This window comes from Paenibacillus tuaregi, assembly GCF_900086655.1.
GTDB lineage: Bacteria > Bacillota > Bacilli > Paenibacillales > Paenibacillaceae > Fontibacillus > Fontibacillus tuaregi.
Genome location: NZ_LT575476.1, coordinates 1,889,517 through 1,999,545, shown reverse-complemented (window position 1 = coordinate 1,999,545; position 110,029 = coordinate 1,889,517). Strand labels below are relative to the sequence as shown.

Sequence of the window (110,029 nt, the reverse complement as noted above, 5' to 3'; positions counted from 1 at the left end):
CAAATCTCATCGGCCACGCTCAGGAGAGGTAATCGCATCCTCCACCTTGATACAGCGGTCCATGATCACCGTCAGACCGTGATCCGAAGCCATCTGATATGCTTCCTCATTGTAGACGCCAAGCTGCAGCCACAGCACCTTCGCTCCGATCTCCACCGCTTCCTTAGCCACCTCCGGCGTGTATTCACTACGGCGAAATACATTAACAATGTCCACCGGCTCAGGAATATCCTTCAAGGAGGCATAGGTCTTCTCCCCAAGAATGTCCTCGGTTACCGTTGGATTCACCGGAATAATCCGGTAGCCTCGAAGCTGCAGCGCCTGGCCGATCATATAAGAGGTACGATCGGTTTTATCCGACAATCCAACAATCGCAATATTGCCAGCTGATTCCAGAATCTGCTTGATTTCTTGACGGCTTGGGTTCTCAAATGCCATATTAAACAACCACCTTTCAATATACAGAATATATAGATTTAGATAAAATGAACTTATGAAGGTTACCCTTATGGGGCGCTGCGATGCCGAGTGTTCTTTAAGGCCACTGTTGTCTCCGAAATGCTTGAACTAGATCTCCAAGTAGGGGCATTTCGGAGACAAAGGCGGACGCTGCCGCTTCTTAAGAATCACTCTGGATCGAAGCTGAGAGCGGTTATTTTTAAAGTTCATTTTATCTAGATATAACTACTATTTAACCCATTCAACGGACGCGCCAAGCGCGGACATATGGTCGAAGAACTGCGGATACGACTTAGCCACATGATGGGCATCCTTAATCGTAACCGGCTGTTTGGCACGGAGGCCAACAAGGGTAAGAGCCATGATCACCCGGTGGTCGTAGTGGGCGTTGATTTCCACTCCGCCCTCTACCCCTTCAGGACGCCCGTGCACAATAATTTCCGCCTGCCGCTCCTCTACATTGGCTCCGGCCTTCTTGAGTTCAGCCAGATAATCCGTGATCCGGTCACATTCCTTATAACGCAAATTCTCAACATTGTAAAATCTTGAAGTTCCTTCCGCAAAAACAGCTGCGGCCACCATCGCAAGTACAGCATCTGTAGCAGCATCCCCGTCAAATTCCACAGCGGTCAGCTTGCTGTTCCCCTGGATGTGCACCACCCCATTCTCATGGGTAAGCGGAACATTCATCATTCTCAGCACGTCCACAACAGCCCGTTCCCCCTGCTTGCTGTGCTCCTCAAGGCCATTGACCGTTACATCGGAATTGGTTACAGCCGCAGCAGCCAGAATAGCCGCGGAGCCTGGATAGTCGCCTTGTACTTTATAGGTCTTGGCCTGATAACGTTGACGACCTGGAACTCTGAAATTTACGTAATCATCCAATACTTCAATCTTAATGCCGGCCTGTTCAAGAACTTCCAGCGTTTGTCCCACAACCACCTTGGACTTAAGATCCCCGAGCACCTCAATCTCGCTATCCTCTTCAAGCAGCGGAGTGAGGAACAGCAGTGCACTCAAATACTGGGAACTGACTTCACCGGACACTTTTATTTTACCGCCTTTAGCCGCGCCTCCACGGATACGGATCGGCAGACGGCCGTTATTGTGCTCAACCTCTACTCCCATCTGGGTAAGAGCCTCGATCAGATCATCATGTGGACGCTTGCCCAGTGAATCAGGATAGGTATTTACAAAAGTCACATCCGGACAAAGTGCCGTAACCGCCATCAGAAAACGCAGCACCGCTCCCGCATTACCCACATTTAGCTGCTGCACGTCCTTTGGTTTAGCGCCGAAGCCTGTAATCACAATTTTCTCATCGTCTTCTTCAATTACCGCCCCAAGATCCGCTATACAGCGGCGCATGGCATCGCTGTCCTCACTATGAGCCGGATAGTAGATCGTGCTCGTTCCTTCCGCAAGAGCGGCAACCAGCAAATAACGCGTAGTATAGTTCTTGGAAGACAAGGCCTGAATCTCTCCACTCAAATTTGGGGTAGGTCTCACAATTATGTCCATATGTACTCTCCTTTGTGAATATTGCAAAGTATAAATATATCATTCGTACCTGCCTAAATTCCTTCGTAATAAAAAGCTTAGACGCGGTAACGTATTAAAATATCCGAGGCCACTTCGGCCGCACTTTTGCCTGCCGTATCGATCGTGCAGTGTGCAAAATCATAAGCCATCTTGCGTTCTTCGAGCAGCTGAGTGATCCGCTCTGCAGCACCTCCGGCAAGCAGCGGACGGTTAGGATCTTCCCCCACCCGGCTGATAATACTTGCGGCATCGGCCTTCAGGGCAACAACCCAGCCATTGTCCAGCATGATCTGGCAGTTGGCATCCCGCAGCACACAGCCGCCGCCCGTTGCGACGATAACGTGCTCTCTCTGAAGAACTTCGCGGAGCACCGAACTCTCTAATTCCCGGAAATATGCCTCGCCTTGGGATGCAAAGATGTCCGGAATGGATTGACCGGCCTTAAGCTCGATCTCATGGTCCATGTCCACAAGCTGATAACCCGTTTCAGCCGCAAGATGTGCACCTACCGTAGATTTCCCCGTACCCATCATGCCAATCAGTATAATATTGTCTTTATGCCCCTGCACCCTGTCACCTACTTCTCTCTATCTCCATGCTGTGAGTAAAAGAACTTTGTCATATCATAACACATAATCCGGCAAGCAAAAAGACACCCGGTACGGCTCTGCCGCATCCCGGGTGTCTTTGAATTATTGCCAAGAACTTTGAAGCCTTAGAACCACTGATGGTGGAACACGCCTTCTTTGTCCACACGTTTGAAGGTATGAGCGCCGAAGTAGTCGCGCTGCGCCTGCAGCAGATTCGCTGGCAGTCTTTCTGTACGGTAGCTGTCATAGTAGGAAAGCGCACTGGAGAAGCCAGGCACCGGAACCCCGTTAGCAACGGCTGTGGAGACTACCTTGCGCCATGCATCCTGATAATTCTCAACAATTCCTTTGAAGTAAGAATCCAGCAGCAGGTTCTTCAGAGCCGGATCACGGTCATAAGCGTCTTTGATGTTCTGCAGGAACTGGGAGCGGATGATACAGCCACCGCGGAAGATCATAGCGATGTTGCCGTATTTCAGATCCCAGCCGTATTCGTCAGATGCTGCGCGCATTTGGGCGAAGCCTTGAGCATAAGATACGATCTTACTTGCGAACAAGGCTTTGCGGACGTTCTCGATGAACTCCTGCTTGTCCCCATTGAACGATTTCTCTGGACCGCTCAGGATTTTGCTGGCAGCAACCCGCTCTTCCTTCATGGCAGACAGGAAGCGGGAGAAGACGGATTCGGTAATCATGGACAACGGCACGCCTAGATCCAAAGCGCTCTGGCTTGTCCATTTTCCAGTCCCTTTCTGGCCTGCGGCATCCAGAATCACGTCAACCATAGGCTTACCGGTCTCTTCATCATACTGGGAGAAGATGTCCGCGGTAATTTCGATCAGGTAGCTGTCCAGCTCCCCTTTATTCCATTCCGAGAAAATTTCATGTAGTTCTTTTGCGTCCAGGTTCAGAGTATCCTTCAGTAGGTGATACGCCTCCCCGATCAGCTGCATGTCCCCATACTCGATGCCGTTGTGAACCATTTTCACATAGTGTCCGGCACCATCTGGACCGATATATGTACAGCAAGGATCGCCGTTCACTTTGGCGGAAATAGCCGTAAGAATCGGTTTCACCAGCTCATATGCGCTTTCTTGACCGCCAGGCATGATCGCTGGGCCGTTCAGAGCGCCTTCTTCACCGCCTGATACCCCTGTTCCAATAAAGCGAAGGCCCTTGGCTTCAAGCTCCTTGCTGCGGCGCTGGGTATCCGGGAAGAATGCGTTGCCCCCGTCAATAATGATGTCGCCTTCATCCAGGTGAGGCACAAGCTGTTCAATTGTCGCATCAGTAGCTGCACCGGCTTGTACCATGATCAGAATTTTGCGCGGCTTTTCGAGGGATTCTACGAATTCTTCGATTGAGAAGGTTCCGAAGAGATTTTTGCCCTTGGCTTCATTCTCCAAAAGCTCGTGTGTCTTCTGAGGGGAACGGTTAAATACAGATACCGTAAAGCCTCTGCTTTCGATATTCAGTGCCAAATTCTTGCCCATCACCGCTAGTCCGATGACGCCTATCTGTTGTTTTGACATCAGGTTCTCCATCCTTTGCAGACTATATTTTATGACAATAATATCATTTTAACGTTTTTGTGGAAAGAAGTGAACCCCACTCCATGTTAAGGAACTTCTTCAAGCCCGAACAAAGCACCCCAAAACCGAAAGTTTGAGGTGCTTTGTTCATTGCAGGCATTTGTCCGGGCAGCTCACCATTCCAGCTCCATGAGACTGCGGCGCAGCTTCTTCAGCTTCTCCTTGCTGGCCTCTGCCGCCTGCTCATCACCGGACTTCAACGCCTCATACAAACGCTCAAGCTCAGCGTCCACCTCGGTCTGCAGACTTTCTATCTGCCGCTCGGCCGACTGGGAATTGAACATATATGACATTTTCTCGAAACTCGGAATGGAGCCTTTCTGATACAGCACGCGCTGCTCCACACCAGATACCTCTACAAGACGGATGACTTCCCCGAACAGAATGTTCTCGATCAGGATCTGCCGGTCCTTGAAGCGCTTAACCACCGCGTGTCCTCTCAGGTCACCGATCAGCTTCTCGAGCCATTCTGCCAGCTTGGCATCTTTAATTATATAATCCCCCACTAATTTATAACTCATCTGCACACGCTGGAACCGAAGCTTGGTCAGCTTGCGTCCCGTACGGACCGATACGATAAAGATGGAATCACTTTCACTCCAGTACAGAGAATATCCATCCTGTATCAAGTCACGGATCAACTGCTGGATATGCCCCCGTTCAAATCTTAATTCAAGATTACAATACTCCACTTCGTAACTCTTGTTCATGGTACTCCCTCCTTCAAGTTTTGCTAAGCAAAACTGCTCCGAAAGATTAGACTCTGCAGGGCATGAAACTCAACAAATTACTATCGTCCTGGTTACAGTTTACATTATCTTATACTTCATCCTATGTAACGGTAACTTGGATTATTTGATTATTTTTACCCGCAAAGCTCCGGTCATGACGCACGGCCGCCCGGATTTTGATATAATCAAGCTGCTGCACATGGATCCACCCGTATTGTGAGCATATTTCTAATCGTAACCAGGAGGCAAGACTCATGACGTTTACAGGCTTCACCAATCAAGACTTCGACGTCTTCAAGGTTCCGAGACTGGAACCAAGAATGGAGGCGCTTATCCATACGCTGCGTCCTAAGCTGGAAGAGCTCGGAGGTACGTTAAGTCCGTACTTGTCCGCGCTGTGCGGTGAGGAGATATTCCCTCATGTGGCGAAGCACGCGCGCCGTACGATTAATCCGCCGAATGACAGCTGGGTCGCCTGGGGAAGCAGCAGACGCGGTTACAAAGCTCTTCCGCACTTCCAGGTGGGGATGTTCGCCTCACACCTGTTTATCATTTTCGCCGTGATTTACGAAAGTCCCAATAAACTCATTCTCGCCAAATATTTGGATAAACACGCGTCTGCCGTGAAAAAAAACATCCCGGGCGAATTCTACTGGTCCATGGATCATATGGATCCGGGCGGCAGGCTTCATCAAGATCTGAGCACCGAGGACTTCAAAAAGATGGCCGAAAAGCTGGCTTCGGTCAAAAAATCCGAGATCCTCTGCGGCCTGCGGATTGAGCGGGATGATCCGATTCTTAAGGATGGGGACAAGCTTACCGCTAAAGTGGAGGAGACCTTCGAGAAGCTGCTTCCATTGTACAAAGCATCGTTCTAGAAATTCATATGGACACTACATTAAAATAGGCGGTCTGCTTCTTGGATAGGTGAGTAGCCGGAACTTACCCGGTCTATATGACAGAATCCACCCGCAGCAAAAAGGGACACAAGCTGTTGACTTGTGTCCCTTTTTATATGCCCTAAGCCTTGTCTCATGGTTTAACGGCCGTCCGCGCATGACGGCGGGACAACGCCAGATGAAGGAAGAACATAATCCCCATCACAATGGCGCTGGTCATAAACGGCGAACCGGGGCCAAATAAATCCCATAGCTTGCCTGACACCATAGGCCCAAACACCATGCCTGATCCCTGAATGGTCAGGAACAGCCCCCAGATAGCCCCTTTCTCACCAGAAGGAAGCATATGCGAAATCATCGTATCCCAGGTGGGAAGAATAAACGCGTAGCTGATTCCGATGAGAATCACCAGCAGCCACAGAATTTGAATAGAACGGTTCATGGAGAACAGTCCCACCGATACCGCGGCGAGCAGGAAGCCAATATGAAGGAACCACTTGGTGCCATACCGGTCCGCCAGCTTTCCAATTGGAATCAGACCAATTACGGTAATCCCTCCTCCGACGACCATAAGCGCGCTGTAGCTTGCCGGAGACAGGTGAAGCACCGTGCGTACATACAGCGTGATCACCGGGGTTAAGAGCCCGACGGCAAAAGATTGCAGGAACAGCGCCGGATACAGCATCCAGCTCACATTCAGGTTCTTCCTAATCTCAGCAAAGGTCTTCTTAAGATTGCTGCCAATATTACGGATGCCCCCGGTCGTAAGACTCCGCTCCCCCTCGGGATGCAGGACGTGCGGGTCCACCTTCTGGATTTTATTTTTGCCCGGAAGGAACAAGGATACCACCAATACCAGCGCCATGCAGCCAAGCAGAATCCAGAACACCTTCCTGTAGGACCCGCCATCCACAAAAAAGTTAATCACAATCGGTCCGGCACCCGCACCTCCCAGACTGGACATCTGGATAATTCCCATCGCGGTCGCAAAATTGTTGTTCTGCCCGCTGACCGCCGACACCCCCATCATGATACAGGGCCAGAGCGGAGCCGTCCCCATTCCGAGCACAGCACAGGCAAGCACAATCAGCGCTGTGTTGGACGTGAAAGCAATCACCGCCACAGCAGCAAAGGTCAAGGATAACCCGATGGCCATCGTCATCCGGAATCCAATCCTCTCAATCAGCCAGCCTGAAGGACTGCGAAACAGATTGTCCCCAATATACTGCATGGAGATCGATAATCCGATTGCAAAGGTGGTCAGATGAAGAACATCCCCCATATACACGGGTAGTATGGTAACGAGCAGGGCGCCTTTTACAAATTCAACCAAAAACATAATGACCCATAAACAGACAAAAACCGGAGTAATCAATCTCTTGGACACTGCGTTTGCCTTTAATAATTCCATGCTTTCCTCCTTCTCCTACCATCCGTAGCCTGTCCTATATTTATATTTTGTCCCATTCAGGCCCGAATTTACACCAATGAGGTTTAAACGATGCTTGCATTCCCGTCGCTATTTGCTATACTCATCCTTGTTTATATATTACACAAGAAAGGCTGTGACGGCTCAAAATGGATCACCACCGTACGCCGCTTTTTACGGCTCTTAAGAAACATGCGGCTAACAACCCTGTTCAATTCCACATCCCCGGTCATAAGAAAGGGGCAGGAACTGACGAGGAATTCAGAGAATTTATTGGCGATAACGCATTTTCTATAGATCTTATCAATATTGCGCCACTCGACGACCTGCATCAGCCCAGCGGCGTAATTGAAGAAGCCCAGAAATTAGCCGCCGATGCTTTCGGTGCGGACTTCACCTACTTCTCCGTGCAAGGAACCAGCGGTGCGATTATGACAATGATTATGTCCGTATGCACTCCTGGAGACAAAATCATTGTGCCGCGCAACATTCACAAATCGATCATGTCCGCGATTATTTTTGCCGGAGCCAAGCCTGTGTTCGTATCTCCGGCTCAAGACGAGAATCTCGGGATCAGCCACGGGGTGACGACCTCATCCGTTCGAAGAGCGCTCAAGCGGCACCCTGACGCCAAAGCGGTTCTGGTCATCAATCCGACCTATTTCGGAATCAGTGCTCATCTCGAGGAGATTGTGGAGCTTGCCCACAGCTATCATGTTCCTGTTCTCGTAGACGAGGCACATGGGGTGCATATCCACTTCCACGAAGACCTGCCGATCTCCGCTATGAAAGCTGGCGCGGATATGGCTGCGACCAGCGTTCACAAGCTGGGAGGCTCCATGACCCAGAGCTCGGTGCTGAATCTGAATGTGAAGAACGGATACGTAAACCCACAGCGGGTACAGACCATTATCAGTATGCTGACCACCACCTCAACCTCTTATATCCTGCTGGCCTCCCTGGACACCGCCCGAAGAAACCTGGCGCTGAACGGCCACCAAATGATTGAAGAGACCCTTCAGCTCGCCGATTATGTCCGGACCGAAGTCAATAAGATCGAAGGGCTGTACTGCTTCGGCAAAGAAATTCTCGGCGGTGAGGCCACATATGCTTTCGACCCGACCAAGATTACGGTTCATGTGAGACATCTGGGAATCACAGGCTACGAGACGGAGAACTGGCTTAGAGAGCACTACAACATCGAAGTAGAGCTCAGCGATATGTATAACATTCTGTGCTTCATTACCCCGGGCGACACCCGGGATACCGCGGATATACTGCTCCGTGCCCTTCGGGAGCTGTCTGCCAAGCACTATTCCGTGAACACTGCTAATGAGCTGGTTGTCAAAACACCGGAGATCCCGCAGCTCTCCCTCATTCCGCGCGATGCGTTCTATGCGGATACCGAGGTCATTCCTTTCAAGGAATCGGCAGGCCGCATCATTGCGGAATTCATCTATGTGTATCCTCCGGGTATTCCGATCCTGCTTCCTGGTGAGGTAATCTCCCAGGAGAACATCGACTACATTGTAGATCACGTGGATGTCGGACTTCCGGTTAAGGGACCGGAGGACCGGTATATTCATCAAGTTAAGGTAATTGTAGAAGCAGATCCCATATTTTAGGTTACATGATGAGGCCGGGCGATTCAAGCTCAGCCTCTTTTTTATGCAGAACACCAGCTCCCCTTGCTCCCTTCCAAATCAAAAAAGCTCCCACTTGGGAGCTCTAACTTACGCATGCATGATTTGTTTTAGGATTCTTCCTGTGCGGAGACAAGTTCGTTGTATGCTTCTTCAACTTGACGCCATTCTTCTTCGTCTTCAATATTGTAGAGCACCATCTTCTCGTCTTCTTCCTCAAGGCGGAGAATGATCCCATCAGCTTCCGGATTGTTGCGTTCAAGCAGAAGTGCATAAACCTTCTCATTCACGTCAAAAGTCTCAACCAGAACCATTTCCACATCCTGGCCGTTCTCATCTGTCAAGGTGAGCACAAACTCCTCGTGTTCATGATCATGGTCGTGATCGTGTCCGCAGCCGCAAGCGTCATCATGGTCATGTTTGTGATCGCTCATTGATATACCTCACTTCGGGTTAATTTGTTAAATACTGTCGTATCCCCTCGTATCGTATCATTTTAGAACAGACAGGTCAATTTAGGGTATGCAGCTGCCCTCCAGTTTATCAATCAAATCGCATTGATCACTTTCTCGGAGACAAGCTCGTATTCCTTGCTTTTGGCCTGCTTCATATAAAATTTAATTGTATATTTGCCGGCACTCTTGAAATCATAGGTGTAATCGTTCGTTCTAAACCAGAAATTATCCTTTTGGTCCTTGCCAAGCTCCTGGGACTGGATCGCTTTCTCCGAGCCGTCCGGGCCAACAATAGACACTTTCACCGAGCTTATATCCACTTTCAGGCTGTCCACCTGACAAAACACATTAAATTTCAGTTTCCCTACACTCACCTTACCAAAAGGTGTGTCCCCTTTAAAAACAAAAAGGTCCACATTAGGCTGTGTAAAGTTAACCCGCTTGGTCGCATCGTCAAAATCAATGATCCCATTTAATTCTCTAACGGGAACATAGGCCTTGCCATCGATCATGTATCCCCCGTCTGACACATCACTACCGTTAATAATCAGACGGATCTTCTGGATGGCCGCATCCGCATAGATTAAAGTTCCTCCCAAGAGGGAAAAAGCCAGGACCATTGAAGCCACTCTTTTCCATCTCATATACTAACTGTCCCTCCTCCATATCTTGTTGCCTGTATAGTTATACTTAGGAAAATCGTCCAAGTTGCGGTCCTATTTTGAAGAAGAACTTCTTTTGGCGGCTTGGTTTAATCCCTGCTCCCATGTTAAAGTATGGGAAGAGATCAGTATAAAGGAGATGCCTATGGGACTAAGGATACAGATGCTTGGTACAGGCGGTGCTTTTGCCAAAAAGTATTACAACAATAACGCCCTGCTCTACACAGGTTCACATACCCTGCTTATCGATTGTGGTGTTACGGCACCAGCCTCCTTGTATCAGCTTGGCAAGACCTGGGCGGACATCGATGCCGTCCTGATTACGCATATTCATGCGGATCATGTTGGCGGGCTTGAGGAGTACGCTTTTCAGATGAAGTATATCTACCAGAGAAAGCCTGTTCTTTATATCGCAGAATCCCTTGTCGGGCCGATTTGGGAGTATACGCTAAAAGGTGGACTATCCCAGGACGGCATTGAGCGGCTGGAGGACGCCTTTGAGGTCAGACCTCTTCGGGAAGGGACCACCACGACGATTGACGAGGCACTGCAGGTTGAAATTATGAAGACCCCGCACATTGAAGGAAAAAACAGCTATTCACTTTATCTGAATGGCGAGATTTTCTATAGCGCGGATATGCGCTTTCAGCCGGAGCTTCTTGAGGATCTGGTTACCCGCCGGTCATGCAGGAAAATTCTCCATGAGGTGCAGCTGATCGGCACCGGTTATGTGCATACCACCCTGGAAGAGCTGTTGTCTCTCCCGCCTGAAATCCAATCACGGATCAGCCTCATGCACTACGATGATGTTATAGAAGAGTTTATTGGGAGGACGGGCAGCATGGAGTTCCTGCGTCAGCACGAGGTCTATGATTTATAAAAATAAGGCCTTGCCTTAAGCCGCCAATAATCTGCGGTGAGCTTACGGGGTGATAACAATACATGAGCCAAGTTAAACCGCTCACTCCCGAGGCGGTATGTACGAACACAACAAAGAGGCTGCCCATAAAGGACAGCCTCTTTGAGTTGTTGCTATTCTCCTATTGGAAGGTTGGCAGGGCATCGAGGTTGTTCGTAGGATCGCCATCGGCATCTCCACGCAGGTAAGTCCCGCCGTCTTTGCCCTTAAACGCGTTTACTCCGGCAATCGCTCCCGCCTGCACTTCCCTCAGTGCCTCTTCATAATTCAGCACCCGTCCGCTCGAGGTTTTGAACGAGGTCAGGTCCCCATCTCCGTTTCTTTGTACGGCTACAAACACTTCTCTTGCTGATTCAGGCATGATAAACCGATCTCCCTTCTGCAATCACTGTCTTTGTAGTCTTGCAGATGATAGGATTACCGGAATCCCGCCGAAATATTACAGCTTCTTCTCCATCCGCACATGAAGAATTCCCGCATCATAAAACGGTTCCGTAGAGATGTTGCGGTAGCCAAGCTTGGCATAGAAGGGCTCTGCCTGACACTGGGCATCGAGCACAGCCTTATCAAAGCCAAGATCCCTGGCCATCTGCTCCAATGCCAGCATCAGAACCCGCCCAATTCCCTTTGAACGGAAGTCCTTGCGTACAGCAATCCGCTGAAGCTTGGCCGCATTATCTTTATAATATGTAATCCGTCCTGTCGCTGCGTAGCGGCCCCCCTCTTCAATCAGTACATGATGGGACTCAGGGCCAATCACATCGTACTCGTCGATTTCCAGGTCCTCAGGAACCTGCTGCTCCTGAACGAATACTTCCTTCCGGATATCAAGTCCATGGTTCAACTGCTCTTCGGTATGTACCGGTATGATGATGGCAGCCAATTCAGTCACCTCTTCTTAGTATGAAAGTGCAATTTAGTCGTAATTGGACTATTATAACAAAAATTCAGTTACAGCAAAATAACCAGGAAGCTCTGAAAGAAGGCTCCCTGGTTCAATTCGGGCAGAATCATTTCCACGGCTTGCTGCATGGCAGAGGCTATTGAACAAACCTCAATCCGATGAATAAACCTCCTCCAACACTGAGGGATTATATACATCCTCGGATACTGGAGTATCCGGGACAGGGAACAGCGAGGCTCCCGGCTTGCCAATATCAAATAACGGCTCCAAGCCACAGCCTGCCAACAGCGTAGTAATCATTAAAGCACCAAGGCTTGCTTTGCAAATGAACCTAGCCATCTTCCACATAGAGCAGCCCTCCAGGGTAGTAATAATTCCCTAGCCTAACCAATCAGCCAAAGTTATATTCACCCCCATTGACAGGTGCTTTCTAGCCTGCTAAGATATTATTTACTTACATTATTTTTTTGATCTGCTAGCTCAGCTGGGAGAGCACTATCTTGACAGGGTAGGGGTCAGTGGTTCGAGCCCACTGCAGATCATAACCGGGAAGCCTTGATATACAAGGCTTCTTTTCTTTTTTTACTTTTATTCAGGAAGCCTTTCTAAATTACCTTGGGGACAATTTGGGGACACATCCCCCCACCGTGCATAATCTTTGACAATGTCTATCTCAGCTTTCTCCTTTAATACTGTAATACTTGCTCCCTTAACAACTTTAAGACGACAGCCAGAGCGGCTGCCGTTTTTTTATTGTGGCTGTAATTTAATTGGAAAATTCTTCAGCTAGCAGGATTGAGACAACCTCATATAAGCTGCATGGAACTATTTACCTTTCCCTTCCGTAATGTAAACAAAGGAGATAATCATATGCTGTTTCTGCTCGGCGTAGTTTTTCTCGCTTTAGGCGTTCTTGCTATCTTGAAGCCGTCTGTTATTTGGTACTTAGATGAACGTTGGAAGGTAAAGGGGAAATTTGAACCCAGTGACCTACATCAGGTTCACACAGTTTAGCGGGGCGGTGATAACAACCATCGGAATTCTATTTATGATCATTGGCTTCTTCTACCTTCTATAGATTGGCACAATTGCAGCGGGACCCCTTTCTGAGCAGAAGTATCATAAATAAGTTTAAGGAGGAGTCTTAATACAAAAGCTCATTAGCGCTGGCCTGGCCAGCAAAATGCTCATTATATTAAATTTGATCATGCTTGTGCTGCACATCTTAATTTTTGCCGGATTAGTCCCTCAAAGCATGGTATGGGGAGGGCAGATTAAAGGCCAGGCGTCCCTTTATATTTTTGAAATCGTCGCGCTTGTCACCACACTTCTTTTCATTGGCATTGTATCTTTGAAGGCCGGGTATATCAGTCCTGGAAAATGGAGAAAAGCAGCAGGCATCGGCTGTTGGCTTATGTTCGCTTACCTGGTTCTGAACATAGCAGGCAATCTGGCTTCATTTAACAGCTTGGAGAAATATATATTTACCCCCGTTGCATTCGTGATGGCGCTGCTGGCTTTAAGGGTTGCACTTGAGAAATCATCCGGATCTTAAGAACAAGACTGCCCCTGAGGTTCTTACTTTATCTTCTAAACTTTACGTATAATTCTCTCGCACCGCTCGCAACTTATATAAAGAAGGTTCATTTGCTAGATTCACATGCAGCAGATTAGGTAAAAAGTCGCGATTTCAAATTTGCTATCAGGATAATAGTCTCTTCAGCCGAAAGTAATAGTAGAAGCACTTATTCTATTAATAACTGGGGGCGTAATGATATGAATAACGAGACTTGTGTAGACTTGATTGAATTAAAAATGGCCGTGACCCTTGAACATGAAGTTGTAATTAAGCTGACGAACGGCGACTTGATGTCGGGAACACCGAAATGGACCAAGAAATCGAACGAGGTTCAGCTTAGAACAGTTGATGGAGCCGTTAAAGTAGACCTGGAGGAGATCCAGCATGTCACCCGGATCATCCCTTTTAAAGCCTAATCCCCGGGCCTTATTACTTATTAGAGAATTACTCATGACCCGCAGCACACATTATAATAATTTTACATAAAGCGGGTTATTCCGCAGATGGTGGCTTCTAACGCAACTGACTTTGGGGGACAAACTGCTTGAAATTAGACATTGCAGACACAAGGGAATCCCACTGGAACGACTCTTCTTCCTTCACTTAGGATAAGGATATAGGAGTTGCTCCAGCTGGGATTTTTTCCAGGTATATAGGAAATATTAGACACAGTTGGGTGGTCAAGAGCGAATCTGAGCCAAGCAAAGCATATCTACTCACGTCCCGGATTGGCAGAATTATTGTCCTCTCGTCAGCCTCGCCGCTCTGTTTCAGTCTTCAACGTTGATTCTTTATCCATCACAACTACCGATGATACTTTCACCAGGACCTTTAACAATTCAGCGTAACCCAAAAAAAGTGATGCCTTTGTAGGCACCACTTTTTTTCTATTTCTCGGTTTTTGCTTTTTCCATAAAAGAACGCAGCGCCTGCCGATAAGCGTCGTCGGCGATCTTCTCCCCATCCTGGGAAGCTCCAGGCTTCGGCGCCGGGGATTCCTGCAGCCGTCTTATCGCTGCACGAAAGTCCTCGTCAGCCGAAGGTGAATTAGGCTCAGCCAGCTTTCTTTCCTGCTTCTTCGCAGAGAGAGTCTCCTCTGGAATATCCGCATAAGACTGCTCTATTCGCTCGCCAACAGCTTGATCTTGTACAGCCGGAGCAGCTTCTTCGAGATGAACAGATGAAACCTTAGGTGCAGGCTCAGGTGCCTGTACCGTCTCCGTCCCTGTCTTCGTCTCCATCCCAGTCTCCGGCACTGAGACTGATGCTGGAACACCCGTGTTCGCTACCGCTTCTTCTGGTGCGCCAGATTGCTTGGGTGCAGCCGATCCGCTGCGAATATTGATCGAAACAAGAACTGCAATAATAATAATAGCTATAACCGCACATGTAACAATGATCGTCATGACTTTCCCCTCCTTATGCTACTTCACAAATTGGGCAGTCAATCCGGCAACCCGTTCTCCAAGTGCAAGGCCCAGCTGTCTTCCCTTGTCACTCAGCACCTCAGTACTATCAATCGGACAGGATACGCCCACTCCGTAATAGGATCCGTAAGTAGCATTATCCGGGATATTGCCGGGCAGTCCGGCAATGATCATCCCGTGGTGCAGCATTGGGGTCAGGAGATTAAGCAGCGTGGCCTCAAGTCCCCCATGCTCGGTAGCGGTTGTACAGAATACCGCGCCTATTTTATTAATCAACCGTCCTTCGGCCCACAGGTATCCCAGCTTATCAATCCAACGCTTGAGTCCTGCGCTGATGGTGCCGAAGTGCCCGGGACATCCCCAGATAATGGCATCCATCCCAGCCAGCTCGTAAACGTCGGCTTCATCCACCGAATGAAGATGAACGTTAGCCCCACTTACACGGGCAGCCCCATCCGCAATCGCCTGGGCAAGCGCCTTCGTATGGCCGCCTTCTGAGTCATACACAACGTAAATATTCATGAATTAAACTCCCCTTTCACTGGCAAGGGTTTCTTTAGGTGCTGGAAGCATAAGCATTTCTCCGTTCTTCAGCTTTTTCTTCGCAAGACGGTCTTTATCTTTTCTTACATCACGAAGGAAGAAGCTGAGCACCAGACCCGCCACGGAAATGATGGTCGCCCAGTAGAATGCGTCATTAATTCCCTGTACAGTGGACTCCATTTTGACTTGACCTGCTAACATGGTCACGGCCTGAGTCTTAGCCTGGGCTAACGGAATATGCAGCTCTGTCGCAATCCTATTAACCAGCTCACCAAAGGACTGCATAAACGTAGGATTCGTTGTATCCATACGGTCTGTCATCGCAGCACCGTGGAACGTCGAACGGGTCGTAAAGATCGTTGTGATAACACTCGTACCAATCGAACCGCTGACCTGTCTAAGCGTGTTGGACATGGCCGTACCATGCTTATTCAAATCCCTTGGCAGCTGGTTCATCCCTGCCGTCATAATCGGCATCATCAGGAAGGACATGCCGAAGTAACGGATCATATACAGGATCAGAATGTAGCTGTAAGAGGTATCCAGTGTAAGCTTCGTGAATTGGTACGTGGTCACAGTTGTAATGACCATACCAAGAATGGCTAGCGGACGAGGTCCCACCTTATCAAATAATATACCCGAAATCGGGGACATGATTAGCATAACGAGTGCCCCCGGCAGCATCAGAAGACCTGAATCCAGCGGCGTAATGCCGCGCAGGTTCTGTAAGTAAATGGGAATCAGCAGCATCCCCGCATACATACTGGCAGTAACAAAAATATTAATAACATTGGACAGGGAGAAAATGCCGAACCGGAACACGCCCATGTTCAGCAGCGGCTTATCGGTCCGTATTTCCCAAATGACAAAGAAGGCTACAAGCACTGCCCCGATGATAATGCAGGTCAGTACCTCCGTATCGCCCCATCCCTTGGTGCCGGCTTCGCTAAGCCCGTACAGAAGCAAGCCTACACCGGCCAAGGAGGACAACGTGCCCATGTAGTCAAGTTTAATGATCTTCGGCTGCTCGATATTACGCATTTTGAAGAAAGCAATAATGAGCACGATAATACCAAACGGAATCATCGATGAGAACAGAAGGTGCCAGTCATAGTTCTGAACGACCCACCCGGAAAGAGTCGGCCCAATCGCCGGGGCGAACATCATCGCAAGCCCAAAGATCCCCATCCCTTTCCCCCGCATTTCCGGAGGAAAAATAAACAGGATAACACTCATGACCAGAGGAGACAGTACCCCGCCTCCGACCGCTTGAATAAGCCGTCCGATTAACAGCATAGAGAAGCTTCCGGCAATCCCGCAGATTAAGGCTCCAAGCGTGAAGCAGAACATTGCCGCCAGAAACAGCAGTCTGACTCCGAACCGTTCAATCAGGAAGGCGGAAAGCGGGATAAGCACACCATTAACGAGCATGTAGCCTGTAAGCAGCCACTGGGCTGTATTGGTGGTGATTCCATATTCGTTCGTAATATGTGGCAGCGCCACATTAAGCAGGGTTTGATTCAATATTGCCAAGAACAAACCGATCATAAGCACAACGAGCAGCGGCAAATGCTGTCTGAAGCCGCCGCTGGCCGGTTTGTCTAGTTGTTGGTTGGTCGCCATCGTCTATCTCCTTTCTGCAGATCAAATGCCTCTGCGAATGGTTCCCTATTTCTTAGTAATGACGATTTCAGCGTTCATCCCAGGCAGTACATTTTTGGAATAGTTACTGATCGACACTTTGATTTGCACTTTTTGAGTGACTTTGGTGTAGCTGCCGCTAGTATTGCTGGTTGGCATAAGCGAGAATACGGAGTTGGTGGCATAACCGATCTGTTCCACACTCCCTTGGATTTTGGTACCTGGATCGCCGTCTACAACGACATCCACTTTGGAACCTACGTCGATGTCTTTAATTTGGTCTTCATCCACATTCGCAACAACATAGAGATTCTTCATATCCACAATTTGGCCAAGTGGAGTACCTGCTTGAACAAGCTGACCGTTGCGAGCCTGATTCTTAATCAAGGTTCCTCCCATTGGAGCCGTGACATTGACATTGGTAGTACCGCTGGCAACTTGACCAAGCGTTGCTTTTTCACTAACGACAGAACCCTCTTTCTGATTCCATCCGGATATCACACCGGTGGCCGGAGCAGATACAGGAACGATATCGGCAGCTACACGGGCATCCTCGGTTTTGATGTAGGTAACACTTTGATAATAGAAATAAGCACCACCCATAATTAACGCGGCAAGCACCACGATCCCTATAATATTGGTTAAAATAAGACGACCTTTCATAATTCTCTCGAACTCCCTCCAAAAATTTGTGTTATAATTACTTTACAATAAAGTAATTTGGAAATAAAGATACTTTAGCATAGAATGAGTGAATGCACAATCCTTATTTTCAAAAAAATCATGAAACATTGCATAAGCTGTTACGTATAGAAGGTAGGCAGTTTGACAGGGGGCAATCAAGAATATGGAATCCGGCAAGATGGTTATTAAAGAAGTGGAGACAATGGAACATTTCATGGAGACCTTATACCGCTATAGGAACAAGCTGTACGACCAGCAATATAAGAAAAGAGATGACCGGCTCAATAATACCAAGGCGCGCATGCTGATGATTATTTACCGTGAAGAGCGGTCTATGGTGGTTAATATTTCAAGACAGCTTAACCTTTCCTCGGGGGCTACTACTATTATGCTGAACCAGCTCGAATCCGAGGGTTATGTTATCCGGGTAAGAAGCAACGACGACCGCAGGATTGTGTGGTTATCCCTTAGCGAGGAAGGAAAATGCCTGGCTAAGAAAATTATTGATTTTCGCAATTACTATGCGGCCGATCTGCTCGGGGTCCTATCGTCTGAGGAACGGACCGAATTTATGGGCATTCTTAAGAAGATCGAACAGCGGATTGAAGAAAGACTGACCGAAGGACCTAAATAAAAATCCAACCAAAGCCCCTGATAAAGGGGCTTTTTTTGTGATTTTAGGAGGAACTTCCCACTTGGGCGGGGAAATGTACTTAAGTAGAGAAATACAGAGGAGATATGGTGAATATGAAACCTGAACATCTGCTTAAGATCATCTTTGAATATACAACCAGAATTACCAATGAGCGCAACTTGGATACGGTGCTCACTCTCATGGCCGATATGGGCCGGGACATGATTGATGCGGACCGCTGTACAGTCTGGCTGATTGACCGCGTTCATGAAGAGTTATGGACCCGGGTGGCCCATGAAGTCGGTGAATTGAGAATCCCCCTGAATGCCGGATTAGTCGGCCATTCTATCTCCACAGGCGAGTCGGTTTTCATTAACGATGCCTACACAAATGAACAGTATAAGGAGGTACTCTCAACAGGGGCGCTGCGTACCGATCTGTTAACCGGTTACACAACCAAAGCGTTGATCGTTATACCGTTTCGCAGCAATGACGGGAAGATCATGGGCTGCTTCCAGGCGGTCAACAAAAACTCTAATGACGGAGCTTTCACCAAGCAGGATTTAGAATATCTGACCCTCGCAGCTTCTTATTCAGGTAAATGTCTTGAGTCTGCGCTGTTGAGCCACGAAATTGAGGAAACGCAGAAAGAAATTATATTTACGATGGGCGAAATTGGAGAAAGCCGTTCCAAAGAAACCGGAAATCACGTTAAGCGTGTGGCCGAGTATTCCAGCGTCATTGCCCGCGGGCTTGGCCTATCTTTTCATGATTCTGAAATACTGCGTATGGCTTCTCCTATGCATGATATCGGCAAGGTTGCCATTCCCGATGATATTCTCAACAATCCTGGCAAGCTGACTGAAGAAGAGTATGAGATTATGAAGACGCACGCTGAGATTGGCTACAACCTGCTCCGGAAGTCTTCCCGCCCTATTCTGCAGGCGGCGGCTATTGTGGCCTACCAGCACCATGAGAAGTGGGATGGTACCGGTTATCCTAGAGGTCTTCAGGGGGAACAGATCCACATTTATGGGCGAATTACTGCAATAGCAGACGTGTTCGATGCGCTGGGCAGCCACCGGATTTACAAGGAGGCTTGGCCACTTGAGGATATTCTTAAGTATATCGAGTCTGAACGCGGCAAACATTTCGATCCCCGCGTGGTTGATGTGTTCATGGACCAACTTCCGGCCATCCTCCAGATTCGGTCAAGCTATTCCGATGTGAACCTGCGTTAAAAGACGATTCAATTCTAGATGATCGGGTTATCCTTACATATACCGGTTGTATCCGGAAGATTCTATAAGGGAATCTATAGGAAGGAGATGACACGGGTCATGAACCAGACGAATGAGAACCGAAAGCCAGGTTTTGACGAAGTGCCTGACGTCGATCCAAACCGGCCAGCCCCCACAGACGGTCTTGAGGATGTGGTTGGTGCCATTATGGATAATCTGGAGGGAAATTCAGACAAGTCCCCAAGCAGAAAGAAAACCAACGACAACAACGACGATACACAGCTCGTGTAGATTTATGAAGGCGCACACATAAAACAAGAGGTCGTCTCATAAGAAAGTAATCTTGAAGCAGAGTGAACGGCTTTTGCAAAAAAGCAAGCTAAAAGCGCCAGTCCAAGGATCCCCCCTGGACTGGCGCTTTACTATTTTCGCCTACTCCATGCTCTTCAGAAGATTATCGGCAAGCGAGAGCCTCCATAGTTAGCTGTCCTTGCGACGGTATAGTGGCTTATTCTCCAGGGCCCTGATCGGAGGGGTCCAACCTCCCGCCTCAGCCATCGTATCCAGCGCATCCTCAGCAGCCTGCATCTTGGCATCAAGCTGGTCAATCAGATGGAGCGCAATCGCTTCAGGCAGCTGCGGCTGCACAGGGCTTCCCCACTCCCCGAGATTATGATGGGATAGAATTAAATGCTGCAGCATCACCAGCTTCTCAGAGCCCGTGTCCATTCCTTTCAAGAGCGCAGCTTCAATGATCCAGTTCACGGCGAGGGAAATATGTCCGATCAGCTTGCCCGTAAAGCTGTACTCCGAGACAATGCCAAGCTCTGCCGTGAGTTCCTCTGTCTTGGCAATGTCGTGGAGGATAATCCCTGCAATCAGCAGATCCCGGTTTAGGAACGGACGCTGAACAACGAGAAATTCCGCCAGCTCTAGCATGCGGACCATATGATAAGCAAGCCCGGCATAGAAATTGTGGTGCATTCCCTTCGCCGCGGGATAATGAAGCAGCTTATCCCCTACTTTGCGGATGCAATGATCCACAATAGAGCGCAGTTCTTCATCCTGAATACTGGCTGCGGCACAGGTGATCGTATAGAGCAGATCATTCGGAGGAACGGGCGCTGAACGGATAAAATCGGTAATATGATGCCCGTCATCCGGCGCGGCCGGACGCATTTGCATAACCTTGAACTGCAGCTTATCCCTGTACGTATGTACAAGACCCTTCACCTTAACCAGCATAGGGGCAAAAAATGTCTCTTTGTCTGTCACTGAAGCATCCCACAGCTTCGCGGTAATCTCACCTGTGGGATCAGCCAAGATCAGATCAAGGTAATCCTTGGGGACCGTCCCGTTGGTTTGTTTGATACTAGCTGATTTGAGCAAATAGAAGCCTATGATCTCTTCCCCGTCAACAAACGCCTTAACTTGTTTCATCTGACAACTCCTGTAATAAAGTATAAATAGAATGCTTCTGCCCGAGATTTAAGTCTAGGATGCTAGACTTCTATAAATCTACCATTTCTACTCGATTTCTACCACATGATGAGCTTTAAAAATATTAGCAACCCTGTCCGCTTCATGCGGCTCGCACTCCACCATAACAAGAACATGTCCTTTAAGCAGATGGGCTTCATACTGCTGTGCATCCTCCTTGGGAACTCCCGCGCTCATCAGAGGCACGATGAAATCATCTGTCCCTTTTCCAATCTCGGTCCCAGCCATCTTCCGCGCTGCAGGCCCTGCTGCCACAACCTCTTTAGGATCATCCTCAATGTTGGCAACCATATTCTTTAGCATGCCAAATACGCTGTTGCCCGCGTTGCCGGTCATCGGCTTCCCTATCCCCGTACTCTCGCTTATTTTATTCATTTGCTTAAGCTTTCGGGACAGTACGGATACCTCTTTATCGGAGTATCCCGTTTTATACAATTCGTCGATGACGATGGAAGCATCCTGTGTGGTCGAGAATATTCCTATTAGCAATTTTGCCATTTTCGCTACCTCCCCGGTTACTTACAGAGTATTACCCCACAGTCTTTTTAAGTAAAACATTGCTCCCAAAGAACGAGAAGTTATATCAATAATTAATAAGTCTGCAGGTCCCATAACTGATACTTATATCTTATATATTTGATAAAAATTACCATCTATAATGAGTTCATACCCTAATCCAATAAGCTTAGAGAGGATTGATAAAACCGCCAAGTGTAACAATGGGAAACAACAACATTTAAATTCGATGAAGGAGGAAATTAATGTTTATTGAATGGCTCAGGTCCAATGCGGCCGCTATGTGGTGTCTCACCATAATTCGCATTTATCTCGGTTATCAGTGGGTGACGGCAGGTTACGGCAAGATTAGCGGAGGTTTTGACGCATCTGGATTTTTGAAAGGGGCTATCAGTAAAAGCACCGGTGAGCATCCAGCGGTTCAGGGATGGTGGTCGGCCTTTCTTCAGCATGGAGCTCTTCCAGGTGTAGGCTTTATAAACATTCTGGTGCCCTTCGGTGAATTCCTTGTCGGTCTGGGTTTGATTCTAGGCACTTTTACTACCTTCGCGGCATTGATGGGTGCGGTTATGAATACGGCCTATCTCTTCTCCGGAACGGTCAGCACCAACGCGCAGATGCTGATTCTGGAAGTGCTCATTCTGGTGGCCGGCGCCAATGCGGCCAAGATCGGATTTGACCGCTTCATCCTGCCTTCCCTTCGCAGCCGCACCAAGAATACTCATGTGAGCACCATACCTGCACAGACGCTGGTGGAAAAGCAGTAAGCCAAGGAACCTTCTTGTAGGCGGTTGTATATAGTGAAATATGGATAAACGCCTACAAATAAGGAGGTCATTTACAAATGACGCAATACCTAAGCAGAGACAATCAAGTGGTCTATCAAGCTCACCCGAGCATGGCTCAGCAATTGAAATATGTGAAGGATAACATTCGCCAGATTTGCCATTCTCACCTGCACCGTCCCGTAAAAGTCGTTATGATGGACGGAAGCTCGCATGAAGGAATTATCGTAAATACCGATGAAACTTTTCTTTATTTGAGCATTGCAGTGCCGGGGGATAACCGGTTTCTCGGCTTCCCAGGGGGACCTGGAAGCTTTTATTACAACAACACGATTCTGCCTTTAGTGCTGTACGAACTGCTTGTTATAAGTCTTCTGGCATAACAAAATAAGAAAACGCGATTCAGCCTTCAGGCCGATAGAGACCTGAAGGCTGAATTTGATTTTAAAGCTTATTCACTAATCAATTGAGTCCACTTAGATCCCAGCTCCTGAGGCTGATACTCGCTCATTTGGTCCAGAAGCGCTTCAGGATCATCAGAAATCCGGATGAGACTTAAATGTGACTCATTCGAGAAGCCTTCCTTCACACTATGTTTGATTAGTTCAATAAGCGGATCGTAATAACCGTTAATATTTAAGAGCCCTATAGGCTTGGCATGAATACCAATCTGTGCCCAACACAGCACCTCGAACAGTTCCTCGAACGTTCCAAGACCCCCGGGCAGCGCTATGAACCCGTCAGCAGTCTCGCCCATCTTCGCCTTCCGCTCATGCATGCTCTCTACTTCAATCAGCTCGGAAAGCTCTCTATGGACAATCTCTCCCCTGAACAGCCCGCTCGGCATCACTCCAATGACATGACCCCCACGCAGCAGAACCTCATTCGCCACTTCTCCCATGAGACCCAGCCGGGAACCGCCGTACACTAGCCGAATATCCCGGTCTGCAAGTACACTCCCCAACTGAATGGCCTGAGTCCGATATTCAGGCTTGACGCCCGGGTTGGAGCCGGCAAAGACACATACGGTTTTCATGTTCCTGATCATCTCCTTATCCCTGTAGCACTTTTACGTTTTCTTCCAACTCATATTGTACTATATGAATGGGCTGATGGAAATAAACGTGACTGACAGCAAATTCGCAGAATCCGCAGTTTCCTAGAATGATTCATGGCACCCGGCTGAGACAATAAACCACCTGTGAAGACGATTATCTAAATTTTAAATCACGGCTGCCTGAAGCGTACTTATCTGTTTTGGATCATGATGGATTGTCCGCAGATAGCTGATCGTAGAAGTAACAGAATGCATAACTACAGAGTGGGTCTCAGCTTTATCCCCGGGAAGGTAGCGCACCCCGTTCAGAAAGTCTCCTGAAGTCACACCCGTAGCCACAAAGATGACGCTGCCGCTCCCAACCATATCTTCCATGGTTAAGAGTTTCCCTGGATCATCCATTCCCATGCGTTTGCAGCGAAGATGATCCTCTTCTTGTTCAGGCAGCAGTCGCCCCTGCATCTCCCCACCAAGGCATTTGAGTGCCGCTGCCGCCAGGACGCCTTCCGGTGCGCCGCCCGAGCCAACATACATATCCACTTCATTGTCCATGGCCGTTTCGATCGCCCCCATCACATCTCCATGGCTAAGCAGCTTAATCCGCACCCCGGACTGCCTAAGCGCCGCTATCAAGTCACGATGACGTTCCCGGTTCAGAATGGATACCGTCATTTCCGGCAAAGACCTTCCCAGAATCCGCGAAGCCTTATGTAGTGTGGTCTCAATCGGATCGTCCAGGGAGAGCTGTCCCGCGAGCTTTGGACCCACAGCCAGCTTCTGCATGTAGATGTCCGGCGCGTGCAGCAGATTTCCCTGCGGTGCGGCAGCAATGACCGAGATGGCGTTATCAAGCCCGTTCGCCACGGTCTCGGTTCCCTCCAGCGGGTCAACAGCGACGTCCATCCGCGGTCCTCGGCCATTGCCAACTTTTTCTCCGATATACAGCATAGGGGCCTCATCCATCTCGCCCTCGCCAATGACAACAGTACCGTCCAGAGCCACAGAATCGAACTTGCTGCGTATTGCTCTTGTTGCCGCGTCATCCGCGCTGTTCTTATCCCCTCTGCCCGTCCATCTTGCAGATTCTAGTGCTGCGGATTCTGTAATTCGTACCAATTCCATAGCTAAATGACGTTCCATACTGTTCCCTCCACTCAAGTTATAGTAATTATAGAAACTTCATAATCAAGCCCGCTGTCTCCTCAATCGCCTTGTCGGTCACATCAATAACGGGGCAGCCCAGCGAATTGAACAAGGACTGCGCATACTGCAATTCCTCCTCCACTCTCTCAAGAGAGGCATACCGCACACCATCCGGAAGTCCCATGGCCTTAAGCCGTTCTGCGCGTATCTTCACCAAGTGTTCGGCTTCTATCGTTAAACCGAAGATTTTACCGGTAGTGACCTCCTTCAGCTGAGCTGGCGGAAGCATTTCCGGTACTACCGGGTAATTAACAACCTTCTTCCCTTTATGGGCCAGAAAAATAGACAGCGGAGTCTTCGATATCCGCGATACGCCAAGCAGAATGATATCCGCCTTCAGCAGCGCACTGACGTCCTTGCCGTCGTCATTCTTCACTGCGAATTCCACCGCCTCCACCCGGCGGAAATAGTCCTCATCCACCCGGTGCAGCAGCCCTGGAGTCCGCTTAGGCGAATCGTTAAACGTATCAATGAACGCCTGCATCATTGGGCCCATGATATCTACAGCACGTACATTAAGTCGAACAGCCTCTTCTTTAATGACCTCTCTCAGTTCAGGCTGTACGAGTGTGTAGACCACAAAACCACCTCTGGCCGCCACCTCCTCCATCAGCTGGCTGAGTTCATCCTCATGACGAACATTCATGAACCGCTTAATCTCTGCCGATGGCAGTTCGAACTGCCGGAGAGTCGCCTGTACGACCGCCTCAGCGGTCTCCCCAACCGAATCCGAACAGATTGCTATGAAATGAGCCGCAGCATGATTCATCCCATTCCTCCCACTATTCCTCTGCTACTGTATCCAGCAGCATTTTTATAATATTTGTCTTGGTTATTCGCCCGACTACGTTCCACTCGCCTGGTTTACCAGACGGTGCAGGAACAACGACGGGCAGGCTGTCAATTTGGTAGGAAATAATCTTCTGTGCCGCTTCGAGAACAGAATCCTCGGGTGAAATCGTCACCACTTGAGGAAGTCTGGTCATAATTAGGCTTACAGGCATCGAGGATGCTGCCGCATTCCCCAAAGTCACTTTCAGCAGATCCTTACGGGAGACAATACCCGCAAGCTTCCCTTCTTCATCGGTTACAATCAGGTTCCCGACATTCTCCAGGAACAACGCTACCACCGCATCGTGAATGGTCGTCGTCTCACGCACAATAACCGGGACCCCATGCAGGTCCCCTACCTTCATATCCAGCAGGCGGACTTTGTTCTCGCGTTCCGCGGCTCCCCTTTTTCCCAGGAAATAACCGACTTTTGGCTTTGCATCGATATAATCCAGCATCACCAGGATCGACAGGTCGGAACGAATCGTCGGACGGGTTAAATTAAGCATTTCGGCGATCTGCTCCCCGGTAATTGGTGCGTGTTTCTTGACAATATCAATAATTTCCAGTTGACGGGATGTCAGTTCGATATAGATCCCTCGCTTTTCAATTATGTTGGTGTTGAAGTCCTCCTCCTATTAGAGATCATTTAATGAAGATATAATACGTCATATATAAACTAATTTCAATAAATAAAACGCATTATTTAAAATTATAAGTTAAATAAACGATTTTACGGGTAAAAGTATAAGGGTAAAATGTCCTTTAGGTTTCTACTGCTCGCAGTTTGTTGGTTTAATCAGATCAGATCAGTTCAGTACGTCAGAAATCTGTTCCCCTAATAATTCTAATTTGCCGCGAATGAACCGGCTAACCTATGAAATGGGCGGTATTTCTAGCAGTTTAACTGTGCTTTTTAACCAACAAAAAAAGCGCCCCCAAGGCGCTCTATATACGGCTATGCACTCTATAGCCAATTCTATTTTCCCCCAACTGCCCGAACCTCCCAGTTCCTAGAATCATACAGTACGTTATGGGGTTATCCTGATTTAATAAAGGAGGTCGGTCAATATGAAACCGGTCCGTATCAAGCAGCAGCCGCCTACCAGCACGGAATCGGCTGTAGCCCAAAGAAGAAACACCCGCTCAGAAACCCATGTGCTTGATTTCTGGTCTCTGGTCGCGGCAATTCTGGTCCTTGCAGCCGCCATAATCGGGGTTTACGTCGCCTACAGAACTGTGATTATTGGAGGAGGATCAGATGTGGTAATCGCCTAAGCCTAACGGTCCATATGATATGGCACGGTTGCTACCACGACATTTTTGCGGTTAATAAGATAGGCTCTTATCATCAGGCTGGACTGATTATGCAGCAGATTCTGCCACCAATGCTTAGTAATGAACTGCGGAATAAGAACTGTAATATGATCACTCTCCGCTTTCTTCCATTCCACAGTATCGATAAATTTCCGGAGAGGGCCAAGTATGCTCCGGTAACGGGATTTTAGAATAATCAGACGGACGCCGGGATTCCACTCATTCCACCGCTGTTCAATCTTCCGGACCGACTCGTCATCAAAACCGACATAGACGGCAACCACATTGTCCGAGAGCGTCTTTGCATAACTTACGGTGTTAAGCACCACCCTAGTCACCCCGGCTATCGGGATAATCACGGTGTTCCCTTTAGCGATCGGCTTCTCATTGAACAGGTCAATGCGAAGCTGGTCCGCCGTGTTGGCGTAATGCAGCTTAATTCTCATGAAGATATATACAACCAAAGGCAGGAAGATAAAGATGACCCAGATCTGACTGAACTTAGTAAATATAAAGATCAGTGTGATCGACAGCGTCGTCAGCATCCCGATGGTATTGATTAACAGCTTAACCACCCAGCCCTTGGGCTTAAGCTTGATCCATCTGAGCATCATACCCAGTTGGGACAAGGTGAAGGGGATAAACACGCCTACCGCATACAGTGGAATCAGATTCTCTGTGTCCCCTTGGAATACCATAATCAGGATGGCAGACAGTATACTTAGGAAAATAATCCCGTTCGAGAAACCAAGACGGTCTCCTCTGACCATGAAGGCATGGGGCATGTATTTGTCCTTCGCCAGCATAAATGCCAGCAGGGGAAAAGCCGAATAAGCAGTGTTGGCCGCCAGGATCAAAATTACGGCTGTAACACCCTGAATTACATAGTATAAGGTCCCTCGTCCAAAGGTAGTCTCTGCAATCTGGGATACAACCGTCTCCTCTGCGGCTGGTTTGATGCCATACCAATAAGCCAGCAGGCTGATTCCAATGAACATTCCCGCAAGCAGAATTCCCATCATCATGAGTGTGGCTGCTGCGTTCTTCTCTGCGGGTTTCCGAAAGTTGGGTATAGCGTTGGACATGGCTTCAACCCCGGTTAATGCTGAACATCCCGAGCTGAACGCCTTTAGCAGCAGGAACAAGCTGACATTTGAGATGGTTTTGCCAAATTCAGGCGCAGCGGCATGGGCGCCACCAGAGAAGTAATTGATAATTCCACATATAATCAATACATAAATTGCAACTACAAACAGATAGATCGGTATAGCAAGGACGGAAGCTGACTCCGTCACGCCTCTTAAATTCATAATGGTCAGAAACAGGATCATAACCAGGGCAATCAGCACTCGGTGATCATGCAGCACGGGAAAAGCCGAAGTAATCGCATCGGTTCCGGCCGAAGCGCTTACCGCTACGGTTAGAATATAGTCCACCAGCAGCGAACCTCCCGCAAGCAGGCTCGGAGATAAACCGAGATTGTCCTTGGCAACAATATACGCCCCGCCTCCGCCTGGATAAGCAAAGATGGTCTGACGGTAGGAGACAATCAGGATGGTAAGCAGACCAAGAACCGCGAAGGAGATCGGAATGGAATACCACAAGGCAGCAAAACCAGCCGCCATTAATACAATGAGTATCTGCTCCGTTCCGTAAGCTACCGACGATAATGCATCAGAAGACAAGATGGCCAGTGCCTTCAGCTTACTTAGTTTCTCGCCCTCAATCTCCGTGGACTTCATCGGTCTTCCGATCAGTAGGCGCTTAAATTTTCCTGCCATGTTCAACTTCCTTTACCTGAGTCTAGCGTCTCTTGGAAAAAGACACAAAACGTATTGTATATTGTTCGTTGGAATTAATCCAGTATATAGATTACTGTTTCTAATATTTTTTTACCCCCTATATTTGGAATGAAAAAAATAAATCCCGCTCCGCACCCGGAGGGGACTATTCGGTGTATTTCTATAAGCCGATGTATGCCACAATGAGCAGCAACTCCCGCCATACCAGAATTCTGGCTTTCTCCCCGGGGGGAAGCGGATTGATCGTCATGAACTGGCGCGCATTGCAAATGGTTGTGATGAAGAATTCTCTCTGCATCTTGGGTTCTTCGCCTAACGACCAGGCTGAATGTTAAAAGGTTCATTGACACCTTAACACGCTTCAAGCCAAGAGAACATATACAATCCGATAAAGGACATGGAATTTTTGATCATAAATACAGTAATACGGTTTTCGGCTGCTTGCCTACAGTTTGCTCACGGTGTGCCGCTCTATCAGCTTAGGCTGAATGCCCCACCGGATGGCGTGTCTTGTTCCGCTGAGCTCCGACATCAGCAGATCTACGGCGGAGTCACACATCCCCTGCTTATCCACACGCATAGTGGTCAATGGCGGCTGTGCCACTTCCGACATGTTCAAGTCGTCGAACCCCATAATCGACACATCCCCGGGAACCTGTATTCCACGTTCCTGCAGCAGCTCTCCAAGCAGCAGGGCGATCCGGTCGTTTCCACAAAAGAAAGCTGACGGCAGGGCTTCCTGCCTATCCAGAAACCTGGCAATTTCATCCCGTGTGGCCTCAAAGCCCTCTGACTCAGTCAAGCACCAGGAAGGGTTAACCGCAAGGCCGCTGTTTTTCATCGCTCTCCAAAAGCCGTAACCGCGCTCTTCATGACTCGTGGTCAGATTGCCAGGCCCGATGAACCCGATCCGGCTGTGACCGCACTGTATCAGATAATGTACGGCTTCATATCCCCCCTCGATATTGGCCGAGGTTACAGCCGGACAGGGCAGATCCCGGTAATAGGAATCAAGCATGACCAAGGGGGTGTCCAGCTTCCAGATCCGCTCAGCATAGGGCTTGTCCATAATGCCAAATAAGATGATGCCGGCATAAGAAATATCCTCGAACACACCAGGCAGGACCAGATTCTTCTCCATAGCCTCATCAACCCGCACAATAATGGCATTGTATCCCTTTCTTCGGATGCTCGATTCCAATCCCCAGATCATATCATGGTAGAAATGAAAGTGGTCATTATCATCGTACCTGGTAATCCGGTCGGGAACGACAACCAGCAGGTTCGGATGCTCCGGCTGTTTCTTTCCATACGGTCCGTAGCCCAGTTCCTTGGCTGTTTGAATAATCCGGTGCCGCATTTCTTCACTTACTCCTTTTTTGTCCATAAGAGCAAGTGACACCGCATTTTTGGATATGTTCAGCTTATCCGCTATGTCCTGCATGGACACTTTTTTGGCACGTGCCATCCTCTTGCAATCCCTTCCGAATATGATACACTGACTTTAATCATACTTTACATTATTTAATTTAAGTCAAGTTTTGTCAAGTAAAACAGATCAGGGAGGACTTATCTTGAAGTATGCGATTGGAATTGACATTGGGGGAACCAAATCTGCAATCGGCTTAATTACCGATACCGGTGAAGTCGTAGCTAAAACCTCCATTCCTACAGATCCCGCTGTGAGCCCATATGTTATGGTTGAGCGGATTGCCGCTTCGGCAATGTCCCTCATTTCTGAAAGCCAAATTGACACTTCCCTTATTAGCGGTGTCGGTATCGGCGCTCCAGGACCGCTCGATACCCGGAGCGGCCGGCTCACAGTTCCGCCGAATTTGCCAAGCTGGCATGACTTTCCGCTGGTTCAGGAGATGAGCAGATTGTTCCCGTTCCCGGTCAAGCTTGAGAACGATGCCACAGCAGCCTGCTTGGCAGAGAAATGGCTTGGAGCCGCCCAGGATGCAGACCATTTCGTATTCATCACCATCAGTACAGGGATCGGGGCAGGCCTCTATATGCACGGCAAGCTGATTACAGGGGCCAGTGGAAACGCAGGGGATGTCGGCCATTTCGTCATCGATCCCGCTGCCGGTGAATGTGTCTGTGGACAGCGAGGATGCTGGGAATACATAGCCTCAGGTACTGCGGTGGCAAGGCAGGCCAGCGAGAAGCTCGGACGCGAGGTATCTTCCAAGGAAGCCTTTGACCTTGCCGCAGCCGGTGATCTGCAGATGAAAGAGCTGGTTGATCAGGTATTCCGCTATATCGGTATTGGCTGCGTCACCTTGATCAACACGCTGGATCCGCAGAAAATTGTCATCGGCGGCGGCGTGTCCCAGGTCGGCGAACCCCTGTTCCAAGCTGTTCAGAGCTATGTCTCAGCTCATGCACTCAATCCTATCGGACGCAAAACGCCGATTGTGCCTGCCGCACTTCTGCAGGATGCCGGGCTTATCGGGGCAGCCGCCCTTGTCCATACTGAATACTAAATTATTCATCTGAAAGGAGATTTACTTACTATGAATCAACCTATTTTTCTAGAGCCCGTATTTAAAGACCGTATCTGGGGAGGAACCAAGCTGAAGGAGCTGTTCGGGTACGAGATCCCTTCGGATCAGACCGGGGAGTGCTGGGCTGTCTCTGCCCATCCGAACGGACAAAGTGTAGTTAAAGAAGGTCCTTACAAAGGCACTTCACTTGGAGAGTTGTGGGCAGGCCATCCGGAATTGTTCAATTCCAGCTCCAAAGTCTTCCCCCTGCTAACTAAGATTCTAGATGCGTCCGATGATCTGTCCGTTCAGGTTCACCCGGATGACGCCTATGCGGGAGTTCATGAGAACGGAGAGCTTGGCAAGACAGAATGCTGGTATATTGTTGACGCCGAACCGGGTGCCGAGATTATCTACGGTCATGGTGCGGACAGCAAGGAGCAGCTTGCGGACTGGATTCATCAGGGAAAGTGGGACCAATTGTTGTCCAAAGTCGAGGTTAAGCCCGGTGACTTCTTCTATGTGCCAAGCGGAACGCTCCATGCACTCGGTAAAGGCATCGTTGTCCTGGAGACACAGCAAAGCTCGGATACTACCTACCGCGTCTACGACTACGACCGGAAGGACTCGGAGGGGAACACCCGGGAACTCCATTTAGAGAAAGCCATTGAAGTGACCACGGTGCCTCAAGCTTATGTGAAAACAAACTACAAGGTAGCTAACCAGTCAGGTGCCGCAGTGACTACTTTCGTGGAAAATGAATTCTTCACGGTTCAGAAATGGGAAGTTGACGGTACCGCCGATTTCAAGTCCTCTGACAAATACCTCATTATCAGCATTATTGCGGGTGAGGGCGAATTGTCGGCTGAGGGGCATAAGCATCTGCTCCATAAGGGGGATCATCTGATTCTGCCTGTCGGTTATGGTCCTTATCAGCTCAGCGGCAAATTTGAAGCGATTGCCTCCCACGAATAAGCCACACTCACAAAATCAAAGAAGCCTGCCATACCAAGATGACTTGGTCGGCAGGCTTCTTTTGTATTGTATAATGAGCTCTAAGAGCGGCTTCTCTTTTATTCACCACACGCCGCCAACGACCACTTGCGAGACTACGCTCAAACTTCGTAGCGCTCTCTCAATATGCGCAAATGATGAGCCGCATGCCCTGCAATAGTATACAGCACAGCCCTTGCTGACGCTGGAAACCCATTGGCTACGCCCGTACGAAGCCAGGCCGCATCATCCAGCTGTCTTGCCAAGGCCAACGTTGAGGCACGTACCACCGCAAACTCGTTTACCAGCTCATCTAAGGCCAGCCGCTCCGATCCCGCATGCATGACATAATCATTCTCCTCAAATCCCGCAAGCGGCGTCTTGTCCCCGCGGGCGATTCTTAGCAAACGGTAGCTCATGATCCGTTCCGTATCGTTGACATGACCCAGCAGCTCTTTCACACTCCATTTATCCAGAGCGTATCTGTAGTTACCCTTCTGATCATCCAAATTTTTGAGTGCTGCAAACTCTTCGGTTTGCGAGGCTAAATAAGCTAAAATATCCCCTTCAGGCAAGGCCTGAATGTACGGCTCATAATATGAAGCATACTCTTGCGGCAGCGGTTTTTGCAAAGACATAGTTCCAACACTCTCCCTATAATTTCCGGCTAGTCCTCCCAGACATCCTTCATCAGTGACTTAATCTCCTTGATCCGGATCTGTGTCTCCTCAGGATTCGTCACCCATTCATGACCATTCCACTCCACCACATCACAGGTCTTCACTGAAGAATTCACTTCATTAAGAGGCACATTCTTTGAATTTCCCTCAATTTCAATAATACAATAATTGTCCTCGAAGCCTTCAACAATTCCCTTCATGTCCAAATCACCTCTCCGCTCTGATCTCAAACTGCTGTCCATCCGTTATGAATTCAACAGTTCCCTGCTTGTCGTTACGGTATACTTGGACGCCCTGCTTCTGCAGGCGCTTAAGCACGGTTTGGGTAGGATGCCCATATTTGTTGTCTGCCCCGGACTGAATGACGGCATATTTCGGATTTACCTTGGTCAGAAAAACCGCACTTGTCGAGGATTTGGACCCGTGATGGCCAACTAGCAGCACATCGGAGCGGAGATCCGCGCCGCTGGCCAGCATATCCTTCTCACTGTTCCGCTCAGCATCTCCGGTCAACAAGAAGGAATGCTGCCCATAAGTCACCTTGATGACCGCGCTCATGTCGTTGGTATCCTCGTAAGTCCGGACAGGCGCAAGCATCTTCACAGTCACCGCATTATCCCACTCTAGATTAAGGCCTGCTTTGGCTGTGGATACCTTGAGACCTTTACGCTGAATAGAGCGAAGCACCGATTCGAAGGTTTTGGTTGTGGAGCTTACCTTAGGCATATAAATTCTCCCAACCTCATGCTGGTCAATGACCTTGTCCAGCCCGCCAATATGATCCGCATCCGGGTGGGTGCCAATGACAATGTCAAGACGGCTGATCCCATACGATTTCAGCGCATCCAGCATCACCTGCTCCTTGTCGTTGTTCCCGGCGTCAATCAGCAGGGTCTTCCCCGATGGGCTGATCAGAAGCTGGGAAGCACCCTGCCCCACATCAATGAATATGACGCGGAGCTTGCCACTTCCCTCTGTGGAGTCATGAGACACCGGCAGGCTTCCTCTTGATGAACACCCTGCCAACAAAGCAAGGCAGAGAATTAGGCTCACAACCCCGAAGAGATGTGATTTGCACAAACGAATAAGTCTGATCATAGATGCATTCCTTTACATTAAGAACATTTGTTCCAATTATATTCCATAATCTGCACTTATTCAATCCTCGAGGCGGCCTGAACCGTAGGAGTCTGCAGGGAAATAGCAAGGCTGACGCTTGCCTTTTCGTAATTCTTAAGTCCAATTTACATAGCTGGGCCTTCAAATCAATCGTTCAACTTATATAATCTGCGCTTAAGCCCGGCGCCATCTAGCCTTTAATTGCTTCAATTGAAAATATAACGTGCAGCCGATACAGTAACCGCTTAAGGCAGCCAATGCAGCTGCGAATAATAACCAGGAAAAGAGGTAACCCGCCCATGCCCATCCAACCAGGAAAGCTGCTAGAGAGAGGCTTAAGAATACAACCGCCAGCGTGTTGTTAAACCGCTGCAGCTCTGCAGCCTGGGTCTTATCCGGGTGAACCTTCAGAAAGGGCTTAGCCACAATCACAAACAAATTCCGGCCGATTAGCAGACCCATGACCTGAACCAGCCACAAGCCTACGAGCAGATATGGCTGTCTAAATAGAGAGGCAGCAATAACAAACAGTACAATTCCAGTTTGGTTGGCTTTGACATAGGATTCCGGTATTTCTTTCAAGGCAGGTCCTCCTTTGCAAATATCTTACTTTAAACTATACCCGATTAATCCGATTTAAACAATCGGTTATTGAACAAGAAAAAGCCCCTTGCACTGAGCAAGGGACTTGAGACTAACCCCATTGGGAGATCAAGCTTTATTTTACCGAAATCGAGATAGTCACAATCTTGTTGTCATACTTGGCCTTGATCGTTGCGGTTCCTTTGGCAACCGCTTCAATCCTGCCTGCACTCACCTTGGCAACCGAAGGCTTGGAGCTTGTCCATACGGCACTGCCTGTAACGGAAGTAGTTTTGCCTGTATCATATTCAGCTACTAAGTCAACCGTTTTGACAGCACCCGGTGCGAGCACGTATCTCTTCTCGTCTACAGTCAGCTTCATCAGCTTCGGTACGACTCTTATATCAACCTTAGCTGCGATCCCCTGGTAGGACCCGTTCAAGGTAGCTGTTCCTTCAGCCAGTGACTTTACCGTTGCTCCTGACACCGTCGCAACTTCTGGATTCGAGGATACCCAGTCCATTTTACTGGAAAGATTGATCTTCGTTCCGTTGGTGTAGAAGCCTGTTACCTTAATCGATTTGCTTCTCTTAAGGTTCAGCTCTAACGACTGGGGCTCTACAACAATCTTCGTAATTTGGGGCTCTACAGCAACCGGAAGCTTGAGACTCTGATTCAAATAAGTCCCCTTCAAAGTTGCATTCCCTTTCACCAGACCTTTGATCTTGCCTCCCTTAATTACAGCATTGGCTCCTGTCAGGCTCCATTCGATCTTGTCGGTTACATCCTCCTCATCACCATTGACACGAACCGCGGTGACTTTGGTAAGCGGCAGCTCTTTGCCTATAACCACACTAAAATTCTCTTTCTCAGGAAGAAGCACAAGCACCTTCTCTTGAACTACAACCTCAACTACAAGCGGAGCAGCTTGTCCAAGCTTGCCCGTCAGAGTAACCTTGCCTGTACCCTTGGACACAAACTTGCCGTTCTCGACCACTATCGTATTACTGTCACTGGAAGTCCACTCCACATTGGAGGTAAAATCCTGCTTCTTCTCGTCAAGGGTAGTTGCCGTTACTTTTGGAACAGGTATGCTTTCGCCCTTGAACATATCGAGGCTGGTCTTCTCTGTGACAATCTTTGTAATTGTAGGGAATACGGTGACTTTGATCTCACGACTAAGCCCCTTATACGTCACTTTGACCGTTGATGTCCCCACCTGTCTAGGCGTGATGAGACCATTCTTGACAGTTACCGCAAGAGCGTTGGAAGATACCCACTCCGCCTTGTCGGTTACAATTTCACGTGGAGTATCCACATTATTACGAACTGATGCTTCAACTTGAACTGGTGAATCGCTGAGGAACAGCGTTTGGTCATTGGACGGATTTACAATAAGTGCCTCAAATTCTGTACGTACCAGCACGGTAACCTCAGCGGTAACGCCGCGGTACGAAGCTGTAATCGTAGCTTTACCTGTAGCTAACGCTTTGATTTTTCCTTTGTCTACCGAGACCACAGACGGGGCAGACGATTTCCAATCCGCCTGATCGGAGACAGTTTGCTTGGTGCCGCCCTCGCTCAGCTGAGCTACGGCATTCAATTGAAGCTCTTTGTCCCCTACGAGCATTTCAATGTCGCCATCGGGCAAGCTCTGCTCAGGAACCAATTTAAGCTCTGAGTATGGGGAAACCACGTTTACTTTGTAAGAGGCGGTTAACCCTTTGTATTTTGCCGTAATTGTGGATGATCCCTTGCCGACCAGAGTCAGCTTGCCGCCCGCCACCGTAACGACGGAGGTGCTGGAAGATGTCCAATCGGCATTGGCGCTAACATCATTGGTAGAACCGTCGTTATCGACAGCCAGCGCCTTGACGCTCAGGTTCTCGTCACCCAGCTTATACTGCACTGTTCCACTCTGATCAAGCTTCAGCTCTTTGAACAGGTATGCGGAATCCGCGCTTAATGTAAGATTAAAGCCCTTATACTTGGCCGTAATCGTTACCTTACCGCTCTTGAGCGGAGTCAGAAGGCCTTTTTCCACTTTAATCACCGATGGATCAGAGGATACCCAAGTGCTATCGCTGGTTACATCCTTCTTGTCCGTCAAGCCCTCAATCTTAGCCAGCACCTTAAGCTGCTGGGTGGTTTCAGCTACATACAGATGTACTGCGGCCGGATTCTCAAATTCGATGGAAGTTACATCGCCGGAGGCTGCAAAGACGTTCGCCGGAAAAACCACTGCCACAAGCAGCATAACAAGAAACCACTTGGTCATTTTCCTGTTCCCAATCATTCATTTCTCTCCTTTGGTTATCTGATCTGTGTAAATTTTACCAGTCCTCCCCTAATTTATCGACAGTTATCTCGTAATTTGTTACCTTTTTTCGGAAATTGGTCAAAAATAAACACAAAGACCCATTCAGCCTCGAATGGATCTTACTACGAACAGATGTTTATGCTTGTCTAATCTTTCCCCGCTCACAAGAATCACTTCATGATCATTATGATGGTGAATTGCGGTTCGGAAATGTAACAGATTATTGCCACTCCATACTGTGACTGGTGACTTAAAGTAAATCGCATTGTCGAACTGTACCTGGTTCTTCATTACATAACCAACGGAATGAGGGACTGCCCGGTCTGTCTTGGTTTTCATGACCTTTCTCGCATACCTTCGGTTCCGGCTGCCAGGCTGAATCTTAATAATGTCATCCAACGGCACCGCGATCGGCCTTGGCCCAAGGATCAGCTTATTCGCCGCCGCATCCCAGCTTTCAATGATCCCGGTATAAATATCATCCTGATTCTCACAATAAACAATGACTTCCTGTCCGATCCAGTCTTCATAACGCAAGCGCAGTTCCCCCTTTCTATTCATTATAAATATCCGTTATTTAGATCATTCCATATTTGTGGTCAAAATCCTGCTACAGGCTCTCCCACTTAATTGGAGTCTGTCCATGCCTTGAGAGGAAATCATTTGCTCTGCTGAAAGGCCGGCTCCCGAAAAATCCGCGTCTAGCCGCCAGCGGACTTGGATGTGCCGAGGTAATCACCTCATGCCGCTCCTTATCCACGATCGCCCCTTTTTTCTGAGCTGGGGCTCCCCATAATATAAATACCATAGGCTCGGCTCTCCGGTTAAGCACTTCAATCACAGCAGTCGTAAATGTCTCCCAGCCCCGGCCATGATGCGAGCCCGCTTGTCCGGCGCGTACGGTCAACACATTGTTCAGGAGCAGCACACCCTGCTCCGCCCAAGGGGTAAGTGTACCACTGTGAGGAACCGGCACACCCAGATCGCTGGACATTTCCTTATAGATATTTCGAAGGGAAGGCGGAATCTTAATCCCAGGCAGAACGGAGAAGCTCAGCCCATGCGCCTGACCCGGCCCGTGGTAAGGGTCTTGTCCAAGAATGACCACCTTAGTGTCCGCATAGGAAGTCAGCTTTAACGCCTGAAACAGGAACTCCCTTGGCGGGTATACCGTATGCTCCGCATATTCCTGATCAAGCCAACTCATCAGTTCCTTGAAGTAAGGCTTCTTTAACTCATCCCCCAGCAGTTCATCCCAATCATTGCCAAACATCGCAGTTCCTCCTTAACTAGCTCTGTCTCTCTATCTTATACCCAAATGGTAGATTCCGACACTACCCATAAGAATCAGAAAGACCGTCCCTGTGTGAACAGGAACGGCCTTGTCTGGTTTACAGCTATGTATTTCGGATGCCGAGGACCGGGATCGAACCGGTACGGTAGTCACCTACCGCAGGATTTTAAGTCCTGTGCGTCTGCCAATTCCGCCACCCCGGCGCGTATGCGCCAACTTCCGCTATTCTCCTACGCGTAATATTCGTTCTTACGCATGGGATACGTACCGACTTACGAAATGCCTTGCGATTGCTTACGCGCAATATTCGTTATTGGCAACGAATTAGATAATAACACGAAATTAGCACGTGTGTCAACACCTCGTATAATGCGCAATTTACCGCTTGCCTGCCGCCGATTCCCGTTTTATAATACGAACATATATTCGTGTTTTACGGAGGTGTGGCGTATGGCTCCCGGATACATAACCGACGAAGAAACTACGCTAGTTAAACGATACATATTACTACCGATGATCCTGACGGTATTTGAACGCGATAGTAAACTGATCGCGTCAGCGGTCAAATCACCGGATATTTATACGGGCATAATTACGCAAGCGGCCGATCGGGTAACGAAGGATCTAACGGAGATTCGGCGGCAGTTTAGGCGGCGCGGCATTAAAGTGTACGAGGTTGAGCGCGGACCAAAGGACGTAACGGCGCGATTTATTTGTCGCGGGTATACCGGAGAAAGCGGAATGATGTGGGAATTTTTATCTGCGGAGGCCGGGAAGCTGATGCGTGAGTATCTAAGCGGCCAGTTCCTTGTGAAGAGTTAATTTCATATAGAATTCCTTGGGGATATTTGGTAGATTAGTTGTATAAATAGTTCAGGAGGATCATATATGTCTAAACTCCATCAAAAACTTATAGAACGAGTTAATAAAAAAGATATACTTGACTGGGCTGAGGGCGTTAACGGTCTGCTGGCGGTTACGGAGAGCGTAGTCTATTTATTACGTGGAAAACTCCTTGACCGTAAGTCATTTAAAACTTATACGATTAAAAGTATCTCATCAATCCAAACAAAGAAGCCAAACCTTCTAACTCGTGGGCACTTTCAAATAATTGCCTCCGGGGTCGGCGACCGTACCAAAAGATACAGCACTGCTTTTGATTATGCGCAAGATGAGAATACAGTAATGATAAGCGACAACTTCGATCACTTTTTAAGACTTGAGCAGCTTATTTATAAATTGCAAAACAGCCCTGCGCCAGCTCCAAGCCACCAGCAACAATCCGCCCAGCATGTAAGTACCCAGCCCTCGGACGATGTCTTTACAAAGATCGAGAAGCTCAGCGAGTTACGAAACAAACAGTTAATCACGGACGAAGAATACGAAGCGAAACGCAAAGAACTACTCGCGCAAATATAAACGAAGAAAAGCGCCCACCCACGGAATCCTATCCGCAAGTGAGCGCTATTTTTATTCGTCTTTATTTCCGCCTCCGTCCGCTAACCCCTCCGCCAGCATATACGCAACGCACGAGCCGACCGCGCCGATAATCCCGGTAATATGCAGGACTTCGTTCTCACCTGCGCCGGTTGCCGTCAGTACCGACGTTACCAACGCGATCAGTAGCGCCCAAAACTTCCGACTCGCTAATTTCCGCTTCCACATAATTACGCACCCTCCTTCGTAATCGTTACCATCTTCGTCTTCGCGTCATAGGCTACGTTGGCGCCTAGCGCCTCGGCTACGGCCCGGACCGGTATATACGTCACACCGCAATCCACTATGCCCTCCGCGATCTTCTTCCCGTTCACTTTCACCGCTACAATCTCGTCCTTTTTCACGTCACTGCCTCCGTTCTTTAATCTCGCAAGTTCTGCGGCCACCGCGGGTATAAACGTACTCTGTGCGGCCGCCTTCGTATTGCCTGCGCCCCAAAAGTTCGTACCGGGACACGTTTTGCTCGATTTGCCCGCGCTATAATCACCGAGCCAGGTCCCATCCGCTGTATACCACGCATGATAAACGATTGTGTTGACGCTTGGAGTGAGTCCGAGTTTTTCGCACAAGCACGCGTAAAGGTGAACGATCGTCTCGCGTTGGGCCGGTGTCATCGTATCGCCGCCCTTATCAAAGTTGCCGACGTTCTCGATGCAAAGTGCGCCGGTGTTTGCGCCTCTAATGCCGGCCGGCGTTGCGTTAAGATCACGGTCGAGGCTAATCGCGATCTTACCGTCTTCAAACGTTGTGATATTCTGGCCGGTGCCGGACCATCCTTCGCTGAGATGATAGTTCCGCATTCCTTCGAGACACGCGAAATGGTCCTGCTGTGCGACTCCGTTAACCATTCGTCGCGTCACGTAATTAGGCGAGGCCGTGTGGTGAACCTGCATCTTCGTAATCGTTCGCGTGATCTTCTGCCCCGCCAGCCATCCGCGGAACTCCGACTTGTCCATAAGCAGGAAGTTGCCCTTTTTCTGCATTCTTTCGTCAATCCTTTCCGTGTGGGAATCGGTCTTTCATCTCGCGGAGCTCCCCGATAATCACGTCGTACTTCTCCGAAAATTTATCGAGCAGGTCCTGCAGGCGGCCCTCGCGTTCTTTATTCGCGCGCATGACGTAAATAAGAAGCCAAACGAAGAGAATAGCGAAAGGTCCCTGCGTTAGAAAGTACTTAAGTACGTCCATTTCCGCCATCGGCCGGTTCCTCCTCCGTTACTTCCGCCTCTTCTAGTGCAGCCAGCGCGACCACGATTTCGTCGTCAATCCGGCGCAGGATCTCGGCGCGTTCTTCCACGCTTGGAATCGCAGACAGGACAGCGCTAATAACTGAGGTCAACTCAGCGGACGGGTGCGCCAGGTCTACGGTACATTCGAGTAATTGGCGTAATTTCATACGTGTCCCCTTTCGTCACAATAAAAAAGAGCGCAGCCATTACGGCCACGCCCTGCGTTTAGTTATTCGATTATTTAGCGGATAATTGCGCTTTGAGTGCGTCGATCTTCGCCTTTGACTCTGAAATTTTCGCTTTTAAAGAACTCGCGTAGTCTTGGCGATCCTTAATCTTATCCTGTAGAATTTTGATTCCTTCCCTATATGCCTGAGTATCTTCAGGTTTTGCTTGTTGAGCAGTTAGTCTCTCTTGAAGGGGCTTAATCTCTGATTCCTCAGTGTATGCTAGGTCTTTTTCATAGCCGCGAATATCGTTTTCCAAAGTTGTAATCTGTCCTAAAGTTGCGGTATCTTCTGGACTGTAGGCCCTGTCTTTACTAGCTTCAACCTCACCCATAGTTATTGTTTTCCCCTTTACAACTAGCGGAATACCCGCTGCGTCTGAGGTTGCACGAACCGGTACATATGCCTTGTCTCCAATTAAAGCAGCGTCTCCAATCTTCTTCCCATTTTTAATTACTTCATATGTAGCACCCACCTTCATTCCTATTAATCCCTTAATGGAATCGGCAAATACGGATGTTCCTGCGAATAACATAGCGCCTACAACCACGCCGGCAACAAACTTCTTCATTCAGACAGCCCCCTTATACTTGTTATATCTATTATCGTCTGAACTGGAAGAAAGTTTCAATAGATTTACGCTAAATTGAATGTTGATGGGTGAAGCCGTCGTAGGCGTTCCATGTGTATACTGTCCCGTCTATTGCTTTAAACTGCGCGCCGTCACGGATTCCGTGGTTATGGGCTCCTGCAGTTGTTGGTTGGGTGGACGCCCCTTTGTCAACTTTTCCGCTAAGTAGCAGTCGTAAATCTTTCACCGAATCAATCGTAAGCCCGACCGGACTCGCATTCGAGAAGTCCACCGTACCCTGAAACTGAACGGTACCGCCCGATAGCGCCGCGATCAACATACTCCCGTAGGAATAAAGCTGCATCCCGGAGTCCGATCCGTTAATTGTTCCGGAGCCGCCCCCGCTTGAAGTCGCGAAGGAAATAGCGCTCATACCGTATGAATCGTTCGTGTTAATCGAGATGCGTTGCCGACCGCCTGAATCGTAAGTCCGCCAACCTCTCGCGTCAATTTCCACTCGGGCCCCACTCGTAGACGTCCGCAGCAACGCACCAGTTATCGTCCCGCCTGTTATTTCGCCGACCGCCGTTATATTTCCGGAAAAATATCCGTCCTTCCACGTCGATGCGCTCAGATTAGACGTATTGATCTGCGCGGAGTTAGCCGTTAGCTTGTTCGCAGTCAAGTTGCCCGCCATATCCACCCGGAACGGAGCGCTGTTAAAGTTCGCATGGCCGGCCGCAATCCCGTTCGTATTAATCTGCGTGACGTTATTGCCGCTACCGATCAGCAACGACACAAAGGAACCGAGCTGGCCGACGATTGTTTCCGCTACTACTCCGCGAGCCGTGATCGCAGTCCTTGCGGTGGCCCCTCCGTCCGTAGATAGCGTAATTCCATTCGATGTGAGCACGACTTGATTCCGCGCGTCCGTCTTGTCCTGCAGGAGGATTCCGCGAATATCGTACTTAACCTCAGTCTTCGAGTTGTTGACGTCAATAACCGCTTGTTTGGCGTATTCCTCGAACGCCTCTGCCCGTATCCGGCCACCGCTCAACAAGTCTGTGAATGTCCGCTTGGCCTTATCGAGATCCGCAATGATCTGCGCGTAATCCCGACGCATGATGTTTGCGACCGTGACCTGCGAGTGCTTATCGGTCTCGAACGGGTATTCCGTGAGCTCGGTAATTCGCGCGCTAATGTTCGTTAAGCCGAGTTCCGGGTCAACGAGCGTTACGGTATCGCCGAGGCCCGGCTTCGGCTCCGTTCCGTCGATCTTAAACAAGTCCGCAGCGTTAACGGATACTTCAAGCGCAGGGATTTCCCGCTCAGCCAACGCCTTCCGGGCCGCGACAACAAGCTTTGCCGGGTCCGTAATATCCTGCGCGATTAACTCGTCGTCATAGAACGGGACACTGTCGCTCGTCCAGGTCTCTGCGTATTGAGACACGAGGTAATTAACCGCCAGTTTCCCGTTAACAATAGCGCCGGGTATCGCAGAGAGTCGCGCCTGTTCCTCTGCGTTCAATATCGACGCAGGCTGTCCGATCCATGTACGGCCGTCCTTCATCTGCGCAAATAGGCGTGTGCATAACGAGCCGCCATCGTCCGAAAACGAAGTCGATACGATATTTTTACCGATCCGGTACTGTAAGTCGGACGCTGGGTTTCCGATCTTCTTGCGCAGATGAATCGTAAAGTTGTCCGCCTCGACCTCCGCGCCATACATCGCCACAACGTCGTTTAGCGCCTGCAGGCAGTTGCCCCGTCCGAAGTCCTTAACGTCAACGAGATCGAACGTATCATCTACGGAAATTGTAAAGCGCCCACCCGTTGCCGTCTGGATGAGCGCTGTTAGTTGCGATATGTGAATCCCGTAGCCCTCAGCCATGTACGATGCGTACGGGAATTTATAATCCGTTAGTTTGAACATAACGTGAGTACAAGTGATTTGTGCGATTAGCTTCCGCCCGTCGCGCGTTCGTTGGCGTGAGTTGATGACGTAGTATTGGCCGCGCTCGTCCATCACATGGCCCTTTAACGGCAGCTTTTCACGAAAGTCAGCGGACGTCATCGGGACCGAGAAAGTAAGCGAATAGTCCGCGTTAATCCGGCGCGTCCGCTGGATGTCGTAAGCTTGCGTTAGGATGCCGATGCGTTTGCGGTACCTGTCGTACGATTGTAAATACTTCAATCTGCGGCCTCCTCTCCGTTAGTATAAGTATTTATCGCGGTAGGAAATCCGGATAAGAATGTCGCGTCCGGTTTCCGGGTCCGTGTACGTGAGTTCGTTATTGCCGAGGTTGAGATCGAAGAAGTCGCCCGCCAAAAGTGATAACGCATTTACGCCGTTTTGTGTGATCGTCATTTTACCGGAGTCTATAACGATCTTATCCCCCGGCTTGAACGGTCCGGTAAACGTAATCTCATCCACATGGTACCGGCTGCCGTTAGCCTTAAGCGTCCCTATACCGTGTAATACAGCGCTTTGCATTCGTTCCCGAATAAAAGACACGCTCATACTGGACTCCGCGTCCATACGGGCAGCAAAGACTATTTCGCGTACAAAATCCGCCGACAGAGACCCTTCGCCTTCTAACCGGGCTGATCCGGTCATGTCCACGTTGGCCGCTGCGGTCATGCCGCCTGATCCGTGGAGCGTTGCACTGCCGTAGACAAATACAGTAAGCGGTCGATTATAGGTTAGGCGGTTAAATGGAGATGCACGGTTAAACATACGCTAACCTCCCCGTTCTTAAATGCCCTCAGTGTGTTCCAGGATATAGTCCTCTACAGCTTGGCGATAGTCTTGATTTGTAATATCGTCCAGCACATACACCTTGCTTGTCTTAGGATTGAGTCCGCCTGTCATAATCCGTTCAGCCGCAATACGTACAACTACTTGGTTTACCATTACAAAATCCCTCCCGTAGATTGGTCTGCTAAGATCAATAGCTGGTCTTCTAAATTTTTAATCTGCTGCTGTTCTGGCGTGGGTGGTGTTTCAATAGCTTCTAACACTGGGCGTTTTGTTACTGGGTCGATGCTTACAATACGTTGCTTGGTCAAGTCGATAGCACCATATTCAAGATCAACATAGTTCAATTCTGTGATTTCTTTTCTTGGCAACACATCCCCTTGCATCTCGCCAGTTTGATAGATGATTTCGCCCTTTTGGTCGTAAAATATTCGGTTACCTATTTGCACAAAATCCCCTCCTATTCTATTGCCATCCATTCGTATGGAACGTTTATTCCTAGAACACGTAGAGTAAACCCCCCACTTCTTATATCGGCTTGAGACTGCCCCGCATTGCCTCCGACTCGGATGCCCTCGGACAAGGTGCCTCTGGAACTTAAAAATCTATATGTGAATTGAGTACGATCTCCATCAGCTCGAACCGCAAGTACTGTGGACGGCGTGAAACTTAAACCTGACACTGTTAAGTCATAACTTGAACCATAATTTGTTGACCCTAAATCTATGGAACCTCTATTAACGGTACCCGAATTAGTTGAGCCTGATGCCGACTTTTTACCAGCACTTATTTGCCCGATCTTTGTCGCCAACTGTGCAAATGTATCGCTCCCTGAAGCAGGTACCTCTTTGCCAGTAATAGCGGAAGCGATCGCAGTTTTCCCATTACTGACATTTGTAAAAAGCAATGCATTACTAGCTACGTCATTCCACGGCGCTGGCGTTGCCCCCATATTAAGCATGATTCGGTTGAAACACTTAGCCACGGCAGGGAGGCCAGCGGATACATACATCCTTACAACAATAGAACTTACCCCTGAAGGCACTGTGAATGTGGCGCTCTTACTATGCCAGCCCGAATTTGCTTGCGCAGTAACTTTGGCTAAAGTGGTCGTTACTGGGTTGTCTGCCACCTGTAGGAAGATTTCTCCGCCTGTAGCCCCAAAAGTAAAAAAGTCCGCTGAAATGCTATATTGTACACCCGACTCTACAACTATAGGGTCACTTTGAGCGTATTCGGCTATAGTCGTAGGTTGCCCGTGAATAAAAAAGGAGGGCGAGTTGGTGCCCTTATTAGCTACGCTGAATTTCCCAGCTACGTTAGGAATCCAACCGCTAAGACCCAGTTGCCCTGTGGAATTCGGCAGGATATTACCAATTGCTGCTTGGGTATCACTGTATGCTTTAGCGTTTGATTCCGCAGTATTTGCCTTTGTGGTTGCATCTGTGGCCGCTGCGGTTATTGCCGCTGTCTTGGCTGCGTCTGCCTTAGCCTGCGCGCCCGTTGGAGTCTCTGCGCCATCAGCCTTCGTTTGTGCCGCCATTACTCGAGTATCCAAATCCGCAAGATTATCCCGTACTGTATCGTGATCGTACGCCGTAAAATATCTCGCCAGCTTGGTTCCCTGCGTCCACGCCTTCGCTGTCCCTTGAAAACCCCGCGTTACCCCCGTTAGATTACTGCCGCTAATTCCTGTATAAAGGATCGTCTCCGCCGTTTCGTCCGTACCGACCGTGAGCAAGTTAGGAGCTGCCGGAAGGACCGAGATATCCAATACGGGTATAGTCGTCTGTGTTGCGTCTATCGGCGCGGATAGCTCCGTCTGTTTACTGTTTACCGCTGCCGGGTACATTGGTTTTTGTGCCATCTAATTGCCTCCTTAACTCAGTGTCAATACAGCGGAGTTTGCCAGCATCTTAAATCGGTCATTTGTAAGGATGCTTCGCGGGCTGTCCAACGGTCCGTAATATAGCAAGTTCCCGCCCGTAGCCGCGTCCCGTATGCCCATGTGTGTCACTGTGCCCCAATCTGCGGTAGCAACCGGGAACTGAATATCTGCGCTGTTCTTAATCGTCTGCCTTCCGCTCTCAACCGTAGGAGCCGCGAATGTTAACGTCTGCCGCGCATATGCCCCACCTGTAACTTCCCGGCCCGTGTCGGCTGCCGTGGGATTGGACGTGTATAGCGCCATATATACGGTATCCGGTTTAACATATTCAATGCCGCGAAACGTCTCGTTGAGTAATGCCTTGGCGAGATAGTTGGATACGTTCATTTAGTTCACCCTTCCAGTAAATATTCATTTTTTATCGCAAATCGTCGGACTGTACTCGCCCCGGTGTTCGTCAGCGTAATAACCGGCTGCGCCCGCACATCCGCCGCAGACTCAACGCTAATCACTTGCGGTGATTGCGTAATAGTTAGTTCCGTAACACGCTCCGGACCGGTCGGCCACGGATCGTTCATGCGCAAGCTGACGTTGACAAGCCGCGAACCTATCTGCGAATCTAGCGCCAATGTCCCCGCATAACACGCGCGATAATACTTGCCGGGCATATCCGAAAACTCTAGCGTCATCTCCGATCGATTAGCGTTAAATAAACGGGCGAGCCGGGCCAACGTGCGGTGAAACTCCGCCGGTCCCGCCGTAATTTCTAACGTCAGCTCAATCGGCCGACTACCGTAGGAACCGCCGAAATCGACTACGCCGTCCACTCCCGCGAGCCGCACCGTGTTCTCTTCTTCGCCGGGCAAAATAGGAAGACGCCTCTCAAAAAGAGAAGCGCCTAATGTCGATATCCATGTTCCGTTTACGCACACGTCGTAAATCATAGTTTCACCCCTTGCGCCTGTATCCGGGCAGCTACCCGTTCGCGCTCGCTATAAAGCGTTTCGATATCGGCCTTATCGGTCAGCGCCACGTCATTCACGCTCATATCGATATGGTTAACGATAGACTGCGCCGGTGTAGTTGTAGACGGGGCTAACGATGGACCGCCGCTTAAAGTCGCCCATAGCGTTGCTTGTTGCTGCGGATTAAGTACGATCTCGCCCGCATGAGCGATGACCGGAACGGCTGCTCCGCGCTGTCCCTGTACGATACCCCCTGCGCTAAATGACTGCAGCTTACCGGTGTCTTGCGTGATCCCGTATTGCTTACGGATAGCCTCGTTGCGAGCCGCCAGCCGCGCCATTTCCGCCGAGTCTCCCCGCGCTTTGGCCGCTGTCCACGCGTCCTTATTTGCGTTATACTCCGCCAGGTCATCGGCGCGAGATGTGTCCGCTTTGGTTGCCGCAATTGTCGCCATCTTCGCGTTGTATTGCGACACAAACGTATCAAGCTCTGCGAGTATCTGAGCGTTAGCTGTTGCGCTTTGATTAACGCGGAACGTAGAGATAGCGGCCTCGATCGTTTTAATGTCTCCGGAATAGCTTTCGAAGGCTTGCGCCAACGATTCGTACTGAGCGGCCGTCGCGTCCTTCTCCGCATCAAACGCCTTCGATTTCGTGTCTTTTTCATCCTGAAGCGCATCCTTTTGCGATTCGAGTTCGCGTTTACGGAGATCGCGGGCATGTTCGAGCTTCATACGCTCGATTTCTTTCAGCGTGTCTTCTCGCTCCTGGATGCCTTCCGGACCGACGGCGGAGGAAAGTAAATCGGCGCGTGCTTGTTTCTCGGCGAGCTGCGTCTCGTAATCGGCATCGATATTTAGCTCCGCTTCCTTCGCTATCTGCTCCTCGATCGCCCTGATCTTCGCGTCTTGGGCGTCAATGAACGCCTTTTTGCGTTCCTCAATCGCATCCAAATCCGCTTTCTTAGCGCGATCAATCGCAGCCTTTTCCTTCTTAACGAGATCCTCCGCCAGCTTCGTAGATTTCTCCGTAAGGTCCTTTCGGCCCTTATACATTTCGTCGTCCGCACGTTTATAGAGTTCGGAGTCCTTCGTATAGCGATTGCGGACCCGCGTCCACGCTTCTAGCTTCATTTGCGCAATTTCCTGTTCAGACTTGCCGGCGTCCTGCATCCGGCGTTCTTCAGCGTCGATCCAGTCGGATGAGGCGTCGTACTGGCGTTTCGCTTCGTTATTCTGAGCGTTGGCCAGGTCTTTGCGGGCCTTGTACACTTCTTCGTCCGCCTGCTTATATTCGTCCGAGTCTTTCTTATAGCGCTTAAGAACGCGAGTCCACGCGTCAAGTCGAGCTTGAGCCATCTCTACGTCAGACTTGCCGGCCTCTTCCATACGGCGCTGATCCTTCGCGATCCATTCCGCAGAGAAATCGTACCTAGCCTTTGCGCTATCCTCCGCGAGCCGCTTGAGCTGCAGATTCATCGTACGCTCATCTTCGAGGTGCGTGGCTAAGTACGCCTTATGCGCAGCCTGTACCTTTTTGTACGCAGCAATTTGTTGATCCGCAGACCAATCGTACATTTCCGCCTTGTAACGAACTGTTGCGATATCTGCGTCGTACGCTTTCTTTGCGGCTTCCTCCGCCAGTTCTGCCGCGGACTTTCCGGCCTTCGGTTTCTTCTCCTTCCCCGTTTTCGCTTTTTTAGGCGTTGAGAGATCGACGCCCTTGCCGGTCTTTATGTTGCCGAAATTCCCCGAGGAAAGGCTGTCCTTTTTCCGTTTTAACTCTTGCTCAGTCTGCTCCAGAACAAGCAACTGGTCATAGGCTTCCTGATTCCCTTTTTCGGTAGACTTCTTCATCCCCTCATACCGCGCGTTTAAAAAAGCCTTATCCGAACCACTCATGTATTGAGCAAGACCTCCGCTTGTTGCCGGCGTACTTTTCTGTGGACCGGGTTTTGCAGATTCGACCGCACGGATGGCACTTAATAAAGCCGCATAGTTTTTTATCTGTGCCTCAACTGCGGCTCTTTGCGCTTCCGTAGTTTTAATGAGGTTATCAATATACGTCTGCATACTCGACGCCGAGTTCGTAACAAAGTCGCGGTCGGCCTTAATTTGTTGTCCGATAGTGTCGACGTTTTGGATACGCATCCGATTCGTAGCGTCGAGTTTCTGAATTAAGTCCGGATACTGTTTACGTAGCTGTTCAACAATGCCCGCGAGTTCTTGTTCCTGCGCGGCATTAAGAGATTGTGCGGAGGACAGGTCCTTGTAGCGCGCAAAAAGCGCCTCCATAGACTTAACCTTTTCGTTTTTAGCAGCCAGGTCCGCGATTTCGGCGTTTTTCATTTCCAATAAGGCCGGCACGGATTGGTCAACGGTGTCCTTCATTTCTTTTAGTTTCTCTTTGGCTTGGTCAACGCCATCGTAACCCATTGTCCGAAGCTTATCGTCCATCTCTTCTAGTGCATCGTTGATGTCCATTGCCTCAGATAGCATCGCCGGGCTACCTTCCCCACGCTCCCCTGCCGCTTTAATTTGCGCCAATCGGTTCTCCAACTTAGCGCGTTCATTAAGGACACCGTTAAGCTCATCGCTCTTCTGCCGGAGGTTTTCCAAATCTGCCACCGAGTTTTTTAGAGGTGATTTATTCAACGTCTCGTTTAGAGACTGTTGTGCTTCGTCGTGTTTCTTTGTTGCCTCCGCCGCCTCGTTGTTGCTGGAAATGAGTGCTGTTATGCCCGCTGTAACTGCACCGACAGCTAATGCGACCGCACCCAATATCGGAAAGCTAACGTTTAGGGCGTTGAATGCGATGGTAAGCGCCCCAACTGCCGCTACAAGTCCGAGCACGCCTGCGGTAGCCATACCAAACGCAACTATCGCGGACTGCAATGGTGCACTAAGATTCGTAAATCCCGTTAGCAAATTCGTAATAAACTCAGCGACCGATCGAATAGCTGGCGCAAGCTTATCGCCAACTGTGATACCGACGGACTCTAGCGCCGAGGACAAGTTATCCGTTGCGCCCTTGAGCGTGTCCATTTGCGTACCGGCCACCCGCTCTGCCGTTCCGCCCGCGTTTCGTAGGGATGCCGTATAGTTGTCGAGAGTGGTCTTGCCGTTATTGATTAGCGTAATAAACCCCGAGGCTGCTTCGCGTCCGACTAGCGTTGCGGCTACGTCTGCCTGCTGAGCCTGCGTAAGTCTTCCGTATGCTTTTTGGAGATCACCAACGATCGTGCTGAGTGGTTTAATGTTGCCCGCGCTGTCCTTAATACTAATGCCGAGCTTATCCATATAAGCCGCCGCTTCTTTGGACGGAGAGGCAAGCGCGAGTAAGATAGCGCGAAGTTGTGTCCCGGCCATTTCGCCTTTAATACCGGCGTTACTGAGTTCGCCGACAGCTGCGGTGGCTTCTTCGATACTTACGCCCATATTCGCTGCAACAGGCGCGACATATTTCATGGCATATCCCAGGTCCGTAACGCCCGAATTCGTGTCGATGCTCGACTTTGCAAGCACGTCTACTACTCGTGAGGTTTCCGTTGCGGCGAGTCCGAATCCGCGCAATATACTCGACGCAATGTCCGCAGTCGTTGCGAGGTCTACTTGTCCCGCTGCTGCCAACGATAGTACTCCGGGCATAGCCGCGAGAATCTCGTTCGTTTTAAATCCCAATTGTTACACTAAGGCTCTTTATCCTTAGCTCTCCGGATTTCTCCGGAGTATCGGACTATATCTTCACCCGCGTAAATAACGTTAGGGTGCTCAGCGCTCGTGGGCGTTTCCCCATGCCAAAGAGGTTTAGGGTAATCCGCCTAGTCTCTACACCTTCCTGTAGTTTCCTAGCAGGCTTGGCTCGGTATTAGCGTTCCTTCCAACGCAAAGAGAGTGCTGACGTCCCCGCCGCACTCTCTGAAAAATTCTATAAGTTGATCGAGATTATTTTTAGTGTATCCGAAGGTATCGTGGAATTTTTTATGGCAGTCAACGCACATCGTTACCCCATTATACACACTTAACCTTAAGTGTGGATGTTCTGAATAATTAAAAATATGATGTGCTGTTAAGTTTCCGCCCCTAGCGTCTCCACAACAAGTACACGTATAAGAGTCCCTGAGAAACACATCACCCCTCCACAGTAAATACTCAGGAAATTTCCGTTTTGAAATACGCTCCTCATCCGTGATATCGGGGTTATAGCAGGGGTGGTTTTTACCACTATAAATCATAGAGGCATGCGCATCCTTGCACATCATTGAGCAGTAGATGTTCTTTTTACCCGCTAATTGAGAAGGAGTCCTCTCTACTACTTTCCCGCAATAATCGCAGGCACGGGAGATTCTTATCTTGGGTGTGTTAGGAGTACGAACAAGGGATTCGATTCGGCAAGCATTCCCGCAGTAACTTCTTTTTCCGCGAATTTGCGATGGCTTGCGAAGGAACTTCTCTCCACAATTTTCACAAACGCACTCTACTCGATCATAATTGGGATTATGACTGCCTTTAAAGAATCTTCCTATATTGGATTTATAGCAATCTTTATTACAGAAATGGTACTTTTGATTCCTTAGTTTATATTTGGATACGCGTATCGATTTTCCGCAACCGTCGCAGTTTTTATTCAAACTGTCACCGCCTGTGCTAAATTGATGCGCGCTGGAAGGATTAGCTTTCACCGAGTTCACTGAGTATTTTTAGGACGACGTTTCCATCGAACTGGCCCGAATTTAAGCCTGTGCTAAATTAGCCTGTGCGTCGGCCGCTTGTGCCGCACTAAATACCGTTGCCGCCCCGAGGTCAATCGCCTGCTTACGTAGTTGTTCGAACTCCTTACCGGTCGCTTCCGAAATGGCCTTAACGTTAGCCATCGCCTGCTCGAACTGTGCGCTTGTTTGGACCGATTTCGCGATAATTGCCGCCATACCCGCTGCGAGTCCTGCGTAAGCTAGGGCGAGCGCTTTAACTTCTCGCGACGCCATCGATGCCCCGGTTGCGCTCCGCTGTAATTCTTGCGTTACCTTATTGATCTCCGTAGAGGATAGACCTAGCTTCCGCATCTCGTCAGTTACCTCGGCGATCTGTTTACGTAGGATCTCCGGATTAGCCTTTCGAATCGCGGCGTTTATCTTATCGATCTGCGCAGAAGATGCGCCGAGTTCGGCCATCCTTGCTTTAAGCAAACCAAATGACTTGTTCACCTCCTCTGCGGAGCTGTCCAGTCCTGTCAGTTTACTCTTAGCTGTGTCTACACCCTTGTTAAACTGTGAGATATCTAAATCAATCCGTGCCCTGATGGCTCCAATATCAACTGTATCGCTCACCGTTTCACTCCTTTCCGGGCAAAATAAAAAGCGCCCCGTTAAAGGCGCTAAATTCCAAGCTTTAATTTCATTTTCATCCGTTCAAATCCGGCCTGGTCGAACTGATTCGTGCTAGGCTCCGAACCGTACCCCGCTTGTTTCTGTAGCTCGCCAGCAAATCGCTTGAATCCGTCCACGTCCGTAGTGCCGGACATGACCGCAACGTTTAGATCGGAAAGCGTATCTTGCGCATTAACACGCTTTAGTGCATCCATCACGTCGAGTAGGTCCATTACGTAGTACCCGTGTTCGAACTCAATCTGCGTTTTACCGAGCCGGACTGCGCATTCGAGAAGGTAGTCATCAATTGTTATGCTGCGCCCTGATCCGTTACTTCCGTTACCGGCTTCGCTAGGTTCAGAGCGCTCTGTCCGTTTTTTAGGAGTTCTCCGAAGTTATTAGCCTTTGCTACCGCCACAAAATACGCAACCAGTTCGTCAACGCCGGCGTTATTCTCTATCCACTCCGCGTCTAACTCGGTCAAAACGGATACAACGTTCACCACGTCAGTTAGCGACTTCTCAATCGCAACGAGAAAGTAAGGAAGTCTATCTTCCGGAGCTGCAGTCATGACCGTGATTAATAGCTGCGGCAGTGCGTGGATCACACTTAATAGCTCACGCCACTGTGCGATGGTAATTTTACTGACCTTGACGGATTTTCCGCCGATTTTCACTGTATCTGAACGCAAAAAAGCTTCTCGCAAATTGCGCATTATTTTCGCCCCTTATTAAAAAGTAAAGGCGAGCCGAAGCCCGCCCGGTAAGTTAAGGTGTAGTAGACTTGATACTCTCGTCGCCCAAAATAGCGACCACGTTATCCACATCCGGAGTCGAGCGAAGAACCACTTTAGTGATCCGCTCGTTATCGTTGTTGTAATTGTATTGGAGGTCCGTTTCTGGGAATGCGAGAGGCAGCGTGACCCAAAAGTCTGCGTTCGTCTTGTGAGCTACTGGCTTGATAACGACCTTCTTCGCGGCCGAGATAAGGTCCAGTCCGACGCCTGTTTTGACGTTAATTTTCGTTTTCCCCCCGCTTGTTACCGCCTCAGCTCCGACCATGATTTTCGGGATTGTTTCGAGTTGATACTCCGCGAACGGAACTTCTACGGAAACGTTACGGCCGGTGATACGCTTGGATACGATGGTCTCACCGGTCTGGTCCGTCTTCTGTTCGCGATACGTCGTTTCGACCTGCAGGTTAATACCGCCGACAGTCGTTTCAAATACGACTTTGTCCGCCCCCTCGCCGTACTCGACGATCGCCGGCCCGAGCTCGATCTTCTCAATATTTTGCGCCATTAAAGCGTTCCTCCTATTTTGCGCACGACAAAAAGGCCGCCCGAAGGCAGCCCCGTTATCTGCGTATATTAAATTGTGGTTATCGTAAAATTCAGCGAGTAGAGTGTGCGTCCGCTCTCGTCTTTCCCGAGGTATAGCGGCGCCGACTGGTCCGCTACGCACTTCACGACGCGGGTCTGACCGAAATTAAACTCGGTCTTGCGGTGTAAGTCCGCATAAAGCACGTTGGCTCTCGTCTCGGCAACGCTTGCCAGTTTCGTACGCAATACGACCTGGAACGACGGCTTCGCTTTTGACGTCCACTCTGACGGAGCATACCCGCCAGTAACCCGTGTATACGCACAATCGTCCGGACTTGTTGCCGCGAACTCATTACCCACGAACTGCGTGCCGCCGAGATTCGGAATTGTCCGGAGGTATGCGTTAATATCCGCTACAGCAATCATCAACCTAACCCCTTTCGGATGGTCGATGAAATCATATGAGTATAGCGTTTAATATTGGCCTTTAGTGGACGTTCGAGATACTTCGGCTTTGTTCCAGGAGTGGATGGATTCTTAAAAGTTCCCATTTCGTGTGTACGCAGCGCGTAATTGTAACGCCTGCCGTCAGCAGACTGGTTAACCGCGCTGTAGTTGACGCTGCCGGTTACTTTATCTTCAGAAGCAGTCACTTCACTAAACGCTGTTAATCGCAAAACACCTTCTTCCATCGGAGCTTCGTCACGTGATTTTAAAAGTAAATCGTCAGTTGCGTCTTGCATACCAATTACCCCAGCCTCGCGCGTTTTTCCCTTAGTTCTGTCTAGTGTTATTACTAAAACACTAGAATCAAATGTTACAGATTTTTTAGTCACTTATACGTCCACCTCCGTTAGTAACGGCTTTCCGCTGAGCGCCCTCTTAACGCTTATTGCGATTGGCTTGTACGTTGTAACCGTGCCTAATTCGTTAGTGAGCGTAAGTGTGTCGCTAAGACCAACGTCTATTAGCCCGCCGAAAAAGAACGTTCCGACAGCGGCCACTTCTTCTCCGCGCTGATTCCGGACGAGCTTAACGCCTTCTTGAAATCGGCATTTCAGCGCAATGGGATCGCTGTAGACGGGATCACCGTAATCCGGGTCGGTCCCGGTTAGCTTCATAAGTGTGACTGTTTGTTTTAACGGAATCAGCGCCATTACATCGTCACCCACTTCGCCGCTTTCTTGCCGATCTTCACTCCGTTTTCTGTGCCGATAAGGTTTAGCGCAGCTTCCGGAATCCACGCTTCAAGACCGGACTTCGCCCAGTCCTTAAACGTAAACGTGGCGACTCCGGTAACCCCGTATGCCGCCACGCCTTGTTGTTGTAACGCGTTCGTATCGTTAAAAGCGATCGCCAGCTCATTTGCATATTCATACACTGCCGCGTCAGGTATCTTATATTTCGGATATTTGTTCGTAAGTGTGCGTCCTGCGACCGTAACGATCCGTTGTTTTTTCGCGACGTCGCACTCCGTCCAATCGTCGATATTGATACAATTTGCGTTAATGTACGTATCTGCGTCGTTTACCGTAATTGCCATGCGGCTCACCTCCGTTATTTTCCGGAGGCATTACCCGCAGGCTTTCGTGTTGTTTTTGGCTTATCCTCCGCTTTCGGTTCATCTGCGTCGATCCGTGTTGCATCCGTCATTGTTTCAAGTACCGCGATTACCTCCGCGTCATCGGTCGAAAAGGTTCCGCTTGAAAAGGCGTAACGCTGACCGTCAACGTAGAAGGCGAGTTCGCGGTACTTCGATTGAAATACCGCCATTTACTCGTCCTCCTCTCGATTACTTCGTTTTAGCGCCTTTGATGCGGGCATGGGCGGCTTCCTGCAGCAATTCAAGCGTGTACTCGCCGACAATTTGGCCCTGATAATAATCGCCTTTTTTACCGAGGTATTCATGACCGAAATCACGGCCGTTCAACGCTTTTAGAGAAATACGATTCTTATCCAGGATCAGCGTCTCGTCTGCGTTCAGGTTATCATTGATTGAAACATCAAATTCCCCGAAATCAGTGATCAAGCGATTAACGACAGTACCGCGTGTCTCATCGCCGTTATTAATGCGGAGAAGATTATCGCTGAATTTCCCGACTACACGCTTTTGAGTTGCAGGAACTACAATCTCGTAGTTACCGCCGCTCTTGAATCCGCCTTTCGTATGGATTGCCTGCAGGGAGTCGTTGAGGACATCCATTGTAAGAGCTTCGCCCTTCAGATCGGTAACGTTAGTCTGTAGCATGTTGCGGATGCCGTTCATCTGACGAACAACGCCGTTTTCGTAACGAACACCGCCGATAAATGCCTTTTCCGCTTGGAGCGCCAGTTCCAGCAGCTTCTTAGCTTTTTCATATTCGTATAGGTCGTCGATACCGTAGTTTGCAACTGCCGCTGCTGTTCCAGAGATTTCAACGGTCTCATCGAAGATTTGCGTAATATTGGACTTTCTTACACGAGGCTTGGAACGCCCAGCCCTAGCGTCAGCCCCCTCAGAACCTTCGACGAATTGAACGGTAATAACCGCGTTGGCGGTAATGGCTGCCGCTTTAGTTCCGGCATACCCCCGCATGATTGCGAGTTTCTTGCCGGCCACATCTACACCAGTTACCAGGATCAGCTCCTCGCCGATCTTAACAACTTGGTTAGCGCGGAATGGTTCAGTATCAGCAACGATCAATTCAACTGCGTCAACCGCCGCGGCTGTAGTTACTTTGCTTTCGTTCGCGAACATAGAGTCCTCGAACCAAATGTGCTCGACTTGTGTTACCGGATTGCTAAAACCGAGCATTGCAATTAGCGGCGTTTGGTATGAGTTCAAGAGCAAAAGTTGGTCCAAGACGGACTCGCGTTTACCAATCAGTTCACCAGACAAAATTTTAGACATTTAGATTCCTCCGTAATATGTTTTTTGGCAAAACAAAAAGACGCCCGATTTTCGGTGCGCCTCCACTTATAATCCAAGTTCTCGTTTCAATTTCGCGTATGCAGCTTGGTCTTCAATACGGCCAGTCTTCCGCGCCTTATCCGCAGCATCCTTGAGTAACTGCTCTTTCGTCTTGTCCACCGGATCAGTACCGCCGCTCGCACCGCCGATCGGTTTCGGTTGCGATTTAGGCTGCTCCGCCAAGAACGGTTTATTTGTTAACAACGCCTCAACTACGTCCTTCACGCCGGCAATATTTCCGTCATCATCGACCTTTACCGCGGATAGGTCGGCAAGTACGTAAGCATCGTCTAGCGCATCAGCACGTATGTTCAGCTCGCGAGCAATCGCCCGGAACTCCGCTTTAATCAGGCGTTGGTTAGCGGCAGTCAGTGCTTTATCACGCTCGGCTTTCGCATCCTCTGCGATCTTAAGTGCTTCGGCTTTCTCCGCTTCCAGGCGCTCCGTCTCGGATAGTTTCGCCTTCTCTCGTTCTGCCTCCGCTAGCTCTAACGCAGTAAGCTTCGCTTTAATGTCCTCGTAGTCTTCACGGCCTTTTCGGTCCCTTGCGAGTCTCTTCGCAACAATGTCATCGAGTTCAGCCTGTGTGAATGTCTTTTCCGGTTCGGGCGTAGGCTCCGGTTGTAGTTCCGGATCTGGCGTCGGGTCAGGTTCCGCGAATAGTTGAAGATTAAGCGGATATCTAAAGCGCATAGTATCGTTAGTCATTTCGTTTCCTCCCGTATAAGGCTCGTCAGCACAAATATCCGTAGAGTTTAACGTCATTCCACGTCTGGACAAAATAAAAACGCCTCAAAGGGCGTTCGACGGGTCGCGTACTGGCGTAATCACGTGTCGGCAGCGCGGATGGAATATCTCGCGTCGAGGTAGGTCGCCGATATAACGGTAACTCCCCGGCGCATCCGGCGTTAGCTTAACGATCAATCCCTCGTAGTTCTTGCACGCATCCGTTGCGCCGTGTCTCGATATGCGTCCGTACAATGCGCCGCGACCAAGCGCTTCGTTCATCGTAGCCTCGCGATGAGTCTGTGCTAGTTTCGTCCGCGTGACCATCTCGACGTATGTTTCTGGCTTCCAGCGACGGCCGGCTGCGTCTATGACCCCGGTATTTACTGCGTTACCGAGCGTCTGCCGCATTCGGTCGAGAATATCTCGGCTTATCGTTCGACGTCCATTCACGCCCTTAGCGAGATTCGCCCGCATCGACTCAGCGGTGGCCTGGCGAATGGCTACCCGCACCTTGCGGTCAATGTTTTGAGTAACGGCCAAGAGATCCGCCTGCGTGTCCGCAACGGCTGTCGCAACAAACTCGCGGTTAATCCGGTTAAACCTTACGATCTTCTCCGCCTCATCGAGCGTTTTGGCCGCGCCTAGACTAACAATTGCTTGCGCCACACCGTCCGTAGCCGCCTTCGGAATGTGTGCGTTGACCCAAGCTACTGACTCTTCGTTCAGGTCCGCGAGTATCTTCGCAACCTCGGCGAGTGCCGCCTTAGCGTTAGCGCGAGACATGTCCGATAAATCTAAGCGCGACAACTCAGCGCCTATGGATCGTACGGCTTCCTTGTACGCTCGGACCAGGACGTCAATATCGCGGTCGTATACTGGGACCAGACCCTCGGCGACCATTACGCGGCCTCCCCGTTAAATATCGAGCCGTCTACAGTGCCACTAACGCGTTGCTCATCGTCGTCGATGCGCTTAACCATTTCCTGCGCCTGAGCGTCGCTAACCCCGTCGAGTTCCTTGATCGCATCCGCTACGGATTGGGTCGGCTTGCCGCCGGTACGGATGTTCGCCACTTCTGCGGCCTCTTTTGGATCTTGTGGTATGCCATCGCGCCAGTTAATCACGGGATATACCGGTTCATACCGCTCGAAGCCTTCTACGTCCTTGTTCGCATAGTTTTCGAGCTGCATCGCTGTCCATATTGCGTCACGGAACGCCTTGTCTACGTGCGCTCGTATCCGATTAACCTTCGCCAGGATCGGCATAAACCGTGCTTTGATTGCGCCAGAATCCGTGTGAGACGTGCCGGTGCCGCCTTTGTCGTTAGCGAGCGTTGTGCCGAACAACCATTGCGGCGTCTCACTCATCTGGTAGACGAGTCCGAGTAGGATATCAAGTTCCTTGAACGCACCTTCCAACTGCGAGTCCCACGTTAGATACCCCGGCGTTGTGTCTTCTTTACCGACCGGGATATATCGGCCACCACCGCGTACTTTTCCGTCCTCGCCACCGTCATCAAGGTCGTCCGGACCGTACATCCACGGGTCACTGTGTTTCCAAAGAATATAATCGATCTGCGCTAATCGTTCGTTTATCGCGCTCAGCACGCTCTCAAGCTTCTCGACGCCATTGATCCCTTCCCAACGGTCATCTACGCTCTTGTATGGAATGTGATGAATTAGGAGACGGTCCGTTCCTGTCCGTACAATGTCCTCCTCACGTCCGGTAGCGACCTGCTCCCCGATTGTGTACGTATCAATTGGCACGCTCCATTTTGTATCAACCCCACGTTCCGACAGCTTGTACCGCTCATACACGATATAGCCAGGGATGTGCCGTTCTACATTAAGGTACGGAACAACGGATACGGGACTGCCCGTTAGCCAACGGATTACCTTCCCGCCGGGCTCTTCGACCCAATCGATCCATGCGATGTTGATCGCTTTGAACTTCTTTCGCGATCCGCGTGACAACTCCGGAAACACGATATCAGCTCGTACCGCTTCGATAATCGGTTCAAGTTCCGTGTCTGGCGCTTCAAGTCCGAGTTCGGCCGTCTCACTTACGTCCGCCCGCGCACCGTAATACGTTTTGACGAACGAGTCTCCGCGGTAGCCGCCTCCGATCGTCAGTTCATGCATCATCTGCGTGATGTCATTTTCCTCAACAATCGAGTCAAGACGTACCTGTTCGCGTGTGCCCGTTCCTGTTCCCGCTTCAAACGTCGGGGGCTCTCCTGTCAGCAAATCCGCAGGCTTCGTAAGCAGAATATCCATCAAGTTAACCGCGATAAAGAGCGTCTTAAGCTGCGCAGCGTGTGGTGTATCCTTGAGTAACGAAGAAGCCCGCTCGTAGATTTCCGGGTGCCGTCCGTCAAATATCGTTTTGCCGCGCTTATAACGGGCCAGGCGCGGTATGTCCTTCGGCGGGGGATACTGCTGGCCTGGCGCAAATAACTTCCCCATAGTACACAACTCCTTTCTCTTATACTAAAATAGGACATAATATCTGAAATGGGAGAATTCAACATGTTTAATTTTTTCTATTCATTAACTCCGGAACAGTGGTCGGCTATGGGTCAGTGGGTTGGATCAATCGGAACTGTTTGGGCAGTAGTAGTTTCTCTCCGCTTAGCCAGAGAAGCTCGTTTTAACTCTAAGCCAAGATTAAATATTAAAAGTTGGAAAGGCATTGCAGATGGACAAGAGTATCTCACGATTAAACTAGTTAATGTCGGCCTTGTTCCTACAACAATTGAGTCATGTTATTTAAAAATAATACGAATTTGGGGGCCAGATAAACCTGCGGTCGACGAGTTAGCAATGAAGAATAACTTCCCCCTTCGTCTTGAGCCTGCATCATCGACGGAACTAGTCGTTACCACCTTAGAGCTAATTTGGATCAAAAATTTTAACAAGATCAAAAAAGGACAAGTTCTAGAGATTGTATTTGTAGATAGCTTAAATAATACATTTGTACATAATTTTTATGTCAACTAGGTCACAACCAATTAGGCTTCTCTCTTATTCTCTTCCGCCCAATCTTTGCGATACTTACTGCCATCTCTAATGCGTCCGGCAAATCGTCATGAGAGCCAGCCGGGTACATCTCGAACTGCTCAAGCAACAGCGAATGTTTCCGCGAAAACTGAATTGCTCCGCTCTCTATATCTGGCATGAGCGCCTCGATCCGCAGGTCCTTACGCGATCTTTGGTGTATCTCTTTAACTCGCGTGTGGCCGGGATAGCCTTTCGCTCTTAATGCGTCCTTAAGTTGCATAACGAAGAACTCCTGCGCTGCCTGCGCTTCGGCCGCTATCGCGTTCGGTTGAAAGCGGAGCGCCTTTTCGACGATCACACGCAAAAAGGCGTCCGGCTTTATCCGTTCGCCGAACGCATCAATAACGTATTTTGTTCCGGTTTCTTTATGGCGGGCGATCGTTACAATTGCGGAATAGTCTCCCCGTGTCTTCCCCATCGCGAAGTCTACGCCCATATAAACGTCAAACTCATCGGTCGGGCGAGGATACTGCGTTAACAAGTCGCGAAATATCCCCGAATCCCAGTACACGAATTTCTCCGGGTTAAATATCATCGACTCTTCATCAACGGGGTTGTTCATGTACTCGGTATTAAACGCCTTCGACCCGTTATCCCACTTCCACGTCATCAACTTCCATATCGGCTGCGCTTCCGGCCACAATACGACCACTCCGCGATCCATCTCTTCGCGATTCAACTCGTAGAGGGCGAGCGCATCCTTGACGCGGTCTTCTTTTGGTCGGTCGGGGTCTTTATATACGAGCCGGCACGCTTCCCAAAGATCCATCCGCTCAGGCCATTCGATAACAGCTCGATACACGCGACTCTTGAAGTCCGACCGGTTATATAGAACGTCAACGAGCAGCGCTTCGTGGTGGACCGTTGTTCCCATGTAAACAAAGGCCGTCTTCTTTCCTCGCGGATCGCCGAGCGGTACGACGGTCTGCGAGAACCAATCCTTCAATTTCTTGCGGAGTTCTGGCGTGGCGGCGTTCGACTTGATGTCCTCAAGATCATCGCAGATAATAAGATCCGGCCGCACGCCGTTCCAGTTCCGGCCTCGCAGCGCCTGACCCGTTGATGCCGCCTCAACCTTCGTCAGCATCTTTTTCGTACCATCATCGCGCGGTTCCCACGCAATAAACTCGGACGAGTTATCCTTCGGATTCTCTTGCTGCTTCGGACTCAACAGCGGACCGAAATCCGCCCGGAGCTTCGCGTTACTCTTAAGCTGCATCGCAATCCAATCGAGATTCGCTGAGCTTACCGCTGGTGTCTCTGATATGATGATCTCGTATTTGCGCTTGCGGTACACGATCTCGCGTGTCGGGAACGCCTTTGATAAATACGTTGATTTAGCGTGAGAACGGGGCGCCGCCTCCGCTACCTTGTCGTTGGTATGGACGTTACTTACGTCATCCATTAGAGCGCAGATTTCACGGTGGAACTCCGGCGCCTCGTCGTACTTCGTAATATCGAACCCGTCCCAGTTTCCGTCATTGCCGGGATTGCGCGCCTCGCTAAAATACTCAAGCGCAAACTCGATCAGGTTCGTTTCGCAGCGGTGGATTCGCGTTAGGCGTTCGTACTCCGCCAGCTGTGCGTCGATCTCGGCCGCGTCTTCCGGACTAAGTGCGGCGATATCTACGCCATCTAGTACGTCCAGTAACGCAGCAATTTCGTTAATTTTGGCTTCGCGTTCAGTACGCGTTAGCCATTTACCGTTAACCCAAGCGATAGATATCGCCTCCTTTCTTTAAGCTTCCGGAATGATCCAGCGCGTACTTCCGTCATGGCGTCCGATCTGGTGAAGGCATTGGCACACCCACTCGTCGTCATCACGCAGAGGGATGAGTGATAGTACCGTTGTCGGACGCGTACCTCTGTAGCTAAGTCCGCAAAACGCATAACCGTAATAGTACGCTTGAATACAAAACTTGTCCGTCTTCGGCGGCAGAAGCGCGTTAATCTCCGCAGCCTTTTCGGCTGTTTCCGCGATAATTACCGTAAACTCCACCATGCAATCATCCCTTTCACCTGCGTTTCAGCGATTTTAGACGTAAAATTAGCGCAATTACCTACGGCCGAGGGTAATCGTTCCCCTCTCGTGATAACTCCGCTAATTTCACGGCAATAATAAGCAAGAGGCTTACGCATTGTGCGCAGCCCCTCGCAAAGTCAAAAGTTAATTTTGATACGCGGACTATAGACGGACCAGAAACGGCCGATTTCGGAGGGGGCCTTGGGGGCCCTCACTTCATCGCATTAACGCGACCTACATATTCACAAAATCTACATTTTGCGTAGTAGTCTCCGCCCCTGCCCCGCCTACTAAAACCGCGCCACATCAACGTTTTTCGTGCGAATGAGTCTGCGAACATGCCCGCCGATCGCCCACCGTTTGTACTATTCCGCATATAATCCGTTGATTCCGGCGGCCAATTCCGCCTATTTCGAAAGTTTTCGGAGGGCCGTGCGCCGGAACCCTCTCGTTGATAAAACGGAGCGATCCGAAAGCATCCGAAGTCCCCGCCCACGAATCGCTTCATATAATGCGCTAATTACTCCGCTGTTTCGGATTCGCCATCCTTACGGAGCTTCAACGCCTCTAATCGCGCCCTCAACGCTTCGACATCCGTTCCTGCGTTATCCTTCGTATCAACCTCGATCCTATCCGTAAGCATTCCGCTGACCTGCAGCGCAAGCTTCGCCATTGCTGCGTTTCCATCACGCATGGCAATCGTAGATAACGAATCAATAAGTTCCGGAAGCTTAGCACTATTATCACGAACAATAGCACGCTTAAACTCCGCATCGAATGTCGCATCCTTGCGCCAGTTCTCAAGCGTACGCGCTGTAACTCCGCACATCTGCGCTATCTCCTCGTATGTCTTACCGCCCTTACGCGGCTTAGCGAGCCACTCTATCGCTATATATTGTTCTGACGTTAATTGCTTCGCCATCATTCCGCCTCCTTTCTGTAATAAAAGGAGCGCCGTTCATCCGCTCAAGCATTGCGGACAAACAGCGCTTTAATCAGCGTTAACCAATACGCGAACAGGCCCGTAATCGTCGATAATAACGCCATCGTTACCGCAGATATAAACGTTATCTTCCGGACCGTATACGATCTCTTTTACGCCTTCTCTACGCGCTAATTCGCGGTGTAAATCCGCAGTGGATACTTGCGATAAATCAACGGTCATATTAACGAGTCTCCTTCCGCTTTCTCTTCGGTTTCATAGCGGAGGCAATAACATCGTCCATGAACGCTTTCTTACATTCGTCCTTGGCGCAATATATCGCCCAATTATCGGATGATACCTGTCCGGTATCTTCTCCGCAATTAGCGCACTTTGCCGTTTCCATTTACGTACATCCTTTCGTTTGATATAACGTAAACAAGCGCAATCCCTCACGCGTATAACGTAGGAGACTGCGCTTTTATATCCGCGTTATTACTTTGGTTTACCTACATGAGATACTACTTTGAATATGCTTCATGTATCTATCAGACAAAAGACTGTGCTCGGCCTTTCGGCCTTGCCGTCGCCTGTCGGCTCCGAACTATTAATTGATTTATGCGCGTATTCTATGTGGTACACAAGGACCTGCTCTTGGTCCGTAGTGTCGGAGTGATCTTCTCCGGTTGCTAACTCCGCAGTATATGGAACGAGTTGCATTAATTGCGGTATAACAAAGACTAGATATAATTTCACCCCGAAAATGCCGGAATCCTGTACCGCGTAAGGTCTCAACGGCATTTCGGAGTGTCCGAATAAAGTCACTTTTTTCGCTGATTTGTCCGAATAAGGTCACTTTTTAAGCGACCAGTCCGTTAAATTTCGCAATCAACGACTCGTCCGGCGTCTTATTACCGCGGTAGAACACGCTAGGATTGAACTGGAACATGCGCTGCGGACCGACAGACGTCCGTGCAATAACGTACTCGCCTCCGAACTTCATATACGGAAGTCTACGCGTTAACGTCTTCTCGTCGACTCCGATCGCAGCCGCTAGGCCCTTTCCGTTAAACCAACGTATTTTCTTCGGATCGCGCTCCGTTGGGTTATCGCAGAGCGCGTTATTACTTACGTGGACGTACGGTAGCATCCTGTACATGAGGCCGAGATCAACCGCCTTAACTTCGCGGTAAGCTTGGCGCACCTTTGCCGTGTATGTACGGATAACTGCGCGGTTTTGCGTAGCTCCTCGGAAGTGATAACGCGGATTAACGTAATAGCTGCCGTGTCCGTCTTCTGTTATGATGCCGGATTCTAAGCAAACGCTCATGAAGTCGTAAAACGTGCTGCGCTTTCGTTTGAGCTGCAGAACGTTAAGCATGTCCGCAGTATTCATCGATTCGCCACGAGCCTTAACGATGCGGCCGCCGTCATAATCAACGTAGCATTGTAGCACGAGGAGGTATCCGCATTGTGCCGTTGTGAGTCGCTCGGTTACGTAGTGGATGTCGTCCATAGACGTAAAAGTAAAGCCGGCATTGCGCCCTTTGAACGTTTCTCGTTCGAAGTGTTCAGCGGCTCCCTTACGTTGGGATTCTGTAATGACACGGTCGCCATAATCAAGGACAGTCGCGTATATAAGTTCGCCCGTTTCCGGATCTGCTAATCGTCTACTCTGCGCCATTTGACACCGCCTTCTGCGCCGTCTCTAGCTCACGCAATGCCTGCGCAGCTTTCTTCGCCTCACGTTGTACCGCTTTAAGTCCGCGGATCGCATCCGTAATATCTACGTTAACTTTAACGCCCAGTTCGCCAGTGTTTCCGGCCATATGCAACGCCTCCTATTTGTTGTTAGAAATAACGTAAGGTGTGCGGAGTATACCCGCATCATTCGTATGCTTACGTGTTCCCTGAACGGGAAAAGACCGCACGTGTGGCGGCCCTTAAAATCCCTTTATACTTATATAGCTTTGAAATAGAGCAGAATGTAACCCTCTAAACGAAAAAAGACCGCATGAAAGCGGCTCTTATACTTATATAGCTTTGAAATCGTACGAAATACAACTCTGGACGGAAAACACGTATAAAAAGACGTATAAATATCTTGACACGTATAATGATACGTATTATAATTTAACCATAAGGACGGTGATGCCATGAAGGGATACTCTTCGAGGGAGTTAATAAAAATGATTGAAGAGGACGGATGGTACTACATACGAGCAACTGGCGACCACTACCAATACAAACATCCGACTAAGCCGGGGAAAGTTACAATCCCTCACCCCAACAAAGACTTACCAAAGAAGACAATAGCAAGTATACTCAAACAGGCGGGGCTGAAATAGCTCCTCCCTAAGGAGGTTTATATTATAAATGTACGATAAACAGTTAAAAGACCGGTACGTATTCCCTGCCGTTTTCGATTACGGAGACGACGGTATCTCTATCGAGTTTCCAGACTTGCCGGGCGCACTTACCTGCGGCGATAACGACGAAGATGCGCTATTCATGGCGAAGGACTGTCTCTCGCTGCATCTCTTCGGAATGGAAGAAGACGGCGACATCATCCCGGAACCAACGCGAGCGTCCGACATCGCACTCGAACCCGGCCAGGCTGCCGTATTGATCGACGTCTGGATGCCGCCTGTTCGCGATAAGATGGCGGACCGCGCCGTTAAGAAGACGCTGACTATTCCGAAATGGTTGGACGATCTAGCCGCGCAGAATAAGGTGAACTACTCACACGTGCTTCAAGACGCGCTTAAAGACTACCTCGGCGTCAGTGAGCGCAAAAAGACTCGGTAAAAATGCGTAAGAAAAACGCCTACTTAACGGATTATTTCCGCCATGTAGGCGTTTATTTATGCGCTAATTTTCTTTTTAGTAGCGGCCGTCTTTTCCCGCATCTGCAGCAGCATTTCGATCAATTCGTCCCTACCGATAAGACGTACGCCATTGGATTTCGCAAGCTTATACGCCTGGTCCGTGTAATCCCGGTTAGTCACGACCCAGCCTGCGGAAGCCCTATAATGCGCAATGGCACTCTGAACCTCCTGGACGGCTTTTAAGCCCACGTTTTTGCTGTAGCGCTTGGCCTGCACAACGATCCGTTTACCATCTTTAGACAGCACCAAGTCAGCGCCATAATCGCCCGAAGCACTCGTTACCTTCGCTTTATACCCTTGCGATCGGAATAAGTGTCCGAGGTAATGCTCGAATTGTACGCCTTCCATCTTGTCAATTTCCGCAATCCCCGAACGTTTTAACCGCTCCGTTCTCTTCACGTTTACGTAAATCATGATCGCAATAACGATACCTGCGCATAAAACACCGGCCGTTACCGCCGATCCGAGCGATCCCGTCGCGGAGAAAATGCCTAACGCTGGGAACACGAACGCCGCCCCAAGTAATGCCTGTAATAATTCTTCCTGCTGTTTCGCCTTGCTCTTTCGTCTTGCCATACTTATCCCCCATATTTTCCAGTTATATATACCTAATAATTCGATAACTGGGTCTTATTTCCTCCTTTTAGCAGGAAAATGGGCACTATTTGTCGAAGTTATCCGCAAGTCAAACGAAAGGATCAACGCAAATGAACCGTTTTATGAACGAACTTACCGCAAATGTCCACTTTTACACCGCGCAACTTGAGTGCGTGCCCATCGTTATATTTATCGCGGACGAACTCGTCGGCAGCGGAGTAATTGAAGACATTACGGAGGTTTCCGTACGTGTCCACGGCGAGTACTTTATGCGGAATGTCTGTACGTTTAAATACGCCAGCTAAAAACTTCCGCTTGAAAACAGAACGCATGTTCCCGTATAATTACGTTCAAAGGAGTGGTGACGATGTTATCCGATTTTGGACGTAAAACACTACGGATTCTTTTCAACTACATGTCGCAGCAACGCCGGATGCCGACGGAAAAGGAACTCGAACGGCTGACCGGGCGCAGCCCTGCGGATATTGAAGCGGCGCTAAACGAATTGATGCTTGCGGAGTACATATATTGGCCGGATAAGCCAGCGATAGACACAATCGTTATTTTGGAGGCGTGGGAGCGCAGTCTGTCGGGACAGTCGAGGCAACGGTGACCTCCCAACAGAGTAGCTCCGATTATTGGACGGAGTACTAGCACGATGGAGGATAAACTCAAAGGGAACGGTATATTGAATTCATGGATGATCATGCCAGAACACCGCGAGGCGGAAATCCGGCTGCAACTAGCACAGGCCCGGCGAACCAAACCTGAGTTAATTCTGCAGGAGTCCGAGCTGATCGAGGCTGCGATCAGCCGGTCACTAACGCTGCAGGTGTCGGTGAAGTTGCGGTTATTCGACATGATTGAAGATTGCTGGGTGGCTGGTGTGGTTAAGACGGTGTTGACGTATCGGCGCGAGGTGAAACTGGTGAGTAACGGAGAATTGACGTGGATTGCACTGGATGACGTTTTGGACGCAAAAATAGACCGCTTTGGCGAGTAGCTTCTGCGGTCTATGTTTCCCGGAAGGAATTAAGTGGTAGTCGTAGAATTAAAACTTGTATTAGGGGATTACTTTTATGGCTGTGACGATAGACTAAGGAGGAAAATAAATGGATGAAGAAAAATTATTAGATATAGCAAAGTCGCCTATTGAAACAGCGACTCAATTGGCTAAAAATACACTTGAGCCAGCATCTAAAGAGCTTGGAGAAGGGCTAAGCAGTATTTTTAATTTAGTATTTTCCCCGTTACAAAAACTTAAAATAAAAAAGCAAATTGAAATCGAGCGCTATAAGGATCTTTTATTATCGGAAGTCTCAAAAATACCACCTGCGGAAGTAATTGATCCTCAATTGAATATTGTCGGCCCCGCTCTAGAAGCCTCCAAGTATTACGTAGAGAGTGACACAATGAAAAAAATGTTCTCAAAACTGATAGCTAAATCCGTGACAAAGTCACTTGCCGAACAAGCTCATCCAGCCTTTGTCGAGATAATAAAACAACTTTCTCCTTTGGACGCAAAGGCTCTTAATTTTTTATTTGAGAATAGAAATAAAGTTGGCTCTGGCTCTATTCTGTTGTTCAAGAGTTCTGATGTATATATGGAAGTTTACAGAAACTATTTTCCGTTCCCGGATCTAAATGAGAGTAACCACAGTGCGTACGGAGCTTCAATTGACAACCTCATTAGGCTTGGGTTGTTATATATTGACACCAAAGTAACGTTTACCGATGATGCAGTATACGATAGTCTATATGATCACAGCTTCATTAAATTTGCTCAAGAGGACTTACACGAGACAAACCCAAACCACGACGTTGCGTTGAAGAAAACTTATTGGGAATTGACTAAGTTTGGTCGTTCTTTTTGTAACTGTTGCATTAAACAATAAACTCCGTAAACACCGGACTCCGCAGCATCCCTGCGCGAGTCCAATTTCGCATTTTCACGCGTGCTCTTATCCGCGGCTCCACGTACACAAACTCGCGATCCTCTCCGGTAATCAGCGGCTTCACCACGCCATAAAACGCCTTCTTGTGCGTTGGGCTAGCGCCATGCTCGATAATGCCAGCCGGACGTATCTTCGCGCTATTATCCGCCTGCACAGCCGCAAGCCAGCCGAACTCCGCCTTCTTATAACCGGTCAGCCATACGTCGGCATAAGACCAGTTGATCACCTTCTGCCATGCGGCCGACCGTCGGCTGACGTACGTGCTATCCGTACGCTTAGCGACCATGCCTTCGAGCGATCGCGCCTGCATCTGCGTAAACAACGCTTCTCCGGCTCCCTCCACGTAGGGAACAACGCCGAAATGAGCGTTCGGTAGCGATAAGCCCGCAAGTATTTCCTTGCGCTGCATGAGCGGTAATTGGCGCAAGTCCTCGCCCTTGTACCGCAGGATGTCGAAAACAACGAACGTAACAGGTAACTGGGCGCTGAGCTGCGTTATCTTATCGGCCCGACGCGCCTGAAAGCGGGACATCACGGACTCAAAGTCGACTACGCTGGTTTGCGGATCATAGACCGCGATCTCTCCGTCGAGAACGATGTCATGCGGGAATACAGCGTTGGCGATCTCCGGGTACTGCCGGGTACAGTCGTTATTATGGCGCGTGTATAGGCGGACAACGCCGCTCTCCTGCGAATATATTAAACGGTGGCCGTCAATTTTCGGTTCGAAAATATAGCGCGAATCCGAGAACGGAGCGGCTGCCGTTTCGAGTAACATCGGGGATATAAACATAGAAAACACCTCTATACGATTATAGCGCGTGGCTACTACGGATAGAGGCGGTAAGTGTTGGGTATCTTAAAGTACATCCTCGAATCTCCACAATTGCTCGTATTCAACACCGTGAGAACACGGTTCGCCTATATCAGGAAATAATCTCAGTGAGCAATTCAGACACTCCGCGGCTGTTGACTTAACCCAGATACTTACTGGAACCCCAAATTCATCAGAATTATAGTCAGCTTCTGTACTAATAAGGAGAGTATTTTTCCCACAAACAAAACAGGAATCAACAGTCATGCCATGAATAGCACGGACAATAGCCTCTGCCTTTTTTTCAAATTCATCAAGATCAGATTTCCAAATAGGCATCGAATAACAAGCTAGGCCATACGCCTTATAAAACGCAATGCGTCCATAATCAACGACTCCTTGTCCCGAATTAATTATCTCAGTTATTGGGTCTAAGGGAGCTTTTTTATATTTCCAATAATTTTCCAAATTATTATAGTTTGTAGCTTGTAGGCAATTAACAACGAGAGGCAGTATATTTTGAGATATAAATTGATCCAACTCGTTAAGTCTAAGAACATACAATCCTTTATGCCAAACTCGATTTCTTAGTGTATTCAGGTCTACTAGGGTTTGCTTATTGTCACAAATAACCTTAGATACGATAGGAATATTTTCGTCTTGAATATTCATTAGTTTTATTACTCGGTTCAAAGATGTCTGAAATTCTGCGGTATTATCATTACTCAGATCATTAGATTGTTTGTTCTTAAGAATTTCTAAAATTAAAGCAGAGTTATCACCGTCAAGTTTTACTTTGTAGGCGAGCTTAGGGTGGACACTAGATAACACATCTTTTAGTAGGAGCTCGAAGAAATGGTGAAAATGAAATATACATTGTAGGTATACTTCTTGGTAGTCTGTATTATCACAAAATAAGTCAATATTATTTTGACTAAAATCATAAAAGGGGTTGCTTTCTTCCACTAATAAGTCGTTAATTATACCCTTCTGTGACGCAACCTGGTAGGTCTTAAAATAAGACTTTAAAGCTAACCTAAGAGAAGTTAAAGCTGATTTAGTCACGTTTTCTTTACTCTTTACCTTGCCAATCATACGACCATGCTCAGCATTTAATTTGAACATCTTATTCCCACCTATTAATTTATATTATGAATAATTGGAAAAGTATGTTCTATTTTACCATATAACCATTGGCCGGCGTGACTATAATATTCGACATCACTCAAACACAGCTTTCGCAAATGTCCGGTGTGCCGCAAGGTTCGATCTCCCGTTTCGATAAAAACAGCCGCCACGAGGCCGCCCACTTATTCGCGATCGCACGGGCACTCGGCGTAAGTATTGAAGCGTTATTTATCGTTGAGAAAACAGACGCAAATTAAAAAGAGCCCGCTAGTAGGGGCTCTTTCTTTTTTTTTTGTCCTATTTACTTAACGTGTATTCACTAACCTCAAACGTAAGAATTTTATCGAAGATTACGTACTCTGTCCGCTTACTGAACGGACCTTTATTCCACGTTTTGTTGAATACATACTTTGCCGGACCGTTTCCAGCGTCTTTCGCATCATACCAGTTAATAAATGCAGAAACTTCTTGAGCAGAAAGGTCGTATTCTTTTTCCATGCCGTTGAGCATTGTGATTGTTAATAGAGCGCGCTCTCCTGAAACTGGCGGTTGCTCTGGATTAGTCGGTGGATCAACTGAGGCTGGTCCCTGTAGTTCTACTTCAACAACCGCCCACTCTCTAGAAACGTTTGAATTCGCTAGCAATCTCCAAGCCTGCGACTTCTCAGTTGTTGGAAGTTTAAGAGTGGTTGTGTCGTACATTTTAACATCATATGTCCCCACATCATTCCAAGTACCGTCAGCCTTCAAGTTTTGCACTTTCACACTTGAAACGGAAAATCCTTCTCTCGGATGTTGTTGAACAACTATACTCTCTACACTCTTTTCGTTCCCCTTCCCAAAATCATATCCTATGAAAGCAACCCCGTTCGTCTGCACTCCGGGTACTGATTGCCAAAACCCAACATTAGGGTCTTCTTTTGTGAGAAACTTACCATCAAAAGCATAGTCGGGACTTACCCCTGGAGCATTGCTGCTTGAGAAGGCTTTACCACCTACTGCGATTGTCGAAGCAGAAGCAATAGAGGTCGGTAAGGCTAAGACTAAAAGAAAGAATACAAGTAAGGCTAACTTCTTTTTCATAAAAATCTCCTTTAATTCATATTTTTTCTTAATATAGCATAATTAGTTCTATAGACACAGGTTATTTTTCCTATATATTACTGTAAATGGACTATCATTTTAAAAAATTAATTACGCTACAACCGGAAGAGTAAGCGGAGTCTCCTCCGCCCTTTCCACTATTACCTCGTTCATCGCGCCCATATCTTCCGCCCACCTGCGCCCGAGTCCGATGCACTGCGTAAACGGCTCGCTTACCCTTCGCAATACTGGACCTGCCGCGGTATCCCGCTTATACTGCGCGGACCTTTGCGCATTCTTCTCCACGCAGTAATTTTCGTAAGCCGTCCGCTTTCTTTTCGTTGGTTCCCGGTAATCCTTACCGTCAGAGCCGTGCGCCTTCGCAGCCCATTCGGACGCCTCACGGTCACGTCGCAAGTCCAATTGGCGCTCGGACATAAACGGGTACTCCGTCTGTGCGATCTTATGCGGATTCGGGTCCGTGATCTCCTCGTTCAAAACCGCGTCAGTCAGCCGATCCATTAACGCGGCATCCGGAAATACCGGCGACGGCCGCTCACCGCGACAGCCCTTCGCGTACCAATCGTCGAGAGCCCGCTGATTAAACTCGGCGTGTTCCTGGTAATAAGCGTCCTGGATCGCGGCCACTAAGAGCATGCGCGTCTCTCGGTCGCGAATATCGTAAGTGACTCCGTTATAAGAGAACGGAATGGGCGGTGATTCAGCGGCCTTGAAGTGCGTTCTTAGCGCAGTCTCTAACGCCTCAATGTCGGCTTTTGTGCGTTCGATATACGTCAAATTAAGCCGCCTCCTTCGCACCGGTCCGGCGTGCGTTAATAATATCAACGTGTTCTTGCGCGAGGTCAATCGCAACATAATTAAATCCATCCATTGCCGCAGCTACGGGAGTCGTACCGGAACCCGCGAACGGATCGAGAACTGTTCCTCCTGGCGGCGTTACCAAGCGGATAAGCCAGCGCATAAGCTCAGTCGGCTTAACAGTCGGGTGTGTGTTCGGAACGGAGCTTTGCGACCCATCCGCGCACAGATTACGGTCTTTCTTATTAGCCTTTTTCGATAGTTCGGCCGGTGAAACGTTGAAGTACGGAGAGTAAAACGCGTCCTTGTCCATTGTGACGCAGTTTGCGGGGAAGCGTCCTGTCTCATCCGGAACGTATGCGACACGTTCGCGCTGTCCATATGCGTTGACTGTCGGGCTGCCCTCGTCACCTGTGACGCCGTATTCTGTACGGTCTCCTGCAGCGCGTCTGATTCGGCAGCCGTCGATATTAATAGCGCCCGTTCCGTACTTCTCGACCGTTTCTGCTACGGTTCCGGCGAGCGGCTTTCTGGCGACGATAATCGGTTCGTGTGCGGGCTTGAGCGCGGTTCCCCATCCGTCCCATTTGCTGGCGAGTTCGGTTGCGGGCGCGGTAATAGTTTGAGTGAACGTACGACCATCGTCCTTTATCCACGAGCCGGTCTTATCTTGGGTTGCACCGGGAATCATCCGTTTAACGGTCGGACCCTCTACGATAACCTTACGCATTACCCCTGCGCGCTTATCAAACGCCTTCCCCACGTCCATACTCTTCGGAAATCCGCTAAAATATAGCCACTCGATAACATCGCGTATCTCGAATCCGCCGAGCCGCATCGCAATCGTCATTAAATCCTGTGTCCGAGTTCCGGCGAATACAAGCGCATGGCCTCCCGGCTTCAATACGCGGCAAACCTCTTTCCAGACGTCCGGATGCGGAACGAAAGAGTCCCACGATTTGCCCATAAATCCGCCATGACCGTGATCGTACGACTCGCCCGCCAGCCATTTCGTAAGCACTTCGATAATGTCTGGTTCTTTCGACAGTCCGTAAGGCGGATCGCAAACCACGCTATCAAAGAACGCGTCAGGGTATTGGCGAAGTATCTCGGCGCTGTCTCCGCATAATACAACGTTAATTTCGCTCATCAGGCCGCCTCCTCTTCCGTTTCAAGTTCGTACTCAGCCGTAACTTCCCCGTACTCCCACCGCTTGTACACTTCCGCTATCTTAACCGCAGCCTCTTCGTACAATTTAGCGACGGCTTCGCGTGAGTTTCCCATAACAGCGGCCGCTTCCTTCTGCGTAAGGTCAAAACCGGATACTAACGCAACGGCCTCCGTTTGACGCTCGGATAAGCCTGCCGAATTGATTGCGCTGTTCAAATCGATAAGAATATCGCTGGCAGCCGTATCGCCCGTGAATCTAGCGGCTGAAATTGCGTGGCGGTCACGTAATAGTTTCTTAACGCCAGCCACGTCGTTAAGTGCGTATGTTACCGTGTATCTCCGTTCAGATGCGTGGATATCCCTCTTGACGTGTCCGATAGTAATCCGCTCCTTTTTCGTGTAAGTTCCGCAGATATCGGGCGCTTTACGTTATGTGAATAAGTCCGCACGTAATAGCGTCGATATAGATGCGGTTTCTATTCTGAATTTTTCATAGATTGATATTTGCGAATAAGTTTCGTGAGGTCTCCGTCCTCATTGATTGTTCCCCGCTTTTGATTACGGCGGCACATCGCGTGGGCACAGCAACCTTCACATTTTTTAACTTGGGCATAGACACTCATCCATACACAAGTATCTCGTAGGCATAAGATGAATTGTTGTTTAACAAAAGGAGGAATTTGATTGGGTAATTCTACAAACAATGGAGTAATACTTGTGTTGTTTATTCTTCTGGTAATAGTAATTTCAACGTTTACAGCACAGAAAAGCGAAGGCCAACCTTTACTTACAAATTGTGTATATGCGGGTACTGAATATTCCCCAGGTTCAAAATTATGCATAAATAACAAATGTCATATTTGCATTAGTAATGGGGGATGGTCCCCTACGGGCTCTAACTGCGGAATCAATATGCCGCCGTGTTAACAGGTATTTCATGATGCCATCTGTAGGCCTCCAATCCGGTCTCTAACTCGGCGGGCGACTTGCAAATGTAGATCTCACGGCCAGCCTGTGTGCAGATGCGTATAGATTGCGGCTCATCGTGAAGAACCTAGCGGATGGAAGCGGTCAAAGTAGTGCATTATGCGGCCTCCTTAATGGTTGAACTCGCGCTTGTCTCCGCCGGACGAGAGATTGCCTGTTTCTCTTGTCCCTGTTGCGCAAGTTCTACGTAATAGTCCGCTACAATCCGATCCTGCCAGCCGAAGTCAAACGTACTAACCAGCTCAGCTCCGCCTTTACCGCGCCATTCGATTTCCTTGCCGGCGCCTAGTGTCAGTTCATTCCAACGGTAAGGCCCGTCTGAGTATGTTTTGCTTGCGATTTGGTGCCCGTCACAGGTATCGTTACCGTGAGAAAACATGAACGTGCTGACGTCCTTGAGACTGTGCCACGACGGAATATGCGGATACAAATTCGAGCGCACCAGGTAATCGTCCGTAAAGTCTTCGAGCAATTCGTCCAGTTGCGTGAGTCCGTCGCCCCATTTATCGGTTGATTTACCGTCTTTGTCGTAGCCGATATCCGTTATTTTCGCGAAGTAGGCCGGAGGTTGCCCCGCTAGAAATTTGGCACCAAAGTCGGCTATATCTCCGTAATCACTGCGGAAATTCGATCCCCACCGCTTCTCTGCAGACGGAATGAGCGGAGTTCCTGGCGGCGCTTTCCGCACGATTAAAATTTGCGTTGGAATCGTTGTACCAGTTAGCGCGAACGTCTCGCCCGGCAACATTACAGTCGCTACGTGCCAACACGCTTGGTACAATAGCTGGCGCACTTTCTCCGCATAATTAGCGTAATTCAGACCCAGAGGAAGCACGAACGCAATATAACCGCCGGGCTTGACCGCTTTAATCGCAAGTTCGATGAACGCACACTCTGACTTGCCGCCGAGTCGGCCGCCTTTCTTTTTCGTCAACGTCACGAACTCGTCCGGTACGTCTTCGGCCGCGATATCGATACTAACGCCGTACGGAGGGTTTCCGATTACGTAATCGTAGTAATCACGACGGTCGAACCGGAACGCATCGCCCTGGATTACGTTAGCGTTCGGATATAGGAGCGACGTAACCTTTGCGCTTGTCTCATCGAGTTCGAGCGCAGTGACCTCCGCGTCTTCCGGCAGGTGTTCGATGAATACGCCGCTGCCTGCCGACGGTTCGAGAAAACTTGAGCCAACCGGGAACTTACCGTCGGAGAGACCGCGCAATGCTTCGATAATGAAGCGGGCAACGTGTGTCGGCGTGTAAAAGGCACCGCCTGCGTATGCATTCGGTAAGAGCCCGCCTGTTGACGTGTAGTTCTGGCGGAGAAAGTCGAGGTCCTCCGCCGTTATTTGTTCGCGTGGCTTTGCGATGATCGCCATGCTTCGGACGTTTCCGTCCCATCTTGCGCGTGATGCTTTTCCGATAAGTCAGCGCCTCCCTTCACTGCGTCCGCATACCCGGCCCAATAGCCCAACCGCTTGCCCATCGCAAAGCCCCGGTCGTACGCCTCCGCAACACGTGCGTTTAGTTCTGCGGATGTGTGGATCAAACGGCCTCACGCCTTCCTAGCGATAGATAACGCATTATCTCGTCAATCTGCGCGTACAGCTCCGGCAGGCCTGCGTCATTCACAACGGTAAAGTCCGTAGCGTATCCATCTAGCGCCGTTTCCGTTCCGTGCATGAGGTCCGCATAAGCGAAGCTGTCGCCGGACTTAATAGCGCGATCGATGCGAATTGCGTCCGGACACTCTACGCGGATAAGGACGTAACCCTCAGCGTTTAGGCGCCCGTACTCGTTTGGCTGGCGAACGTCAGAGATGACGGCGCGAAAATCAAAGCTACCGTAATACTGGCGCTTTACTTCCGCAAGGCAGCTCGTGATCCATATATCCTCCGAAACGTGCTCACGCATGAACTGTCCGTGAAATTGGTAGCCAGCGCGAGGTTTCGGTTCGCGCGGAATCTCGGGATATCGGCGGTGGAAATCGTCTTTTAACGGGTCGCCGAAAGCAAAGCGCGTGTATCCGCACTTGTCCGCGAGATAAGCAGCAACAACGTCCTTCCCTGCTCGGAGACGACCAATGAGACCAATGTTAGGCAGCGTCAACTTTATCGCCTCTCTTTCGCGTATTCTGTTGCCGCCACTTTTCACGCATTGCCTCGAACTCAGCCTCCGTTTGAAATTCACGGTTTAGCGCCTTGGCGTGCGCAAAAGTATTCGTATCCGTATCGTAAATCAACGCCCAATAGCGCACGTTGCGGCCAAACTTCGAATCAGGCAGCGTCCTGTAAAAACGCCAGAAGACGCGGAGCACCTTGGAAAGAACGTTTGTCTTAATCACTGCGAAGTATGCGAGGTACACGACCGCTGTGTAAGTCAGCGCGAGGACAACGAGCGTCGCGCAGGTGAAGCCGATCCATGTAAATACTATCGTCATTCCGCGGCCACCTCCGATTTGACATATTTCTCGACCGAAAACTTAACGCGAAACTCCGCCTTTCTCTCGTCACTAGCACGCCAACCAGCGAAGTCATCGACGGCACGCGTTACGGCCGCATTCGCCATTCCTTCTGTGTAGTAGGCTGCACGCTTGGTGTATTCGTATGGTGCGCCTTCGTAGTAGAGAACGTACACTGCGTGTGCTTGAGCCATCAAGCAGCCACCTCCTTCCGTGATCCGGCGCTGTCCTCAACTTCGCTCATGCGTGAGTCGTCGATCACTTTCGGATTCGTACAAGGCGCCCCATGCCGTTCGGCAGCGTCAAGGTAAACAAATCCGGAAATACCGCTGACGGTGCCGCGGAGTTTCTTTCCCTCTACCTCAGTCACCGGCATTACCAAGCGCTCACCGCCTCGGTTATCGAATGCTACGATATCCCCCACGCGAACCTCCGTCGGATTCGGCACGCTCAGATATTCCGCAGGCACTTGGAGTCCCAGCACACGGCGCAGCGCGATTGCCATACCGATATGTGCGTTGAATACGTTGTTTGGTGCGCTTTTAGCGATTCCTCTCGCCCAAATCGTCTTTCCCAGGAATGACGAACTAATTAGCGCAACTACAGTCCTTTTATCTCGATTAATAACGAACTCAACCGAGTCGTATCCGTCCGGATCGTAAATTGCCTTGGAACCGGGACTGTGGCAAATAGGTACGTTATACAGCTTTCCGGATAACAGCGCCTTAACGTCAGTCTTCGCATGCTCAACGATCTCGTCACGGAGCTGCTGCGGGGTCTTTTCCGTGTTACCGAATTTACATAGATCTTTCGCTAGAGCTTCGATTGATCCGGTTAGACCGCCGATGCCGACATGTTTCGGCTTACTTGCGAGCTCAAGCGCTTCGATACGCTCTTTCAATGCCGCCAGCTCGTCCGCAAAGCCTTCGTTAATGAGGGCGATGTCCAGGCGTGCGACACGGAGTTTATCCGCTTGATTGCGGACCGTTTCCTCAAGCGTCTGAAAGCGGGCGGCCAATGACGCAATGTTCTCCGCGACTTGTTCCGTTGCTGGCTTCGTGGAGAGCAGCGTTGTCGAAGCGGAATCTACCGGTTCGAGTACTTTGTACTGTGAGTTTCCGTTCACTATTCCGGTTCTCCATACGCCGTCTTCAGCGTCATATCCGACGTTCCCCTGTCCGTTAAAATCGATCCAACCGCCATCTTTCATTATCCCGACATTGCCGAGCGAGAACGCCCAATAATCAGCGTCTACCTTCGTGATAACAACACGCTCGCCCACCGCAGCCGGCCGATTGACCAAGCGGTATCTGACGTCGCCGATACGGATAATGTCGGTCGGTTCGAGGACTACGTACGACTCGTCATCGGAGTAGCGCGTAGCCCCTACTAAATCTTTAGTCACCGCATCCCCGGAGATGTCCAGTCGGAGGACTTCCGCTATAGTGCCTCTGGGGTAGTCGGTTCTAGCGCGAAGATTCTTAATCCGTTCCCCCTCGGCCGCCTTACGCTTAACCTCGCGATATTCACGCTGCAGGCCGAGTTCGTCGGTTAATACAGTAAAATTTAAAGTCATTCAAATTCCTCCTAATATTTTCCGATATAGTTAGAAAAGAAGATTGGTGGTTGGTAGTTTTGTTTTTGGACAGAAAGACACTGAGGAAATTAAAGAAGTTAAAAGATAACTTCTCTTCTTACACCCTTGAAGAGCTAGAACTATTAAGACTAAATCTGCTCGCTGCTGAGGAGAACAATAAGCAATTCGCGCTTACTGGAATCATGTTTACTGTGTCGATTGCCATCATCACTAATGCCATTATTCCGCCAGAGATAAAGGTTACCGGGCTGATGGTTCTACTTCTCGTAATAGGAGTTGGCGCCCTAATCGCATCAACTGCTACCAGGAGAGTTATTCATGAACGTGGAGTCGTAGATTTGTTAATAGAAGAAAAACGCAAGTCAAGTGCTCCTACTCCCCGGCGCGTATCTCCACGCGTAACTTCTTCTTACCGAAAATCAGGGCGTCCTTAACTTTCGGAATGTAAACGTCAATCTTACGCCCTTTAATTCGTCCTCCCCCGTCCGTACATACTCGATCGCCGACGCCCTCAATCCGCAGTTTAGTCCCGAACGGCAGTTCCTTCGGACACGCGGCCGTCACGCCTTCTTCGACCGGTTTACCCGACGCGGTAATGCCGGTACTTGGCGTGTAGTCATCGCCGACAGAGTACGCTGTAACCGCGTATATTTTTGCTGTCCGCTTTTTCACGTCTTTTGGCGAAGACTTAGCGGATACCTGCGTTTGTGCCTTCGGAGCCTTGCCTGTTGACTCCGAAGATACTTGCGCAGGCTTAACGTTCATATTAGGCGGAATTCCGTTAATCCCGGACAGTGCGATAATAAGCGATACTACTACGTGTATTAAGCCGCTGATGCAACCGCCTCCTCCCCGCCGAACAACTCGTCTATGCTGGCGATAAGGGCTGCGCGTGCATCGGCTGGCGTGATCTTTTCGAGCGAGGTGCTACAAGCCCAATCCGTCATTCCTCCGGCTGACTCGACCTGATAAGGGATGTCCGAGCTATCCACAGTAATTACGCGAACAATATCACCGTGATGGAACTCTTCGTTATACGTGCGGCTGACAACGCGCGCCCAGTCGCCAACTTTGAGCGCTTGTTCCTCGGCAAGTTGCGTTTCGAGGGCCGTGATCTCAGCGGTTAGAGCCGCGAGTTCGGTACGTTTTTGAGCGATGATTTCCGAAGTAGAAGGAAGAATACGTAATCCTCCTTCGTTGATGATAAAACGCTCGCCTTCCGCAGTCTCTACGATCCATAGCGTTCCCCAGCTAGGATTTTCATGGGTTCCTCTCGTCAGAAGCGTGACAATATCCCCGTTTTTCATAGCCTTGCGGCTATCTGTGCTATCGCTATTTACCGCAGCGTCCGGATATCCGTGCTTCTCCGCAAACCGTTTATACGTTGTATAGACTCTTCCTCGATTAATAACTTCCGCTTTTCTTCCGTCTTTTCCGGTGACTTTGCGGAATAATGTGATTTCATCGTCCATCTCCGTGTCTACTTCGTACACGTCACCGTCCAAGTCAGCGAAACTACCTTCCGCGCCGACGAGGTAAAACGTCCCCTGCGGTAGATACGAATAATCCCAATCACTCCGTACAATATCTCCGGGCTCGCCAAACCCTTCCGTCTTTACGTACCGCTTACCTCCGTACTCAATCTCCGTACTGCTTATCGTCTTTACTCCGCTTAATTGCGCCAAGATAACGCCTCCTTATTCGAAATTTACGTCAATAAAATCGAGCGTCCGCTTATCGTTCAGATCCGTTATAAGCACGCCTCGCTCACGGAAGTTAACGCCACTGTGAGCAGTTAACGTGTCGCCACCCGCTAACATAGCGCCAATCACTACGCCAGTGATTTCTCCACGTCGCGCCATGACTGCGGCTTCTTCGAGTACATCGGCGACCTTGTTAGGAAACGAAATGATTTCAGCGCTCATTAGGCGTCCTCCTTCGAAATTGAATACGGTGCGGGGACCGCGCGGTCTTTGTAGGGCTCAACCGCTATTTTCTCCCGCTCAACTACCGCAAATCTTGCTACCGAAAACGTACAATCCCGATAGGACCAGTAGCGGGCGACTTTCCGCGCCTCTTTCTCAGCGCGTTCTCGTGTTTTATACGTCCGGATTGCGCCGTCTTTCCGATACGGCCGCTCATCGATCAGAATTACGTAGATCGCATCGGTCAAGTTTTTCGCCCTCTTTCTAATTTCGTTTAGCGAACGCAGCGACTGCTTCGCATATTGATCCGACGCCAATTACGACAATGAAAAACGTTAGAAACGGATGTTCATGCGCCCATTGCGTCATTTACGCACTCTCCTTTCCGGAGCCCTGCGCTCCCTCATGAAAGCGCGAAACAACTCCGTCAATTTCTTCGCAGCCAGTACGCACTCGATTACGTAAGCGTAAAGACGAGTTAGTCCGTAGGCGGCCGCGCCGGTTAGAGCGATGAGTCCGATTAATCCGAGAACAAGCACCGCATAGTACGCAATTGCTACAATAATTACGGTCATTCAGCGCTCACCCCCGTATGTCCGAAGCCGCCAGCGCCCCGCTCCGACTCCGATAACTCCGCGACTACTAGGAACGTGGCGCGCTCGACCGGTGCGATTACCGCTTGGGCTATGCGGCCGCCTTTGCGGATGATGTACGTTCCTACTGGCACAGTGTCCTCCGTTAATACATTCCCTTGCGGGGAGCATCCGGTTCCATCAATCGTATGAAGTGCGTTGTGCCTAACGGTCCACAATTCGTACGGCTCATTCTCAAAGTGGTCGATTTCGTATTCTGGATGCGCAATGTTATCGACGATCACCGCAACCTCACCGCGATATCCAGAGTCAACGGTTCCGAGTTGAACGCGCAGCTTCGTATTCTTCGTTACTCCGGACCGTGGCCGTATCTGCAGCTCGTAACCATCGGGGATCTGGAACGCAAGACCCGTCGGAACGGCCTTCGTCTCTCCGGGCGCGATAACCACCTCTTCTACCGCTACGAGGTCAAATCCTGAATCGCCGGGCTTAGCGTATCGCGGTACGACCGCATCCGGATGTAGGCGCTTGATTTGTACGTTCATTCTACGTCCTCCTTCGAATAATTCCGTTAATAGACCGAGTTGCCTGCGCGCATTCTCCGTTCTATCCGCAACGGCCGCAAGCATCTCCGCCCGGTCAGCGCGTCGGTCCGCAATGAGTTGAGCCTGCGTTTTGTCTACGATTTTAACGGGGCTCATTCCCGCGCCTCCTCAAACGCGATGTCAGCGAATACTACAGCGCAGAAAAATAGTGCGAATCCAACGATAATACCGTCCGGGTCGTAGATACCGAAGATGTACGCGAAAAACAGAACCGACCAATATGCCGCAATTAGTGCGTTAAGTATCTTCATCTACGCAGTCTCCTTCGCGGACACGGCGCCATAGTCAACGTCAGTGTCGTCAATGACTTCGTATTGTTTGTCCGCAAGCCAACCGCCAAAGTCCGTTACAAATGCGTGATTTCCGTACTCACCGCCGTCATTTTCCGGAACTCTTCGTTTAAGCACCCGGTTTTCTCCTATACACCGCCCGGTAGTTCTGCGAACAACCGCACCCACTCGCGGCTCATCCGGCTGCGGCGCGTCAGTATACTCGGTCGGAATCGGCAGCCCCAACGCCTTTCTAAGCGCAATTGCCTTGCCGATCTCAGCGTGGAATACGTCACCAGGCGCACACTTGGCGATGCCTTTCGCGTCGGGCATATTTCGTTTATTCCGTCCGTGGTAAATAAGCGCTGTGACCGCACGCTTTTCGCGGTTAACGTGGAACTCAGCGTAGTACGTGCGATTATGGAACGGAGTTCCCTTCGGCAGGTCTGTCCATATATCGCCACCAATCCGAATCAACTCCGCCACGTCCTTACGCGCCTTCTCGATGACTTCCGCACGAGTTAACGGCTTGGACACCGGTACTGCGCTCACTCTCAGCTCTACTTTATCTATCTCCGCTAGAAGTTTGCGAAGGCCGTCCGCATTGTCACGCACAAACTGGCGGAAGTTATCGTAGAGCGGATCAGATTCGAGAACGACGTATTCGCTGTGTCTGATTCCAACACCTACGCCCTCAGCGAAGACAACGTTCGTCCAATTGCCGGGGAAACGCGCGGTGCTAACCGTGAGAATATCACCTACTTCGTACTCTCCACACGGCATGAATGTCTTGACAATCTTAATACGCTCGCCCACCGCTGCTTTGCGTTTAACTTCGTTATATTGCGTCTTCATATACGATCGCCTCCGTTTTGAGATTAGCGCGTGTGATTTGCGCTTATGTTGCTTAATAGAAGGCTCGTTTTGATTCCGCACACTTTTTCGCAAAATAAAAAAAACGGAGGGCAACGGAATTACTCCGCTACTCTCCGCTCTGTGTCCGCTAATCTAAGCCGGGCTTCCGCCAATCTCCGTTCATACTCCGCCGCCATTGCGCCATAAGTCGCGACAGCCCGTTCCAAGTTCGCAACCTCCTCGCGCTGGAACATGAGAAGGCGCTCGGCGACCGTTGCGTCCGGACGTACCCGCGCGATCATGCGGCAGCCTCATAGAAGATAATCAACGCTGAGAACAGCGCTCGGCCTGACGGTTCTATAGACTGGGCGTAGTGGAACTCCAATTCTCGCCCATCCTCGGAAACTCTATTAGCGTACTCATGAACCCGTTTCCCAAAGTCTTCGCCGTACCCGGATACATGTGCGGTACCAAGATATTTCCTCACGCCGCAACAACTCCTTCCGTATCTATTAGACCCTCACGAATCAAGTACGCCAGCGCTACAGCGCACGCGTCGCTATCATCGTATCCGGCTCGAAACTTGTAAGGACTACCGTCTGGACCATTAGGCAACCGAAGCCACTTACGTACAGCCGCCGCAACTTCCGGCTTCTCCGCCTTTCCATTTCCGGTTACGATTTTCTTAACGCTGGTCGGGCTCAGCGCAGGCTTCAGGTCTTCCGCACGGTAGCCGAACGCCAGTAGTGCGCGGTCAGCAGCCGCCCATGATCCGAATACGAGCTGCGTCGCCCGTTTATTCCGCCCGCTGGTAAAGTCCTCGCGAACCACGATATCGAACGGCCTATTTTCGTAAATGAATTGCGAGATAAACGACTCGACCGCAACATTCCGCACGGCATCCGTATCGTCTTTCGTTGTAGCCACGGACGAGGCCGCGATGAGATACGGAGTTCTATTCCGCACCTCGATCGCCGCAGCTCCGGGCGAAGACGATAAGTCTAAACCTAGTATGCGATACGCCGGTTCTTTACTTCGGTTCGTGGCCGATTGATCCGCCAGGGCTAACGCCTCCTTTGCGAAAAGTGTATACGCTGTTCGCCGTCTTAACCGTAAGGACGTCGTACCCTGCGATGCTCTCAACGCGAGAGGTCTGCAGGATCTTATTGTGATCGTCGCGATACACGAGAAGGAGCGCCTGGCCTACGTTAAGGTTCAGAATCTCTACGCGCTGGCCCTTACGCCGGGCTTCGCGATCAGTCGGAGTACCGCCGTGCGTGCGAATGGACTCGATAATGTACGTCAATCAGGCCGCCTCCTTCACGGCTCCGTGTTCCGCTCTAATCCGATGTATATCCGCTAGGGCTTGCGCTGGGCCACGCTTTTTATGATCGGGGAGGTTGGACCGCTGTAGGGCTGCGACTTGGCGTTCGATTTCCGCAAGCTCGGATGGCGATAGCGATAAGGCACACGCCTGCTTAAAATTGTTGAACGTCCACTTGTCGATGTCCAATTTCGGAGGCTCGCCCGCTTCGGCTGCCGCAACAATTCCCGCGAAGTGGTCGAGGACTTCCGTGCGCATTTCGTCCGTAATGTGTAGGCCGAACGCGAGAATATCCGGGCTCTTTTCGAAGTCCTCGGGCGTCATCTCCCACGCCTTCTTAGAGCCATTTACGTAGAGGATAACGTAGTAATCAAGCGGATCGGACGGCGTTCCGTACATCGCCGAGTACGTTATACACTGCTTCACGTGGTCCTCCTTCGGCCCCTTACGCGCGGAGAAGCCCGACGTCATCGAATACGTAGTCTGCTTCGATTTTACTTCGAGCCCAACGCGAATCTCACGCCCCAACTCCGGCACATAAACACGCATAATACCGTCACCCGTGCCGTAAAGTCCAAACGTCTGACCGGCGTGCTCCGCGATCTTCGATACCTTCGCAAACTCCTCAAACAGCGGCTCGCCGAGTCCGTTACGCTCGAACTTGAATGGAGGATTCTCGCCCATGTGCCGGGCATAATGCTGCTCTGCAAAGAGAACGTCCCGCTGAATCATGTCGCCGATTGACGTTCCCAGGCGCACCCAGCGTCCCTGATGCGGTGGACGTTCCGTCTGCTCCTTCTTGGCGCCGCGCATCTTTTCGTAGAGCCCGCGAGCATCCGAATTGGCGGCTGACGGAGAAAAGTACGGAATGCCGCGAGGAGGCCATACCTTGCGAGACTTGTCCGTTAGGTAATCGTAATACCACTTGTGGATCTGCGCATCGAGCGCGTCATCGTACACTTCTGGTGCGGAGTGCCATTGATTTAAGAATTGCGTAAAGTCCTGCGCGAGTTTATCTGCGATTGATTGCGATATGATGGCCGCCTCCTAATAGCTTTCGATTTGATAATCGTATATTCCGAGTTCTCCGTTGGACGTGACGAATGCGATCGCGTAGCAGTCAATGTCGTATCCTGCGCTATCGAAGCCGCCGCAATAAGCGTAATTACAAGTAATACCAAACCGCTCGCGTACCGCATTCACCGCGTGAACGAGAACGTCCTCCCCCTCAATATCCGGATTATGCTCGGCCTCTTCAATTGCTGCATCAATTAAGTCAATCACTTTTCCCGTTGTCATTTACGCAGCCCTCGCGGAAATGTATTTAATAACTGTGACTTCTTCCGGGACGACTTCGTCAATACTCACACAAAAGTCGCCGCCTTCTTGGCACTCGGTCGCAGGAACTTCGCGGCAGATACGGAAATGCGATACCTGTCCGTCCGGCTGCTCAACGCGATATACGTTTGTCTTAAAGTTCGTCCATCTACCGCCGTCCTCGAACTCCTCATCTACGCACCCAACCGCATAACCTTCAGGTTTGTATGCGCCAAGTATCACGTCAACCGCCTCATGCGTTTCGTCCCACGCCTGACCCTCGTATTCATCTCCAATCAACTCGCGCAACTTTGCAATAACGTTTTCCATTTACGCAGCCTCCTTCGGTTTCTGTTTATCAAAATCCCACGCGTCAGCGCGGTACTCTTTCATCCAACGCGGTTCGATCACCGTATCACACTCAAGCGGACAGGCAAGCGTAACCGTATTCGTCATAATGTCGGTATACAGCGCAACAGCTTCCGGCGTTACCTGCTCGATCGGCGCGGCGTGTTTCTGCTCGTCGTGCAAAGTCAACGTAAACTCCCATCCGCGACCAAGCGTTAACTCGTAATAGCCGCGGATCATGCAGAATTTAAGAACGTTCGCGCCCGAGCCTTGAACTTCGTGATTGAACGCCGCCCGCTCATCACGTCCGGTTAAGCGGATAAGCTGCCAGAATTCGTTGCGATCCGCCGGTGAAAGCTTGTACGTCTTCTTGCCGAGCTCCAGATCGTTCTTATCGCGAATGCCAGCTCGCTTCATCAATACGCAAAGACGCTGCCAATTCTTTCGATATTCCGGGAATCTGCGCTTCTGTCCCCATAGTGTCTGCGTCCATCCGTGTTCCCGCAAGTGTTCGAACGAGGCGTTAACCATCGTACTAAAGCCGGGCAGGATTTCGTCGAACTTCGCATAGGCGCGCTTCGCTTGTTCCTCCGTGACACCGCGCTTAACCGCAGTCTTAACGAACTGGTCTTCGGCCTGGCCGTAACCTTTCGCGAGAAACATATCCTTCGTCAGCTTACGGTAAGGAATCGAAGTAAGCCCGGCTTTATACGCACTCTCGAAGCATAACTCGCGAGGCACATCGAACATCATGGATGCAAACTCGACGTATGGATCGAGACCGGCCCGGTACATATCCGCAAAGGTTGGATCACCGTGTTCCGTCTCCATTTTGTGCGCCTGTAGCCGCGGCTCAATGGACGAGAGGTCGCTGCCGAGGAACAGACGGCCTGACGGAGGAATGAACATGGTCCGGACCTTCTCGCCCTCTTTCGTGCGCGCCGGAATGTTCTGGACGTTGGTTCCTTTCGCGACTTTCTTCTCACCACAATCGACCAACGCACGCATAGCCGCTAAATAATTCGTATCAGTTACGGACTCCGGCCGCAAATCATTCGGCTTACCCGAGTACCCCTTCGAGCTATACCGCCCGGTTGAAACGGTATCGAGCTGCGTGTGTAAACGACCGTCAACGTCGAGCGCCTCCGGAATCTTATCGATGTACGTGCCGAGCAGCTTCTCATACGCAGATACGAGTGCGAGTGGCTTGAGTGCTTCCTCTTCCTCAAAGTAACGGTCGAGCACGTCCTTTGACACCGCGCGTACCTTCGATTTGTCCTTGACGATTTGCTTCGTACGATCCGTGATTCCGAGGTGATCGTAAATCAGATAGCGCAGATGGTTGTCGTTCGTGAACGAAAACTCCTCGATAAATAGCGGCGCATGTTCCTCGTCAGCCGGCGCAAGGACCTCCGCTTCCAACTCCGCAAGCTTGGCGACAGCGCTCGTATATTTCTTAAGCGTCGTTTTGCCGGTCGCTTCACACTCCGCAATAGTTGCACGCTGTTTCCGCTTCGCTTCCTCGTTACGGACGATCCTCTTACGCTGGGACTCGATCCAATCCGCAATCTTCTTCGCATTAAGTGTGCGGTCCATCTTACGGATAAACGCCGGATCGTTAACGCCGTATTCCTTCGCGACGTCCGCCTGAGCCTGCGCAAGTCTCGGCCGCAGCTCATCGCCCAGCGCTTTGAGTCCGTCCAAGTCAATGACGAAGCCTGTACGCTCGATATTAACGTTGACTTCCGTTAGATACTGCCCAATCTCGAAGTATGCGGTCGCCAGGTTATCCGTCGCAATAAGGTTATCGATCTGCCAGCGCGTAAGCCACCAACCTTTAAGTACGTCCCATATCGCGTATATTCCGACGAGTTCGATCGGATGAATCATAGGCGACTCGTTCTGAAACAGGTCCTCAAACGTAAAGTCCGGGCAGTCGACGCCGATTGCTGCCTTGTACTTCGTTATCAGCGGTTTCAGACTGTACGTAGGTTCATGATCGTTAAGCGTCCGCATAGCTTCGAGCGAGTCATATCGGATACCTTGCGGCTTGAGTCCGTCATTAAGCAACATCGCCAAGTCAAACGGCGCGTTGTGGAACGATTTAATCTGCGAAGGAAGCGACATAAAACGCTCGATCGCGCCAAGGGCCGCCGACCGCGTACACTGCTTCTCGCCCGTTAAGTGCCCGTAAGCTACGTAATAACCTTCGTTCAAAAGCGGAAGCCACACGGAGTAACCGCCGGTCAGGTCGATCATTTTATCAACGCCGGATGTCTCCGTATCCCAAACGGTCAAGGACTGCGCGTCGGGAATCGTTATGCCGCGTTCAGCCAGCTTCCGTTTAATCAGCGTATTGTTAAAAAGCGCGAACACCTTCGCGAACCACTCGTCGCCGCCCTGCAGCCGCACCTCTTCACGCAATCGTTCAACCATTCGCGGCAGCTCCGCGTCGTCAGTAATCACGTAAAAGTTATCCGGTTTCGTCCGCAGCGTCTCCGCAATCCTCTCCGCACGTTCGGCCGATTGTTGCTCCGCAAGTATTCGCTGTCCTGCCGCAATGACGTCCGCTTTCGTGACTTGCCCACCGCCGGAGCGGAGAGACGGATAATTGCCTGTTTTACCCGTCTCAATTACGGCATTTACGAGTTGACGCTCGCGGTCCGTTAGTGACATGCGACTAATGCGTTCAACTGCTTCGGCCGGCGTCTCTTCCGCCGCTTTCTTGCGTTTGGCTGCGTCCTTAACGCGTTCGGCTGCGGCGTCATCAACGGTCGGCGAGCGAAGATTTAGCGTTAATTTAACGTCCAAAGTACGCCACCTCCCGGTTTATTAAGCTGCGTTCTTTTCGGGCTCGGTGCGGTCAAAGCGCTGTTCGACCGGAACGATCAGGCGGTGGCTTGACGCGCGGTCCGTACAAGTACCATATCCGGTTTTATCCGCCCATTTAACGACAATTCTATCGCCTTCTATGCGGAGCACCTCTGCGAAGCCTAAGTGTAGGCAGCCCGGAAGAACCGTCAAATCGCCCGCCTTATACTCGTTCACCTTACGCCCGATCTTCGACCAACGCGCTTCCTCTTCGTGCTGAGCAGCTTCTTCCGCAGAGAGTTTCGTTAACTCCGAAGGATCTGCGTTCCAAATTGACTGCGCCGGAAAGTCAACAATGACACGTGTATCCTCTACGCGACGTATCGTTCCAACGTCTCCGTTCTCTACGCTGCCCCAACTGTACCGAGGACGTTTTCCGTCAGGGACCGTAAGCTTAACCGTATCGCCCGGAGCAAACTGTGCGAGAAGCTTCTTACGTTCGATCTCCGCCAATTCCTCTGCGCTGACCTTTTCGAGTTGGTCCGGCTTGGCGTATCCTGCTCCGCCAGTCGGCTTAGTAATACGGATTCTCTCGCCACTGTGTAGTGAACACTTGGGATCTTTAACTTCGTAGATCTCTCCGTCCATAAATCCGTTTAGTGGGTGCTTGTCGCCTCCGCTAACCAGCCGCACCTTATCGCCAACTGCAAATTCATTGCGTGGGTCAAGCGCGTCTTTAGCTGCGGCGACTTCCGCTTCGGTTGCTCGGACGAGTGCGAATGGGCGCGCCCAAGCTGTTCCGCCTACGATATGCCCGACGATTGTTCGTACTCTATACGGAACAGCGGACGAGTCCATCTCGATAACCTCGACGATATCTCCGACCCTCGCGTTAGATGAAATCGGATCGTCCTCGCTGGTTTTTTGGTCTGCGACTACCTTCGCGTAATCCCCGACTTTCAGGCGTTCAGGAATTCGCGCAATTTGCGACTGCTCCGCTACCTTTTCGTAGACATCAAAACTGTCCCCCGCCGTATCGTAACTATCGCCGTCTTCATCAGTAATCTGTGCGTCACCACACGCGTCAATTTCATCAACGAGGTAGAACGCTCCCTCATGTACGAATGAAGTCGCATATGCAGTAAACTTTATGATATCGCCCGCCCGCGGCTTGCGGTCAACTTTGCGGTACTTAACGGATTTACCGTCTTCGCCTCTTACCTCTACGTCCACATTCGGAATTACTACGTTCAATTTCGCCATTTAATCGGTCTCCTTTGGGCGCTCGTAGGCGCGTTTATTTGGAATTGCGTAGCTACCGTTACTAAGCCGCGATATAATCCGTCGGTCCCGCCAACTCCGTTTCACCAACGTTTACCGCGTAAGTAGCACGGTCCAACTCGATCGGCAAGCGAACCCAGCGTCGCTCGGCGCTTGTCTCCGTCGCCCAGTACTCAGATTGCTCGTTGTTCTCGAATACGTAGACCGTAGGCAACCCGCCATCTTCCGATCCCATGACACCGATAAAGTAATCAGTCTCGGATAGCGTATACGGCTCTCCGTTACCTTTTCGTCCGTTAACCACGAGATCGCCGCGTCGGTCTGTCCGCACCTTAATCGTCTTAACTTGGAACGTTTTCCATGCGCGGCTAACCGGATCTCGTGCCACGATATCGAACGACTCGTCCGTGTCCGTTGTGGCTACCGTCCATCCGTTAGACATGAGTGCGAGCCGAGCCGTCATTTCCGAGTGCTTCCCTTTAACTTCGTTTATGTGTGCGATATTACCGCTTCCCTTCGTTATTGTTTGGTGTTCGGCTTAAAACGGCAAATCATCTTCGGAGATATCGATCGGGCCCTCTACCGTTGAATGTGCGGAGCTTGACGCTGCTGCTCCGATCGACAAGCCGAGTCGCGCGATATCGAAGCCGGCGACAACGAGATTCTTCGTTTGCTCCTCTTCGTCGGCAACGTACAAGCACGTCTCAAACTCCGCCAGGTCGAACGGCTTCTCTCCGACTTTGGCGAAGTTAGCACGCTCGGCTTCCGTTAGGTCTTCGTCCATATCAATGATCGGAGACAGCGCGACAACCGCATTCGTACTCGAACCGGTCTTCGTCAGCTCGAACGCAATGCTACCGAGCTTCTTCGCATACTTTTCGATTACGGCCTTAAGCGTCTTCTCTTGTTTCGGGCTCAAGTCGACTACGATATCTTTGCCGGTCGTTAGGTCGAAGAATGCGCGTAGAAACCGCTGCTTGCCGCGATACAGATACGCTTCGTCCGTGATCTTCTTGACTGCGTCCTCACTGGCGCCGGCATCCTTCGCGGCTTTAGCGTCAGCGTAGAGCAATTCCGCAGCGCGATCCCATACGGTCGGATTCGCGTCGATGAAGCCGCGGGCATTGCGTGTGGCCGGATTCTTCGGCACGAACGTGTTTACTTTCTTAAAAACGCTGTAGCCGTAGTACTCCGCGACGTCTTCGATGGACTTGACGCCGACCTTATACGATGAGCCGGACTTGAACGAGGTGATCGGACTTTCCTTCGTGCCCCCGTCGTTGTTCGTTGCGGCCACCGCTGCTGCGCCAACCTTCGTAAACATAGACATTCGATCACGTTCCTTTTCAATATGAATAGTCGGATAACTTACGACGCTCCGCCGGGCGTCCGGACAATCTTCTACGTCCGCAGCACGGTACTAACGTCGGCCCACCCGGCGGCTCTTCCCACTAGCGAAGCGAGAAGAGACCCGTCCAGAATCGTTAATACCGCGCTGCCGGCGTAGATTCCGGCTTATATGATACGGAGAGCGATACGATGCCTTCCGCGAGATATGTGACTTCGCGACGTTCCCGTTTTACCTCGGCCGCTAATTCGCGCAGTCTTAGTTCGACCGCGTTCAGTCTTGCGCTAAGTGCTGCAGCTCGTTGTTCGGAGCGCGTTTTTAATAATGCGAGTCGTAGGTCAATCTTTTCCGATTCAAGTTCTGCTTTAGCGCGTACAAACTCACGCTCGGCCTCAAGAACCTTAGCCTGTTTCTTCCGAAGCTCTTTAGCCGCAACCTCAACCAAGCACTCCGTAGCAAACCGCGGCATTGACGCATATCTCACCGTCATGACGTGGTTTTCGATAAGGTCAACGAAAAATATAACCTTTCCGTTTACAAACATCCGCGCTTCGTTTCCGTCATCCGCAAACGAGTTACATACGAACCTTGCGGACTCCATACGTTCGTTCACCCATTCGGTAACTGTGTCGGGCTTGACGCCGAAACGTTCATTGACTCGTTTTGACGCGTGAATAGATACCGTCCAGATCATGCGATACGCACCGCCTTCGCGCTATGTCCATACGGCAGGTAATCCGCTGGATCTTCGTAATCTTCGAACGAACCGTTATATAATAGGAAGGTATCGGACGGGCATCTGCGCTCGGCTGCGGATAAATCCGAAACTTTATGCGTTTTATTGCGTAAATATTTATGATTAACGTGTTTCATATCGGGAACCTCCGGTTAAAAGTAATTTAGGCGTACTTAAATAAACGTTGACAACCCGAAACTTTTTTCGTAAGATTGAAAACGAAAGTAGTATAAATGGAAACATTTAGGCAACACTATACATATAGAATCAATTCACTGTAATCTTTACCTCTTGATTTATGCTTTTAAAAATGTGTTATACTAAATGTGGGGCCGAGAACGGATTCGTGCCTGAAACTCCGTTCTCGTTAACCCTAGTTAAACTGCAAGATATTCGTTTAAATCACCGAAGCGATTGGCGTCGTAACGGCGAGATAGTTTGCGAAGCTTGCGTTTAACGGTTTCATGATGGATACCGATTGATTTGGCGATCGCGGTATCCGAGGCGCTGGCTGGCGCTGTTTTAAATGCTTCGACGATAGCAGTCGTCGTGGCGTCGGGAGGTCCCGAGTGTATAAGGAAGTCGATCAGTTGGCGCTGGTCGGCTTCTTTTTTTCGCATCCTTTGGAATACTCTTTCCTCAACGAACTCTGGCTCAGTGCAGGGCTCTAACGTTGGCGCGCTATTTCCCCGTTCCTCACTCTTGTCCGCATCGATCAAGTTAAATACGTTTCGGTGGTAACTACCTTCCTTAGACTTAATAAGACGAATAGCGGCTTGTTCTAAGAGCCTATTTACCCAACCATTCAACGAGCATCCCTTGGATTCATCGAATGTTTGAAAAGCTCTCCATAACTCCTCATTCAAGCAACTGATAAACTCCTCACGGGGAACACGGCTCCTTAAGCTCCTTGCGTGACTAATTGCTTTTACAGCAGGTTGGTACTTGTTAAAATAATCCTCAAAGACCATTCGCAAACCTCCTTTTGACTTATACTTCTATATAGAAAGTAAAACTGAGACTCGCACAAATATTACTAAAAATATGTTAAGATAAATTTATGGAAATTAATCCTGGAGGCAGACGATGGAGTTTAAACTCGGTCGCTGTCGCCTTATAGAAATCTTGAATGAAATCAACTGGAAGCAACAAACTCTAGCGGACTACACAGGTATTAACAAAGCATTAATATCAAAGTATGCTAACGGGAATCTTAAAATCTCCTATCTGAACTCCATCATTATTACTGACATAATTAATGAGAAGACAGGTAGCAACTACAGCCCGCGTGACTTGTACGTTATCCTGCGAAAGTAGTTCAAAGATAGGCGCAGCGAAGGCGAACTTTTGGTTTGCCTTAGAGTAAAAGTTTCCATTTGTTCAACCATTTCCATTATACGACAATTTCCGTCATACTGTCATCCTTAAAAAAGGAAATTCGGGAGCTAATGTTCGTATTTTGCTAACACCCACACCTCTAGCCTCGTTAACGTCCTTATATCCGCGTAGCACAAGAGCGATACTTATCCGCACCTTCCCTCGTAAAGCGTTCACAACATCGTTACGCCACCGTCTGCCCGCTTCGTCATTGTCCCGGACTATTACGATCTCCTCGATTGGACTGCGCAGGATCAAATCCCGCTTCTTCTCGTTAAACGCTGCGCCACCGGTTGCAATCGCAGGTATTCCCATCGAACATAACGTTAACGCATCGATCTCTGCCTCTACGATTGCTGCGCGTTTAATACTACGTTGGTACACGACGTCAATTCCGTAGATTAAATCGCGAATAGGTGCCCCGTTTCGAGCGTACCAGAAGCGCTTATCCCGGGTCGACCGGTACTTTACGTTAAGCAAGCGTTGACCGTCCGGTGTTGGCGCTACTCCCCACCACGGCAAGATTACCGCTTTTGCTGCCGGATCATAGCTTGTCCGATGAAGGCGCTGTACCTCCGCAGAGATTCCGCGGCTCAGCAAATATTCAGAGACTTGCGGTTCAAAAGTTATGTCTAACGGTTTCTTACATACCCTGGCATCTGGATCTGGGAGTCTAATGTGTATGTATGTGCCAAGGTCTCCGTGGCTGCCTTTGTAAATGAGTTCCGCCGCTTCCTCGTCTGTTATGTTCAAAATAAAGCTTATCAACTTTTCCGGTGGGCCTGCACGCCAACGTTTCTCCTTTGCGCCCCAGTCGTTCCACCACCCGTATCTATCCGAAGATGGATCGAGGTTAACCGAGAAGGACGGCGTGTCGTCCCCGGGTCTAAATGGCGAGCTCGCTTCAAGTTTTAGAGGGTGCCAGCGGGGATTGCGCCAAGGATAGTGTTCAATGTGACGTAGGATATCCAACTAATCACACCCTTTATTTATTTTCTGCCAAAAATCCGTGCATTTCTTGTTCTTTTTTCCCAAAGGTCAAAGGCCGACTTCATTTCTAACGCAGCCTCTTTGGCTTGATCTTCAGATAGGTGTTGCATCTTCCTCCTTAACAACTGATAGATAGCTTCCCCAAAGTCCTCAGATTCTTCCTGAACGGCATCGAAGCTATTACGAAAGTCCTCTAAAGATGCAGCAACCTCTTTAATTCCTTGTAAAATCTCTTCTGTTGGATCGGCGTTTTTTTCAGTGTAGACCCGACCAGCTAGAGCAAAAAAATCAAATTTATCAACGTTTAATGTCTCAGCTAACCGCTCAAGTGTCCTGTCTTCTGGTAACTTTACTTGCCCCCTTTCAAGCTTACTAAGTTGGGACGGACTTATTCCGGCAGCTTCCGCAAGACCTCTCAACGATAAACCTTTACGTTTTCTACCTTCCTTGATAAATTCGCCTAATAATAGTGTATCCAAGCTAAGCCGTCTCCTTTTATATAAATCTATTAAATCTTTCGTAGTGCTATAATATTCCAAAATGTTTCTTGTGTCAACACACTTTGAAAAAGATTGCCTGATTCAATGTTTCTGAACAGGAAACATAATATAAGACGTAACATATTACGTAATAGTAAACTTATACATTACGCCAAAATTAAAATCCACTTACAAACTGCCCTCTGTCTCCCCCGCTATCAACGATCTCCCGAACGATACCGAAATTCGGTAAATACACGATTTCTACCCGCGTATCTTCCCCACCGCTACGACCCTTCGCGAGTTCAATAATCCCACGTCCTTCCTGCGCCAGAGTATCGATGGCGAACGTATTGGCCGCGTCCTCCAGGACCGCCTTCGTCTTCTTGATTTCAGCACGCTTCGGCGGTTTCATCTCGCGTACGCCGTCGTCGCCCTTTTCGTTCGGATTCTCATCAGCCTGCGTGATTACATGAAGCGCTGTCCTCGTTCGCCCGGCCATTAGGCGCAGTTTTTTCGACGTAGCTGCCGCGTCTCCACCCGCTGTTTTAGATGTATTCGCCTCGTAATCCATGTAATAGATCGGATCGACTACGGCTACATCCGCGCGCACCTCGTTAATATCCGCCTCAAGCTGGCGCACGGAGCGGTCCGTAAAGCCTTCGTCATCCGTAGCGCGTAAGATAATGCGGCCGGGTATTTGCTCGTTGAGATTACGCAGGAAATCCGCGAGCTGCTGTTCGTACTCTTCCGGTAGGCGGCCCGTGAGCATCGCACGATTATCAAAGCCTGCTTCGTAATCTACGCCGGCAATCTGCGCGGTGAACGTACCTGCCTTTGCGGATAAGTACGAGAATGCACGAGCCAGCCACTCAAAGCGTGACATCTCTAGTGCGTAGACCAAAACAACGGCTCCCTGCAGCGCAGCTTCGATCGCCTCTACCATGACGATAACGGATTTGCCTCGTCCGGATCTTGCGTACCACGTATACATGTTTGACGATAGGTAACCGCCGATCTGTTCGTTAATTGCCGCGAAGGCCGAAAGCCATATGCGGTAAGATTCACCGGCTTTGCGTGCGCGGTATTCCGCTAGAAAACGGTCCGTTTCATTGGATATATCACCCAGTATACGAACACTTGTTCTTGTTTTTAGTTTAATTCCTTCGACAGTATTCGTCAACCATGTAATAAACTCTTGCGTATCAAGCGCTTGGAATTTCTTTGACACCTCTGACTCAAGACGCCTTCCCGTTTGTTCGTCCACTTTTCCGTTGAACAACTCGGCAACATTACGTTTCCCCGACGCATCTTTTATCCGCTCGGCTAAGTATGCAAAGGAGTCGGTTACGCCTGGTATATACGTAATGTCCGGACACTCAGCGGTGAGACTGGCGTACGAAGGGGCCCGCCCTCCGTTATCCCGTCCGTACTTAATAACGAAATCATACGCCTGTTTCTCACCATCTGTCAGGAAATCATCTCGCGTGATTCCGTACTTGTCCAACGCTGAAACTTCGCCGGTGTCTACGATCTTTGATATTAGCTGCTCGCCGTATACAGCCATCTACCGCTCACCTCCGATTCTAATCTAAGTAGTGTAAAGTTTACTAACCTCAAATTAGCTGATTTTTAATTTTTCGTGCAATGTCTGTCTTACAAATTATCTTACAAAAAAGACAGTCTAAACAGGTCTCAACAGGTGTATACCCATGTATTAAATTACTTATATATCCATTTATTAATAAGATAGTAAATTTTTTTGACTCTCAAAATATAGGTTGTAAGACAGGAATGCTCGCTTATGCTCCTGTTTACTTAAAATTTCATTTTCTCATTCCTCGCTTGCTCTCGCCCTTAAACGGAATCACTCCGCACATATCCCGCACACGGTCCGCTAGCCGTTTGTCAAACACCTGGGCAAGCTCTTCGATCGGAATGTTGCTCGTATAGATGGTCGGCAGCGCACTAGCTACGCGATGATTAATCACGCCGTGCAGGTCCGCCCGAAACGCTTCGGACGCCGACCGTACGCCAATATCGTCGAGTACCGCAAACGGAGCGGCTTTGGCGCGCTGCTCCATTGCGTAATACTCTGCGGCAAGTGGCTCCGCGGTCTCCTGCGGCACGTGACTACGGTTAAATCCGAGGAATAACGTCTGCCATGCGTTAACGTCGAGAAAGTACGCCGGACGTTCCAACGCTTGCCTGTTGCGTTGGAACGATCCGATATAATGGCGCGTGATATATTCGTTAAGGATTGCGGCCGCTGACGTGGTCTTACCGGTGCCAGGTTCGAGCGAGAATAGATATAGCGATTTGATTCGCTGCCTGTCCGAAGCAACTTCACCAAACTGACGCTGGAAAGTGTTAACGTACGAATCTATAACCGTATAAGCCTCCGCCTGATCTGTGCGTACTGGCGAGTTCTGCAGCGTGACGAGCCGATACTCTTCCGGCAAACCTGCGTTTGCTATCCGGCCGCCTGCTCCGTTATAGCCGTGACAAGCGATGTAAGACGAGCAGAGTGCGTTACACTTATTGGTGCCAGCAAGAGTACAGTGCATTGCTAATATACAGTTGTCTGCGTGTGTCCTCGAACCCATTGCGTTCCTCCTTCGTAATTAAGTTTAGATCGCGGATGGATTGGCGTAAATCCGAGTAAATACTTATTCGCGTGTCTAAATTGCGAACGTCACAACCAACCCGCCAGCTCCTCCGTGCTCATCCCGCCATTAGCCGGCCTTGCCTCCGCCTGCTCTTTCCGCTTCATCTCCGCCAGCACCTGCGGCATAATCCGCGGTAGCATGTACGCAATCAGAAAGCCCGCTGTCAATTGCGGATATTCTGGACTCGGCCGATACTCCGCGAAGGCTCGTTCAATCGTCTCGCGTAGAGCTGCCGGACCGTAATCTGTGAGAGCGCGCTTGATTACGCCCTGCTCGAACGCCCAACCGCGGAGGGGAATGTACGTATCGACACCGAACTTCTCCGCATTTAGATCGATAACCATTGCGTGAACAGTACGAACATTCCAGTGCTCAAGCGGGAGGTTACGCCAGTCCTTGCGTTGCTCAGCGGTTATTTTAGGACGCGGCATCCGCAGGCACCTCCGGAAATAGAATCGGCTCTAAGTCGCGAACTAATCGCCTGGCGAAGGCACGATCTTGGAATACCGGAAGACCAACGCATTGACCTCCGTCCCATCGTGCGCAGTCATTCCGCGCCTTTTGGTATACGGTCATTACGTGGTCGCGCAGGGTTTTCATTTCTGCGTAATATTCCGAAGCCCTTGCGCACTGTTCGTCGTGTAACGCACGTAGTTTACGGTACGACTGTTTTTGTCGCCCAACCTCCGCCTCGGCCGCTATTGCCCGCCGGATTGCGTGCGGCCAGCCTTCGCGGGATTCGAGAATAAAGCGTTCATCCTCTGGTTCAATGTCTACGTATACCGCATCGTCTCCCCTTGCGCTTATGACTTCCGCAAAAGTGTCGGTGTTAACAACTGCGCATTCATATTTCGCGAGTCTCCGCCAAGGTCCCGGCGTTGCCGCCTCGCATATCGCTAGGTCTGCCGCCAAATCCCGTTTAGTTTCCGTTGTCATCCGTCTGACACCTCCGATTATAAAATGATATGCGTAAATAGGTCGAACGCCAAATTCGTCCGTTTTGTCTTCCTGAATCTATTTTCGTGTACCTTCGTTTGTGTCCAATTTTTCCGACTTAAGATCGGTTTTCATAATCACGAGATCGAATAATTTCCGCTTAACTACGATTTTTCGTAACATCTCCGAATTTCACGCAAACGACGCAATCTCGTTTATGCTCCGTTTATCTCGGCCGTTCGCATATTTTCATTATTATATTGAGAATTGCCTCACTGCTGATTTCATATAGGGAATCCCGCTATGATCCACATGAATATGAGTACTACGGATAGGATAGGTCCGAAAATGATCGTTAGTACGAACGTCCCTAATTTGATGGCGGCGAACACCCAGACAATGAACGCTAGAAGTAATCCCGTAACAAAGTAGATAATTGCGGCTTTCTCAAGAAACGGAACTGCACGCTGAATTACTGATTTAAGTACGCTCATTTAAGCGTTCACCCCTCCGATTTTTATTCCGAGCGTGTTGAGCGTAAATTCAATACCAGCGTCATATCCTTCTGCGAATTCGGTATCGGACAGTTCTGCGTACTCTTCACGTATCGCAGCGTAAGCACGTTCCTCCTCCGTCAGCTCCCGCTCATATCCGTTAACCAACGTGGCCAGCAGCGTGTCGAACGGAATTGTCTGCATCGTTTTTGGTATCGTTGTGAAGTCCGCCGCCTGTCCGCAGGGCTATAGAGATAAGTCCAGCATTATCGTACTCCCTAACGCGTAACTCCTCGATAACGTTCGCAACCTCTATGGGAATAGTCGGTTTCTTAACGTCACTCATTTCGCGTCGCCCCTTTCGTTGTAATAATCGAGAATATCGTCAACTGTTTCGAATGTTCCGTTCATTCGCTACCTCCTTCGTCATTTAAAGCGTATCAAAAATCGTGGGGGATTTGGGGGAATAAATGCGGTGTAAATGCGGTGCTTCCATTCTAACTGCTCGTTTTCAGCGCATATCAGCGTCCTTCCCCGTTACCCTACCGAACACCCTGCCACAAGCCCTACGCGCCTAATTTAACGGTAATTTCACGCTTAAACCCTGCGTTAATAGCTTCGGCTAACCTCTCCGACTCCGCACGGATAAGCTCGGTAAACTCCGTCAGCTCTTCCGTATCACTGTCGGCTGCAGACGCGATTACAACGTGATTAATCAGCGCACTGAGGCCGCCCGGCGTATACGAGTAATAGCCTGCGTCCGGCCAGGTTTCGCGGAGCTCCGGAGACGGAACGCCTGGTTCAGGCTTGTAGCCGGGCGCTTTCGTGGGGTCTACGAGCTTGCGCTGTTTGAGGATGAACTGCGTCCCGTCCGTTGTTAAGCGGTAGTTGGCGTTAAGCTGTACGTTTAATTTAGACATGCGTAATACCTCCGTTTCGATTTTTATTAAGCGGCAATTTCGAACTCTGCAGCGCAGTCTTTACGTAGACGGGTGATAAGCTGCGTAACGCGCCCCTGGCTGACTCCGATTACTGACGCGATCTCGCGATTTGTCTTACCGGCTAGTAATAAGCGTGCGATCTGGCGCTGTCGTTCCGGCTGCTTACCGATAAACTGGGCGACATCAACGTGGCTAACATCATCAACTCTCGCGAAGATACTAGCGTCATTGTCCACGTTGTCGATCGGTGAGGCAAACCGGGCCTTGGCACACATGGCAGCATTCTTCGCTCTATTCACGCTAATGCCGAGGCTCTCCGCGATCACTTCCGGGGATGCGTCTTCAAGGTTGTCGGTGATAACTTTGCGCGACAATTCGACCAAGCGCGCGGGGATACTAACGTCGCCCACCTTATCGCGAAAGTAATTCTGGATGCGGCCGCTTATTTGGCTATAAGCGTACGTTCCAAACGTGATTTTTGCGTCGTTATAGCGGTCGTAAGCGTTTATGAGTCCGATACTCCCCTCGCCGATAATGTCCGCTAATTCCACGCGAAAAGCACGGGAAACAGTAACGTAACGGCTCGCGACCTTGTGGACGAGCGGCAAATTGGCGGTAATGAAGTCGGCGCGAGATAGCGGACCGAGAAGCGGGTTATCGGGAAAGGTGCGGGTTGGTGCGTAAGTCATCGTGGGGCCTCCGTTTCTTACGGGCGGCGCGCGGCCGGGTCCGTTAGGGTTTTTCTTCTTCGAATAAACTTCTTCGCGTATCTAATCCATCAATATCTTATCTAGGAACGCTAAGTGTTTCGTTATTGGTTTATTTATTAATCGTCTCGCAAGGAAATTTATTTCCGAAGCGATAGAGTCTTAAATCATTCGGTATTATTTATCTAGTTCTTAATGGCTCTAGTTAATAGTGATTATAGTTAGTGCCACATTTACCAAGTTGGTGATCACCATGTCGGTGCACGCGGACATGGACTTAGCCGCTATCAAGAGCACCTGGTTCCGCATTGAATATCGCAAGCTGACTGATAGGAAGAACTGTATAGCGCGTATTTTCCCAGCGCCCACTCCCCTCGCCCCTTTTTCTAATTGCGCGAATCACTGGATGCCCCCGCCACCGATAGTTTACGAGATTACGTACGTACTTGTTCGCTGTCTGTCGGTTAACTCCGAGGTATCGCGCAATCTGCTCCTGCGTTGGATAGCAGTTACCGGCCGCATCCATAAACGAAGCGATCACGCAAAGTGTCGTCCAATTCTGGGCGCCCATATCCGCTATGAGACCCGCTTTTGCGGCATCCACGTACATTTTTACAAAGATGCGCGTTTCGGTTGCCCCGGAAGTTACGGAGTATTCCGTTTGGGATTCGATGCTGACGAGTTTTTGTTCCACCTGAGCATTGCTGGTCATTATGCAACCTCCTCCTTAAAAGAAACGCTGGATATAAATTTCTTCATGTCCGCTATTAAGTCAGGACGCCCAGCGGCCAATAGTGCAGGAAACAATGCGGATACGTGAAGTACGTTAGCAATCCCGTACTTAAACGGCTCCCTTTTTCCACGAGCGTAGTAAATCGTCAGAACATCTGCCTCCTCTTCGTATTTCTCAACCGTCCGGCACCGGGAGTCACGCACACTATGGGCGCTTAGTTTAGCGTCAACCTATTCTGAGCCGTTTATTATAAAATCTGGAATACAGATTCCTATTTTTGGCCACTGCTCTACAACCGGGTAAATAATGCTAAGAATATTGCCTAACCTCCGCTCAAAGTCATACCCCTGTGAAATGGCCTCTCTTCCTCCATAGTTACGATCTATATAGCGGTAGGGGATACCATAAGCTCTTAAAAATCTCTTATACGTTTCATAGGACTCTGATATCTCAAAGCAACGTGCGATCTCCAAATTAGATGGGCTTCCAATCGGTCCCGAGCGTCCAATATTACGCCTCCTTTCGCCTCTACTTTTTGTCGAGGTCTCGCAAGTTAGTGGAAATTTACGCTCATATCGCTATATAGAAAGTTCGCTTCAATTCCGCACACTTTTCGCGAAAATATTTCCTCCTACAATTATCTCAACGGAGACTAGTCACGTCTCGCTCACTTTTTTGCAAAAAAAAAAATAGCGCCCAATCCCGAAGAACTGAGCGCTACGTCTTGTGTTAACGATTTATAGGCGTTCCAATGGAGAAAACTTGGCGTGCTGTTTCGCTACATCCGTACTAAACAAATTTACGTACATTTTTACGATTTCGAGCGAGGTATGCCCGAGGATCTTCTGTAGGCTAAACGAGTCGCCACCGTTCATTATGTACATTTTAGCGAAGGTATGGCGAAACGTATGCGGGCTTACCCGAACTCCTTTTATTCTTGCGTCCCTTCCGTAAAGCTGTATAGCCTGCTGGATACCGCGGACCTTAAACGGGCCGTTATCAATATTGACGAATAAACAGTCAGTATCCACAGTGCCTCGTATTTCTACGTACTCTCTCAAGTGCTTCTCTAATGCGCGTGAAAAAGGTACAATTCGTTCCTTACGCCCCTTGCCGTACACCTTAAACGTCCGATCTCCCCAGTTTATATCCGTAACTCTTAACGAGGCCAATTCGCTAATTCTGATGCCGGTATCCAATAAGGTAAGCATGATCACATAATCACGGTATCCCGTAAATGTAGATCGGTTTGGCGCATCCAGTAGCGCCTTTACCTGCGCATTCGAAAAAGTCTCGATGACTCTTCGCTCGGATTTTATAACGCCGATTCCGTTAAAAGGATTGGGATCGATAAATCCCTCCGTATGCAGCCAGTTAAAGAAAGCCCGCCATCCGCGTATAAGCTTGTTCATCGTAGCATCAGAAGGAGTTTCCGCACGTCCCCGCTTAATCTTTTCGTTTCGCTTTTTATCCATTGCGTTCAGTACGTTATCTTTCGTAATGTCAATCGGCCGAGTAACGTCTTGACTCGCGAGTTGTTTCTCTAGCTCTTTTAGAACATCGCGGTAAAAATCGACGGTATTGCCGGATAGGTTACGAATGCGACAATATCGGAGGAAGGAGTAGACCGCACAATCAAAGTCGGCGGATTCCAGCGGAAGTTCTACCGTAGAGGATTTGCGGCCAGCAGCCGCGAGGTTAACGCGTCTTTTCCGTTCAATAATAAACGCCTCCATTCGGATTACTCGTCGTAAATAACGAATAAAGCGAATGCAGGCGTATAGGATTCCGTATTTTGCGGTTCGTAGGACTAGCGTAATTGTTGCGTAGGGGATGCGTACCGACACCGTAATGCCTAGCGGATTTAATAAAGAGAACACACGTTTTGTTTTAAGTCCTGTGCGTCTGCCAATTCCGCCACCCCGGCGCGTATGCGCCAACTTACAGCAACGAATTAGATAATAACACGATTTTAAGATACGTGTCAACACCAACCTAGTCAGGAAGTTCAAAAATCGCTTTTGCTAGCAAGTTGGCGATCTTAATTTATTGTGATCCTAACTTATCAATAAAAGAAATTAAGCGCACCGGATTAGGCGGTGAATTACAACTTGCTTTTCCACCTCACCCGCAGCATTTTTGCCAGAAATGCATGAATCCCCCCTTTCCTCACATACTAAACCGGATTATGGTTAACGAAGGAGGCAATCATGCGTAAATGGCAGACCCTTGCGCTTGCCCTGCTGCTTGGCACAGGATCACTTTCCTGCGCTTCACCTGCTGCCGCACTGGGAGCACCTAAGGGCAGAGATTATTATGAACCCCGCGGAGAGATTGTATGGGAAGTGGCGACAGATGATAAGGTGGTTGCTTTAACTTTTGATGATGGGCCAGATCCCACTCAGACTCCGGCAATTCTCCACCTGCTTGACCAGTATCAGGCCAAAGCGACCTTTTTTGTCATTGGCAACCGGGTCAGCCGGTTCCCGGAGCTCGTCAAGACGGCCTCAGCCAAGGGACACGAGATTGGCAATCACACGTATAACCATACTTATTTTAGCGCAGGAAATACCGCCCGTTTATTTGACAAAGAAGTCACCCTGACGGAGGAGAGCATATATAATGCTATAGGAAAACACTCATCCCTGTTCCGCCCTCCTGGAGGCTACTATAACAGCATCATCGTGAACTCCAGCCACGCTAAAGGCATGCAGGTTATACTGTGGTCCTGGCATCAGGATACAAAAGATTGGTCGAGACCGGGCGTGAACCGCATTATTAATAAGGTGCTTAATAATCTGCACAGCGGTGACATTATTTTGATGCACGACCATGTGGAAGGCAGCACGCAGACGGTCGCTGCGTTAAAAGCTATTCTCCCAGAGATTCAAAAGCGCGGGTACCGCTGCGTCACCGTCAGCGAGTTGATGAAGCACCAAAAGCAAGCTCAGCCAGTTAAAGACTCACACGATGAAAGCAAAAGATCGGGATTGTGATCTGTGCCGCCTTAAAGAAACAGCCAAGCGGGCCTGATAGGGCCCGCTTCATGAGCAACCGCAGTAACGGCTGCGGCTTCTAAACCCACACGCCCCGCGTTATTATAACCAGCAGGATGAACAGGACGAGAATGTAGCCTGTAGAGTTCCAAGGGGACGAAACTGGTGCAGGCGCGTGACACACCGGAGCTTCATGCACCGGAGGGCAATGATGATGGTGGTGATGGTAAGGGACACTCTGCATGGTGGTGTGTCCCTCATATACAACACCGGTTACCTGTATAGGGGGAGTGGTATAGCTAGGCATAGGGCTGGTGTAACTTGGGGAAGTGTAGGCCGGCCCTGGTTTTTTTTCTGGCATACCTCCAACGACACTGGTCATTTGTAAATTCCTCCTTGATAGTTGACTTACCCTACCATATGCCCTTGAAGTCCCGGTGGGCTGGGTGTACGCCCCTTTGACCAAAATAAACTTGTGGGAAAGTTCCCTGGACAAGCCCAAATTATTATATTGTTAATGTCAAGTCATCCTATAAGGATGGCTTGTTTATTTTTAAGGGCGGCCAGCTGAATTTGTATGATCTGTGGGCTTACTTTTGTTAAATGCGAGTTCGAACAATCCCGTTGCCGACAGCCCTGCAAGCCCTCCCGCCCACAACCTGAGCACGAGCGTCAGCTCTGTAAAAGGATATGCGGCTGCCCCAATAACCAGCCCGATGATTAGCCCGCTTAGGGGGATAAGTCGTTTGGGGATATCTATCGTTGATTTGACCAGCTGCACCAGCGCCAGCACAAACACAGCCAGTACCGAGGCAAAAGATAGGACATTCGTTAAAATCTCATTATTCATATGGACAGCTCCTTTATTTCGGTGAATTGTACAGTCTCGCCAGGATCGTGCCAAGTGTCCCGATGTCCACATGGTCCCCAGGCTTCCAGTTCTCATGGATTCCCGCGTTGGCGATCAGCCATTTGCGGCCTTCTTCTTTCCATTGGGGAACAGGTTCCGGACTGCTTGGGGAAGAGGGGTTCGGTGATTCTTTATCCTTGTTATTTGGATTAGGCATGGAATTATCTCCTTTTGGCAAAATAAACTCATTCTTTAGCTCCTGCACCGTCCCGGCATATACGTTGAGGTCCACATTTCCTTGGATGCCAGGCACGCTTCCCTTGCTGCTCGTCTGCCAGAAATGCCATCTCGTCCATGCAGGAACATCGCTTGGCACTTTACTGCTGCTGTATCTCGCAATCCACAGCTTGTACCCTGACAAGGCCGGGCCGAATTTGGCGGCAAAAGAATTCCCCGTGTACAGCATCGGACGACGTCCGGTCAGCTGCTCAATCTCGCGCAGGAAGGCGAGAGCGATCCCGGTGATCTGCTCATCATCTAGGCCGCCGGGATTGTTCTCGTAGTCGAGCACCGGCGGAAGTGCAAAACAGCCCGGACCTCCGGCTGCCTGAATGGCTGCGGCGAAATTCCGGGCTTCTACTCCGGCCTCTTCAGGAGTCCGGGCGTTGAGAAAATGATACGGGCCGGTGAGAAGGCCTGAGGCTGCGGCTCCTTTTACATTTTCCAGGAAGCGCTTGTCCCGATAGGACTTGCCCTCACTGGCCTTCATAAAGGCAAACGTTATGCCGCTCGCTTTCACTTTGTTCCAATCAATGACGCCTTGGTAATGACTGACGTCAATGCCTTGGGCGCTGTTTTGACTGCGGGGTTGCATATCAACTCTCCCCTTTCTGAGACCGTGAAAATAGTTAATATATGAACTAAACGACGGGTGTTCGTTAGAATGTGGTCGAGCATATACGTTGTGTTCTAGACTGATCGATCTTCACGAAAATTATAAGCCAGACTAGAATACACATCGAGGGCACAAAGGCACTAGTGAACTCTGTCCGAATGCAGTTCTTGAGGTGCATTTGGTGATGGAATATGAGCATAGTGGCTGCGCCCGATTTCCGTCTGAAGCTGCTTTGATGCGCTTTTGTATCTGGCAATGGTCAAGCTGATGCGGCTGGACGCATAGTTCAGTTCCCTGTTTTTCTCACGATGGGCCGAAAAAAGCCGCTGCAAAATACGATTCAACACGTGTTACCCTCCCTTGTGATCCGATCCGTCCTGCTGCTTCAGGTTCTTCACCACTTCCAGCAGCGGTGTCATGAACCCCTCCCGTTCCTTATCGAGGATGGCCTGCAGCCGGTCCCGGTCCTCCTCCGCCTTGTCCAACAGACTGCGCGGCACCAGATCCCCCCGGATAATCATCCGGATGATGACCACAACGACGAGAAGCAGGATGAACGACAGCACAACGGCCAGGCCGTATCGCTCGGCGAGTGGGAGTAGATCCTTCAGACTGTTCATCTCTTCTTGCCCCATCTTCTCGCCCCTCTCTTAAATATTGGTAGTTAGGTGGTGTGCCCCCGGGTGGGGGCGAAAAAAATACGCCTCGCGGCGCTGTCTCTGTTTACTATTGCACTGTTCCGTTAACGACTTCCGCGACAACTTCATTGAGATTAAACAACTTCGGTACCTGTGTGATAGTGTACGCACCCGTCATAACAAAGCCAACCCATACCTTAACCAACCCGCTATCCTTGGTAAAAGTCATGATTTCTAACCTCCTTCCTAGCCCATCATTGCTGCCATGGTCATTGATAAATCCGCAATGGCTTGCTTGAGTTCGGTTACCTGCTCTGTCAGCGGTTTCTGCGGCTCTGTAACTCCTCCGAGATGATTAGGGTCAGAATAACGAAACTTAAGCTCTTTGGTTACTGGATCAATACGCTCCAGGAATCCCTCTGCAAAATCTCGGGCGTATTCGCCGTATTCAAGTTGAAGCATTCCAACAGTTTCAGAGATTCTCTCGTTAAGCGATTTATAAACAGCAAAATCCTGTTCTTTAGTTGTTTCAATTACATCACCTTCGCGCTCGCCTGTATCCTGAAGAACTTCCCCGGTTCGATTGTCAAAGTAAATTTTACGTCCTATTTGCATATTCATCTTCCCCTCCTACTCTTCAAATGCCATCCAACGAACGTTCATCATTGAACCCCATCCGGTTACAATCCCTACAGCCCCGTTTGAGTTAAATTGTGCCACATAATGAATAAAGGGATTATGCCCCTCGTAATAAAATCCCATGATGGACTGAGACGCTGTAGGCGAGTTAGTTATAGCATGGACATTAAACACTGCCCCATAACCAACAACTGAATCCATTTCAAAAATAATCGTTCCTGGTTTAAATGCTAATCCCGTAACAGCAAAATGACTATAACTATCTGTCGTTGCTATCCCGCGCGCAAACCGCTTCCCCGGTGTATACGCAGCTACATATCCACTTCCATTATAATAACCTGCCGGAATAGGAACATTTGAAGTTGACGGCGTTAAGACTTTTGCGCCTTGATTGACCATTGATCCTGATACTATACCCGAATCCGTCCCAATTGTCTTACCAGCTAGGACATCCGCAGCGGTCGCCGTTCCATACTCCCCCCCTTCACCCTGTAAGATAAAAGCCGTTGAGCCATTCCAAGCAACCGTGTATAGCCCACCCAATTTAAAGTTTGCCGCATTGCCGTTAGATTTAAGAACCGGTTTTGCACCAAGACCGTTCACATTAAGCGTTGGTGCTCCGGTGCTGTCAACGTTGATAAGTATTCGAATAGGCAATCCCGGTTCAAGCTTCGTAATATCCGATGATACCGTAACTGAGTACGCGTTACCGCTATTGTTCGTTGTCCCGAATAGGCCGGTCTTAATTAGAGCAACTGTGCTCTCATCCATCTCTTGCAGAGTAATTCGTTTTGTCATTTGGATTTATCCTCTCTTTCTTCAGCTCATTATTGCAGTAAGGGTCCTAGTGAGATCTGCTACGGCTTGCTTCAAGTTGGTGTTTTCCTTTACCAACGAATTCACTTTGGTTTCCTATCGTCTCGCGTGATAAATAATCATAGTACAATTTCGTTGATCAGGATAAGCGTTAGTAATTATTGCGATAACATTCCCTTATTTGCAGACCCATTCATAAGTTCGTATGCTACATGTCTCATAACTAAATAACCTCCTTTATGCGTAAATGATAAAACTATTCTCAAATCGAATTGCTACATCAAAAGAATACACAGTATCCAAATTTTTGTACCCATGTACTAAGCTAATCGCCCCAGTACTAGGAGAAATTAACACCGTTCTAACTCCATAGTTTGAACCAACCCGATAAATTACATTTGCAACCTTTGCAGGCAAATCAATTTGAATGGAAAAAATTTCCACTGGGTAACCGCCAGCAACTTCGATCAATTGATTATAGCTCCCCCCCCACTTCAAGTATAAACCTGAGTAGGTGTTATCACTTCCAGACGAAACTGTTGTATTATTATTCAAACTACCATTATTGCTTAAAGATATAGTACTAATCCCAGCCGGGAACACCACAATATCAGAACTATACTGATTAGATGTCTGATTAGCGGGGAGTCTAATAGTTGACCTGTATGTCGGCTGCGTCGTGCCATAAACACTCGGTTTGAGTGTTCCAGCAATTCCAAACATTGTAACCCCGTTCTTAATATTTCCCGCAGTTAGATTTGTTTCTCCTTTTACAGTTATAGTCCCATCGTAGATACCCGCAGGTTTAACAATATCCGTAGTGCCAGGCGTTATTGTCTGTGCGGTAGCTGACTGGGTAATGAGCGCACCCGTAATATCCCCCGTATCCACAGCCGCTGTCTTACCCGCGCGAACGTCTCCCGCCATAGCGGTACCTGATCCGCCCGCGCTATCTGCCAAAAAATCCGTACCCACCTTGCGGAAAGTATACGGCATTCCCGCTTTAAGTTTGCCGGCCGTATAAGCAACGCCCTTCTGGTCTTTTAACGCCACCGCACCTAGTCCGTTAATATTAAGCGTTGGGTTAGCTCCGCAATCCACGTGTGGCACGATCGTTACCCCGAAACCTGTCGGAATGCTTGCAGGAGCAGGCGTCAAGGATACTACATAGGCCGTAGACGTTCCCGTTGTGGATGCAAACGCTGGTTGCCTTACATAATCGGAAAAATGCTCGCTTAGCCCATTCACTCGATTGATCGGCACACTGCCCTCAGCCAGCACTGCACCGTTAATCGCACCTTCGGCACCGATTGGCACGTTTTTAAGCACAACCATTGCGACCTCGGACGTTTTCGAGATGCCTTCCGACAAATTGAGCTTCGCCCGCTGA

At 49.7% G+C, this 110,029-nt stretch carries 142 protein-coding genes, 2 tRNA genes and 1 pseudogene (1 of these 145 running past the window's edge); 26 read left to right on the top strand and 119 right to left on the bottom strand.

Annotation, left to right across the window (positions count from 1 at the left end; translation table 11 throughout):
* Positions 1-6: 6 nt before the first annotated feature.
* The 5 genes from BN6628_RS09195 to BN6628_RS09175 form a co-directional block, all read right to left on the bottom strand.
* Complete coding sequence (locus tag BN6628_RS09195) at positions 7-438, bottom strand: CoA-binding protein (RefSeq protein WP_068616708.1); 432 nt, start codon at positions 436-438, stop codon at positions 7-9.
* Positions 439-687: 249 nt separating this feature from the next.
* Positions 688-1,980: a 3-phosphoshikimate 1-carboxyvinyltransferase gene (aroA, locus tag BN6628_RS09190; protein WP_068616707.1), complete on the bottom strand. Its 1,293-nt coding sequence runs from the start codon at positions 1,978-1,980 to the stop codon at positions 688-690.
* A gap of 77 nt (positions 1,981-2,057) precedes the next feature.
* A complete protein-coding gene (locus BN6628_RS09185; protein WP_328586951.1) occupies positions 2,058-2,570 on the bottom strand; it encodes a shikimate kinase in 513 nt (170 codons plus the stop codon).
* A gap of 146 nt (positions 2,571-2,716) precedes the next feature.
* Entirely contained in the window at positions 2,717-4,123 is a 1,407-nt protein-coding gene (gndA, locus tag BN6628_RS09180) for an NADP-dependent phosphogluconate dehydrogenase (RefSeq protein WP_068616705.1), read from the bottom strand.
* 173 nt (positions 4,124-4,296) lie between these two features.
* Positions 4,297-4,893 (bottom strand): hypothetical protein, encoded by a 597-nt coding sequence (locus BN6628_RS09175; RefSeq protein ID WP_068616703.1) that lies wholly within the window; start codon positions 4,891-4,893, stop codon positions 4,297-4,299.
* Positions 4,894-5,168: 275 nt separating this feature from the next.
* Between BN6628_RS09175 and BN6628_RS09170 the strand changes: the two genes are divergently transcribed.
* Positions 5,169-5,792, top strand: coding sequence for a DUF1054 domain-containing protein (locus tag BN6628_RS09170; protein ID WP_068616702.1), 624 nt, complete (start codon positions 5,169-5,171; stop codon positions 5,790-5,792).
* A gap of 154 nt (positions 5,793-5,946) precedes the next feature.
* On the opposite strand, the gene BN6628_RS09165 is transcribed toward BN6628_RS09170, so the two are convergent.
* On the bottom strand, positions 5,947-7,224 hold the full coding sequence (locus BN6628_RS09165) for an MFS transporter (RefSeq protein ID WP_068616700.1): 1,278 nt from the start codon (positions 7,222-7,224) through the stop codon (positions 5,947-5,949).
* Positions 7,225-7,391: 167 nt separating this feature from the next.
* On the opposite strand from BN6628_RS09165, the gene BN6628_RS09160 reads away from it, so the two are divergent.
* Positions 7,392-8,867 carry an aminotransferase class I/II-fold pyridoxal phosphate-dependent enzyme gene (locus tag BN6628_RS09160; protein WP_068616698.1) on the top strand — a complete coding sequence of 492 codons (1,476 nt, stop codon included), beginning with the start codon at positions 7,392-7,394 and terminating at the stop codon, positions 8,865-8,867.
* Positions 8,868-8,995: 128 nt separating this feature from the next.
* Here the strand turns inward: BN6628_RS09160 and BN6628_RS09155 are convergent, their stop codons facing one another.
* Positions 8,996-9,319, bottom strand: a complete 324-nt coding sequence (locus tag BN6628_RS09155) for a DUF1292 domain-containing protein (RefSeq protein WP_068616696.1) — start codon at positions 9,317-9,319, stop codon at positions 8,996-8,998.
* A gap of 113 nt (positions 9,320-9,432) precedes the next feature.
* A complete protein-coding gene (locus BN6628_RS09150; protein ID WP_068616693.1) occupies positions 9,433-9,984 on the bottom strand; it encodes a copper amine oxidase in 552 nt (183 codons plus the stop codon).
* Positions 9,985-10,147: 163 nt separating this feature from the next.
* On the opposite strand from BN6628_RS09150, the gene BN6628_RS09145 reads away from it, so the two are divergent.
* Entirely contained in the window at positions 10,148-10,882 is a 735-nt protein-coding gene (locus tag BN6628_RS09145; RefSeq protein ID WP_068622132.1) for an MBL fold metallo-hydrolase, read from the top strand.
* 160 nt (positions 10,883-11,042) lie between these two features.
* Here BN6628_RS09145 and BN6628_RS09140 read toward each other — a convergent pair whose 3' ends face one another.
* From BN6628_RS09140 to BN6628_RS09130, 3 genes are all read right to left on the bottom strand, one after another.
* Positions 11,043-11,282, bottom strand: a complete 240-nt coding sequence (locus BN6628_RS09140) for a DUF3892 domain-containing protein (protein WP_068616691.1) — start codon at positions 11,280-11,282, stop codon at positions 11,043-11,045.
* Positions 11,283-11,360: 78 nt separating this feature from the next.
* Entirely contained in the window at positions 11,361-11,804 is a 444-nt protein-coding gene (locus tag BN6628_RS09135) for a GNAT family N-acetyltransferase (protein ID WP_068616689.1), read from the bottom strand.
* A gap of 171 nt (positions 11,805-11,975) precedes the next feature.
* Positions 11,976-12,173 carry a hypothetical protein gene (locus BN6628_RS09130; RefSeq protein WP_068616687.1) on the bottom strand — a complete coding sequence of 66 codons (198 nt, stop codon included), beginning with the start codon at positions 12,171-12,173 and terminating at the stop codon, positions 11,976-11,978.
* Positions 12,174-12,294: 121 nt separating this feature from the next.
* On the opposite strand from BN6628_RS09130, the gene BN6628_RS09125 reads away from it, so the two are divergent.
* From BN6628_RS09125 to BN6628_RS09115, 4 genes are all read left to right on the top strand, one after another.
* Positions 12,295-12,367: transfer RNA gene (locus BN6628_RS09125), tRNA-Val, on the top strand.
* A 277-nt stretch (positions 12,368-12,644) separates the two neighbouring features.
* Positions 12,645-12,839 (top strand): DUF6199 family natural product biosynthesis protein, encoded by a 195-nt coding sequence (locus BN6628_RS26950; RefSeq protein WP_392397634.1) that lies wholly within the window; start codon positions 12,645-12,647, stop codon positions 12,837-12,839.
* Positions 12,840-13,008: 169 nt separating this feature from the next.
* The gene (locus BN6628_RS09120) at positions 13,009-13,380 is read left to right on the top strand and encodes a hypothetical protein (protein ID WP_082926852.1); all 372 of its coding nucleotides are present in this window, start codon (positions 13,009-13,011) and stop codon (positions 13,378-13,380) included.
* A gap of 221 nt (positions 13,381-13,601) precedes the next feature.
* Positions 13,602-13,820: a hypothetical protein gene (locus BN6628_RS09115; protein WP_068616684.1), complete on the top strand. Its 219-nt coding sequence runs from the start codon at positions 13,602-13,604 to the stop codon at positions 13,818-13,820.
* A gap of 471 nt (positions 13,821-14,291) precedes the next feature.
* On the opposite strand, the gene BN6628_RS09110 is transcribed toward BN6628_RS09115, so the two are convergent.
* From BN6628_RS09110 to BN6628_RS09095, 4 genes are read right to left on the bottom strand one after another with little or no spacing between them, the layout of a single operon-like run.
* The gene (locus BN6628_RS09110; protein WP_068616682.1) at positions 14,292-14,810 is read right to left on the bottom strand and encodes a hypothetical protein; all 519 of its coding nucleotides are present in this window, start codon (positions 14,808-14,810) and stop codon (positions 14,292-14,294) included.
* Positions 14,811-14,828: 18 nt separating this feature from the next.
* Positions 14,829-15,353, bottom strand: a complete 525-nt coding sequence (locus BN6628_RS09105; RefSeq protein WP_068616680.1) for an NAD(P)H-dependent oxidoreductase — start codon at positions 15,351-15,353, stop codon at positions 14,829-14,831.
* Between the two features lie 3 nt (positions 15,354-15,356).
* Positions 15,357-16,997, bottom strand: coding sequence for a DHA2 family efflux MFS transporter permease subunit (locus BN6628_RS09100; protein WP_068616678.1), 1,641 nt, complete (start codon positions 16,995-16,997; stop codon positions 15,357-15,359).
* A gap of 45 nt (positions 16,998-17,042) precedes the next feature.
* Positions 17,043-17,681, bottom strand: a complete 639-nt coding sequence (locus BN6628_RS09095) for an HlyD family secretion protein (protein WP_068616676.1) — start codon at positions 17,679-17,681, stop codon at positions 17,043-17,045.
* 181 nt (positions 17,682-17,862) lie between these two features.
* On the opposite strand from BN6628_RS09095, the gene BN6628_RS09090 reads away from it, so the two are divergent.
* From BN6628_RS09090 to BN6628_RS09080, 3 genes are all read left to right on the top strand, one after another.
* On the top strand, positions 17,863-18,333 hold the full coding sequence (locus BN6628_RS09090; RefSeq protein ID WP_068616674.1) for a MarR family winged helix-turn-helix transcriptional regulator: 471 nt from the start codon (positions 17,863-17,865) through the stop codon (positions 18,331-18,333).
* Between the two features lie 113 nt (positions 18,334-18,446).
* Positions 18,447-19,574 carry an HD domain-containing phosphohydrolase gene (locus BN6628_RS09085; RefSeq protein WP_235847612.1) on the top strand — a complete coding sequence of 376 codons (1,128 nt, stop codon included), beginning with the start codon at positions 18,447-18,449 and terminating at the stop codon, positions 19,572-19,574.
* A gap of 99 nt (positions 19,575-19,673) precedes the next feature.
* Positions 19,674-19,865, top strand: a complete 192-nt coding sequence (locus tag BN6628_RS09080; protein WP_068616671.1) for a hypothetical protein — start codon at positions 19,674-19,676, stop codon at positions 19,863-19,865.
* Positions 19,866-20,054: 189 nt separating this feature from the next.
* On the opposite strand, the gene BN6628_RS09075 is transcribed toward BN6628_RS09080, so the two are convergent.
* Together BN6628_RS09075 and BN6628_RS09070 are read right to left on the bottom strand one after the other, a co-directional pair.
* The gene (locus tag BN6628_RS09075; protein ID WP_068616670.1) at positions 20,055-21,014 is read right to left on the bottom strand and encodes a 3'-5' exoribonuclease YhaM family protein; all 960 of its coding nucleotides are present in this window, start codon (positions 21,012-21,014) and stop codon (positions 20,055-20,057) included.
* An 87-nt stretch (positions 21,015-21,101) separates the two neighbouring features.
* The gene (locus tag BN6628_RS09070) at positions 21,102-21,572 is read right to left on the bottom strand and encodes a general stress protein (RefSeq protein WP_068616669.1); all 471 of its coding nucleotides are present in this window, start codon (positions 21,570-21,572) and stop codon (positions 21,102-21,104) included.
* Between the two features lie 263 nt (positions 21,573-21,835).
* Here BN6628_RS09070 and BN6628_RS09065 point away from each other — a divergent pair, with 263 nt between their 5' ends.
* Positions 21,836-22,357 (top strand): DoxX family protein, encoded by a 522-nt coding sequence (locus tag BN6628_RS09065; protein WP_068616668.1) that lies wholly within the window; start codon positions 21,836-21,838, stop codon positions 22,355-22,357.
* A 77-nt stretch (positions 22,358-22,434) separates the two neighbouring features.
* Positions 22,435-22,758: a hypothetical protein gene (locus BN6628_RS09060; protein WP_068616667.1), complete on the top strand. Its 324-nt coding sequence runs from the start codon at positions 22,435-22,437 to the stop codon at positions 22,756-22,758.
* Between the two features lie 68 nt (positions 22,759-22,826).
* Here BN6628_RS09060 and BN6628_RS09055 read toward each other — a convergent pair whose 3' ends face one another.
* The 4 genes from BN6628_RS09055 to BN6628_RS09040 all read right to left on the bottom strand — a co-directional run bounded on the left by BN6628_RS09055 (position 22,827) and on the right by BN6628_RS09040 (position 26,035).
* On the bottom strand, positions 22,827-23,411 hold the full coding sequence (locus BN6628_RS09055; protein ID WP_068616665.1) for an LOG family protein: 585 nt from the start codon (positions 23,409-23,411) through the stop codon (positions 22,827-22,829).
* A 186-nt stretch (positions 23,412-23,597) separates the two neighbouring features.
* Positions 23,598-24,572 (bottom strand): class II fructose-bisphosphatase, encoded by a 975-nt coding sequence (gene glpX / locus BN6628_RS09050; RefSeq protein ID WP_068616663.1) that lies wholly within the window; start codon positions 24,570-24,572, stop codon positions 23,598-23,600.
* 28 nt (positions 24,573-24,600) lie between these two features.
* On the bottom strand, positions 24,601-25,404 hold the full coding sequence (locus BN6628_RS09045; RefSeq protein WP_068616661.1) for a pyruvate, water dikinase regulatory protein: 804 nt from the start codon (positions 25,402-25,404) through the stop codon (positions 24,601-24,603).
* A gap of 13 nt (positions 25,405-25,417) precedes the next feature.
* Positions 25,418-26,035: a helix-turn-helix transcriptional regulator gene (locus tag BN6628_RS09040; protein ID WP_068616660.1), complete on the bottom strand. Its 618-nt coding sequence runs from the start codon at positions 26,033-26,035 to the stop codon at positions 25,418-25,420.
* Positions 26,036-26,537: 502 nt separating this feature from the next.
* Between BN6628_RS09040 and BN6628_RS09035 the strand changes: the two genes are divergently transcribed.
* Entirely contained in the window at positions 26,538-26,744 is a 207-nt protein-coding gene (locus BN6628_RS09035) for a hypothetical protein (protein ID WP_068616658.1), read from the top strand.
* Between the two features lie 2 nt (positions 26,745-26,746).
* Here BN6628_RS09035 and BN6628_RS09030 read toward each other — a convergent pair whose 3' ends face one another.
* From BN6628_RS09030 to BN6628_RS09020, 3 genes are all read right to left on the bottom strand, one after another.
* Complete coding sequence (locus tag BN6628_RS09030; RefSeq protein WP_068616656.1) at positions 26,747-28,564, bottom strand: APC family permease; 1,818 nt, start codon at positions 28,562-28,564, stop codon at positions 26,747-26,749.
* A 181-nt stretch (positions 28,565-28,745) separates the two neighbouring features.
* Positions 28,746-28,883 carry a hypothetical protein gene (locus BN6628_RS26295; protein WP_162272654.1) on the bottom strand — a complete coding sequence of 46 codons (138 nt, stop codon included), beginning with the start codon at positions 28,881-28,883 and terminating at the stop codon, positions 28,746-28,748.
* Between the two features lie 147 nt (positions 28,884-29,030).
* Positions 29,031-30,053, bottom strand: a complete 1,023-nt coding sequence (locus tag BN6628_RS09020) for a LacI family DNA-binding transcriptional regulator (RefSeq protein ID WP_068616652.1) — start codon at positions 30,051-30,053, stop codon at positions 29,031-29,033.
* Positions 30,054-30,159: 106 nt separating this feature from the next.
* Between BN6628_RS09020 and BN6628_RS09015 the strand changes: the two genes are divergently transcribed.
* Both BN6628_RS09015 and manA read left to right on the top strand, forming a co-directional pair.
* Positions 30,160-31,074: an ROK family protein gene (locus BN6628_RS09015; protein WP_068616650.1), complete on the top strand. Its 915-nt coding sequence runs from the start codon at positions 30,160-30,162 to the stop codon at positions 31,072-31,074.
* 30 nt (positions 31,075-31,104) lie between these two features.
* Entirely contained in the window at positions 31,105-32,049 is a 945-nt protein-coding gene (gene manA, locus BN6628_RS09010; protein WP_068616648.1) for a mannose-6-phosphate isomerase, class I, read from the top strand.
* A 140-nt stretch (positions 32,050-32,189) separates the two neighbouring features.
* Here the strand turns inward: manA and BN6628_RS09005 are convergent, their stop codons facing one another.
* From BN6628_RS09005 to BN6628_RS08970, 8 genes are all read right to left on the bottom strand, one after another.
* Positions 32,190-32,705 carry a DinB family protein gene (locus BN6628_RS09005; protein WP_068616646.1) on the bottom strand — a complete coding sequence of 172 codons (516 nt, stop codon included), beginning with the start codon at positions 32,703-32,705 and terminating at the stop codon, positions 32,190-32,192.
* 29 nt (positions 32,706-32,734) lie between these two features.
* A complete protein-coding gene (locus BN6628_RS09000) occupies positions 32,735-32,947 on the bottom strand; it encodes a DUF3006 domain-containing protein (protein WP_068616644.1) in 213 nt (70 codons plus the stop codon).
* Positions 32,948-32,954: 7 nt separating this feature from the next.
* Complete coding sequence (locus BN6628_RS08995; RefSeq protein WP_235847611.1) at positions 32,955-33,740, bottom strand: ComEC/Rec2 family competence protein; 786 nt, start codon at positions 33,738-33,740, stop codon at positions 32,955-32,957.
* A 300-nt stretch (positions 33,741-34,040) separates the two neighbouring features.
* Entirely contained in the window at positions 34,041-34,448 is a 408-nt protein-coding gene (locus BN6628_RS08990; protein ID WP_068616640.1) for a DUF4395 domain-containing protein, read from the bottom strand.
* Between the two features lie 136 nt (positions 34,449-34,584).
* Positions 34,585-36,744, bottom strand: a complete 2,160-nt coding sequence (locus tag BN6628_RS08985; RefSeq protein ID WP_068616638.1) for an Ig-like domain-containing protein — start codon at positions 36,742-36,744, stop codon at positions 34,585-34,587.
* Positions 36,745-36,870: 126 nt separating this feature from the next.
* The gene (locus BN6628_RS08980) at positions 36,871-37,305 is read right to left on the bottom strand and encodes a hypothetical protein (protein ID WP_082926851.1); all 435 of its coding nucleotides are present in this window, start codon (positions 37,303-37,305) and stop codon (positions 36,871-36,873) included.
* Between the two features lie 73 nt (positions 37,306-37,378).
* Positions 37,379-38,041: a uracil-DNA glycosylase gene (locus BN6628_RS08975; RefSeq protein ID WP_068616634.1), complete on the bottom strand. Its 663-nt coding sequence runs from the start codon at positions 38,039-38,041 to the stop codon at positions 37,379-37,381.
* 138 nt (positions 38,042-38,179) lie between these two features.
* Positions 38,180-38,265 (bottom strand) — tRNA-Leu (locus tag BN6628_RS08970).
* A 247-nt stretch (positions 38,266-38,512) separates the two neighbouring features.
* Here BN6628_RS08970 and BN6628_RS08965 point away from each other — a divergent pair.
* Both BN6628_RS08965 and BN6628_RS08960 read left to right on the top strand, forming a co-directional pair.
* The gene (locus BN6628_RS08965; protein ID WP_068616632.1) at positions 38,513-38,884 is read left to right on the top strand and encodes a YhjD family protein; all 372 of its coding nucleotides are present in this window, start codon (positions 38,513-38,515) and stop codon (positions 38,882-38,884) included.
* A gap of 66 nt (positions 38,885-38,950) precedes the next feature.
* Positions 38,951-39,481, top strand: a complete 531-nt coding sequence (locus tag BN6628_RS08960) for an SHOCT domain-containing protein (RefSeq protein ID WP_068616629.1) — start codon at positions 38,951-38,953, stop codon at positions 39,479-39,481.
* 51 nt (positions 39,482-39,532) lie between these two features.
* Here the strand turns inward: BN6628_RS08960 and BN6628_RS08955 are convergent, their stop codons facing one another.
* The 27 genes from BN6628_RS08955 to BN6628_RS08835 form a co-directional block, all read right to left on the bottom strand.
* The gene (locus BN6628_RS08955) at positions 39,533-39,727 is read right to left on the bottom strand and encodes a hypothetical protein (protein WP_068616627.1); all 195 of its coding nucleotides are present in this window, start codon (positions 39,725-39,727) and stop codon (positions 39,533-39,535) included.
* A gap of 2 nt (positions 39,728-39,729) precedes the next feature.
* Positions 39,730-40,542, bottom strand: coding sequence for an N-acetylmuramoyl-L-alanine amidase (locus BN6628_RS08950; protein WP_068616625.1), 813 nt, complete (start codon positions 40,540-40,542; stop codon positions 39,730-39,732).
* Positions 40,543-40,549: 7 nt separating this feature from the next.
* Complete coding sequence (locus BN6628_RS08945) at positions 40,550-40,756, bottom strand: BhlA/UviB family holin-like peptide (protein WP_068616623.1); 207 nt, start codon at positions 40,754-40,756, stop codon at positions 40,550-40,552.
* A complete protein-coding gene (locus tag BN6628_RS08940; RefSeq protein WP_068616621.1) occupies positions 40,734-40,955 on the bottom strand; it encodes a hypothetical protein in 222 nt (73 codons plus the stop codon). Before BN6628_RS08940 ends, BN6628_RS08945 begins: the two co-directional genes overlap by 23 nt.
* A gap of 70 nt (positions 40,956-41,025) precedes the next feature.
* Positions 41,026-41,586 (bottom strand): hypothetical protein, encoded by a 561-nt coding sequence (locus BN6628_RS08935; RefSeq protein WP_068616619.1) that lies wholly within the window; start codon positions 41,584-41,586, stop codon positions 41,026-41,028.
* A 70-nt stretch (positions 41,587-41,656) separates the two neighbouring features.
* The gene (locus BN6628_RS08930) at positions 41,657-43,780 is read right to left on the bottom strand and encodes a phage tail protein (protein WP_068616617.1); all 2,124 of its coding nucleotides are present in this window, start codon (positions 43,778-43,780) and stop codon (positions 41,657-41,659) included.
* An 18-nt stretch (positions 43,781-43,798) separates the two neighbouring features.
* Positions 43,799-44,323: a phage distal tail protein gene (locus BN6628_RS08925; RefSeq protein WP_068616615.1), complete on the bottom strand. Its 525-nt coding sequence runs from the start codon at positions 44,321-44,323 to the stop codon at positions 43,799-43,801.
* An 18-nt stretch (positions 44,324-44,341) separates the two neighbouring features.
* Positions 44,342-44,500: a hypothetical protein gene (locus BN6628_RS26415; RefSeq protein WP_089153542.1), complete on the bottom strand. Its 159-nt coding sequence runs from the start codon at positions 44,498-44,500 to the stop codon at positions 44,342-44,344.
* A complete protein-coding gene (locus BN6628_RS08920) occupies positions 44,500-44,793 on the bottom strand; it encodes a hypothetical protein (protein ID WP_089153541.1) in 294 nt (97 codons plus the stop codon). The genes BN6628_RS26415 and BN6628_RS08920 overlap by 1 nt, the downstream gene beginning before the upstream one ends.
* Before the next feature lie 11 nt (positions 44,794-44,804).
* Entirely contained in the window at positions 44,805-46,211 is a 1,407-nt protein-coding gene (locus BN6628_RS08915; RefSeq protein ID WP_068616611.1) for a hypothetical protein, read from the bottom strand.
* Positions 46,212-46,223: 12 nt separating this feature from the next.
* Positions 46,224-46,619: a phage tail fiber protein gene (locus BN6628_RS08910; protein WP_068616609.1), complete on the bottom strand. Its 396-nt coding sequence runs from the start codon at positions 46,617-46,619 to the stop codon at positions 46,224-46,226.
* A 5-nt stretch (positions 46,620-46,624) separates the two neighbouring features.
* Entirely contained in the window at positions 46,625-47,176 is a 552-nt protein-coding gene (locus BN6628_RS08905) for a phage tail domain-containing protein (RefSeq protein ID WP_068616607.1), read from the bottom strand.
* Positions 47,173-50,877, bottom strand: a complete 3,705-nt coding sequence (locus BN6628_RS08900) for a phage tail tape measure protein (protein ID WP_068616605.1) — start codon at positions 50,875-50,877, stop codon at positions 47,173-47,175. Before BN6628_RS08900 ends, BN6628_RS08905 begins: the two co-directional genes overlap by 4 nt.
* Before the next feature lie 167 nt (positions 50,878-51,044).
* A complete protein-coding gene (locus tag BN6628_RS26945; protein ID WP_392397633.1) occupies positions 51,045-51,431 on the bottom strand; it encodes an HNH endonuclease in 387 nt (128 codons plus the stop codon).
* 498 nt (positions 51,432-51,929) lie between these two features.
* Positions 51,930-52,523, bottom strand: a complete 594-nt coding sequence (locus BN6628_RS26610; RefSeq protein WP_068616603.1) for a phage tail tape measure protein — start codon at positions 52,521-52,523, stop codon at positions 51,930-51,932.
* Positions 52,524-52,570: 47 nt separating this feature from the next.
* A complete protein-coding gene (locus BN6628_RS08890) occupies positions 52,571-52,795 on the bottom strand; it encodes a hypothetical protein (protein WP_068616601.1) in 225 nt (74 codons plus the stop codon).
* Positions 52,796-52,872: 77 nt separating this feature from the next.
* Complete coding sequence (locus tag BN6628_RS08885; RefSeq protein WP_068616599.1) at positions 52,873-53,277, bottom strand: hypothetical protein; 405 nt, start codon at positions 53,275-53,277, stop codon at positions 52,873-52,875.
* A gap of 52 nt (positions 53,278-53,329) precedes the next feature.
* The gene (locus tag BN6628_RS08880; RefSeq protein WP_068616597.1) at positions 53,330-53,863 is read right to left on the bottom strand and encodes a hypothetical protein; all 534 of its coding nucleotides are present in this window, start codon (positions 53,861-53,863) and stop codon (positions 53,330-53,332) included.
* Between the two features lie 68 nt (positions 53,864-53,931).
* Positions 53,932-54,309, bottom strand: a complete 378-nt coding sequence (locus BN6628_RS08875; protein ID WP_068616594.1) for a minor capsid protein — start codon at positions 54,307-54,309, stop codon at positions 53,932-53,934.
* Positions 54,309-54,719: a hypothetical protein gene (locus BN6628_RS08870; protein ID WP_068616592.1), complete on the bottom strand. Its 411-nt coding sequence runs from the start codon at positions 54,717-54,719 to the stop codon at positions 54,309-54,311. Before BN6628_RS08870 ends, BN6628_RS08875 begins: the two co-directional genes overlap by 1 nt.
* A complete protein-coding gene (locus tag BN6628_RS08865; RefSeq protein WP_148449272.1) occupies positions 54,720-55,055 on the bottom strand; it encodes a hypothetical protein in 336 nt (111 codons plus the stop codon).
* On the bottom strand, positions 55,040-55,426 hold the full coding sequence (locus tag BN6628_RS08860) for a hypothetical protein (RefSeq protein WP_068616588.1): 387 nt from the start codon (positions 55,424-55,426) through the stop codon (positions 55,040-55,042). The genes BN6628_RS08865 and BN6628_RS08860 overlap by 16 nt, the downstream gene beginning before the upstream one ends.
* A 14-nt stretch (positions 55,427-55,440) precedes the next feature.
* The gene (locus BN6628_RS08855) at positions 55,441-55,656 is read right to left on the bottom strand and encodes a hypothetical protein (protein ID WP_068616586.1); all 216 of its coding nucleotides are present in this window, start codon (positions 55,654-55,656) and stop codon (positions 55,441-55,443) included.
* Between the two features lie 19 nt (positions 55,657-55,675).
* Positions 55,676-56,773: an SU10 major capsid protein gene (locus BN6628_RS08850; RefSeq protein ID WP_068616584.1), complete on the bottom strand. Its 1,098-nt coding sequence runs from the start codon at positions 56,771-56,773 to the stop codon at positions 55,676-55,678.
* Positions 56,774-56,839: 66 nt separating this feature from the next.
* The gene (locus BN6628_RS08845) at positions 56,840-57,541 is read right to left on the bottom strand and encodes a phage scaffolding protein (RefSeq protein WP_068616583.1); all 702 of its coding nucleotides are present in this window, start codon (positions 57,539-57,541) and stop codon (positions 56,840-56,842) included.
* Between the two features lie 84 nt (positions 57,542-57,625).
* A complete protein-coding gene (locus tag BN6628_RS08840) occupies positions 57,626-58,462 on the bottom strand; it encodes a phage minor capsid protein (protein ID WP_068616581.1) in 837 nt (278 codons plus the stop codon).
* Positions 58,462-60,027: a phage portal protein gene (locus BN6628_RS08835; RefSeq protein ID WP_235847609.1), complete on the bottom strand. Its 1,566-nt coding sequence runs from the start codon at positions 60,025-60,027 to the stop codon at positions 58,462-58,464. The genes BN6628_RS08840 and BN6628_RS08835 overlap by 1 nt, the downstream gene beginning before the upstream one ends.
* Positions 60,028-60,090: 63 nt before the next feature.
* Between BN6628_RS08835 and BN6628_RS08830 the strand changes: the two genes are divergently transcribed.
* Positions 60,091-60,561, top strand: a complete 471-nt coding sequence (locus BN6628_RS08830; RefSeq protein ID WP_068616579.1) for a hypothetical protein — start codon at positions 60,091-60,093, stop codon at positions 60,559-60,561.
* Between the two features lies 1 nt (position 60,562).
* Here BN6628_RS08830 and terL read toward each other — a convergent pair whose 3' ends face one another.
* The 5 genes from terL to BN6628_RS26090 all read right to left on the bottom strand — a co-directional run bounded on the left by terL (position 60,563) and on the right by BN6628_RS26090 (position 64,896).
* Positions 60,563-62,026: a phage terminase large subunit gene (gene terL / locus BN6628_RS08825; protein WP_068616577.1), complete on the bottom strand. Its 1,464-nt coding sequence runs from the start codon at positions 62,024-62,026 to the stop codon at positions 60,563-60,565.
* Between the two features lie 333 nt (positions 62,027-62,359).
* Positions 62,360-62,623 (bottom strand): hypothetical protein, encoded by a 264-nt coding sequence (locus tag BN6628_RS08820; protein WP_068616575.1) that lies wholly within the window; start codon positions 62,621-62,623, stop codon positions 62,360-62,362.
* Positions 62,624-63,164: 541 nt separating this feature from the next.
* Complete coding sequence (locus BN6628_RS08815) at positions 63,165-63,569, bottom strand: helix-turn-helix domain-containing protein (protein WP_068616573.1); 405 nt, start codon at positions 63,567-63,569, stop codon at positions 63,165-63,167.
* Between the two features lie 66 nt (positions 63,570-63,635).
* A complete protein-coding gene (locus BN6628_RS26095; protein WP_157692469.1) occupies positions 63,636-63,809 on the bottom strand; it encodes a hypothetical protein in 174 nt (57 codons plus the stop codon).
* A 616-nt stretch (positions 63,810-64,425) separates the two neighbouring features.
* Complete coding sequence (locus tag BN6628_RS26090) at positions 64,426-64,896, bottom strand: hypothetical protein (protein ID WP_148449271.1); 471 nt, start codon at positions 64,894-64,896, stop codon at positions 64,426-64,428.
* A 141-nt stretch (positions 64,897-65,037) separates the two neighbouring features.
* Here BN6628_RS26090 and BN6628_RS26085 point away from each other — a divergent pair, with 141 nt between their 5' ends.
* Complete coding sequence (locus tag BN6628_RS26085) at positions 65,038-65,232, top strand: hypothetical protein (RefSeq protein ID WP_148449270.1); 195 nt, start codon at positions 65,038-65,040, stop codon at positions 65,230-65,232.
* Between the two features lie 4 nt (positions 65,233-65,236).
* Here BN6628_RS26085 and BN6628_RS26405 read toward each other — a convergent pair whose 3' ends face one another.
* Positions 65,237-65,395 carry a hypothetical protein gene (locus tag BN6628_RS26405; protein ID WP_187386123.1) on the bottom strand — a complete coding sequence of 53 codons (159 nt, stop codon included), beginning with the start codon at positions 65,393-65,395 and terminating at the stop codon, positions 65,237-65,239.
* Positions 65,396-65,722: 327 nt separating this feature from the next.
* On the opposite strand from BN6628_RS26405, the gene BN6628_RS08795 reads away from it, so the two are divergent.
* Together BN6628_RS08795 and BN6628_RS08790 are read left to right on the top strand one after the other, a co-directional pair.
* Positions 65,723-65,914: a type II toxin-antitoxin system HicA family toxin gene (locus BN6628_RS08795; protein ID WP_068616567.1), complete on the top strand. Its 192-nt coding sequence runs from the start codon at positions 65,723-65,725 to the stop codon at positions 65,912-65,914.
* 28 nt (positions 65,915-65,942) lie between these two features.
* Complete coding sequence (locus BN6628_RS08790) at positions 65,943-66,374, top strand: type II toxin-antitoxin system HicB family antitoxin (RefSeq protein ID WP_068616565.1); 432 nt, start codon at positions 65,943-65,945, stop codon at positions 66,372-66,374.
* A 56-nt stretch (positions 66,375-66,430) separates the two neighbouring features.
* Here BN6628_RS08790 and BN6628_RS08785 read toward each other — a convergent pair whose 3' ends face one another.
* Positions 66,431-67,030 carry a restriction endonuclease gene (locus BN6628_RS08785; RefSeq protein WP_082926850.1) on the bottom strand — a complete coding sequence of 200 codons (600 nt, stop codon included), beginning with the start codon at positions 67,028-67,030 and terminating at the stop codon, positions 66,431-66,433.
* A gap of 388 nt (positions 67,031-67,418) precedes the next feature.
* Here BN6628_RS08785 and BN6628_RS08775 point away from each other — a divergent pair, with 388 nt between their 5' ends.
* The 3 genes from BN6628_RS08775 (at position 67,419) to BN6628_RS08765 (ending at position 68,946) form a co-directional block, all read left to right on the top strand.
* On the top strand, positions 67,419-67,664 hold the full coding sequence (locus tag BN6628_RS08775; protein ID WP_068616563.1) for a hypothetical protein: 246 nt from the start codon (positions 67,419-67,421) through the stop codon (positions 67,662-67,664).
* A 45-nt stretch (positions 67,665-67,709) separates the two neighbouring features.
* A complete protein-coding gene (locus BN6628_RS08770) occupies positions 67,710-68,054 on the top strand; it encodes a YolD-like family protein (RefSeq protein WP_068616561.1) in 345 nt (114 codons plus the stop codon).
* Positions 68,055-68,163: 109 nt separating this feature from the next.
* Positions 68,164-68,946, top strand: coding sequence for a DUF4393 domain-containing protein (locus BN6628_RS08765; RefSeq protein ID WP_068616559.1), 783 nt, complete (start codon positions 68,164-68,166; stop codon positions 68,944-68,946).
* Here BN6628_RS08765 and BN6628_RS08760 read toward each other — a convergent pair.
* Together BN6628_RS08760 and BN6628_RS08755 are read right to left on the bottom strand one after the other, a co-directional pair.
* Entirely contained in the window at positions 68,936-69,799 is an 864-nt protein-coding gene (locus BN6628_RS08760) for an ATP-dependent DNA ligase (RefSeq protein WP_068616557.1), read from the bottom strand. The two genes, BN6628_RS08765 and BN6628_RS08760, sit on opposite strands and share 11 nt — an antisense overlap.
* 66 nt (positions 69,800-69,865) lie before the next feature.
* On the bottom strand, positions 69,866-70,945 hold the full coding sequence (locus tag BN6628_RS08755) for a hypothetical protein (protein ID WP_068616555.1): 1,080 nt from the start codon (positions 70,943-70,945) through the stop codon (positions 69,866-69,868).
* A 68-nt stretch (positions 70,946-71,013) separates the two neighbouring features.
* On the opposite strand from BN6628_RS08755, the gene BN6628_RS25590 reads away from it, so the two are divergent.
* Complete coding sequence (locus tag BN6628_RS25590; RefSeq protein WP_235847608.1) at positions 71,014-71,205, top strand: helix-turn-helix domain-containing protein; 192 nt, start codon at positions 71,014-71,016, stop codon at positions 71,203-71,205.
* A 40-nt stretch (positions 71,206-71,245) separates the two neighbouring features.
* Here BN6628_RS25590 and BN6628_RS26605 read toward each other — a convergent pair whose 3' ends face one another.
* The 42 genes from BN6628_RS26605 to BN6628_RS08535 all read right to left on the bottom strand — a co-directional run bounded on the left by BN6628_RS26605 (position 71,246) and on the right by BN6628_RS08535 (position 103,541).
* Positions 71,246-72,031 carry a hypothetical protein gene (locus BN6628_RS26605; protein ID WP_235847607.1) on the bottom strand — a complete coding sequence of 262 codons (786 nt, stop codon included), beginning with the start codon at positions 72,029-72,031 and terminating at the stop codon, positions 71,246-71,248.
* 111 nt (positions 72,032-72,142) lie between these two features.
* Complete coding sequence (locus tag BN6628_RS08745; RefSeq protein ID WP_068616553.1) at positions 72,143-72,829, bottom strand: hypothetical protein; 687 nt, start codon at positions 72,827-72,829, stop codon at positions 72,143-72,145.
* Between the two features lies 1 nt (position 72,830).
* Positions 72,831-74,000: a DNA-methyltransferase gene (locus BN6628_RS08740; RefSeq protein ID WP_068616551.1), complete on the bottom strand. Its 1,170-nt coding sequence runs from the start codon at positions 73,998-74,000 to the stop codon at positions 72,831-72,833.
* A complete protein-coding gene (locus tag BN6628_RS08735; protein WP_235847606.1) occupies positions 74,000-74,329 on the bottom strand; it encodes a sigma factor-like helix-turn-helix DNA-binding protein in 330 nt (109 codons plus the stop codon). Before BN6628_RS08735 ends, BN6628_RS08740 begins: the two co-directional genes overlap by 1 nt.
* 775 nt (positions 74,330-75,104) lie before the next feature.
* Positions 75,105-76,388, bottom strand: coding sequence for an HsdM family class I SAM-dependent methyltransferase (locus BN6628_RS08730; RefSeq protein WP_068616546.1), 1,284 nt, complete (start codon positions 76,386-76,388; stop codon positions 75,105-75,107).
* A gap of 166 nt (positions 76,389-76,554) precedes the next feature.
* Positions 76,555-77,118, bottom strand: coding sequence for a nucleoside/nucleotide kinase family protein (locus tag BN6628_RS08720; protein WP_235847605.1), 564 nt, complete (start codon positions 77,116-77,118; stop codon positions 76,555-76,557).
* A complete protein-coding gene (locus BN6628_RS08715; protein ID WP_068616542.1) occupies positions 77,105-77,449 on the bottom strand; it encodes a hypothetical protein in 345 nt (114 codons plus the stop codon). The genes BN6628_RS08720 and BN6628_RS08715 overlap by 14 nt, the downstream gene beginning before the upstream one ends.
* A complete protein-coding gene (locus BN6628_RS08710; RefSeq protein ID WP_148449269.1) occupies positions 77,446-77,667 on the bottom strand; it encodes a hypothetical protein in 222 nt (73 codons plus the stop codon). The genes BN6628_RS08715 and BN6628_RS08710 overlap by 4 nt, the downstream gene beginning before the upstream one ends.
* Positions 77,664-79,046 carry a hypothetical protein gene (locus BN6628_RS08705; RefSeq protein ID WP_068616538.1) on the bottom strand — a complete coding sequence of 461 codons (1,383 nt, stop codon included), beginning with the start codon at positions 79,044-79,046 and terminating at the stop codon, positions 77,664-77,666. Before BN6628_RS08705 ends, BN6628_RS08710 begins: the two co-directional genes overlap by 4 nt.
* Before the next feature lie 393 nt (positions 79,047-79,439).
* Positions 79,440-79,832, bottom strand: a complete 393-nt coding sequence (locus tag BN6628_RS08700; RefSeq protein WP_082926849.1) for a 3D domain-containing protein — start codon at positions 79,830-79,832, stop codon at positions 79,440-79,442.
* Positions 79,833-79,891: 59 nt separating this feature from the next.
* On the bottom strand, positions 79,892-80,752 hold the full coding sequence (locus BN6628_RS08695; protein ID WP_068616536.1) for a hypothetical protein: 861 nt from the start codon (positions 80,750-80,752) through the stop codon (positions 79,892-79,894).
* A gap of 12 nt (positions 80,753-80,764) precedes the next feature.
* Positions 80,765-80,992, bottom strand: coding sequence for a hypothetical protein (locus BN6628_RS08690; protein ID WP_068616534.1), 228 nt, complete (start codon positions 80,990-80,992; stop codon positions 80,765-80,767).
* The gene (locus tag BN6628_RS08685) at positions 80,992-81,240 is read right to left on the bottom strand and encodes a hypothetical protein (protein WP_068616532.1); all 249 of its coding nucleotides are present in this window, start codon (positions 81,238-81,240) and stop codon (positions 80,992-80,994) included. The genes BN6628_RS08690 and BN6628_RS08685 overlap by 1 nt, the downstream gene beginning before the upstream one ends.
* 117 nt (positions 81,241-81,357) lie before the next feature.
* The gene (locus tag BN6628_RS08680; RefSeq protein WP_068616531.1) at positions 81,358-81,567 is read right to left on the bottom strand and encodes a hypothetical protein; all 210 of its coding nucleotides are present in this window, start codon (positions 81,565-81,567) and stop codon (positions 81,358-81,360) included.
* Positions 81,564-82,130, bottom strand: a complete 567-nt coding sequence (locus BN6628_RS08675; RefSeq protein ID WP_068622121.1) for a dUTP diphosphatase — start codon at positions 82,128-82,130, stop codon at positions 81,564-81,566. The genes BN6628_RS08680 and BN6628_RS08675 overlap by 4 nt, the downstream gene beginning before the upstream one ends.
* Positions 82,131-82,282: 152 nt before the next feature.
* Positions 82,283-82,441 (bottom strand): hypothetical protein, encoded by a 159-nt coding sequence (locus BN6628_RS26080; protein ID WP_157692468.1) that lies wholly within the window; start codon positions 82,439-82,441, stop codon positions 82,283-82,285.
* The gene (locus BN6628_RS08670) at positions 82,442-83,314 is read right to left on the bottom strand and encodes a hypothetical protein (protein WP_068616528.1); all 873 of its coding nucleotides are present in this window, start codon (positions 83,312-83,314) and stop codon (positions 82,442-82,444) included.
* A 119-nt stretch (positions 83,315-83,433) separates the two neighbouring features.
* Positions 83,434-83,616, bottom strand: coding sequence for a hypothetical protein (locus tag BN6628_RS08665; protein ID WP_068616526.1), 183 nt, complete (start codon positions 83,614-83,616; stop codon positions 83,434-83,436).
* Positions 83,613-83,801, bottom strand: coding sequence for a hypothetical protein (locus BN6628_RS08660; protein ID WP_068616524.1), 189 nt, complete (start codon positions 83,799-83,801; stop codon positions 83,613-83,615). Before BN6628_RS08660 ends, BN6628_RS08665 begins: the two co-directional genes overlap by 4 nt.
* Positions 83,798-84,457 (bottom strand): crossover junction endodeoxyribonuclease RuvC, encoded by a 660-nt coding sequence (locus tag BN6628_RS08655; RefSeq protein WP_157692467.1) that lies wholly within the window; start codon positions 84,455-84,457, stop codon positions 83,798-83,800. Before BN6628_RS08655 ends, BN6628_RS08660 begins: the two co-directional genes overlap by 4 nt.
* Positions 84,345-84,620: a hypothetical protein gene (locus tag BN6628_RS26075; RefSeq protein WP_157692466.1), complete on the bottom strand. Its 276-nt coding sequence runs from the start codon at positions 84,618-84,620 to the stop codon at positions 84,345-84,347. The genes BN6628_RS08655 and BN6628_RS26075 overlap by 113 nt, the downstream gene beginning before the upstream one ends.
* A complete protein-coding gene (locus BN6628_RS08650) occupies positions 84,621-85,598 on the bottom strand; it encodes a hypothetical protein (protein WP_187386122.1) in 978 nt (325 codons plus the stop codon).
* A gap of 87 nt (positions 85,599-85,685) precedes the next feature.
* Entirely contained in the window at positions 85,686-85,937 is a 252-nt protein-coding gene (locus BN6628_RS08645) for a hypothetical protein (RefSeq protein WP_068616520.1), read from the bottom strand.
* Positions 85,938-86,285: a hypothetical protein gene (locus tag BN6628_RS08640; RefSeq protein WP_068616517.1), complete on the bottom strand. Its 348-nt coding sequence runs from the start codon at positions 86,283-86,285 to the stop codon at positions 85,938-85,940.
* Positions 86,286-89,114 (bottom strand): DNA polymerase, encoded by a 2,829-nt coding sequence (locus BN6628_RS08635; RefSeq protein ID WP_068616516.1) that lies wholly within the window; start codon positions 89,112-89,114, stop codon positions 86,286-86,288.
* A 21-nt stretch (positions 89,115-89,135) separates the two neighbouring features.
* A complete protein-coding gene (locus tag BN6628_RS08630) occupies positions 89,136-90,377 on the bottom strand; it encodes a hypothetical protein (RefSeq protein ID WP_068616514.1) in 1,242 nt (413 codons plus the stop codon).
* A gap of 61 nt (positions 90,378-90,438) precedes the next feature.
* Positions 90,439-90,858 (bottom strand): hypothetical protein, encoded by a 420-nt coding sequence (locus BN6628_RS08625; protein WP_082926847.1) that lies wholly within the window; start codon positions 90,856-90,858, stop codon positions 90,439-90,441.
* Positions 90,859-90,933: 75 nt separating this feature from the next.
* Positions 90,934-91,467, bottom strand: coding sequence for a hypothetical protein (locus BN6628_RS08620; RefSeq protein WP_235847603.1), 534 nt, complete (start codon positions 91,465-91,467; stop codon positions 90,934-90,936).
* A gap of 412 nt (positions 91,468-91,879) precedes the next feature.
* Positions 91,880-92,344, bottom strand: a complete 465-nt coding sequence (locus tag BN6628_RS08615; RefSeq protein WP_148449268.1) for a hypothetical protein — start codon at positions 92,342-92,344, stop codon at positions 91,880-91,882.
* 89 nt (positions 92,345-92,433) lie between these two features.
* Entirely contained in the window at positions 92,434-92,616 is a 183-nt protein-coding gene (locus BN6628_RS08610; RefSeq protein ID WP_068616506.1) for a hypothetical protein, read from the bottom strand.
* Between the two features lie 240 nt (positions 92,617-92,856).
* A complete protein-coding gene (locus tag BN6628_RS08605; RefSeq protein ID WP_068616504.1) occupies positions 92,857-93,450 on the bottom strand; it encodes a sigma factor in 594 nt (197 codons plus the stop codon).
* Between the two features lie 439 nt (positions 93,451-93,889).
* A complete protein-coding gene (locus BN6628_RS08595) occupies positions 93,890-94,828 on the bottom strand; it encodes a toprim domain-containing protein (protein ID WP_068616499.1) in 939 nt (312 codons plus the stop codon).
* A gap of 17 nt (positions 94,829-94,845) precedes the next feature.
* Positions 94,846-95,325, bottom strand: a complete 480-nt coding sequence (locus BN6628_RS08590) for a helix-turn-helix domain-containing protein (protein WP_068616497.1) — start codon at positions 95,323-95,325, stop codon at positions 94,846-94,848.
* A gap of 178 nt (positions 95,326-95,503) precedes the next feature.
* Entirely contained in the window at positions 95,504-96,508 is a 1,005-nt protein-coding gene (locus BN6628_RS08585; RefSeq protein ID WP_235847602.1) for a DnaB-like helicase C-terminal domain-containing protein, read from the bottom strand.
* 643 nt (positions 96,509-97,151) lie between these two features.
* Complete coding sequence (locus tag BN6628_RS08580; protein ID WP_068616493.1) at positions 97,152-97,931, bottom strand: ATP-binding protein; 780 nt, start codon at positions 97,929-97,931, stop codon at positions 97,152-97,154.
* Positions 97,932-98,020: 89 nt separating this feature from the next.
* The gene (locus BN6628_RS08575) at positions 98,021-98,425 is read right to left on the bottom strand and encodes a hypothetical protein (protein ID WP_068616491.1); all 405 of its coding nucleotides are present in this window, start codon (positions 98,423-98,425) and stop codon (positions 98,021-98,023) included.
* A 789-nt stretch (positions 98,426-99,214) separates the two neighbouring features.
* Positions 99,215-99,424 carry a hypothetical protein gene (locus BN6628_RS08565; RefSeq protein WP_068616487.1) on the bottom strand — a complete coding sequence of 70 codons (210 nt, stop codon included), beginning with the start codon at positions 99,422-99,424 and terminating at the stop codon, positions 99,215-99,217.
* Entirely contained in the window at positions 99,425-99,628 is a 204-nt protein-coding gene (locus BN6628_RS08560) for a hypothetical protein (protein ID WP_068616485.1), read from the bottom strand.
* A 362-nt stretch (positions 99,629-99,990) separates the two neighbouring features.
* Positions 99,991-100,344: a hypothetical protein gene (locus BN6628_RS08555; RefSeq protein ID WP_068616483.1), complete on the bottom strand. Its 354-nt coding sequence runs from the start codon at positions 100,342-100,344 to the stop codon at positions 99,991-99,993.
* 26 nt (positions 100,345-100,370) lie between these two features.
* On the bottom strand, positions 100,371-101,054 hold the full coding sequence (locus tag BN6628_RS08550) for a sigma-70 family RNA polymerase sigma factor (RefSeq protein ID WP_068616481.1): 684 nt from the start codon (positions 101,052-101,054) through the stop codon (positions 100,371-100,373).
* Between the two features lie 295 nt (positions 101,055-101,349).
* Positions 101,350-101,784, bottom strand: a complete 435-nt coding sequence (locus BN6628_RS08545) for a helix-turn-helix domain-containing protein (RefSeq protein WP_068616479.1) — start codon at positions 101,782-101,784, stop codon at positions 101,350-101,352.
* A 758-nt stretch (positions 101,785-102,542) separates the two neighbouring features.
* Positions 102,543-103,541: a tyrosine-type recombinase/integrase gene (locus tag BN6628_RS08535; protein ID WP_082926845.1), complete on the bottom strand. Its 999-nt coding sequence runs from the start codon at positions 103,539-103,541 to the stop codon at positions 102,543-102,545.
* A 474-nt stretch (positions 103,542-104,015) separates the two neighbouring features.
* Between BN6628_RS08535 and BN6628_RS08530 the strand changes: the two genes are divergently transcribed.
* The gene (locus BN6628_RS08530; RefSeq protein WP_068616474.1) at positions 104,016-104,801 is read left to right on the top strand and encodes a polysaccharide deacetylase family protein; all 786 of its coding nucleotides are present in this window, start codon (positions 104,016-104,018) and stop codon (positions 104,799-104,801) included.
* Positions 104,802-104,880: 79 nt separating this feature from the next.
* Here BN6628_RS08530 and BN6628_RS26600 read toward each other — a convergent pair.
* From BN6628_RS26600 to BN6628_RS08495, 9 genes and pseudogenes are all read right to left on the bottom strand, one after another.
* A pseudogene (locus BN6628_RS26600) lies at positions 104,881-104,952 on the bottom strand (YjcZ family sporulation protein); the annotation flags it as partial.
* A 402-nt stretch (positions 104,953-105,354) separates the two neighbouring features.
* Entirely contained in the window at positions 105,355-105,651 is a 297-nt protein-coding gene (locus BN6628_RS08525) for a holin (protein ID WP_068616472.1), read from the bottom strand.
* 13 nt (positions 105,652-105,664) lie between these two features.
* A complete protein-coding gene (locus BN6628_RS08520) occupies positions 105,665-106,525 on the bottom strand; it encodes a glycoside hydrolase family 25 protein (protein WP_068616470.1) in 861 nt (286 codons plus the stop codon).
* Between the two features lie 161 nt (positions 106,526-106,686).
* Positions 106,687-106,893 (bottom strand): hypothetical protein, encoded by a 207-nt coding sequence (locus BN6628_RS08515; RefSeq protein WP_068616467.1) that lies wholly within the window; start codon positions 106,891-106,893, stop codon positions 106,687-106,689.
* Between the two features lie 3 nt (positions 106,894-106,896).
* Positions 106,897-107,181, bottom strand: a complete 285-nt coding sequence (locus tag BN6628_RS08510) for a hypothetical protein (RefSeq protein ID WP_068616464.1) — start codon at positions 107,179-107,181, stop codon at positions 106,897-106,899.
* Between the two features lie 91 nt (positions 107,182-107,272).
* Positions 107,273-107,413, bottom strand: coding sequence for a hypothetical protein (locus BN6628_RS26400; protein ID WP_187386121.1), 141 nt, complete (start codon positions 107,411-107,413; stop codon positions 107,273-107,275).
* Between the two features lie 17 nt (positions 107,414-107,430).
* Positions 107,431-107,805, bottom strand: coding sequence for a hypothetical protein (locus BN6628_RS08505; protein WP_068616462.1), 375 nt, complete (start codon positions 107,803-107,805; stop codon positions 107,431-107,433).
* A 9-nt stretch (positions 107,806-107,814) separates the two neighbouring features.
* Positions 107,815-108,621: a hypothetical protein gene (locus BN6628_RS08500; RefSeq protein ID WP_068616459.1), complete on the bottom strand. Its 807-nt coding sequence runs from the start codon at positions 108,619-108,621 to the stop codon at positions 107,815-107,817.
* Positions 108,622-108,876: 255 nt separating this feature from the next.
* Positions 108,877-110,029, bottom strand: the 3' portion of a protein-coding gene (locus tag BN6628_RS08495) for a tail fiber protein (RefSeq protein ID WP_068616458.1). Its footprint extends 500 nt past the window's final position; 1,153 of the gene's 1,653 nt are visible here — the last part of the coding sequence; its start codon lies beyond the right edge, outside the window; the stop codon is at positions 108,877-108,879.

What these genes read in the sequence shown, in the direction of transcription:
- BN6628_RS09195 (WP_068616708.1), bottom strand. Translation starts at nt 438, where the DNA reads ATGGCATTTGAGAACCCAAGCCGTCAAGAAATCAAGCAGATTCTGGAA.
- aroA (WP_068616707.1), bottom strand. Translation starts at nt 1,980, where the DNA reads ATGGACATAATTGTGAGACCTACCCCAAATTTGAGTGGAGAGATTCAG.
- gndA (WP_068616705.1), bottom strand. Translation starts at nt 4,123, where the DNA reads ATGTCAAAACAACAGATAGGCGTCATCGGACTAGCGGTGATGGGCAAG.
- BN6628_RS09175 (WP_068616703.1), bottom strand. Translation starts at nt 4,893, where the DNA reads ATGAACAAGAGTTACGAAGTGGAGTATTGTAATCTTGAATTAAGATTT.
- BN6628_RS09170 (WP_068616702.1), top strand. Translation starts at nt 5,169, where the DNA reads ATGACGTTTACAGGCTTCACCAATCAAGACTTCGACGTCTTCAAGGTT.
- BN6628_RS09165 (WP_068616700.1), bottom strand. Translation starts at nt 7,224, where the DNA reads ATGGAATTATTAAAGGCAAACGCAGTGTCCAAGAGATTGATTACTCCG.
- BN6628_RS09160 (WP_068616698.1), top strand. Translation starts at nt 7,392, where the DNA reads ATGGATCACCACCGTACGCCGCTTTTTACGGCTCTTAAGAAACATGCG.
- BN6628_RS09155 (WP_068616696.1), bottom strand. Translation starts at nt 9,319, where the DNA reads ATGAGCGATCACAAACATGACCATGATGACGCTTGCGGCTGCGGACAC.
- BN6628_RS09150 (WP_068616693.1), bottom strand. Translation starts at nt 9,984, where the DNA reads ATGAGATGGAAAAGAGTGGCTTCAATGGTCCTGGCTTTTTCCCTCTTG.
- BN6628_RS09145 (WP_068622132.1), top strand. Translation starts at nt 10,148, where the DNA reads ATGGGACTAAGGATACAGATGCTTGGTACAGGCGGTGCTTTTGCCAAA.
- BN6628_RS09140 (WP_068616691.1), bottom strand. Translation starts at nt 11,282, where the DNA reads ATGCCTGAATCAGCAAGAGAAGTGTTTGTAGCCGTACAAAGAAACGGA.
- BN6628_RS09130 (WP_068616687.1), bottom strand. Translation starts at nt 12,173, where the DNA reads ATGTGGAAGATGGCTAGGTTCATTTGCAAAGCAAGCCTTGGTGCTTTA.
- BN6628_RS26950 (WP_392397634.1), top strand. Translation starts at nt 12,645, where the DNA reads ATGGAACTATTTACCTTTCCCTTCCGTAATGTAAACAAAGGAGATAAT.
- BN6628_RS09120 (WP_082926852.1), top strand. Translation starts at nt 13,009, where the DNA reads ATGCTCATTATATTAAATTTGATCATGCTTGTGCTGCACATCTTAATT.
- BN6628_RS09115 (WP_068616684.1), top strand. Translation starts at nt 13,602, where the DNA reads ATGAATAACGAGACTTGTGTAGACTTGATTGAATTAAAAATGGCCGTG.
- BN6628_RS09110 (WP_068616682.1), bottom strand. Translation starts at nt 14,810, where the DNA reads ATGACGATCATTGTTACATGTGCGGTTATAGCTATTATTATTATTGCA.
- BN6628_RS09105 (WP_068616680.1), bottom strand. Translation starts at nt 15,353, where the DNA reads ATGAATATTTACGTTGTGTATGACTCAGAAGGCGGCCATACGAAGGCG.
- BN6628_RS09100 (WP_068616678.1), bottom strand. Translation starts at nt 16,997, where the DNA reads ATGGCGACCAACCAACAACTAGACAAACCGGCCAGCGGCGGCTTCAGA.
- BN6628_RS09090 (WP_068616674.1), top strand. Translation starts at nt 17,863, where the DNA reads ATGGAATCCGGCAAGATGGTTATTAAAGAAGTGGAGACAATGGAACAT.
- BN6628_RS09085 (WP_235847612.1), top strand. Translation starts at nt 18,447, where the DNA reads ATGAAACCTGAACATCTGCTTAAGATCATCTTTGAATATACAACCAGA.
- BN6628_RS09080 (WP_068616671.1), top strand. Translation starts at nt 19,674, where the DNA reads ATGAACCAGACGAATGAGAACCGAAAGCCAGGTTTTGACGAAGTGCCT.
- BN6628_RS09075 (WP_068616670.1), bottom strand. Translation starts at nt 21,014, where the DNA reads ATGAAACAAGTTAAGGCGTTTGTTGACGGGGAAGAGATCATAGGCTTC.
- BN6628_RS09070 (WP_068616669.1), bottom strand. Translation starts at nt 21,572, where the DNA reads ATGGCAAAATTGCTAATAGGAATATTCTCGACCACACAGGATGCTTCC.
- BN6628_RS09065 (WP_068616668.1), top strand. Translation starts at nt 21,836, where the DNA reads ATGTTTATTGAATGGCTCAGGTCCAATGCGGCCGCTATGTGGTGTCTC.
- BN6628_RS09060 (WP_068616667.1), top strand. Translation starts at nt 22,435, where the DNA reads ATGACGCAATACCTAAGCAGAGACAATCAAGTGGTCTATCAAGCTCAC.
- BN6628_RS09055 (WP_068616665.1), bottom strand. Translation starts at nt 23,411, where the DNA reads ATGAAAACCGTATGTGTCTTTGCCGGCTCCAACCCGGGCGTCAAGCCT.
- glpX (WP_068616663.1), bottom strand. Translation starts at nt 24,572, where the DNA reads ATGGAACGTCATTTAGCTATGGAATTGGTACGAATTACAGAATCCGCA.
- BN6628_RS09045 (WP_068616661.1), bottom strand. Translation starts at nt 25,404, where the DNA reads ATGAATCATGCTGCGGCTCATTTCATAGCAATCTGTTCGGATTCGGTT.
- BN6628_RS09035 (WP_068616658.1), top strand. Translation starts at nt 26,538, where the DNA reads ATGAAACCGGTCCGTATCAAGCAGCAGCCGCCTACCAGCACGGAATCG.
- BN6628_RS09030 (WP_068616656.1), bottom strand. Translation starts at nt 28,564, where the DNA reads ATGGCAGGAAAATTTAAGCGCCTACTGATCGGAAGACCGATGAAGTCC.
- BN6628_RS26295 (WP_162272654.1), bottom strand. Translation starts at nt 28,883, where the DNA reads ATGCAGAGAGAATTCTTCATCACAACCATTTGCAATGCGCGCCAGTTC.
- BN6628_RS09020 (WP_068616652.1), bottom strand. Translation starts at nt 30,053, where the DNA reads ATGGCACGTGCCAAAAAAGTGTCCATGCAGGACATAGCGGATAAGCTG.
- manA (WP_068616648.1), top strand. Translation starts at nt 31,105, where the DNA reads ATGAATCAACCTATTTTTCTAGAGCCCGTATTTAAAGACCGTATCTGG.
- BN6628_RS09005 (WP_068616646.1), bottom strand. Translation starts at nt 32,705, where the DNA reads ATGTCTTTGCAAAAACCGCTGCCGCAAGAGTATGCTTCATATTATGAG.
- BN6628_RS09000 (WP_068616644.1), bottom strand. Translation starts at nt 32,947, where the DNA reads ATGAAGGGAATTGTTGAAGGCTTCGAGGACAATTATTGTATTATTGAA.
- BN6628_RS08985 (WP_068616638.1), bottom strand. Translation starts at nt 36,744, where the DNA reads ATGATTGGGAACAGGAAAATGACCAAGTGGTTTCTTGTTATGCTGCTT.
- BN6628_RS08975 (WP_068616634.1), bottom strand. Translation starts at nt 38,041, where the DNA reads ATGTTTGGCAATGATTGGGATGAACTGCTGGGGGATGAGTTAAAGAAG.
- BN6628_RS08965 (WP_068616632.1), top strand. Translation starts at nt 38,513, where the DNA reads ATGGCTCCCGGATACATAACCGACGAAGAAACTACGCTAGTTAAACGA.
- BN6628_RS08960 (WP_068616629.1), top strand. Translation starts at nt 38,951, where the DNA reads ATGTCTAAACTCCATCAAAAACTTATAGAACGAGTTAATAAAAAAGAT.
- BN6628_RS08955 (WP_068616627.1), bottom strand. Translation starts at nt 39,727, where the DNA reads ATGTGGAAGCGGAAATTAGCGAGTCGGAAGTTTTGGGCGCTACTGATC.
- BN6628_RS08950 (WP_068616625.1), bottom strand. Translation starts at nt 40,542, where the DNA reads ATGCAGAAAAAGGGCAACTTCCTGCTTATGGACAAGTCGGAGTTCCGC.
- BN6628_RS08945 (WP_068616623.1), bottom strand. Translation starts at nt 40,756, where the DNA reads ATGGCGGAAATGGACGTACTTAAGTACTTTCTAACGCAGGGACCTTTC.
- BN6628_RS08940 (WP_068616621.1), bottom strand. Translation starts at nt 40,955, where the DNA reads ATGAAATTACGCCAATTACTCGAATGTACCGTAGACCTGGCGCACCCG.
- BN6628_RS08935 (WP_068616619.1), bottom strand. Translation starts at nt 41,586, where the DNA reads ATGAAGAAGTTTGTTGCCGGCGTGGTTGTAGGCGCTATGTTATTCGCA.
- BN6628_RS08925 (WP_068616615.1), bottom strand. Translation starts at nt 44,323, where the DNA reads ATGTTTAACCGTGCATCTCCATTTAACCGCCTAACCTATAATCGACCG.
- BN6628_RS26415 (WP_089153542.1), bottom strand. Translation starts at nt 44,500, where the DNA reads ATGGTAAACCAAGTAGTTGTACGTATTGCGGCTGAACGGATTATGACA.
- BN6628_RS08915 (WP_068616611.1), bottom strand. Translation starts at nt 46,211, where the DNA reads ATGGCACAAAAACCAATGTACCCGGCAGCGGTAAACAGTAAACAGACG.
- BN6628_RS08910 (WP_068616609.1), bottom strand. Translation starts at nt 46,619, where the DNA reads ATGAACGTATCCAACTATCTCGCCAAGGCATTACTCAACGAGACGTTT.
- BN6628_RS08905 (WP_068616607.1), bottom strand. Translation starts at nt 47,176, where the DNA reads ATGATTTACGACGTGTGCGTAAACGGAACATGGATATCGACATTAGGC.
- BN6628_RS26945 (WP_392397633.1), bottom strand. Translation starts at nt 51,431, where the DNA reads ATGATTTATAGTGGTAAAAACCACCCCTGCTATAACCCCGATATCACG.
- BN6628_RS08890 (WP_068616601.1), bottom strand. Translation starts at nt 52,795, where the DNA reads ATGGACCTACTCGACGTGATGGATGCACTAAAGCGTGTTAATGCGCAA.
- BN6628_RS08885 (WP_068616599.1), bottom strand. Translation starts at nt 53,277, where the DNA reads ATGCGCAATTTGCGAGAAGCTTTTTTGCGTTCAGATACAGTGAAAATC.
- BN6628_RS08880 (WP_068616597.1), bottom strand. Translation starts at nt 53,863, where the DNA reads ATGGCGCAAAATATTGAGAAGATCGAGCTCGGGCCGGCGATCGTCGAG.
- BN6628_RS08875 (WP_068616594.1), bottom strand. Translation starts at nt 54,309, where the DNA reads ATGATTGCTGTAGCGGATATTAACGCATACCTCCGGACAATTCCGAAT.
- BN6628_RS08860 (WP_068616588.1), bottom strand. Translation starts at nt 55,426, where the DNA reads ATGGCAATTACGGTAAACGACGCAGATACGTACATTAACGCAAATTGT.
- BN6628_RS08855 (WP_068616586.1), bottom strand. Translation starts at nt 55,656, where the DNA reads ATGGCGGTATTTCAATCGAAGTACCGCGAACTCGCCTTCTACGTTGAC.
- BN6628_RS08850 (WP_068616584.1), bottom strand. Translation starts at nt 56,773, where the DNA reads ATGTCTAAAATTTTGTCTGGTGAACTGATTGGTAAACGCGAGTCCGTC.
- BN6628_RS08845 (WP_068616583.1), bottom strand. Translation starts at nt 57,541, where the DNA reads ATGACTAACGATACTATGCGCTTTAGATATCCGCTTAATCTTCAACTA.
- BN6628_RS08840 (WP_068616581.1), bottom strand. Translation starts at nt 58,462, where the DNA reads ATGGTCGCCGAGGGTCTGGTCCCAGTATACGACCGCGATATTGACGTC.
- BN6628_RS08835 (WP_235847609.1), bottom strand. Translation starts at nt 60,027, where the DNA reads ATGGGGAAGTTATTTGCGCCAGGCCAGCAGTATCCCCCGCCGAAGGAC.
- BN6628_RS08830 (WP_068616579.1), top strand. Translation starts at nt 60,091, where the DNA reads ATGTTTAATTTTTTCTATTCATTAACTCCGGAACAGTGGTCGGCTATG.
- terL (WP_068616577.1), bottom strand. Translation starts at nt 62,026, where the DNA reads ATGGATGACGTAAGTAACGTCCATACCAACGACAAGGTAGCGGAGGCG.
- BN6628_RS08820 (WP_068616575.1), bottom strand. Translation starts at nt 62,623, where the DNA reads ATGGTGGAGTTTACGGTAATTATCGCGGAAACAGCCGAAAAGGCTGCG.
- BN6628_RS08815 (WP_068616573.1), bottom strand. Translation starts at nt 63,569, where the DNA reads ATGATGGCGAAGCAATTAACGTCAGAACAATATATAGCGATAGAGTGG.
- BN6628_RS26095 (WP_157692469.1), bottom strand. Translation starts at nt 63,809, where the DNA reads ATGACCGTTGATTTATCGCAAGTATCCACTGCGGATTTACACCGCGAA.
- BN6628_RS26090 (WP_148449271.1), bottom strand. Translation starts at nt 64,896, where the DNA reads ATGAGCGTTTGCTTAGAATCCGGCATCATAACAGAAGACGGACACGGC.
- BN6628_RS26405 (WP_187386123.1), bottom strand. Translation starts at nt 65,395, where the DNA reads ATGGCCGGAAACACTGGCGAACTGGGCGTTAAAGTTAACGTAGATATT.
- BN6628_RS08795 (WP_068616567.1), top strand. Translation starts at nt 65,723, where the DNA reads ATGAAGGGATACTCTTCGAGGGAGTTAATAAAAATGATTGAAGAGGAC.
- BN6628_RS08790 (WP_068616565.1), top strand. Translation starts at nt 65,943, where the DNA reads ATGTACGATAAACAGTTAAAAGACCGGTACGTATTCCCTGCCGTTTTC.
- BN6628_RS08785 (WP_082926850.1), bottom strand. Translation starts at nt 67,030, where the DNA reads ATGGCAAGACGAAAGAGCAAGGCGAAACAGCAGGAAGAATTATTACAG.
- BN6628_RS08775 (WP_068616563.1), top strand. Translation starts at nt 67,419, where the DNA reads ATGTTATCCGATTTTGGACGTAAAACACTACGGATTCTTTTCAACTAC.
- BN6628_RS08770 (WP_068616561.1), top strand. Translation starts at nt 67,710, where the DNA reads ATGGAGGATAAACTCAAAGGGAACGGTATATTGAATTCATGGATGATC.
- BN6628_RS08765 (WP_068616559.1), top strand. Translation starts at nt 68,164, where the DNA reads ATGGATGAAGAAAAATTATTAGATATAGCAAAGTCGCCTATTGAAACA.
- BN6628_RS08760 (WP_068616557.1), bottom strand. Translation starts at nt 69,799, where the DNA reads ATGTTTATATCCCCGATGTTACTCGAAACGGCAGCCGCTCCGTTCTCG.
- BN6628_RS08755 (WP_068616555.1), bottom strand. Translation starts at nt 70,945, where the DNA reads ATGTTCAAATTAAATGCTGAGCATGGTCGTATGATTGGCAAGGTAAAG.
- BN6628_RS26605 (WP_235847607.1), bottom strand. Translation starts at nt 72,031, where the DNA reads ATGAAAAAGAAGTTAGCCTTACTTGTATTCTTTCTTTTAGTCTTAGCC.
- BN6628_RS08740 (WP_068616551.1), bottom strand. Translation starts at nt 74,000, where the DNA reads ATGAGCGAAATTAACGTTGTATTATGCGGAGACAGCGCCGAGATACTT.
- BN6628_RS08730 (WP_068616546.1), bottom strand. Translation starts at nt 76,388, where the DNA reads ATGGCGATCATCGCAAAGCCACGCGAACAAATAACGGCGGAGGACCTC.
- BN6628_RS08715 (WP_068616542.1), bottom strand. Translation starts at nt 77,449, where the DNA reads ATGACGATAGTATTTACATGGATCGGCTTCACCTGCGCGACGCTCGTT.
- BN6628_RS08705 (WP_068616538.1), bottom strand. Translation starts at nt 79,046, where the DNA reads ATGACTTTAAATTTTACTGTATTAACCGACGAACTCGGCCTGCAGCGT.
- BN6628_RS08700 (WP_082926849.1), bottom strand. Translation starts at nt 79,832, where the DNA reads ATGAACGTTAAGCCTGCGCAAGTATCTTCGGAGTCAACAGGCAAGGCT.
- BN6628_RS08690 (WP_068616534.1), bottom strand. Translation starts at nt 80,992, where the DNA reads ATGAGCGCTGAAATCATTTCGTTTCCTAACAAGGTCGCCGATGTACTC.
- BN6628_RS08680 (WP_068616531.1), bottom strand. Translation starts at nt 81,567, where the DNA reads ATGACCGTAATTATTGTAGCAATTGCGTACTATGCGGTGCTTGTTCTC.
- BN6628_RS08675 (WP_068622121.1), bottom strand. Translation starts at nt 82,130, where the DNA reads ATGAACGTACAAATCAAGCGCCTACATCCGGATGCGGTCGTACCGCGA.
- BN6628_RS26080 (WP_157692468.1), bottom strand. Translation starts at nt 82,441, where the DNA reads ATGAAGATACTTAACGCACTAATTGCGGCATATTGGTCGGTTCTGTTT.
- BN6628_RS08670 (WP_068616528.1), bottom strand. Translation starts at nt 83,314, where the DNA reads ATGAAGACGCAATATAACGAAGTTAAACGCAAAGCAGCGGTGGGCGAG.
- BN6628_RS08665 (WP_068616526.1), bottom strand. Translation starts at nt 83,616, where the DNA reads ATGATCGCGCGGGTACGTCCGGACGCAACGGTCGCCGAGCGCCTTCTC.
- BN6628_RS08645 (WP_068616520.1), bottom strand. Translation starts at nt 85,937, where the DNA reads ATGACAACGGGAAAAGTGATTGACTTAATTGATGCAGCAATTGAAGAG.
- BN6628_RS08640 (WP_068616517.1), bottom strand. Translation starts at nt 86,285, where the DNA reads ATGGAAAACGTTATTGCAAAGTTGCGCGAGTTGATTGGAGATGAATAC.
- BN6628_RS08630 (WP_068616514.1), bottom strand. Translation starts at nt 90,377, where the DNA reads ATGGCGAAATTGAACGTAGTAATTCCGAATGTGGACGTAGAGGTAAGA.
- BN6628_RS08625 (WP_082926847.1), bottom strand. Translation starts at nt 90,858, where the DNA reads ATGACGGCTCGGCTCGCACTCATGTCTAACGGATGGACGGTAGCCACA.
- BN6628_RS08615 (WP_148449268.1), bottom strand. Translation starts at nt 92,344, where the DNA reads ATGGAGTCCGCAAGGTTCGTATGTAACTCGTTTGCGGATGACGGAAAC.
- BN6628_RS08610 (WP_068616506.1), bottom strand. Translation starts at nt 92,616, where the DNA reads ATGAAACACGTTAATCATAAATATTTACGCAATAAAACGCATAAAGTT.
- BN6628_RS08605 (WP_068616504.1), bottom strand. Translation starts at nt 93,450, where the DNA reads ATGGTCTTTGAGGATTATTTTAACAAGTACCAACCTGCTGTAAAAGCA.
- BN6628_RS08580 (WP_068616493.1), bottom strand. Translation starts at nt 97,931, where the DNA reads ATGGGTTCGAGGACACACGCAGACAACTGTATATTAGCAATGCACTGT.
- BN6628_RS08575 (WP_068616491.1), bottom strand. Translation starts at nt 98,425, where the DNA reads ATGCCGCGTCCTAAAATAACCGCTGAGCAACGCAAGGACTGGCGTAAC.
- BN6628_RS08565 (WP_068616487.1), bottom strand. Translation starts at nt 99,424, where the DNA reads ATGAGCGTACTTAAATCAGTAATTCAGCGTGCAGTTCCGTTTCTTGAG.
- BN6628_RS08560 (WP_068616485.1), bottom strand. Translation starts at nt 99,628, where the DNA reads ATGCAGACAATTCCGTTCGACACGCTGCTGGCCACGTTGGTTAACGGA.
- BN6628_RS08555 (WP_068616483.1), bottom strand. Translation starts at nt 100,344, where the DNA reads ATGTCTAAATTAAACGTACAGCTTAACGCCAACTACCGCTTAACAACG.
- BN6628_RS08550 (WP_068616481.1), bottom strand. Translation starts at nt 101,054, where the DNA reads ATGACTTACGCACCAACCCGCACCTTTCCCGATAACCCGCTTCTCGGT.
- BN6628_RS08545 (WP_068616479.1), bottom strand. Translation starts at nt 101,784, where the DNA reads ATGACCAGCAATGCTCAGGTGGAACAAAAACTCGTCAGCATCGAATCC.
- BN6628_RS08535 (WP_082926845.1), bottom strand. Translation starts at nt 103,541, where the DNA reads ATGGAGGCGTTTATTATTGAACGGAAAAGACGCGTTAACCTCGCGGCT.
- BN6628_RS08530 (WP_068616474.1), top strand. Translation starts at nt 104,016, where the DNA reads ATGCGTAAATGGCAGACCCTTGCGCTTGCCCTGCTGCTTGGCACAGGA.
- BN6628_RS08525 (WP_068616472.1), bottom strand. Translation starts at nt 105,651, where the DNA reads ATGAATAATGAGATTTTAACGAATGTCCTATCTTTTGCCTCGGTACTG.
- BN6628_RS08520 (WP_068616470.1), bottom strand. Translation starts at nt 106,525, where the DNA reads ATGCAACCCCGCAGTCAAAACAGCGCCCAAGGCATTGACGTCAGTCAT.
- BN6628_RS08510 (WP_068616464.1), bottom strand. Translation starts at nt 107,181, where the DNA reads ATGGGGCAAGAAGAGATGAACAGTCTGAAGGATCTACTCCCACTCGCC.
- BN6628_RS26400 (WP_187386121.1), bottom strand. Translation starts at nt 107,413, where the DNA reads ATGACTTTTACCAAGGATAGCGGGTTGGTTAAGGTATGGGTTGGCTTT.
- BN6628_RS08505 (WP_068616462.1), bottom strand. Translation starts at nt 107,805, where the DNA reads ATGAATATGCAAATAGGACGTAAAATTTACTTTGACAATCGAACCGGG.
- BN6628_RS08500 (WP_068616459.1), bottom strand. Translation starts at nt 108,621, where the DNA reads ATGACAAAACGAATTACTCTGCAAGAGATGGATGAGAGCACAGTTGCT.